The following is an 84,175-nucleotide window of genomic DNA, read 5'->3' as shown; positions in this document are numbered from 1 at the left end:
GCGTACGTGGGCGTTGGGCATGGCAGCATCTCCAAGGATGCCTCACCACAAGCAGTTCTCGTGCCTACGAATTAACGGGACAGGACACTAGCCGGCGGCCGACGCCGCTTCGATGCGGAAGGTCATTCCTGGGAGATCAGCACAATGACAAAACTAAGCAGAGGCTAGACCGTGGAGCCCATACGCTTCCAGGTGCTGGTGTTCAAGCGAGATGACGATTCCAGCACCAACCTTGAGGTAGTTTTTGCTCCCGGCAGCATAGTTGGCGAAAGACAAACTTGAGAAGGTCGTGGACAAGATTTGAGGTACGCAAGTTATGACGAAGACCACTAATGCCTGGATCGCATTCGATCACGGCCTCCCTACCGACCCGAGGCTTGCACCCTATATCCTGGTCTTGAAGGGGGCACGCTCTCTGCATCAAGCCATCGCGGATGACGACTGGGTCCTGATTCTGAGCCCCGATGGGAACGTCACTCGTGTGGGGCGCGTGTTGCGGGTTCGTTCCGACCTGGACACCACCACGCTCTATTTCGATCAGGCGCTCGCGGTGAGGGAGTCCGCCTCCGTCGCCGTCACTTCGCTCACACCTCCGGCTTCGGGAAGCGTCGGTCGCGTCCAGTGGACCGATTTCGTCGAAGCACTGCCGAAGGTGCTGCACAAGACCATCGCCGACGTGCCAACAGTTGGATCCGACGCTCGCTCGCCCCGATATCAACAGGAACTCGCCTACATCCGTGAACTGCTACAACTGGCCGTGATGGACGACCTGCTCGGCCCGGCTGGCGGTCCTCACGAGCGCATCGTGGACATGGGCGTGCGCGATCGCTATCTGGTCGGAAAGCTCGCCCCGCGCGAGGCGGGGCAGGGTGGCATCGAAGGGCTCGCAGGCCCATTGGCAAACGACGACATCGAGGAACCCACCGACCCCGAGCCCCCCGGTCTGCACGAACCCGGTGCGGAATTCGGAACAACAACGGGCCGTGTTGAACCCGAATCCGACGCCACCGATGAGATCGACGCGGCCAGCAATCAATCACTGGTGCCGAGCAGCCTCGGCATGACCTTCTGCGTAGATGGCGATGCCAAGTGCATTGAAGTGGAGTTGCGCTGGGGACGCTATGAGCGCGTCTCCAACGAAGATCACGAACTGCTGAGGCCGAATGGCCAAAAGGCCAAAGTGTGGCAGCGCATACCTTGTGGCGGCAAACTGGTGGTGCCGCTCACCGAAGGCGTGATCCCTCATCAGGCACCGGACAAGACCTATCCAGAAGTGCGCATGCAAGGCTCGGTGCGTGCCAAGACCGCGAACGGCGATCGCTTGGTGACACTGTTCTTAGTCAATGCGCAGGAGGAACCCGAGACCAACCGCGATACGGCTTGGCTGTTCCAGCCGGAGCTGATCGTTCGCGCCGAAGCGGAGGCAACCAAGCGCCCCATCTTCCGCCGCCGACCCGTGCTGGAAGCCGACGGCATGGATCCAGAGCGTGAGTCGTTGGAGATGATCTACCGCAACAGGGTGGAGTTCGCGGTGGGGCATGGCGTCGCTGTCCATGCTGAAACCGCGGAGAACGTGACGCTGGCCACGGAGGTACGCACCACCGTGATGCCGCAATACGAAGTTCAGGTGACAGAGACACCGGGTTTGGACTCCGCAGACCGATCGGCGATGAAGGAAATGGTAGGTAGTGGCCTGCTCGATATGCAGCGACTCGCCAACCTGGACATCGATCCACTGGTCGATGCCCTGAATCTGCTGACCAAGGACTACGCCGCGTGGATCGATGAGCAGCGCGGTCGAGTCGGCGTCGACGTGCTTGGCTACGATGCACAGTCGCAGCAGGCGATGGATCGATGCCAGGAGATCCGAACGCGTCTGCAACAGGGTATCGATACGCTGAAGAGTGACGAGAACGCTTTGGCGGCTTTCCGGTTCGCCAATCGCGCGATGGCCACGCAGCGCGTGCGCAGCCAATACGCACTCGAAATCCGGCGCGGCAAGGACGTTACCGTCGACCAGTTCGATGTGCTGAAGAACCGCAGCTGGCGCCCGTTCCAGTTGGCGTTCCTGCTGCTGTCGATCCCTTCGCTGGCCGATCCAACGCATCCGGATCGCGTGCAACCGGTCGAAGCCTATGCCGACTTGCTCTGGTTTCCCACGGGCGGCGGCAAGACCGAGGCCTACCTAGGTGTCGCCGCCTTTACGATGGCCGTTCGGCGCATGCAGGGCAAGCTGGGCGGCTACGACAGCTCACGCGGTCTTACAGTGATCATGCGTTACACCTTGCGCCTGCTGACCCTGCAACAGTTCCAGCGCGCCACGGCTTTGATCTGCGCGATGGAGGTTCTCCGGCGCGAGGCGCTGGCCAAGGGCGATGGGGCCCTCGGCACAGAACCCTTCACCATCGGCCTATGGGTGGGCAACAAGGTGACCCCTGGCTCCACCGAGGATAGTCACCGGGCGATCGAGGACATTCGCAACCCCGGAAAGTACAACGCGGGGGCGGCGTCTCCCGCGCAGCTGACCAGCTGCCCCTGGTGTGGCTCGGAAGTCGCCCCAGGTCGCGACGTCGAGGTCGACAAGGGGCGTGGGCAGACCTTCGTCTACTGCGGGGACAAGAAGGGTCGATGTGAATTCTCAAAGGGCAAGTCGAGCAATCTCCCTCACGCGGGCATTCCAGTGCTTGTCGTGGACGAGGAGATCTACCACCGTCCACCGACCATGATGATCGCCACGGTAGACAAGTTTGCGATGATGGCTTGGCGGGGCCAGGTGCGAACGCTGTTCGGTCGGGTGGGCCAGGAATGCGAGCGGCACGGCCTGCTATGGCGGGGGGCAGACTGCAACGGCAATCACCCGGCAGGAAGGGGACTCAGTGCGACCAAAGTCAAAAGCATCAGCCCGATTCGCCCCCCGGATCTGATCATTCAGGATGAGTTCCACCTGATCAGCGGGCCGCTGGGCACGATGGTGGGGTTGTACGAAACCGCCGTGGATGAGCTGTGCAGCTGGACACTTGGAAAACATACGGTCAAGCCGAAGATCATCGCGTCGACAGCCACGGTGCGTAAAGCCCGAGAGCAAGTGAACCACGTCTTCATGCGGCAAGTGTCGGTATTCCCACCGCATGGACTAGACGTGGAAGACAACTACTTTTCGGTACAGCGACCGATTGAAGACAAGCCGGGGCGACGCTACCTCGGGATTTGTTCTCCCGGCAGTTCCCGACCTGCGATGTTGATCCGGGTCTATACGGCTTTCCTGACAGCTGCGCAGGCACTGTTCGATCGTTTCGGCGAGCCTGCAGACCCGTATATGACCATGGTCGGCTACTTCAACTCACTGCGCGAGTTGGGCGGGATGAAGCGCTTAGCCGAGGATGATGTGCAGACGCGTTCTTACCGTGTACAAATGAGCATGGTCGAGCGGCCTGCGCTCGCACAACGTGGCATCAGCAACATTCGCGAGCTGACCTCCCGAGTGTCCAGCCAAGACATCCCGAAGTACCTCGATCAGCTTGAAATCAAGTTCAAAGCCGAATACGACGCTGCCTCCTCCAAGTACGTGACTAGGTGGCAGGAAGGCGATACGCGCGCGATCGACGTGGTGCTCGCGACCAACATGCTGTCGGTCGGTGTCGACGTCAATCGACTGGGCTTGATGGCTGTGAACGGCCAACCCAAGGGCACGGCGGAATACATCCAAGCCACCAGTCGAGTCGGCCGCTCTTTCCCCGGATTGGTCTGCACCGTGCTGACTTGGGCGCGACCACGCGACCTGTCGCACTACGAGACCTTCGAGCACTACCACGCCACCTTCTATAAGCATGTTGAAGCGCAATCGGTAACGCCCTTCTCCCCGAGAGCGATGGATCGTGGGCTAACCGGCTCGTTGCTGAGTCTGATGCGTCTTGAGAATGACGCATTCAGCCCCAACGATGGCGCTGGCCAGCTCGATAAATCGGACCAGACGGAGATCACCGATGCCATCGGTGTACTCGTCAACCGGGCATGGAATGTCAGCGAGCTCTTAAGCACCAAGAGCCTGGCCGAGCAGGAACTCAAGGAACGTGCAGACGAGTGGGCCAAAGAGGTCGGCAAAGGCGGCCGCATCTTGGCCTATGAGAAGCGTGGACCCGATAAAGACAAAACCGTTGCGCTGATCAAGTCTCCAGGCGTCCAAGCCTGGGACAACTGGACTGTCCCAATGTCGATGCGTGAAGTGGAGCCCGGGGTGCGCTTGATCATGAATACCAGCCATATCACGGACGATCACGATTGGAAGCCTCGTCCCGCAGCGAAGGATGAGGATTGACCATGATCATCAACAACAAGACTCCCGTCGGCGAAGTACGACCCAGTCAGTTGCTCTGGACCTACGGCCCAGGAGCTTTGATCGACCTCCCTAGCCTGTCGGTGGTGACGCTTGGCATCGATCGATGGGAGAAGGATCGCTGCCAGCCGATCCAAGAGGCGCGACTGATTGCGGCAGTCAGGAAGGTACTGGGACCGCAAGTGGAAAGCTTGCGCATGCCACCGTTCCAGAAGAGCGAGCTGGTCGACGTCTGGTCGGCAGAGGCCAACATCGGCGTTCCGGTCCGTCCGTTTCCGCGATGGATGCGGTGCGTGAAATGCGGCCTGCTCTCACCTTTCGATGCGGGCCTATTTGAAATCAAGGAAAACCGCTTCAGACCTGAAAGAACTCGTTTCGTCCACAAGGGCTGTCGCGGTTCGAGCGGCGACAAGCCCGCCAAGGATGCGGATGCGGTGCCAGCACGCTTCCTGTTGGCTTGCCGTGACGGCCACCTTGATGACTTCCCTTGGCACTACTTCGTCCATGGAGGCAGCAGTTCCTGCAAGGGAACGCTGCGCTTTTTCGAGAGCGGTGCATCTCTGCAGACGGAGAACCTTTGGGCGAAGTGCGACGCATGCGGCGCGTCGAGGAGTATGGCCAACGCCTTCGGAAAGATCGGAAAGGAGAACTTGCCGTCCTGCCGCGGACGCCATCCTCACTTGGACCACTTCGATACCGAATGCGATGAAGAGGCCCGAGCAGTTCTGCTGGGTGCCACGAATAGCTGGTTTCCAATTACGCTCTCGGCTCTCGCAATTCCACAGGCGAAAGACCCTCTCAGCCAATTGATCCAAGAAGGCTGGACATTTTTTGAAGAACTTGAATCTGAAGGAGAAGTTTCCGTCACGATCAAGGCATTGAAGAAGGCTGGTGCGCTGCCGGGAATCGACAAGTACGCTATGTCGTCTATCTGGGCTGCGATTGAAGCGCATCGAGAAAAAGGAGGACAGAAAACCGTCAACGAAGCTGATATCAAGGGCCCGGAATGGGACGTCCTGACTGAGGCCAATCCGCCGACCGATTACCCACATTTCATGAGCAAGAAGGTCGGCACGCCGCCAGGCTTGCACTCACGCATCCACCGAGTCCTACTGCTTGAGCGACTGCGCGAGGTCAATGCGCTACTTGGCTTCACCCGGGTCGAGGCTCCCGAAGAAACGGGCGATCCCAATGAACGGCCGCAGATGGCCAGCCTCTCGCGAGCCAAGCCCGATTGGGTGCCCGCGAATCAAGTTCATGGAGAGGGTATTTTCATCCAGTTCGATGAAAAGGCGATTGTCAAATGGGAAGGGCTGGCCGCCGTTCAGCAAGTCGATCGGATGCTGCAAGGCGGGCACAAGGGATGGCGCAACTCACGTCGCCTCGATCCCAAGGAGGGATACCCGGGAATTCGATACGCAATGCTCCACACGCTTTCGCACTTGCTGATTCGGGAGTTGGCGCTCGAATGTGGATACAACGCTGCGAGCATCCGCGAGCGCATTTATGCTGACACTTCTGCCGAACGTCAGCAGGCTGGCATTCTGATCTATACGGCGGCGGCCGACTCTGATGGAACGCTCGGCGGCCTCGTCGATCTAGGAAAGCCAGAGAATCTCGGTAGACTGTTTAAGCAAGCACTCAGTCGATCGAAGATCTGTTCTTCGGATCCGCTCTGCTCCGAGCACGATCCCGAGAAAGACCGCTCGCTTCACGGTGCCTCCTGCCATGCGTGTAGTTTGGTCGCAGAAACTTCATGCGAACGAGGCAATCGCTACTTGGACCGATCGTTGTTAGTGCCGACGCTTGAGCGCACTGGTGCAGCCTTCTTCCAGGGCATGTGAAGTGGACAAGCTGTTGGACGCGGTCGCAGGCTTGGTCTACTTGGTGTCTCCTGAAAAAATCCAAGCTATCGCATCACGAGTGCGCGGTACGAATGCCTACAAAGCGGCCACAGCACTCAACGGCGTGGTCGGTACTCCAATTGCCACAGGCGCAATCGATCAATTGATCGAGGCTTGGCGGGCGACGACCGTCAGTGCCGCCGAGCTCGCATCGATGCTGCTCGCCGCACGTCATGTTCTTTCCAAAGCTATGGCCGACCAGTCCGCCGAGCTTGTCTGGACCGGCCCGACGACGCCCTTTGTTGCCGCGCGCAGGACGGAACAGGCGCTTCTACAAGTCATCAACGCCGCCAACGCAACACTTTTTCTCACGAGTTTCGTGGCCTACGACGTTTCTTCTATCGTGAAGGCTCTGAATGCTGCGAACGCCCGCGGAGTGGTCGTCTCAATGTTGCTCGAATCTTCGCAAGATCACGGCGGCAGTGTCTCCATAGATGGGATAGGAAAGATGAGATCACTAGTGCCGGCCGCGCGACTTTATGCGTGGCACAACAAGGTTGATCCATTTTCGAACGGCCGAGTGCATGCAAAGGTCGCAGTGGCCGACGAGACTATGTGTTTCATCACCAGCGCGAATCTGACCGGGTACGCAATGGACCGAAATATGGAGGCAGGCGTTCTGGTTACAGGTGGCTCGATCCCGAGGTTGCTCGAGATGCACCTGCGCTCCTTGGTCGACACAAACGTCATTGCGATCGCGTCGGGAGAGCCCCTCGGACGCGAGGCTGGCTCGTTCGATTGATGGGGCCGATCATGCAAGTCGCAGATGACAGCGGAAACTTCCTGGATGCCTCCGTCTCCTTGACATCCGACGCCAACGGAATCGCATCCATCACGTTCGAGTCGCAAGGTGGTGGTCGCAACATGAGCTACATCAAGGCGCACGACTTGGTGATTTCTCGTCTGGTGAAGATGTCTGCGACTCTGATCGATTCTGTCGTCGCTAGTTGGAATACACGCAATCTCAATGAAGAGCAACGGCGATTTTTTGTACCCGGCAAGACATATCCCTTTCATTTGGCTTCGAGCCTAGATGGCGTTGGGCTCGCGCGCATGCTCCGTCGCGGAGCTGCTGAGGTTGGACGGCGCGAAGGAGCAACCGGGCCGGGAAACAGGGCCAAGCGAGTCCAGATCCGGTTCTCGGTGGACCTCCTAGCCTCGCGACCGCCCCTATGGTTGGAAGAGCAATTGATTGCACCTGCAGGTGCCCTGGATGTTGGGGCTGTTCTAGCAGCTGCCCGGCCACGGTCGGCGGGTCTACGCCCAAACTACATGCAGGATACCGCTGCACGCAAGGCGGTTGAGATGCGAGCGATGCATGTCGCAATCGAGGACCTCAGAACGGAGTGGGATCATGTTGCCGATGTCTCCGCAACGGAGTCCTTCGATGTGCTGTGTCGGTCAGGCAACGCTGAGCTACGCGTCGAGGTGAAGGGCACTACAAGCGATGGCGCAACAATCGTGCTGACCCGCAACGAAGTTCTACATGCGCGCGAGCATCATCCGCACGTCGCGCTGTATGTCGTCGCCAGAATTGATCTCAAGCTAAGGAACGGGATTGCTGTCGCCGAAGGTGGTATTTTGACAAAGCGTCGACCATGGAACGTGATCGACTTTGAACTTGTCCCGCTTTCGTTCCAGTGCCGCTTGATGACAGCCCGAGGGGAAGGCGGAGCAAGCAAGGGCGATTCAGAGTCGAAAGGCTAGCAGCCTCGTGGGGCCGCGCTAGGTTCGCCGTTCTTCGCGTTGAGCGTATCCCACGATCAGAGCGACGGCATCCTCGATCGGCACATGCTCCCAAATCCGAACGACACTCCACCCTTGCTGCTTAAGTTTGCTGTCCGTGTCGCTGTCCCTTGCCCGATTCGCCGCGATCTTCTCGCGCCACCATTCGCTATTGGTCTTCGGCGACGTTCCATGCAAAGGGCAGCCATGCCAGAAGCAGCCGTCCAGAAAAACAGCGACTTTGGCACGCACAAATACGATATCGACAGTGCGATTTGAGCGAGGTATCAACCGGCGATGGATTCGATACCGAAGCCCTATCCGATGCAATGCGGAGCGAACGGCAACTTCGCGTGGATTGTCCCGTGATCGGGTTGCAGCCATGCGCTTGCTGGTAGCGGTTAAAGGCTTCTGCAAGACGAGATAACCAGCTGATCGACCACCCTCAATCCGATGCCTCCACCATCGATAGATGGTGTTCGACATCGTCAAGGAATCCGTCTTCAAAGTTGAGCCCACTTGAGCGTGCTCTCGCAAGGAATCCTCGAGTCGCGCGGGCGGAAAGCGGCTTAGTCTTGTGCTTGAGGAACGCGCTCAACGAAGGTAGCGTTGTAGCGCTAGGCCAACTGGAAGCCGATGAAACGTGCACGCGGCCATTGCTTCCCCAAGCTGCATTGGGCCATGCGCTCGCACCGTCCCACATGCCATCAGACCGGCCCGCATACTTACCAGGCTGCACGAGCCGGTGGCCGACCCACTCCATCATCGGAACACAAACCGCATTGCCGACCAATTTCCAGCGGGCATTTCGTCCGAGCCGCGATTGGGCCTCCGCCGCCCCGGTCCACCCCGCTTCAAATCCCTGCAGGCGCTCCGCATCGCGAATACCGGGCAGTTCGAGAGTGCGACGCGCAGGAAACCAGATGGCAGGCGGGGATGGAATCCCTATTGACGATCCACCCTTCAACGTCGGTATAGCGCCAACGGCCCATCCGAGGCCAGTGCGTCCTTCAGTCCAATAGAAGCCTCTAGCCGTGCGTCGATTTCCAGTCAGGTTCGGGTCGCCAACATCGTCGACCAAGAGGACATCCTCCGGTCGCTTGGAGCGAGAGGCAAGCAAGATAACTCGCCGGCGTCGCTGAGGTACACCGAAGGAGCGAGCATCAACCACGCGATACGCCCATCGGTAGCCCAAAGCTTCAATCGAGGTGACGAGATGCCGCATCGCTTGGCCCTTTTGCAGAGCGAGCATGAATGGAACGTTCTCGAAGAGCAACCAAGTGGGCTTCTTCTTCGCGGTGGAGATGAGCCGAAACATCTCGTTGACCAACCCTGAGTTCAGACCGGAGATGCCTTTCGTTTGACCTGCTTGGCTAAGGTCTTGACAAGGAAAACCCGCCGCCACGATGTCGACACTCGGAAGGGCCTTGATTTCGCGAACGTCATGTTCAATACGGGCATCGGGGAAACGGGCGCTGAGTACGTCCCGCGCCGCCGGCGATATTTCGCAGAGCATCTCCGCCTCGATCCCAGCTCGACTCAGGCCAAGCTCGATCCCACCTATACCAGCAAACAACCCAGCACAGCGCAACTTCAAGTCCCCCTTCAACCTCGAGCAATTTACTCGAGTAGGTTGATCGTACCGCGAACGATAGCTGGCCACCGATAGATGACCACGGAACCCACGTAGCTTGATGGGGGCGCCATCATTCGATAGAGCTGCCGCAGCTCAGCCGACTTCCGCCGTCAATAGGTGCAGGCTGGTACAGGGGACGGAGCGGATGAAACAAGCCACTGAAGTCAGCATGCCAAAAGCGACTTGTTCGGTTGGGAAAATAGTAACTTGCGCCAGCGCTGTCGACGAAGTCGGCCGCCGGAGGCTGCATTTCGCCACGGCTAAGTAGTGCGACACCAATCAGATGGTTGCGGTGGGGCGCGGACAGAAGCCTAGAGACGGGGCGTCTCAAGGCGGTTGGCGGCTGCGCCGGATCATTATCCTGTTCGGCAATCGACCTCAGCTGTGCCGGCGTCAAGCCATCGAATCCGACCGCAAGCAACCCCGGCCGCTTCGCCGTCAACTGACGCTTGGCCGCGTCATGCAAGGTGGCGAACGTCGCCTTGACGACATCGTCCCCAAGGAAGCTTTGCAGTATGACCACCAGTGCTCCGCCCTGCCCTCCAACGATAACAATCGTCTCACGATTGCCGCTCCCCGCGGCGGTCACGAGATCCGCGCTTGACATGAATCCGTCTTTTGAGGCGTTGCCGGATGCCACCGGGTCGAATTCGCCGATGCGAATGTCGGAGCCATCAGGCAGTTGGGCGCTGGTGCCAATCAGAACCTGTTGCAGGATACGTTGCGCCAATGCGACTCTGTGCTCGTGACGGGTCGGCAGCCGCCGCGGGACCGTCAGCACTACGCGCAGACCGACTCGCAATGAAGCCGAAATGGGTTCAAGAAGGCGAACGAGCAACTGCAGGACTGCAATCGCCTCATGCCTGTGGATGCTGCGCCCTTTGTCGTTCGAAATGGACTTGCACTCGATCTCAAGCCCCCTCTCGCCGTACTGCGGGATGAGCAGGTCAAAGGTTCCGCCGCCCACCATCTCCGGCCACTGCAGTTGCAGGCCGCGCCGGGCGAAATGGGTTGCGAGGGTAAGTTCCAGCCGCAGGCCACGCATGGCGTCCGGATTCTCAAGCGCGTCCCGAGCCCGACTGCGCATCCGCTCGGCCTCCACGGGCGTCGCAGCGTCCATCATCCAGAGTACCTGGCGGGCGAAGGCGATGGCCTGATAGAGTTCGAGCGATGCGGGTACGGCGTCGGGCAACGACCCCCGCTCTTCGATGAGTTCACCGCAGCGCAGCAACGCATAGGCGACGGCGTTCTCGCTGTGCAGGTGGTTGTTGAGCAGCGGACTGTTCCTGATCGCCGTATCCATCTGCGCCACGCGGCGCTCCCAGCGGTCCTTGCCAATGACACTGGCGAAACGTCGATAGACAGCGGGAATCTCCGTCATGCGCAGTTGCGTGACGAAGTTCGGCCAAAGCGGCTCGGGAACCGCGGGCAGTTCAGTGCTCGCCACAACGCTGCCAGCCGGTATGCGACGACGAAACGTCCCGTCCAAGAGGCTTCCAGATGTACGGCCGCGTAAACACCCAATGCGGTCTATGGCGCATTCCGATATCTTGATCTGCGGAAGCTTGAGCCATATCGACCACTGCCGCCAGTCTTCCCTCGTCAACATGACTGTGACTCAGCATCGTTCTCCCGAGTGGTGGCCCAGGCCCTGGGGGCCACTTTGAACGAGCTCGTTGTATCCCTGGTGAGCTGCTTCAGGCCGGGAGTCCAATTCGCACGTATGCTGCCCGCTGACGTCCTAGCTTTACCCAGAGTGAAACTTCTGTTCGGCTAGTCCCAATGCGAGCGCCGATCGGCGCATTGCCCCCAGAAGTACATGCCTGTCGAATCAGGCAGAACACTTGGCCTTGAGCACGACTGGCTTAAGCAAGCGGACCGGTCACACTAGGTGTGGCTCGGGGCCCAGAGCCGCCCCCAAACCAACACGAAAGATCACCCCAACTGGGCAGTCTTCTCGTCTTGAGCCCGCTCGCGTGCGTGTGCATCCGACTCGGGGTCTGCGGCTGCAGCTTCACGCTGGGCCTGATACTCGTTGGGATCGAAGCCAGGCATGAGGTCTTCGCTCTCGTCGTCAGCGGCGATCAGATTGTGATTCTGTGAAGTCATGGCGGGTCCTTTTATGGCCTAGTTGCAAAATCGAAATACGGTCTGCGACGGGGCGCGGTGCGAGCGCGGTTGAACTCTCGCCAGGGACCCGCTGAGCGGGCAACAGTCATTGTACGCTTGAGTCTCGACAATGGCCGCCTAGCCATGTCGCATCGCCTTAAGCGGACGATCCAAAATGAACGCCCCCCGATCCACCGGCCGCAGCCGCAGCCGCCCCCGCGCCGGTTTGTCGCCGCACACCGCAGGAGTCAACGCATGACCGTGAACCAACTCAAACTCAGGCCGATCGACGAACTGCGCAGCGAATCGTTCCACGTGCCAGCGTATCAGCGCGGATATCGTTGGACGCGAAGGCAGGTCGTCGAGTTGCTCCAGGACGTTTGGGATTTCGCCCGCTCTGGTGCAAAGGTCAAGGGCGAGTTCTACTGCCTTCAGCCTGTCGTGGTCGCGCCTTACGAGGATGGCGCCTGGGAAGTAGTCGACGGTCAGCAGCGACTCACCACGCTCTCGTTAATCCTTTCCTTCTTCAATGAGCGCCTCACCGAGAAGCATCGCAGGCGGATTTTTCCGATCGACTACCGGACTCGGCCCGCCAGCGCGGGGTTTCTGCTTGATCCAAAGCCCGAACGAGAAAACGAAAACATCGACTTTTTCCACATGGCAAGGGCGTATGCGGCCATCCTCGAATGGTTCGAAGACAAATCGAGCAATGTGAACGAGATCGAGTCGGCCTTTCTGAATGACGTCAAGATCATTTGGTACGAGATCGGGCCAGAAACCAAGCCGATGGAAGTTTTCCAGCGTCTGAATATTGGCAAGATTGCACTTACCGACGCCGAACTTGTAAAGGCACTGTTTCTGCGCTCATCAAACTTCGAGGGCGAAGGCACGCGACTTCTGCAGTTGCGGCAATTGCAGATCGCCCATGAGTGGGATTCGATCGAGCGCCGGCTTCAGGAAGACGACTTCTGGTACTTCCTCACCAACATGCCGCAGGAGGCTAACCGCATCGAGTTTGTCCTGCGCTTATGCGCGGACCGGATCAAGCAGGTTGAAGGTGCCGCAGGCGGCGAGGCAGACATTTTTCATGTCTTTGTCCAGCAGCTCGATAAGCCGGATACGAACGCCTGGACGCAATGGGCAGAGGTAAAGCGGCTGTTCCTCTCCATGGAGGAGTGGTTCAGGGACGACACACTGCACCATCTTGTCGGATTCCTCGCCAGCCAAGAGACCGGGGAGCCACATGCGGCGATCGCCAGGGTGGCCCGATGGGCCGAGGAGGCCCCCAGCAAGCGGGCGTTCCGACGACGTCTAAAAGACGAAATCTTCATCCGGCTTTTCCGGGGCAGGGGAAGCGCAACGGACCGGCCCGCCGACGCGCTGCGCGAGTTGCTGCGTAGCGAGATCAGCGCGCTTGACTATGTCTCTGACAAGGCGGCCATACGCAACGTGCTGCTGCTTTTCAACCTGGCAACGCTGATCGAAAGTCACGCATATGTCCGGTTTCCCTTCGGTGCGTTCAAGACGCAGCAATGGGACATCGAGCACATTCGTTCCGTGCAGTCCCGCATGCCGAAGCGACCCGACGATCAAAAGCGGTGGCTGAGCAACGTCGTGGACTACCTTGGCTGCGAGGAGGGTGCGCCCGTGCAGTCGGTGGCGATGGGCGACCTGTCGCAGCGCCAGTTTCTACGCGAGGCCGCGAGGGCCTTGCAAGACGCCGTGAAATTCGACGAGCAGGAATTTCAAAACTTCTTCCTGAAGGTGCAGCAACTTTACGACCCGGACCAGGACTTTGAGGTCGACAACGGTCTCGGAAACCTGACCCTGCTCGATGCTGCCACGAACCGCGGATACGGCAACGCGATCTTCCCGATCAAGCGCAGCACCATCATCGCTCTCGACAAGGTTGGCCGGTTCGTACCCCTCTGCACAAAGAACGTCTTTCTCAAGTACTACAGCAAGAGCATAGACCGCATGCTGGTGTGGGGGCGAGTGGACGCCGAAGCGCACGCCGCGGCGGTCTGCGACCGGCTGAGCGTTTTCTTTGCCGAGGAGGCTGGAGCATGAACCCGCGTCAAGTGCACACCTTCGCAAACATGCTGGACGATGTCGATTTCATCGAGATTCCGATCATCCAGCGTGACTACGCCCAGGGCCGAGCCCAGGCCGCGGCCGTTCGCGACAGTTTTCTTTCGGCGTTGCACAAATCCCTGTTACCGGGCGGCGCGGCTCTCAACCTGGACTTTGTCTATGGCGGTGTCCAGCGCGAAGGCGCGCGGACGCTGTCTGTCCTGGACGGCCAGCAACGCCTCACCACGCTGTTTTTGCTGCACTGGTATCTTGCCGCCCTCGATGGCGAGACAGAAGACTTCCGGCGGCGATGGGTGACTCCCAACGATGCGCGATCACGATTCAGCTATGCCACCCGGCCCAGCGCTACGGAGTTCTTTCAGGCCCTTGCGAGATGCACTATCGCCGTGCCGGAGCCAGGCTGCGTTTCCTCCCTGTCGCACGCCCTGCGGGACGCAAAATGGTTCTTCGATGCATGGCGCCAAGACCCGACCGTCAATGCCTGCCTGGGAATGCTGGATGCAATACATCGCATGTTCGCAACGGAGCGAGGCATGTACCGGACCCTTGTACAGGAAAACCGGGTGACCTTCCACTATCTGGACCTGCGCGACTTCGGTCTGTCCGACGACCTTTACATCAAGATGAACGCGCGTGGAAAGGCCCTCACGCCGTTTGAGAACTTTAAGGCATGGCTTGTCGAACGAGTGTCATCGCAGCCTTGGGCCCAGGACTTCGCATGGAAGCTCGATCAGCAATGGGCGGACTTCTTCTGGACCTTGTCGGGACGCGCTGACGGATCCGGAGCGAGTGCGAGCGTCAAGGAGCAGCCGGACCACGACGAACTGTTCCTGCGGTTCTTCTATGCCGATGCATACTTCGAAGCCTGCCTCAGTTTCGACAAGGGCTACTGGGCCGGTCCTCAGTTGACCCGAAGCTGGCTCACCCTCTTGCGGGATGCACGAGGCCACTTGGCACTTCGAGACTTCGACAAGCATCACGCACTTCGCGGACCTGAACTTGGCGGCGTCATGAAACTGTTGGACTTCCTCAGTGGCCCGCAGGGTGCGGCTTGCCTGCCGACCCTTCAGCGTGCGCTGTCGCCGAAGGCTGATTACGACGACCTGCTCCGGCTCCATGCCGTCGGGGCGTTCGTTCGCTCGCCAGCTGTTTCCACGCTCAACGAGGAGCAGTTCGAACAGTGCTTGGGACGCTGGCTGAGGGTGACCTCGAATCTCATACGCAACACCCGCACTGACGATCACGCCACTGCGACTGCGGCGATCAAGGGCCTGACGGCTCTTGCCGCCGATGCGTCAAGGCTGTATGAATCCCTGGTGGAAAAGGTCCCCGCGGCCATCGGTTTCTCGCGGGAGCAGACGGCGGAGGAGTGCCGCAAGGCCGCCTTGATCTTGCAGGATCCTGCTTGGGAGCCGCTGTTGCGCGCGGCGGAGTCGCACTCGTATTTGCAGGGCCGCGTGGGCTTCCTTCTCAACTTCAGTACGGGCCAGGCAGCGGAACCCGACAAGGTCCGATTCAAGACGTACACCGTGGCGATACAAAGGGTCGTGACGCAGCAGATTCTCGGCTCTTCGAAATTCCTGCTGCAGCGGGCGTTGCTGTCTCTGTACGACTACCTGCGTGGTGCCGGTGGAAACAACCACACCTTCTGCATTCCGAATGCAACAGCCGTGCGCGACCGGCAGGAGAACTGGTTGCCGGTCTTCGAGGACGTCCGCTTCGCCGGACTGCTCGACCTTATCGAGGAGGACGCGGCACGATCCCTTGAGCAACTCATCGCCGCCAGCAGCGCGAACGATTGGCGCGCGCACGTCATCGGCGATCCGACCCTGATCACCTATTGCGCATTGCGCCTGATCCGCAGGGAGGGTGCCGATGTGCTGTTGTTGTCGAAGACAAGAAAGACCGGGTACTACGCGGAGCTGCGAAGCTTGGCGTTGCACAACGAGCTCGCCCGGTTGAGAGCGGCCGGCGCGCTGCTGGACATAAAAAGAATCAGCTACGCCTACGTGTATGACGACGCGTGGCCGTCGATTCAAGTTCACACGGATGCCGACTACACGATCAGCTACTCCGAGGGCAGATGGCATTGTCTACGTGAAGGCAAAGAACCCACAGCACTTCCGGAGTCAATCGCTGTCATCGCGCAGAAGTTTTCCAGCTGAAGTGCGAGCTGAGGAGGCGCATTCTCCGCTTACCGCCATTTGCGTCTGCGCGGGGTTCTTCATCAGCTGTTGCGTCCGAACTGGGCCGAGGAAACGCATCTTGTCTGCTAGCTCCTGCACGAGCTAGTCGCCGCGTCAATCTCAGCTTGAGTCCAAACAGCCTCGGTTTCGATCACGGCGATCAACCGATCGCTAGTAAAACCTGATGGATACAGCGAAAGGGCGTCAGCCGCCCTACTTCCCGGAGATGCGCACTTGACCTCAGCGTCGGAGAATATGCCATTCGGGTCACCCAGCAAGCCTCGGTCATCGCGCAGTGCGATCAAAAGCTCCTCCAGCGACAACTTGAGAAATCCCGAGAATCTCTCGTGATCCCGTTCAATCGAGGTGTCAACGATCCAGCCATGAATCGGCGGCGCGCCTCCAGACAATTCCAGGCCAAGGCAGTTCGCCAACTCGCTCCCCTGCACACACGCCTCAAGCACGGCTGCCACTTTGCGCTGCAACTGCTGCCCCGCACGCCTCAGTGTCGTGGTGGCGTGAAGCCACGCGTCGCGCTGCGACTTGCGCACGAACGTGGACTTCACCTCGATTACGAAAGCGATGCCGTCTCTGGCGCAGATCAGGTCGACCTCGCCGGCGGTCCCATGCGTTTCCGTTGGCGGCTGCCAGTTCAACATCACCCTGAAACCGCGTGCCTCCAACGCCTTCCCAAGGCGCGCTTCGATGCGCTGCGTCTCTTCTCGCGCCTCACCCCTTCGCGCGCCAAGCCGGCGCAGGTTGTTGATCGCAGCGGTGCTGTTGTTTTGCATGCCGACGAGCCAAGGCAGCTGGACCAGGCATTGCCCGAACTTCAAGATCGGTCGCTCGAACAGTTCGGGGCGCAAGCCGGCCTGCGAGTTGCGGACCTGCGCTGCCAGCGAAATCCAGTCGCTCGTCCAGAAATCCAGAATGCGGGCCGCCATTCGAGGACTGCCTTGCGGCGTCTGGGGACTCACCGTCCACCCGGTGATGCGCGAGATCTTGGCTTCACGATCCGACCACGTGAGCGGCAGGCGGTTCTCCAAGGTCTGACCGAGGCCGCCGACGATGAGCTTTTCGAGCGCGGTCACCCAATCCGCCGAGTCCTGAAGGTGTTTGACGTACTCGCCGATGAAATCGCGAAGGAAGAATGCCGACATCAGCTCCAGCGAGAGCAGCGCCTGGAACAAGTCGACCGGATCGCCCGCATCCGTGGTCACGGTGTCTGCCACGCCGTAGACGTCCACCAGCTGTAGCCGGGTGCGCATCGCGCGGATGTAGGCCAACCGGTTCGCCTCGTGGTTCTCCGGTCGTCCGATCGTGCGCATCGCGATCTCCGAGCCGGCGAACTCGTCCAAGGCCCTGTAGAACCAATACTCGTGCAATCGCGCCAGCTTGCGGCTGTCCCGCAACCATGCGGCGCGTGCCACAGGGTCTAGCTCCTCGATCTCCAACGTTGTTCCGTTCCGGACAAACCGGATGCCGTCGTCATAGCTGAACGCATCGGCGGACCGGGAGACAAATTCGTTCAGTTCGATCTGCGCTTCCAGGAGCGCACCGAACGCGACTCGCATTTCATGCGCGACAACTGATTGGGCTTCCGAAGACGGCGACAGGAGCGGGGCGAGGTGCTCGCCCAGCGAGCGGCCGATATCTGCCTCGTGCAGTTTCAGTGTGCTCTCGGGCGCGGTGGCGAGCTTCCACAACAGGATGTCGTTGATAGCGTGCCAGGTGACCTCATCGGCGGAGGCCGCACCGTCCGACCGCGGCGACGGCGCGAGGCTGTGGGGCAGCATGTGTTCGAAGACATGCAGGCTGGCGTGGATCAGGAGATCGAATGGCGTCAGCGCCCTCAATGCGCTCATCGCGTGCTCCACCGCCGTGAGCCGTTCACGATGCGCCAACTCGAAGACATCAAGAACCTTGCAAAGCTCGGCAACCTCGGGATGGACTCCCGCGATCTGGTCCAAATCCGTCCGGCGGGGGGAATGCTGGCAAAGGACCAGTCCGGCGTGGCGCACCGCGTTGCACAAGACGCCAGGAGAATCTGTGGCAATGCGCGCCAGGAGATCCACAACGGCAACGCGCTCCTGCGCAAAGTACCGTGCCAATGCCAACACCATCAGGCCCGACCTCCAGGCCTCTGAGGGAAGTTCCCCCAGAAACTGACTCGACCAGAAATCAGCGTCGCGCTCTGCAGACGTGACCTTGTACTTGCCACGAAGCCTGGGCTTCCCATCCAGATATGCGCTGGCCGTTGCTTCTGCTGCGGCATACAAGGAAGCCCGCGCAGTCAACCGTTGTCGGAAGTATTGGTCGTAGAAGTTGGACACTGGGCCACGAAACGAAGTCGCTGGCTGTATCGACACACCAATGTGGTCGCCACCCAGCGCGAGAAATTGATTAATGGTCCGTGGCTTCTGGGCCCCGAAGCTGGATCTCCGCATCATGAATGTAGCGGGCCACCCCTGTCTCTTCATCACGGGCCCACTTCAGCGGTACTGAAATTCCATCGCTCGCACCGGTGCCGGTCGAGCCCCTCATCTCCACGCGCCATCCATGGGACATCATCTCCGCATCCTCTGTTTCCTCGCCGTTCTTAGGCCCGTCAGCAGTAGCTCTTTGCCAGTTGGACGGCGTCGCGCAGCTCTTGGACCGAAAGCTTCCCTTCCGTATCGAGCTCACCCGCCTCGAGCATAGTGATGACCTCGTCGGCCTTCTTGCCGGTCAGAAACTGTGCGGCGGAAAAGACCGTGATGCGATAGGCTTGCTGCAGCAGGCCGCCTTCGTCCTTGAGTATCCGCGTTCTTTCTTCGTCCATGGCGCGATGCACACGCAACACCGCGCCGGCGCAGTCGATGGTCTTCACACGCCGTTCCTCTAGTTTCATGGCTGCGGCCGTGGCATAGGGAAGATAGCCGAGCAGCGCATCGGCATGGCGTTCACCGAAGGCTGCGAACCGATCCGCAACCAGGCTGTCCCCTCCCAGTGACGACACCTTGATCACGCGATCGCGTGCCTTGCTGGCAATGGTCGCGGCTGCTTCAGCCTCCTGTCGGTCTTTCCAGGTAAGCAACGGAACCGCATGGGTGCCTCTGGCGGACCAACGACCCGTCACGTTCAGGAACCTGTAGTGCTGACCACCATGGCGTTGATCCTCGATCGCAGCCGAGCCGTGACCCGCATGCTCGATCACGAAGAAGGATTGATAAGGACGATTTGGGGTGCCCATCGCCCCATTGTGTCTTTGCTTGGGCCAAAAGTGCCTTTGGCTCGGGGCCTAGAACCCGCAACTGGCCACCATTCGAGCCTCTAACCTTCGTGGAAGTTGTATTGCAGAAATTTTCAGCCCTATATGACTGAAGTGAGTACGTAGGAGAATTCAACTCCTGCGCGAGGGTTTGCGCGCAGGCTTTGCCGGCTTGTTCAGGATCGCCTGGTTCTTCCTGCGCAGCAAACCGCCTTCAGATGTGGGCGCGTTCGTAGCAACGATCCCTTCGAAGGGCACATCTACCCGATTCGAAGCCCCCTCATGGGGCTTTTTTATGTCCGTCGCTCCATGAGCCGCTTGGCGCAGCCCAAGCGGCATGCCGCTTTCCCATCCAAGGGCAGCACCCCTCCAATCCTTCCTCGACATCCAGCTGCCTCAGCCCGTTTCAGCAACCACTCGCCCTGGAGCTCCCTTGGATCTCATCACCCCTGAGTTGCGCCTGCAGTTGCTGGCAAACGGCAAAGCCTCGCGCGACGCCCCTCACTTCGATCCATATCCCGCGGCCAAGTGGTTCGGCCCTTGTGGCGCCGCCACCTGGCTCATCACCGAGCTGGATCCCAATGACCAAGACACCGACTATGGGCTGGGTGATCTCGGAATGGGCAGCCCCGAGCTCGGCCACGTGTCGATTCGCGAACTGACGTCCATCCGATTGATGCGCGGCACCCTGGGCATCGAGCGTGACCTGTATTGGAAGGCGAACAAGCCTCTCAGTACGTACGCGCGCCTGGCGCGGCTCGCAGGCCGCATCGTCGACTGAATCTCTTTACTCCCCAAAAAGCCCGGCACGACCACGCGGTCGGCCGGGCTTTTTGTCGTCTGTTTGTTTAGTTCGTTCCCATCCACCTGTTTACAAAGGATCTTCCCCCTTGTCTTACCTTCAATGTCCTAAATGCGGCTCGGACCGCATCGAACAACGAGACGTCGCCCAGCGAACGGGCGGCACCTTGGGCGGTCTTGCCGGCGCCGCCGGCGGTATCGCTGGCGCGCTGCGCGGAGGGCGCGCCGGCTTCACCGTCGGCATGGCCGCGGGCCCGGTCGGCAGCGGCGTCGGCACCGTGATCGGGGTGATCCTCGGAGGCTTGGGCGGTGGCGCTCTTGGCACCGAGGTCGGCGCTATCTTCGGGCGCGTAGTCGACGACCGTGTCCTGAACAACTGCCGCTGCGTGGCCTGTGGTCACGCGTTCAGCGGTCGACGCGGTGCTTCTGAGGCTCCGTTCTCGCCAACGTCGCCGATGCACTCGACAGCGTCTGAATCGCCATCGGGCATGGGACCCGAGGCCAATGCCTTCGACGACGACCACGATCCCGATTTCGACTAGCTTGCTCCGCTGCGCCTGCGCGCATCGATACCGCTCTCCACTCCGGTATCGCTCGTTTCCCCAAGAGCTTTCAGCTCGCGTCCTCTCCCCCTCTCGCACGTCCGCGCCTCAGCGCTTTCCTGCCGCATAGCGCGCAGGACGCCTCGCAGCGCACGTCACTTCCACGAAAGCAATCTCATGGCACATCTCATCGAAACAATGGCCTACGCCGGCGACACGCCCTGGCACCTGCTGGGACACCAGTTACCTCCCAAGCAACCTATCGAAGTCTGGGCTAGGACCGCCGGCATGGACTGGACCATCCGAGAAACTCCGGTGCGCTACATGACCGAGGACCTCGACGCGCCCGAAGCCATCCAACCGCTGCAGACCCTGGAGACCTTCGCCGAGCAAAAGGTGCTCTACCGCAGCGACACCCGCGCGCCCCTGTCCGTCGTCAGCAGCCGCTACCAAGTGGTCCAGCCCAGGGCTGTACTTGAGTTCTACCGGGACCTCACCGAGATCGGTGGCTACGAGATGGAGACCGCTGGTGTGCTCAAGGCAGGGCGCAAATTCTGGGCACTGGCGCGCACCGGCAAGCAGGTCGTGCTCAAGGGCTCGGATGTCGTCGACGGCTACCTGCTGCTGGCCACCTCCTGCGATGGCACCCTGGCCACCACCGTGACTCCGACGACGGTCCGGGTCGTCTGCAACAACACACTGTCGATCGCGCTCGATGGAACAAGCAACGCCATCCGCGTGCCCCACAACACCCGCTTCGACGCCGACGCCATCAAGCGCCAGTTGGGGATTGCAGTGTCGCAATGGGACAACTTCATGCACCGCATGAAGGCCTTGTCGGAGCGCAAGGTCAAGAGCAAGGAGGCGGCCGACTACTTTCTCCAGGTGCTGTGCGGACCCCATGCCGGCGAAGCAGTTCGCGAAAAGCACGGCACTGAACAGCCGGGCCCGCCCCATGACCGTGCCCTGAAGAAAGTGCTGGCACTTTTCGAAGGTCAGGGCCGTGGCGCCGAGCTCGCCGCGGCCAAAGGAACGGCATGGGGACTGCTGAGTGCGATGACCGAATTCGTTGACCACGAGCGCCGAGCTCGCAGCCGCGAATACCGGCTCGACAGCGCCTGGTTTGGTCAGGGCGCTGCATTGAAGCAGCGAGCTCTTGATCGCGCACTTCAGCTCACGTCTTGAAGCCCTCCAGAAGGGCTTTTACACCCCCCCGTCCCCTGCAAAGAGGCCTCTCTCCTTCACAGGAGAGAGGCTTTTTGCCGTGTGGACATCAGAACCTCCCAAGGAGAAAAAAACATGGTGAATACACGCGCTGAGCGTCTGCGGACGCCGCGCCCGACAGGGCGATCGCAGCTTCAGTTGGTCCAGTCGCCGCAGACGCAAGGCCCGGCCTGTGATCGATGGCCCGACATGGGCGAGCCCGGGATCGGAAACCTCGACGCCGCGGCCGCCCTTGACCGAGATCCCTTCAAGTCCCAAGTCCGCTTGTGGATGGAGAAGACCGGTCGGCAGGACCTGTTGCACCCGACGCAGATTCAGGACGACGCCCTCGCGTACTGGAGTCGGTTGCTGGAACCGATCGTGGCGGCGCACTACACGCTCAGGACCGGGCGCAAGGTCCGGCGCGTCAACACAGCGCTGCAGCACCCGCGGCACCCGTGGATGCGCGCCACGGTCACCCGCGAAGTCGTGGCCTCATCCGATGTCCAACTCCTCGAATGCTCTTCCGTTGGCATGAACTTCGCCCACCTCTGGGCTCAGGGTGTCCCCGAGCACATGCGCCTGCGAGTGCTGCACCAGCTTGCGGTCACAGGAGCGAAGGCAGCCGATGTGATCGTGCTGCGGGGCGGGCAGCACCTGCAGATCTACCGAATCGAACGCAACGAAGCCGAGATCGCGCGGCTCATCCGGCAGGAGCAGGCGTTCTGGCGATGTGTCGCGCTCGACAAGGCGCCGCCTGCGCACGACTTCGACGGGCAGATGCTGTGATGCATGGGTGTCACGGTGAATCGGGCGTGGCTCGAGCGGCTCTCGCTCGTTCTTCTCAGTGTGCTCGCCAGAGCTTCCACCATGGGCGCCGCGCCGTTCTCATCCCGAGGGGGCGCATGTCCAGGGTGTCGTAACGCGCGAACGGTGCACCGGCACGTCGGCGCAGCTCCGTCTCGAGTTCGTGGGCGATGCCGCGCGCATGAAGGTCTCCCTCGAGGGCCTTCCTGCGCCACTCGACGGCCATTGCACTCAGCACCTCATCGGGGAGCTCTTGCTTCGTCGTCATGCGGGCATTGTGCCGCCTCGGCCGACATCTCTTGACAAGTGTCCTGACGCCGCCCCGAGGACATCCCGTGCGCGCGCTGCAGGCGCTTTCTTTTTCTCCTCTTTCTTTGTTTCTCATCTTCTTTCCAAACAGAGCCATGAACAACGATCCAACTCCTCACGGTCCAGTGGCTCACGAGCCCTCTGCGTTGCCGGCAGGCCTTCATCGCTACATCGCCCGAACGCTGCGAGTCAGTGCATGCCATTTGCCCTGGGAGATCGCGCGACAGATCCACGCTGAACATCAGACCGAGGAAGGCGACAAGGCCCCTCAGTCCAATCACGCCGGCTTGCGCATTCTCGAACTCGACGATTTCAGCTGGCGCCTCGATGTCACCGCCGACAACATTGCAGCAGCCCAGTCGCTGGCATGGCATGAACTGCGCCGATTGCTCCGACTCGCGCAGACCTACCAATGCGAGGCCCTGGAGCTGGCCGGCGACAACCCGGCGTTGCCAGGCGTCCTGGACTTCGTGGTCTTTGCGTGGCCCTGAATCGAAGTCCCGCCCATGCGAAGTCAACACCCCTTGAACCCAGACCCAGCCCGCCTTGCGCGGGTTTTTTTACGCCTGCTCCATGCGCAACAAAACCACTTTCCTCTGACCGATTCGTCCTTCGCCATCGTCCCGGGCCCGTCTTCTCACGGGCCTCGCGCGAGTGCTTCATCCATTCGTTCGTTCATTGCGGAGGCCTGACATGGGAAGCATCGTCTATCGCGCCACCAAGGACCAAGCCATTCACGATGAACTGGCCAGCGTCGGCGCATACGCCTCGGTCCTGGCGCACCGTGCGATCGGCAAGCGCCTGTGGTTCCTCGCCCAGACCCGTGTCGGTGAAAACGCCGGGCGCAAATGGATCGGGCTGACGCTCATCGATTGCAGGAATGGCGAGGTTGCGGTCAAGAGCATGGACGAGACCTGCGGGCCTTGTTACTACGACTGTCCGCTGTCCTTCCTCGCGCAAGCCGATGCGCCCACGGGGCCCCACGCGGGTCCCTGGCGCGAGATGGTTCGCGCGTTTCACGCGAGCCAGTCTGCAAAGCGTGTAGCGATCCGGCCGGGTGTGCGCATTTCGTACGACGCTCAGGTCTACGTGTTGCGGCGTTGCCTTGGCCGCCGAGGGTGGGACGTCGCGCGCGAAAGCGACGGCCAGGCCTTCCGCATGAAATCCCGACAACTCGGCAGCGCCACGCTGCTTCCACATCTGGAGTCACCCGCATGAAAATCCATTTCGAGCGGCACGAGACGGTGCCAGCCTACACACGCAACCTCGCCTCCCATCCAATGATTTTTTAAGGGAGAACAACACGCTCAAAGAACTGGCCCTGACGCCGCCCTTCATTGGGCACACCAATGCCCCCATCTACGCAGCGCTACAGATCGGATTGGCAGCCAAACTGAAGCGCAAGGCCGCTTCAGAGATAAACATGGCTGAAGCTGAGCCGAGAAAAATGCTCAATCGAGAAAGCTCACCGTGCCTCTGAGAGTTCGCTTGCGAACGTCACCAGCGTCTTTCGTTGCTTCGGATTCAGCCGTCCGAACCACAGGATCAGTCTGGCTAGGTCATCGTCCGGTGCGTAGAAATATGCGACGGGCACGTTGAGCTCATAAGCCAACCGCTGGGCAAAGGCCATGTTGGGCTCGTGAATCCCACTCTCGTAGCGTGAGATCCGCGCACTTGCGGTTCCTTCATCGAGCCCCGCCTGCACACCCAGTCGATCTTGAGGCAGGCCCGCAGCTTGCCTCGCCATGCGCAAGCGTGCTCCAAAGATAGAACGGGCTGGTTTGAAAGACGGCACCTTACGATATTCGTAACAAGACACGCTCTCGTCTCTACGTTTAACGTAGAATTTTTCAGCTTGGCCAAGCAGATCAACAGCCGAAGTCGACCTCCACCGTGGCTTTCACCCATACCCCGAAGAACGATCGGACGGCCTCTCATCGCCTCGCTCTTACTTATTTCGAAGAAAAAGACACATGCAACGAATCACCTCCGCCTTCGTGGCAATGTTCTGCATTGCCGGCTGCACAGACTCGGCCATCAATGCAGTCAAGAACGCGTCGCCGCGTTCGGGCGACTTCACCTATGAGCAAGCGCTGGACAATTCCAAGGGCTGCCAGAAAACGTCTTGGGCCCGTGAGGCCGATAGCAATGGACGGCCCGTCGTCCTCTATTCCTGCACCCTCGCCGCAACCGATGACAAGGTGACCGCACTCAAGCAGGAGTCCGAGACATCTCTCCTGGCCCTGAAAAATCGCCTGACTGGGTATCGCCTCGACATGGTTGAGCAGTTGAAGAAGAACCAGATCGCCTCGAACAAGTACATCGACGATTACAAGGCGTACCAGGCGGACATCCTCACCAACTTGCGCAGGCAGATCACAGACTTGCAGACCAACCCCATTTCAGGATCGGCGAGCCTCATTGCTGGGCTGGAAAGGCAGATCGCAGAGAAGACAGCCAAGGCGGACGAAGACCTCGCTGAATACATGCGCAAGCGCAGCTACCTGTCCGTGGACCGCTACAGCCAACTCATCGCGCAAATCGAAGGATGGAAGGCAAGGTATGAGGCTGCGGTCGATGAAACGATTGCGTCCGAACACGCCAAGATGGAAAACTTCTACAAGGACGACAGCAAGCGAAACCTGGAGCTTCGAATTCAGTTCCTGGTTCAGAACAAGGGGGCGGTTCAGCCTCTCAATGCTGACTGGTTCCAGAACGGCGTTGCGCTGAAGATCGGCGTCGATCCGATCGTCCTGGCTGCGGTGTTCCTCAATCCCAAACGCCTGGAGGAGGTTGCAGACATGCAAATCAAGAACCAACTAACCTACCGGGTGCCTGATGAGTACAGCCTCAATTTCCCGATCGTCTGTGGTCCAGACGTACCTGACGGCTGTGGACCCAGGAAGCTTTGACTTTTTCTGCTTCGCTTGAATGAAAGAAAAATCCCAGAGACCTTGAGGGTCTCTGGTCTTCTTTCTCTCTTTTCTTTTTGAAAGTGCAGAGAGGTGAACCTCTCTGAGAGCTTCAGTCAGAGTGAGGCTTTGAGCCTCACCGGAAGTGAAAAGAGAGAGGTGTGGAGACACCTCTCTCTTTCTAGTCAGAGGGAGTCATGCTGACTCCCTAGTATTAACAATATAAACCGGGGGTAGGGGCTCCCGCACTTTGTATGCTGGATGCCTGGCTACCTCCCGGCGCCTGACATAGCATGTACCTTGCAGTAAAAAAATACTGCGAAGCCAATTACACCCACCAATTGGTCTGATCCAGAACACGCGTGTAGACAGTGATTTCGTCGTCGGAAAATTCGGACAACAGAATGTCAATCGCCCTCTGATTTATGCGCCGAATCCGGTCGTCGCTCGCCTCATCAGCGTGGATGCCGCGAGCCCACATAGCTCTGCATTCGCCGAGCAGCATGTCCAACACCCCCTTGGCAACGATCACTTCAGCGTAGCACGGTTCAAGTGGTTCAAGTGGTTCAAGTGGCTCAACTGGTTCAACTGGTTCAAGTGGTTCAACTGGTTCAAGTGGTTCAAGTGGTTCAAGTGGTTCAACTGGTTCAAGTGGTTCAACCGAGCGCATCTGTCCCCTACCGATGCCGTCGTCAGTTTCCACCGGCATCCCAAAGAGGGCGAACTCATCGCGGTGCGGCACCGGAGTCGTGCCCGCGAAAGGCATGCTGGGCGTGGCCGGCTGGAACAATCCCCGGCCTGGCATCGATGCAGGACTAGGCATGAAGGTGGAAAAATTGGCCGACGCTGAATCGCCCCAACCTAGTCCGTCTCCATCGGCTGCGGTTGGCAACCGCCAAAGATAAGGGCTGAATTGCCCCTGGCCCGTAGCCTTCTCGGACTTGATGCGCAATTCCTTCTTTGCCCTCTTGAGGGCAGAAGAAGAGATTCCCGCATCTTTCGCTTGGGCCTCGATTTCCGGCACCGTCATGGGGCCAATCGCCAGCACGTCCTGCAAAAAAGCTACCGCGTCCCCCAATGCCCCCGAAAAATCAGTCGGCTCCGTGGCCAACGCCAGAATCTCCTTGGCCGAACCCTTGATGTGCTCTCCCCAGACGAGCGCCGTCGTCGCGATCGGATAGACGCTACTGCCGACCGAAGTTGGCTGGATACCGTATTCGTACCCGCCGTCATCGGCAGAAATGTTGGACTTCGCGCGCACGAGCACAGCACGCGAAATCGCGTTGCCTGCATCATCCAGTTGCAAGGCACATCTCGCGGTCATGAGTACGATGCGTGCGACAGCTGCGAACGCCAAGCTCCCGTTAACGCGGTCAATCGGCTCCTTCTTGGCTGATCCCTTGTTCACGTGCGTGATTCCCAGGATCGCCGCACCATGTGCTTCAGCCAACTCCAACAGCGGCGCCAACCCGCGCCGCACATCCGCGTTCTTGTTGGCATCGCCCGACACTGCCTGCACGATTGGATCAATGATGATCAGCCTGACCTTGCCAATGCGACCAAGGGCCGTGCTCAACTGCGGAATATCCGTTTCGAAGGAGAACGGGCGCGCTTTTCCCGTTGCCTCGTACGTACCGCGCAGGATGTGAACGCAGCTCATGTCCGCGCCAGATGCAAGGAGACGAGGCACAAGGGTGTCTTCAACGCCATCTTCCCCAGTCCAGAAGACGACATTTCCGGTCGGGGCCAACGTGTCATCGGGCCACCGGCCGCCCCGGGTAATGGTTGCGGCCACTGCGGCTGCAAGCGTGGTCTTTCCGGTGCCGGCCAAGCCGGCGAGGATATGGAACTTGTCGCAGGCCAAGTACCCTGGCCAGAGCCAGCCAATCCCCATAGCCTGAATAGTCGAAGCCGGCTGCATCCAGACTGACTTGACCCCACGCGTAGCGTGCAAGAGGTCTGCTGCCATGTTCTTATTGACCCATGCCATTGGAGCCCCCTGAGATCATGCGAGGCGAACGAGTGGCTACCCACACGTCCAGCGCGGTGCTGAGCCAGCCGACTGCGCGAGCGCCAAGGGCCACGGGGCGCGGAAACGTCTCATCAAAACTGCGAGACCGTGGATTGATCTTTTCGTAGACCGTCGTACGGCTGAGCCCGGTTCTCTTGCAAACCATGGCAATGCGCAGAATTTCTGCGTGTGTGGATCCCATCTTGTAGGGATCGGTCACCCGGGGGTTGATCACTTTTGTTCCTCCTTTGAAGTGAGGAACCGATCATTTCGCCAACCCTTTTTTAAGACCACCCGCGTACCGGCATCCGGGGAAAGTACTTCCAAAACAGCGCCCGGCTACCGGCATCCGGGGGCGTCAAATGCCGGCGAGGGTGTGCGAATCAAAAATACGACAGCGCGCCTTTCCTGATCAAGGCGCGTTTATTCCCCTCGTGGGGGGCGACGAAAGTCGGTGAATGCTGGCATCTTGGGCAACCAGTCGTCCGCTACCGTCTTGTCGAGCCGGTTTTCACTCATTCCTGCATTCTTGGCCATTTCTCTGATCTCATCTGTCAGCACAGCATCTGCTGCGCTCTTGGCCGATTGCCAGCCTTTGGGAGGGCGATGTTCCTCAAGGAGCTCCTCGATTCTTTTTTTGATTGGCGCGTAGTACTTCTGATTTCGCGCATCTCCACCGCTACGCGCTTTATCGGTCTCCAGCTTGAGAAGGGCATTCAGTGCCAAATCCTGCACATCGTTCTTCGACAGCGCGCTCGAAAACCAGTACATCGCCTCGGTCATAAATGACCACCCCTGCTCCTTGTAGCCCCTTCGATACCAATTGCGAGCCTGCAGCCAAAAGGCAAGCGAAACAACGAATGGCATGAAATCAAAGTTGGCTTCGACGCCTGCTTCGTATGCCCACTTCAGCTCACGAAGCGCATCCAGCCCGGTGATTGTTTCTCGCTGCTCCAGAGGCATCACCATCGTGTTCAGAAAGTGCTGAATCGTTTTATCTGGATGAGCAGTGATGTACTCACGCGCCAAGTTGGTAAATACATGCTCAGAGGTCGCTCCAAAGGTATAGGGCAATCCTTCAGCCCAGTCCACAAGCGGTTCTTCAGTGTTCATGGCCCCGTATTCTGCTGAATCTCGGCGATGGTCAGAACCGAAAGTAGCCAGGACAGAATCCCTCGTAGTTACGTGCGGCTTGGTCGCGACAGCTAAATGCCGAGTTGTGCCCCCACCACCTGGCTCGCTGCCCCCAAACATGCCCCCATATGCCCCCGGATTCAGGCATACTTTTCCGGACGACTTCGAACGGTCATCACGGGCAAGAGAGGGCTTCGTCGAGGAGGAAAAGAAAAAGCCCGGACGTCTGTGGACGCTACCGGGCTTTGATTTGGTGCCGCTTGTCGGAATCGAACTGACGACCTTCCGCTTACAAGGCGGGTGCTCTACCAATTGAGCTAAAGCGGCTGAATTTCTTCGGCGTGTGATTCTAGTGGCGTTGAACCGGCCAGGCGTTCACTTGACGCGCTTGAGTGACGGGCGTGAACCGCCTCCGGCCGGCGGCCGCGGCGGCTCGTCGACCGGGTCTTCGGTCGGCGTGCCGACATCGGCTGCGTCGCCCATGCTGCCGCCCTCTTCGCCCGTCACAAGGTGCACGACCTTGCCCGCATCGCCCTCGGTGCCGCGCGATGCATCGCGCAGGGGCATGCGGGCGGGGCCGGTGGCCGTGGGCGAGGCCGGTTCACCGCCTTCGGTGCTGGCCGGAGCCGGCGCCGGAAACGCCATGCCCTGGCCGTTTTCACGCGCGTAGATCGCGATCACGCGCCCCACAGGCACGCTGATTTCACGCGCGCTGCCCGCGAAGCGAGCCTTGAACTCGATGAAATCGTTGCCCAGCTTGAGCGAACTGGTCGCATCGAAGCTGATGTTGAGCACGATCTCGCCGTTCTTCACGTACTCGCGCGGCACCTGGACGGAATCGTCGACCTGCACAGCGACATAGGGCGTGAACCCGTTGTCCGTGCACCATTCGTACAGCGCACGGATGAGGTACGGGCGGGTGGAGGACGACTCGAGCGCGTTGATCATGAAAATTTTCTACCGTGCAACCATGCAATCGCGAACTTCGGACTTTTTCGCAGAACACCGCGGAACCGGCTTTGCCGGGCCGCAGGTGTTGCCCCCGGAAGGGGGTTGGCGAAGCGACACAAAGTGCGCGAAGCCTGGGGGCGAGCCCATTTATTTGCGCATGACCTTTTCGGAGGGCGTGAGCGCTTCGATATAAGCCGGGCGCGAGAAGATGCGCTCGGCGTACTTCAGCAGCGGTGCGGCATTCTTGCTCAGGTCGATGCCGTAGTAGTCCAGGCGCCAGAGCAGCGGCGCGATGGCCACGTCGAGCATCGAGAAGTTGTCGCCCAGCATGTACTTGTTCTTGAGGAACACGGGGGCCAGCTGCGTCAGGCGGTCGCGAATGTGCGAGCGCGCCTTTTCGATGGCCTTCTCGTTGCCCTTGGTGGTGCGGTTCTCCAGCGTGGAGACGTGCACGAACAGTTCCTTCTCGAAGTTGAGCAGGAACAGGCGCACGCGGGCGCGGTCGACCGGGTCGCCGGGCATCAGCTGCGGATGCGGGAAGCGCTCGTCGATGTACTCGTTGATGATGTTCGACTCGTACAGGATGAGGTCGCGCTCGACCAGGATCGGCACCTGGCCGTACGGGTTCATCACGCCGATGTCTTCGGGCTTGTTGTAGAGATCGACGTCGCGGATCTCGAAGTCCATGCCCTTTTCGAACAGGACGAAGCGGCAGCGGTGGGAAAACGGGCAGGTCGTTCCTGAATACAAGACCATCATGGCGGGAGACTCCTAAAAATCAAAAAGAGTGGGTCGCGCTGGCAACCCACTCTGTGGGACCGGATGCACGGGGCCTCCGGTCGGCGTGGACGGAATTACTTGACGTCTTTCCAGTACGAGGCGTTCAGTCGCCACACGAAAACCACCGACATGCCCAGGAAGAGCAAGACCCAGACGCCGATACGGATGCGCGTGTTCTGCGCCGGCTCGGCCATCCACTGCAGGTAGCTGACCAGGTCGCCGACGGCATTGTCGTATTGCACCGAGCTGAGGGTGCCGGGGGTGACCTGCTCCCACTTGCCGGTGAACACTTCGGTCTTGTGGCCGTGCTGCTCGACCTCGGTGTAGACCGGGCGGCGCTCGCCCTGCAGTTCCCACAGGGGGTTGGGCATGGCGACGGCCGGGAACGCGAGGTTGTTCCAGCCAGTGGCCTTGGTGTCGTCGCGGTAGAAGGTGCGAAGGAAGGTGTAGAGATAGTCGCTGCCCGTGCCGCCATGGCCGGCACGCGAACGCGCGACCAGCGTGAGGTCGGGCGGCGTGGTGCCGAACCATTCCTTGGCCTGGCGGGCGTCGATGTTGGCCTTCATGGTTTCGCCGACCTTGTCGGTCGTGAACAGAAGGTTGTCCTTGATCTGCTGCTCGGTGATGCCAATGTCCTGCAGGCGGTTGTAGCGCATGAAGGCCGCCGAGTGGCAGTTCAGGCAGTAGTTGACGAACAGCTTGGCGCCGTTTTGCAGGGCCGCGACGTCGGTCGTCTTGTTGGGCGCCTTGTCCCATGCCAGGCCGCCGGACTCGGCCGATGCGGTGGCGGAGAAGGTCAGGCCCAGTGCAAGGCCCATGACCGCGAGCCAGCCGGAAATTCTTTTCTTCATCGTGTTTCTCTCAAGCTCTTGCACTTGGGGTCTCAGTGGGCCGCGAAGACCACGCGGTCGGGCACGGGCTTGAACTGGCCCTTGCGGCTCCACCACGGCATCAGCAGGAAGAAGCCGAAGTAGAAAAGCGTGCCGATCTGCGAGATGGTCTGGGCGATGTCCAGAGCGAAGGAGCCGATGACCAGGTTGCCCCAGACGCCCGGCGCCTGGATGCCCAGGTAGCCCAGGATCAGGAACAGGAAGACGAACACGCCGTAGACATACTTGTGCCAGCTCGGGCGGTAGCGGATCGACTTGACTTCGCTGTGGTCCAGCCACGGCAGGAAGAACAGGATGATGACCGAGCCGCCCATGACGACCACGCCCCAGAACTTGGCGTCGAAGGCCTTGAGCAGGAAGATGGCCACGGCCGCCACGACAACGATCGCGATCTTGAGCGCGGTGCCCGACTTGCCCTTGACGAAGTTCAGGATGGCCGCGGCGCCGATGATGAGGGCGAACACGTTGACCATGTCGTCGGTGGTCGCACGCAGCATCGAATAGAACGGCGTGAAGTACCAGACCGGCGCGATGTGGTTGGGCGTCTTCAGCGAATCGGCCGGGATGAAGTTGTTGTACTCCAGGAAGTACCCACCGGCTTCGGGCGCGAAGAAGATCACGGCCGAGAAGATCGTGAGGAACACCACCACGCCGAAGATGTCGTGCACCGTGTAGTACGGGTGCGACGGAATGCCGTCGACCGGATGGCCGTCGGGGCCGCGGTTGGCCTTGATCTCGATGCCGTCGGGGTTGTTGGAACCCACTTCATGCAGCGCAATCAGGTGGGCCACCACCAGTCCGAGCAGCACCAGCGGCACGGCAATCACGTGGAAGCTGAAGAAGCGATTGAGCGTGGCGTCGCTCACCACGTAGTCGCCGCGGATCAGCAGGGCCAGGTCAGGGCCGATGAACGGAATGGCGGCGAACAGGTTCACGATCACCTGGGCGCCCCAGTAGCTCATCTGGCCCCAGGGCAGCAGGTAGCCCATGAAGGCTTCGGCCATGAGGCACAGGAAAATCGCGCAGCCGAACACCCAGATCAACTCGCGCGGCTTGCGGTAGCTGCCGTACATGAGGCCGCGGAACATGTGCAGATACACCACGATGAAGAACGCGGAGGCGCCCGTCGAGTGGATGTAGCGGATGAGCCAGCCCCAGGGCACGTCGCGCATGATGTACTCGACCGATGCGAACGCCTGGTTCGCGTCGGGCTTGTAGTGCATCACCAGGAAGATGCCGGTGACGATCTGGATGACCAGCACCAGCATCGCCAGCGAGCCGAAGATGTACCAGAAGTTGAAGTTCTTGGGCGCGTAGTACTTGCCCCACTGGTCGTTCCAGAGCTTGGTCAGCGGGAAGCGGTTGTCGACCCAGTTGAGCAGCTTCGCGCCGGCGGGCGCGTTGGGGGAAATTTCGTGGAATTCAGCCATGTCGTTCTTCTGCCTCAGGCCTTCGTGGAGTCTTCACCGATCAGGAGCTTGGTGTCCGACAGGTACATGTGCGGGGGCACAGGCAGGTTGTCGGGCGCGGGCTTGTTCTTGAAGACGCGGCCGGCCAGGTCGAACGTGGAGCCGTGGCAGGGGCAGAGGAAGCCGCCTTCCCAGTCGCTGGGCAGCGAGGGCTGCGGTCCGGCCTGCAGGCGATCCACCGGCGAGCAGCCCAGGTGGGTGCAGATTCCGACCACCACCAGCACGTCGGGCTTGATCGAGCGGTGCTCGTTCTGCGCGTACTTGGGCGTGAATTCGTCAGGGTGACGCTTGGAGAGCGGATCGGCGAGCTGGCCGTCCAGCTTGGGGAGTTCTGCGACCTGCTCGGGCGTACGCTTGAGGATCCAGACCGGCTTGCCGCGCCATTCGACGGTGATTTTTTCGCCGACCTTGAGGGCCGAGATGTCGACTTCGACAGCGGCACCGGCGGCCTTGGCCTTCTCGGAAGGCTGGAAAGTGCTCACAAAGGGAATTGCGGTGGCCACGCCGCCCGCTACGCCGGCACAGCTGGATGCGATCAACCACGTCCGCTTGCTTGTGTCGATCCGGGGCGAGCCGGAGATCATGTCACTCATGGGGATCCTCTTGTCTTCTTCGCTGGAGCAGGGGTCAACCCGCGATTGTAGCGGGCCGCAGAAGGGATATTCAATGGTCGCCATGCGCGTGGCCGGCGGCCAGGGGTGGGCGCGGCGCGCACCGGGGCGTGCCGGCCATACGGCAGCAAGCACGGCAAGGGCAGCAAGGCCCCGCCGCCCGGGCTTCAGTTCAGAAGCCCGTGCTGCGTCGCTTCGTGAACCGCCTGGGTCCTCGACTTGACCGCCAGCTTGCGATAGATGCTCTTGGCGTGGAACTCGATCGTGTTGATCGAGAGGTAGACCGCCTCGGCGATCTGCCGGTTGCTCCATCCCTGCGCGATGAGTCGCAGCACCTTGAGTTCGCGCGGCGACAGCGACACGGGCGCCGGCCGCGACAGAGGCGCGGGCTCGCTGGTGCGGATCGGCTCGATCGCGAGCATGCTCGATGTCCTGGCCGATGCGGCGATCAGGCCGAGGATGCGGCGCGCGACGCGCGAGTCCATCGGCGCGCCGCCGCGCTCGATCGAACGCAGCAGGAAAGAAAGCTCGGCGTCGTCCGCTTCGGTCAGCAGGTAGCCGACGGCACCGGCGGAGATGGCGGCATTCACCAGTTCGTGATCGTCCGACGCCGACATGGCGATGGTCTCGATGTGCTGGTAGGTCTGGCGGATGTGCGCGATCAGCGAGACGCCGTCGCTGCACGGCAGGCGCATGTCCACGAGCACGAGGTCGTAGGGCAGCGATGCCAGCAGGCTGCGGGCTTCCTCGCAGCTGGACGACACCACGACCCGGCGGCCGGGTGCGAGCTCACCCAGGATGCGACGCATCCGATCGGCCACTGCGGGATCGTCTTCGACGATCAGCGCACCGTGAAAGGTGCTGATGTATGACAGCTGCGACGCCGACCCCATGGACGCCGATCGCGAAGGGTGACTGGAAATATTGATGGCCACGCACACGCCCCTTGACTACCTGAAGTAGCTTCCAAATGTTGACTTTCGTTTCAGATACCGCAGGAACGATGCCCGCGTGAAGACGTGTCGTGCGAAGCCGGGGGCTGATGACGCTTAGTACTTTGATTTCATTGGGAAATCAGTTCAAAAAGCGCGCTGCGGCGCTTTCTTGAACCGCACATTCGGAGGCCGTTCTGGCGTCGTTGTTACGTGCGGGTTACTGCACGTGTTACGTAGCAACGGGCCACGCGGAACACGCCAAAAAGCAAGGTCGCGGCGCGACATCCCCTGTTCATGGGATGCCCGCAAAGCCGCATGAACAGTGGCTTTGCGCGCGATGCGCCGATTCGCGCGAGGCGTATCTCCCGAACGACATACGCACAGAACTACGGATACCGGTGATGTTCACCGAGGACATCGATTCCTAGCATCCGTTGCATTGGGTAACTCAATGAAACCCAACCCTACTTCCGCGCTGCGAGGGCTTATTCGGCTCGGAAAGTTGTCTCAACTCCCTCTAGGAAAACAGTCCAAATGACTACTGCCAAGCGCGCCAATTCTGTCCGCACCATCAGCGTTACACGCTACACCGGTGTAAGCCGCGTCCTCGCTTCCGTGTTGGTGGGTGCGGGCTTTGTCATGACGTTGCCGGTTGCGCATGCACAAGTCGCCATTGGCGGTGTTTCGGTTGTTGTCGATCCCCCGGGCCTCGGCATTCTGAACATCACGAGCAACAACAGCGGAGTACTGACCGCCGACGGTGGAATTTCCACGCCCAACCTTACAGCCACTGACCTGACGGCGACGACCGTCAACGCCAGCACGGTCAACGCAGACAACGTCACCGCTGCTGCAGGCACGATCACTGACTTGGCGACCACCAACGTCACCGCCGCCGCAGGCACGATCACCGACCTGGCAACCACCAACGTCACCGCTGCCGCAGGCACGATCACCGACCTGGCGACCACCAACGTCACCGCTGCTGCAGGCACGATCACCGATTTGGCAACCACGAACGTCACTGCTGCCGCAGGCACGATCACCGATCTGGCGACGACCAATGTCACCGCCGCTGCAGGCACGATCACCGACCTGGCAACCACCAACGTCACCGCCGCTGCAGGCACGATCACCGACCTGGCGACGACCAATGTCACCGCCGCTGCAGGCACGATCACCGACTTGGCGACGACCAACGTCACCGCCGCAGCAGGCACGATCACCGACCTGGCAACCACGAACCTGACAGCCGCCGCTGGCACGATCACAGATCTGGCAACCACGAACCTGACCGCTGCCGCTGGCACCATCACCGACCTGGCAACCACCAACCTGACCGCTGCCGCTGGCACGATCACCGACCTGGCAACCACAAACCTGACCGCCGCCGCTGGCACGATCACCGATCTGGCAACCACAAACCTGACCGCCGCCGCTGGCACGATCACCGATCTGGCAACCACGAACCTGACCGCCGCCGCTGGCACGATCACCGATCTGGCAACCACGAATCTGACAGCCGCTGCGGGCACGATCACCAACCTGGCAACCACCAGCCTGACAGCCGCCAACGGCACCATCAACAACCTGTCGGCAGCCAGCGCAACCATCAATGCGCTCACCGCCAACACGGTGGCCGCAACCACGGTGAATGCCAACACGGTCAACGCCAGCACGGTGAACGCCAGCACCGTGAACGCCACCACCGGCAACTTCCAGACGCTGACGGCAGCCAACGGCAACATCACGGTGCTGAACACGCAGACCGGCAACATCACCACGATCAACGCGGTGACCGGCAACGTCACCACCTTGAACGCAGGCACGGTGAACGTCACCGGCAACGTCACGGCTGGCGGCACCATCACGGCGGGCAACGGCATGGTCGCCAATGGGCGCATCCAGAACGTGGCGCCGGGCGTGCTGCCGACGGACGCAGCCAACATGTCGCAGTTGAACCAGGTTCGCAGCGAAGTGCAGGACATGCGCAAGACGGCCAGCACCGGTGCGGCCATCGCCCTGGCCGCAGCCTCGGTGCCGGCGCTCGAAGCGGGCAAGAACTTCGGCATCGGTGTGGGCGTGGGCTCCTACGACGGCCGCTCGGCGGTCGCCGCCGCGGCGAGCTTCCGCCTGAGCGAATCGGCCCAGATCAAGGTCAACTTCGGCAGTGGCAACAACGGCAAGGTCGGCGGCGGCATCGGCGCCTCCTGGTCCTGGTAATCCACATCGGAGCAGCCGCTGCGCCTTGCGCGCAACGGCCGCTCCGACAGGATGAAATCGAAGGCCGGCACCTATACTGGGTGGCCGGTCTTTTTCGTTGCAGCAAAGGGTCGTGGCCTGTGTTTTTCGGTGCCCCCGCGACCCGTCCATCACACGACCTCATGACCTCTTCTTCCATTGCGCCAGCGCCCGCCACTTCGGGGGACGACGCACCTCGCATGCTGGAGCAAGGCCTCGTGCTGCACCGCCAGGGCCAGTTTGCGCAGGCGCTGCAGGTGTACGAGAACCTGCTCTCCCGCTTTCCCCAACACGCCGACGCACTGCACCTGACGGGCGAGGCGCTCTACCGGCAAGGCCGCCCGAAGCTGGCGCTCAACTACGTGAACCGCGCGATCGCACTGTCGGCGCATCACTTCTATTTCAATACCCGTGCAACTATCTTCATGCACATGGGCCTTCTGGCCGAAGCCCAGCAAGACTTGAAGCGCGCGATCAAGGCATTGCCGAACTACCCCGCGGCCTACATCAACCTGTCGGCGGTCTACCGCCAGCAGAAGAAGTTCAGGCAGGCGCGAGAGGCCGCGGCCGACGCGACACGGCTCGCGCCCGACGCGCCCGCTGCATGGAACAACGCCGGCGCCATCGACATGGAGCAGGACCGCTTCGACGAAGCCGTCGCGCAGTTCGAACAGGCGCTCAAGCTGGACCCCGGCTACACCAGCGCGCACAAGAACATCGGCAAGATCCGCGCGCACCAGAAGGACTGGGCGGGCGCCCTGGCCTCACTCGAGAAGGCCGCGGCGGACCCGCGCGACTTCGAAGCCTCGTACCTGCTTGCCAGGGCGCTGCTGAACGCCGGCCGCACTGAAGAAGCCATCGCGCCGATGCAGCACGCCATGCGCAACTGGCCCGCCGAGGAGCGCCACAAGGCGCTGTCGGACCCCGAAGGCGTGGCGGCGCTCTACGGCGTGTGCGGCGCGCTGGAGGGCGTGTCGATGCGCTTCGGGGAATCGGCGGAGCTTTACAAGCTGGCGCTCGAAAGCCTGCCAGAGCACGAGTTGCTGCTCAACAACCTGGGCACGGTGAACTTCCGGCTGGGCCATTTCGACACCGCCATCGAGGTGCTCAAGAAGGCGCTCGCGGTGCATCCGAAACAGGTGCTCGCGCGATGCAACCTGGGCGTGACCTACGTGATGGCTGGCCAGTCCGAAGCGGCCATCGCGGAGTTCGAGCAGTGCCTGCGCGACGACCCGAACTTCATGCCCGCCATGGTCTGGATGCTGGGCGAAAAAGCCCACATTGCCGACTGGCTCGGCGTGCCCGAACTGCGCGAGAAGATCGCAGCCCATCTCGACACACCGGGCAACGACCAGACGGTGTCGTCGTTCATCCTGATGTCGAACTACGACGACGCGCGCAAGCTGATGACCTGGACGCAGCGCTCGGCCAGGCTGGCCGACAGGAATGCGGGCATCAAGCCTTTCGCCGACGCAGCCGCGCGCCGCACCTCGCCCCGCATCCGCGTGGGCTACTACTCGTTCGACTTCCGCAATCACCCGGTCGCGCACCTGACGGCCGAACTCTTTGCGCGGCACGACAGGAAGGACTTCGAGGTCTTCGCGTACTCCTACGGCCCGGACGACGGCCACCCGGCGCGCGCGCGCATCGCCGCATCGGTCGAGCACTTCGTCGACATGCAGGGCCAGTCGATCCAGCAGATGGCCGAGCGCATCCGCGAGGACGACGTCGATATCCTGGTCGACCTCTCGGGCGACACGCGCGGCGCCAAGCCGCAGGTCATGGCCTACCACGCGGCCCCGGCGCAGTTGATGTGGCTGGGCTACATGGGCACCAGCGGCACGCCGAACTACGACTACCTGGTGTCCGACAACTTCCTCTCGCCGCCGGGCACCGAAGACTGCTATTCAGAGAAGCTGCTGCGCCTGCCCGAGACCTTCCAGGTCATCGATTCGCAGCGCCCCACCAGCAGCATCCGGGCCACGCGCGCCGACCACGGTCTGCCCGACGACGCCTTCGTGCTGTGCAACTTCTCGCAGTCCTTCAAGATCCAGCCGGAGATGTTCGCGGCCTGGGTGCGCATCGTGCAGCGCATTCCAAATGCGGTGCTCTGGCTCGCGCAAGGCCCCAACGGTTTCGAGCCCAACCTGCGCGCGCACTGGCTGGCCGCGGGCCTGCCGCCCGAGCGCCTTATCGTCTCGCCGCGCATGCCCATCGACCAGCACCTGGCCCGCATCGGCCTGGGCGACCTGTTCATCGACACCTTCCCCTACAGCAGCGGCGCCACCGCGAACGACGTGCTGTGGGCCGGCGTGCCGCTGCTGGCGCTCGCGGGCACGACGATGGTCTCGCGCATGGCGGGCAGCCTGCTGGGTGCCATCGGCCTGCCCGAGCTGGTGGCCACCAGCCACGACGACTATGTCGAGAAGGCGGTGCACTACGCCACGCACCCCGGGGAACTGGCCGAGCTGCGCAGCCGGCTGGCCGCGGCAAAGGAGGCACGCCGCGGCTACTTCGACACGCCGCGCTTCGTGCGGCACCTGGAAGACGGCTTCCGGCAGATCGCCGCGCGCAACCGTGAAGGACTTGCGTCCGAGCACGTCAGCGTTGCGCTGCATCCGCTGGAGAACTGAGTGCTCGCGGGGCATACTCGGCACTCCTTCAACAGCACAGCTCCAGCAGCCATTTGAATCATGAGCATCCTCAGTGAATTCAAGGAATTTGCCGTCAAGGGCAATGTGATCGACCTCGCGGTCGGTGTGATCATCGGCGCGGCGTTCGGCAAGATCGTCGACTCGCTGGTGGCCGACATCATCATGCCGCTGGTGGGGATGGTGTTCGGCAAGCTCGACTTCTCGAACCTCTACGTGGTCCTGGGTACGGCCCCCGCGGGCGTGGCGAACACGCTGGCCGACCTGAAGAAGGCCGGTGTGCCGGTGCTGGCCTACGGCAACTTCATTACCGTGGCGGTCAACTTCGTGATCCTCGCCTTCATCATCTTCATGATGGTCAAGCAGATCAACAAGCTGCGCAAGACCGAAGACGTGGCGCCCGCCGCACCAGCTGCGACGCCGGAAGACATCACGCTGCTGCGCGAGATTCGCGACAGCCTGAAGCGCTCCTAAGCACTGCCCAGCGTTCTTGCCATGCGAAGCGCCTCGACGAGGCTGGACGCATCGGCAAGGCCCATGCCCGCGATATCGAACGCGGTGCCGTGATCGGGGCTGGTGCGCACCAGCGGCAATCCCAGCGTCACATTCACGCCCTTCTCCACCCCGAGGTACTTGACCGGAATCAGGCCCTGGTCGTGGTACATCGCAACCACCACGTCGAACTCGCCGCTGCCCTGCACGCCATGCTTGTCGCGGGCGCGCATGAAGACGGTGTCGGGCGCATGCGGTCCGTCGGCAGCGATGCCTTCGGCGCGCGCGGCGGCGATGGCAGGGGCGATGATCTCGCGCTCCTCCAAGCCAAAAAGGCCGCCCTCTCCCGCATGAGGATTGAGGCCCGCCACGCCGATGCGCGGCGCACGGCCCAGCACCCGGGACAACGCATGGTGGGTGATGCGCAATGTCTGGAGCACGCCGTCGAATTGCACCGCCTCGATGGCGTGGCGCAGCGACATGTGGATGCTCACGAGCACGGTGCGCAACTCGTCATTGGCCAGCATCATGCGCACCGGCACCTCGGCCACGCCGCAGCCCAGGTGCGCTGCGGCTTCGGCCTGCAGCAGCTCGGTGTGGCCGGGGTACGGGAAGCCGGCGGCGGACAGCGCCTCCTTGTGAAGGGGGGCGGTCACGATGGCGGCGATTTCACCGCGCAAAGCCGCACGCGCGGCCCAGACCACGCAGTCGCCGGCGGCGCGCCCGGCCTCTGCGCTGATCTGGCCCGGCACGATGTTTTGCGGCGGCGCGATCACCTGAAGGACCGGGACGCAGCGCGGCGGAACGGCTGCGACCTCGGCCGCACTCGCGATTTCCGCCACGGGCCATGCAGGCTCTCCAGGCCCGGCCAACGCCTGAGAGGCGCGCCGCAAGGTCGCCACGTCGCCGGCCACGAAGGCGCCGCGGGTCGCATCGGGGGCATCGCGAAACGCCTTGACGACGATCTCCGGGCCAATGCCCGCCGGATCGCCCATGGTGATGGCAATCGCCACGCTCGTGCCGCTCATGCCGGGTTGTCGATGTCGATGAACTCGTGCTTCAAGCCGAGCTGCGCCGCCACATGCGCGGCCACGGCCTGCGCGCCGTAGCGTTCGGTCGCATGGTGCCCGCAGGCCAGGTAGGCCACGCCCATCTCGCGCGCGTAGTGGGCCTGCGGCTCCGAGATCTCGCCTGTGATGAAGGCATCGGCGCCGGCTGCGATGGCGGCTTCGAAGTACCCTTGGGCGCCGCCCGTGCACCAGGCGATGTTCCGGATGGGGCGGTGCGCCGTGTCGACCAGGGTCACCGGCCGCTGGAGCACTTTTTCTGCATGCGTGGCCAGGGCCTTGGCGCTGGCGAAGTTTTCGCCGTTCTCGCGTGCGCCCAGAAAACCGAGTTCCTGCTCGCCGAAGCGCCCGGCCGACCCGCCATGGGCCACCAGCCCCAGTTGCAGGCCGAGCTGAGCGTTGTTGCCCAGTTCAGGGTGCGCATCGAGCGGCAGGTGATAGGCGAAGAGGTTGACGTCGTCACCCAGCAAAAGGCCCAGGCGCTGCTTCATCCAGCCGGTGACGCGGCCGTCCTGGCCACGCCAGAACAGGCCGTGGTGCACGAAGATGGCGTCGGCCTCGGCGTGGATCGCGGCTTCGATCAGCGCGCGGCTGGCGGTCACGCCCGAGACCAGCTTGCGAACCACGGTGCGGCCTTCGACCTGCAGGCCGTTGGGTGCGTAGTCCTTGAAGCGCCCGGGGGCCAGCAACAGGTCGAATGCGTGCAGCAGTTCGTGGCGTGTGGTGCTCATCGCGCCATTGTCGCGCCGCGCGCGGCGAGTGCGCTCCGGGATGAAGGGATGCTCGAGGGAGGCCGGGTACGGCTGCGCCTTCGACCCAAGGGTTATCCCTTATTCACAGTTTCAACGTGCACCAATCCCGCCCCGCCCGAACGGTCTATCGCATTCACCATTGAGAGACAATGACACGCAACGCCCCGCTCCATGGGGCCTTCGAACGTCTTTTCACCGAGTTTTCATGAAACGCACCTGGCTGCTCTTTGCCCAAGCCGTGACCGTCCTGCTGGCGGCCTATTTCGTCGTTGCGACGCTCAAGCCCGAATGGCTCAACAAGCGCTCGACGTCGCTGGGCGGCGTGGTCTCGATCGTGGAGGCGCCCTCGGGCGGCCCCGCCGTCGCCGCGCCCGGGAGCCTGAGCGTGCCGGCCAAGAAGGCCTCGCCCGCGGTGGTGAGCATCAACACCAGCAAGGCCGCGCGCCATCCGCGCAGCAACGACCCCTGGTTCCGCTTCTTCTTCGGCGACCAGGCCGACCAGCCCCAGGTGGGCCTGGGCAGCGGCGTGATCGTGAGCCCCGACGGCTACATCCTCACCAACAACCACGTGGTCGAGGGTGCCGATGAGATCGAAGTCACGCTGAACGACAGCCGCCACGCGCGCGGCAAGGTGATCGGCACCGACCCCGACACCGACCTGGCCGTGCTCAAGATCGAGCTCGACAAGCTGCCGGTGATCGTTCTGGGCAACTCCGACGAGCTGCTGGTGGGCGATCAGGTGCTGGCCATCGGCAACCCCTTCGGCGTGGGCCAGACCGTGACCAGCGGCATCGTCTCCGCACTGGGCCGCAACCAGCTGGGCATCAACAACTTCGAGAACTTCATCCAGACCGATGCGGCCATCAACCCGGGCAACTCGGGCGGCGCGCTGATCGACGTCAACGGCAACCTGCAGGGCATCAACACCGCGATCTACTCGCGCTCGGGCGGCAGCATGGGCATCGGCTTCGCCATTCCGGTGTCGATGGCCAAGATCGTGCTGGAAGGGATCGTGAAGGAAGGCCAGGTCCGCCGCGGCTGGATCGGCGTCGAACCGAGCGACCTGTCGCCCGAACTGGCCGAGACCTTCGGCGTGAAGGCCGATGCCGGCGTGATCATCACCGGCGTGCTGCAGAACGGCCCCGCTGCCAAGGCCGGCATTCGGCCGGGCGACGTGATCACCTCGGTGGGCGAAAAGAAAACCGACAACGTGCAGGGCCTGCTGACCGCGGTGGCCGGCCTCAAGCCGGGCAGCACTGCACGCTTTGCGTTGCAGCGCGGCAGCGACAAGATGGAACTGGACGTGATGCCGGGGCTGAGGCCCAGGAGCCCGGTTCGGCAGCAGCTCCCGAACCAGCAGCAACCGGAATAAGTCCGGTCAGGAAGACGCCGAGGAATCGGCGTTTTCTTTGTCCGCTTCCTCGTCGGGCTTCTTGCCGCTCTGGGCAAAGTAGCGCGCGCCGATGATGCCCACCTCGTACAGGATGCACATCGGCACCGCCAGCGCGAGTTGCGAGACCACATCGGGCGGCGTGAGCACCGCCGCCACGATGAACGCGACGACGATGAAGTAGCCGCGGAACGACTTCAGCTTCTCGATGGTCACCATCTCGAAGCGCACCAGCAGCATCACGACGATCGGCACCTGGAAGGCGACGCCGAACGCGATATAGAGCGAGAGGATGGCCTCCACGTACGACGAGATGTCGGGTGTGGCCGCCACCGCGGCGGGTGTGAACTTCTGGATGAAGCTGAACATCTTGTCCAGCACGAAGAACTGCACGAACCCGATGCCGGTATAGGCCAGCAGGCTTCCGAAGAAGATCAGCGGCAGCGCAAAGCGCTTTTCGTGGCTGTAGAGGCCGGGCGCCACGAACATCCAGGCCTGGTACATGAGCCAAGGCAGCGCCAGCAGCACCGCCGTCATCATCAGCACCTTGAGTGGCACGAAGAACGGCGAGAACACGCCGATGGCAATGAGCTTGGCGTCCGGCGGCATGTGCGCGCGGATCGGCATTGCAATCAGGTCGATCAGGCCGCCCGGACCGGGCCAGATCGAAAGCAGGATGCCCGCGATCACCAGGCCGTAGACGCAATAGAGCAAGCGGTCGCGAAGCTCGACCAGGTGCTGCACGAACGGCTGCTCGGTGCCCGCCAGCTCGTCGTCTTTGTCTTTGTTCTTGTCGTCGGAATCGGCCATTGGGAAAGGAAAAAGCGTGGCTTCGGCCGGCGTGCGGCAAGCGAGGAACGCGGGGGTGTTGAAGCGCTAGTTGATCTTGTGGGGGCGAAAGCGCGCCACCCGCGCCGCACCCGACAGCGCCTTGGTGCGCACACCGTTGCGCGCCTTGTACCACTGCGGCGTGGCGCCCTGTTTCAGGCGCCAGTTCTTGCGGGGGTGCTTGTACTCCGGCACCGCGGCTTCGGGCTCCGCCAGAGCGGAAAGCGTCTGGCCCGATTCGGAGAATTGCTTCTCGAACTCGCTCGCGCCGGTGTGGATGCTGTGCTCCACGTCGCGCGCGGCGTCCTCGACCGTGGTCTTCATCTTGCGGAGCTCGTCGAGCTCCATCGATCGGTTGACTTCGGCCTTGACGTCGTTGACATAGCGCTGCGCCTTGCCCAGCAAGGTGCCCACCGTCCGGGCCACGCGCGGCAGCTTTTCCGGCCCGATGACGATCAGCGCCACGACGCCGATCAGCGCCAGCTTCTCAATGCCGAGGTCCAGCACGTGCGGTCCGCGCTCAGGACTTCTGACGCGCTTCGACGTCGATCGTCTTGTCGCTGTTGGCCGGCTGGCCGGTCACTTGCGCGGCAGGGGCGGCGGCCGCCGATGCGTCGGTGGTGGGATTGCCGTTGGCATCCTTCATGCCGTCCTTGAAGCCCTTGACGGCGCCACCAAGGTCCGAACCCATGTTCCGCAGCTTCTTGGTGCCGAAGATCATGACCACGACGAGCAGCACGATCAGCCAGTGCCAGATAGAAAAAGAACCCATGGAAGACTCCTAAGAATGTGTCCGATTTTAGTCGGGCGGAATGTGACAGTTTGGCTTAATGAAAGTCAGCCACGAAGCCACGGACGAGGACCGCCCATGACATGGACATGGAGATGATGAACCTCCTGCCCACCCTCGGTGCCGGTGTTGACGACGACGCGGTAGCCGCCGTCCGGATAGGGCCTGCAGCCCTGCTCCAGCGCCAGTCGGGGCGCCAGGGTCATGATCTTGCCCATCAGGGCGGCATCGTCGGACGTGAGCTGCGCCATGGAGGCGATGTGCTTCTTGGGCACGAGCATGAAATGCACCGGCGCCCAGGGCGAGATGTCATGGAAACCGAAGACTTCGTCGTCCTCGTAGACCTTGCGCGACGGAATCTTGCCTTCGACGATCTTGCAGAAAATGCAGTTCGGATCAGATGACATCTTGGGGTTCCATCGAGCGGTTGTCGTTCATGCGGATCATGCCCTTCACGATCCGGTAGAGGAACCACAGCGAAATCAGGCTCCAGGCGATCCAGCCCGGCACAAAAAGCAGCAGCCAGAGCCACGAGGTCACGATGTAGAGCAGACCGGCCCATAGCACCGAGCGGATGCGCCAGCTGAAGTGCGTGGCCTGCCAGGTGCCCGCCGCGTCGTCGCGTTTGACGAAGTCGATCACCAGGGCCACGATCAGCAGCAGCACGGAGGCCTGCGCCCCCGGCACGACCGCGCCGATCGCCACGATCAGATGCAGGATGTAGCTGACCCAGCCCCAGGTCTTGAGCGAGTCGTCAGGTTTCATGTTCACGATGTCGTTGGCCATGGGATGTCCTTTCAATCCTTGCCTGCCTCGCGCGCCTGCACCTTGCGCAGGGCCTTTTCCTCGATGCCGCTGGTGCCTTCGCGGCGCTCCAGCTCCGCAACCACCTCGGCCGGCGACAAGCCATAGTGCGCCAGCGCCACCATGGTGTGGAACCACAGATCGGCCACTTCGTTCACTATTTTCGAGCGGTCGCCGCCGTGGTCGGCATCCTTGGCGGCCATCACGACCTCGGTGGCTTCCTCGCCGATCTTCTTGAGGAAGGCGTCGGGGCCCTTGTGCAGCAAGCGCGCGACATAGCTCGTCTCGGGGTCGCCGCCGTTGGCGGGCAGCCGGGTCTCGATCACCGCGGCCAGGCGTGCGAGGCCGTCGGAAGTATTGGAGGCGTTGGGGGTGCTGTTCACAGTGCCGGTCATTTGTAGATCGACTCCGGGTCTTTCAAGACCGGCTCGACCACAGTCCACTGGCCGTTGTCGTACTTGCTGAAGAAGCAGCTGTGGCGGCCGGTGTGGCAGGCGATGCCGGGCTCGTGGCCAAGCTGGGTGACCTTGAGCAGCACCACGTCGTTGTCGCAATCCAGGCGGATCTCATGCACGGTCTGCACGTGGCCCGACTCCTCGCCCTTGAACCACAGCCTGTTGCGCGAGCGGCTGAAATACACGGCGCGCCCCAGCTCGGCGGTCTTCTCGAGCGCCTCACGGTTCATCCAGGCGAACATCAGCACGTCGTTGCTGCCTTGTTCCTGCGCGATCACGGGCACCAGGCCGTTCGCGTCCCACTTCACTTCATCAAGCCAATTCATCGGGGTATTGTCGGGGATGGGGCAAAGACCCCTTGATAGTCAATTCAGCGGTCGATTCGCACGGGGATGCCCCGCGCCGCCATGCGGGCTTTCGCCTCGCCCACGGTGTGCTCGCCGTAGTGAAAGATGCTGGCCGCCAGCACCGCGTCGGCACCGCCGGTCTGGATGCCGTCGGCCAGGTCGTCCAGATTGCCCACACCGCCCGAGGCGATGACGGGCACGCTGACCGCGTCGCTCACCGCGCGGGTCAGTTCCAGGTCGAAGCCGCTCTTGGTGCCGTCGCGGTCCATGCTGGTGAGCAGGATCTCGCCCGCGCCGCGGCGCGCCATTTCGGTGGCCCATTCCACGGCGTCCAGCCCGGTGTTCTTGCGGCCGCCATGGCTGTACACGTCCCAGCCCGGGCCGCGCGTGGCGGCTTCTTCGGGCGTGCGGCGCTTGGCGTCGATGGCCACCACGATGCACTGCGAGCCGTATTTCTGCGATGCGTCGTTGATCACCTGCGGATCGGCGATGGCCGCCGAGTTGAAGCTGGTCTTGTCCGCGCCCGCGTTGAGAAGCCGGCGCACGTCGGCCACGGTGCGTACCCCGCCGCCCACGGTGAGCGGAATGAAGACCTGCGAAGCCACCGCCTCGATGATCGGCAGGATCAGGTCGCGCCCGTCGCTGGTGGCCGTGATGTCCAGGAAGGTGAGTTCGTCGGCGCCCTGCGCGTTGTAGCGCGCGGCAATTTCGACCGGATCGCCGGCATCGCGCAGTTCGAGGAAGTTGACGCCCTTGACGACGCGGCCGCCGGTGACGTCGAGGCAGGGAATGATGCGTTTGGCGAGCATGGGAATTTGAACCGGAAGGAAATCAGAGAACGGTGAGCTGTTGCCAGCCCTGCCATTGGGCGCCGGGCGCCAGCGTCACTTGCTCGTCGATGCGGGCCGCCTCGACGCAAAGCATATTTCGGTAACCGTCGGCGGGCATGTCGGACAGCTTGGCGCAGAGTTCCGCGCCGGGGTTCCACACCACGGTTTCGGTGCAGCTAGCACTCTGGGCAACCGCGAGCGTGCCGCCCGGTTGCACGAGGCGCAGCGGTTCGGCGGGGGCGGCGTAGACGCTGTCGAACTCGGCATCGAACCGCAATGCGGCAGCCGTCTCCACATGGCGGTCGTCGCGCAACGAATCCCAGCGGTTGGCTCCCTCGAGGCCTTCGAGACGCACCTGGGCGATGTCGTCGACGCGCAGGTAGGAGTGCAGCGCCGCGGCAAAGGCCCAGGGCGCGCTGTCGATGTTGGTCAGCGTGAGCGCGATGCGCAGCCGGCCCGGCGCCAGCGTGGCTGCGAGGCGCGCCTCGAAGGCATGCGGCCAGATCGCCCGGGTGGCCTCGTTGTCGCGCAGCCGGAACGCCAGCGTGCCGGCCTCGGCACCGGAGCCCTCCGATTCCCAAGGCAGATTGCGCATGAAGCCGTGCTTGGGCAACGCGCCGCGCTGGTTGAACTGAGGGCAGCAGAGGGGCACGCCGCCACGGATCGCGGTCTTGCCGTCGAACACCGCGCGCGGGCTGAGGTAGAACCTCTCCACGCTGTCGGCCGTGGTCCACGAGAGCACATGCGCCCCGTGCAGGGCGACGGTCAGCGTGCTGCCGTCGGCGCCGGTGGCACGGACCGCGGGCTGGCCGCGAAAGTCGATCGGGGTGATTTGCATCTGAAGAATTGTAGGCAGCCCCTGTGCGGTAACAGCGCCTTGGCCCCAGGCCGCCGCGCTCCGGTCAGCGCGCCGGCCACTCCCAGCGGGGAATCTCGCTCATGTCGAGGTTGGCGATACGGGTTTCGCCGAACTGCTTTTCGAGCACCACGTGCTGGACGCCTTCGCTGTCGTCCAGCGCGGCGATCAGGCGCGCGGCGTGCGAGACCACGATCACCTGCGACTGCCGCGCGGCCTGCGCGACGAGGCGGCCGAGGGCCGGCAACAGATCGGGATGCAGGCTGGTTTCAGGCTCGTTGAGCACCAGCAGCGCCGGCGGACGGGGCGTCAGGAGCGCCGCGATCCACAACAGGTAGCGCAGGGTGCCGTCCGACAGTTCCGCAGCCGTCAGGGGCCGCAGCAGGCCATGCTGGTACATCAGCGTCTGGAAGCGGTCGCCCTCGGCCCGGACTTCGACGCGCGCCCCCGGGAAAGCATCGTCCACCGCGCGGGCCAGCGCTTGCCCGTCGCCGATCTCGCGGATGGTCTGCAGGGCGGCCGCCAGGTCGGTGCCGTCGTTGGCAAGCACGGGCGTGTAGGTGCCCAACTGAGGCTGGCGCGCGGGCGCGTCGGCGTCGGAACGGAAGTGATCGTAGAAGCGCCAGGAGCGCATCTGCTCGCGCAGCGTGAGCATCTCGGGCGCGTCGCGCGGGTCGGCGTGCTCGGTCATCATGCTGGCGAAGGCGGGGATGGGCCGGCCCACGGCCTGCCAGCCCTTGCCGTCGCGCAAGCGCAGCGCCCCGCCCTTGCGGTCGACCAGTTGCGTGGAGGGCCGCAGCAGCGGGCCGCTCCAGATGGCCTCGTGCTTGATCTGCGGATCGCGCGAGAACGCGGTCGATGGCATCGGCGGCGGCAGGCCGATGTCGATGGCGTAGCCGAAGTCTTCCGACTCGGCACCGGCAAACCCCAGCTTCAGTGCGACAGGTTCGCTGCGCGTGGTGCCCTGTACCGGCACCTCGCCGCGCAGCATGGCCGCCGAAAAGCGCTCGGGCCCGGCCCACAGCGTGGAAGACAGCCCGCCTTCGCGCACCAGCGAACGGATTACCCCGCCGTTGGCGATGTCGGCCAGGAGCCGCATCGCGCGGTACACGCTCGACTTGCCGCTGCCGTTGGCGCCGGTCACCACCGTGAGGCGGCCGAGCGGCACCGTCAGCTGGCGCAGCGAGCGGTAGTTGGCAATGGCGAGCGCGGAGAGCACGCGCTGCGACGGCTAAGGCGTCAGGCGCCGGCCAGTTCGTCCGCGCGCGCCTGGGCGGCGGCGAAGTCGAGGTCGCCCGAGTAGATGGCGCGCCCGCAGATCACGCCCTCGACGCCCTCGAACTCGACCGCGCAGAGCTGGTCGATGTCGGCCATGTTCGACAGCCCGCCCGAGGCGATCACCGGGATGGTCAGCGCCTGCGCGAGCTTGACGGTGGCTTCGATGTTGATGCCCGAGAGCATGCCGTCGCGGCCGATGTCGGTGTAGATGATCGACTCGACGCCGTAGTCCTCGAACTTCTTGCCGAGGTCCGCCACCTCGTGGCCGGTGAGCTTGCTCCAGCCGTCGGTGGCGACCTTGCCGTCCTTGGCGTCCAGGCCCACGATGATGTGGCCGCCGAAGGCGCTGCAGGCGTCCTTCAGGAAACCCGGGTTCTTGACCGCGGCGGTGCCGATGATCACGTAGCGCAGGCCGTCGTCGATGTAGCGCTCGATGGTGTCCAGGTCGCGAATGCCGCCTCCCAGCTGCACCGGGATGTCCTCGCCGACTTCCTTGAGGATCGCCTTGATGGCCGCATGGTTCTGCGGCTTGCCCGCGAAGGCGCCGTTCAGGTCGACCAGGTGCAGCCGCCGTGCGCCGGCCTCGACCCATTTGCGGGCCATGGCGGCGGGGTCTTCGCTGAAGACGGTGGACTGGTCCATGTCGCCCTGTTTGAGGCGAACGCAGTGGCCGTCCTTGAGATCAATGGCGGGAATGAGGAGCATGGAAGTGACGCGAGTGTGCGGAGTCCGGGCTCGAAGGGGTTCGGCCCGGGCGAAAAAAATGGTTCAGGGATTCCAGTGGAGGAAGTTTCGGTACAGCTGCAACCCGTGGTCCGCACTCTTCTCGGGATGGAACTGGGTGGCAAAAATGTTATCGCGTGCGATGGCTGCGGTAAAGCATGACCCGTAATCCGCCTCGCCCACGCTGTGCCGGGCATCGGCCGGCCGCGCATAGAAGCTGTGCACGAAGTAGAAATAGCTCAGGTCCGGAATGCCCGCCCACACCGCGTGCGGCTGGGCCTGGCGCACCTGGTTCCAGCCCATCTGGGGCACCTTGAAGCGGCTGCCGTCGGCCTGCAGCCGGCCGGCCAGTTCGAACTTGATGACCTCACCCGGTATGAGGCCAAGACCGTCGGTCGGGCCTTCGTCGCTGCGCGACAGCAGCATCTGCATGCCCACGCACACGCCGAAAAGCGGCTTGTTCGCCGCTGCCTCGAGCACCGATTCCTGCAAACCGGAGTCGCGCAGCTCGCGCATGCAGTCGGGCATGGCGCCCTGCCCCGGCAGCACCACGCGGGTGGCCTTGCGCACCACGTCCGGGTCGGAGGTGACGAACACTTCCACGCCCACCTGGTCGGCCGCATGGCGCACGGCCTGCGACACGGAGTGCAGGTTGCCCATGCCGTAGTCGACGACGGCGACGGTATTTGCTGCAGACTTCATAGCTGTTCGCTGGCGGATTTCAGAGCGACCCCTTGGTCGATGGAATGACGCCGACGGAGCGCGGATCGAGCTCCAGCGCGCCGCGCATGGCACGGGCGAAGGCCTTGAACACGGTCTCGCACTGGTGGTGCGCGTTCACGCCCTTGAGGTTGTCGATGTGCAGCGTGACGAAGGCGTGGTTCACGAAGCCCTGAAAGAACTCGTAGGTGAGCTGGCTGTCGAAGGTGCCGATCATTCCGCTGGTGAAGGGCACATGCATCACCAGGCCGGGGCGGCCCGAGAAGTCGATGACCACGCGGCTCAGCGCTTCGTCCAGCGGCACGTAGGCGTGGCCGTAGCGGCGAATGCCCTTCTTGTCGCCGATGGCCTGGGCCACGGCCTGCCCGAGCGTGATGCCCACGTCTTCCACCGTGTGGTGGCCGTCGATGTGCAGGTCGCCCTGGCAGTCGATGTCCAGGTCGATCAGCCCGTGGCGGGCGATCTGGTCGAGCATGTGGTCGAAGAAGCCGATGCCGGTGGCCAGCTTCGCCTTGCCGGTGCCGTCGAGGTTCACGCTGACGGTGATCTTGGTCTCGGCGGTGTTGCGGGTGACCGACGCGGTGCGGTCGGTGCTCTGTGGGGTGGTCATAGTGAGGCTTCGAGTGCGGCGAGCATTCGCGCATTTTCGTCGGCCGTTCCGACGGTGAGGCGAAGGCAATTTGCCAGCAGTTCGTGCATTTTAGAAACGTTCTTCACCAGAACCCCGTGGGCCTTCATGCCCTCGAAAGTCTTGGTGGCATCGGGAACACGCAAAAGAATCATGTTCGCGTCGCTCGGCCAGACCGTGACGCCCCGCAGCCGGCCCAGGCCCATCATCAGGCGATGGCGCTCCTCGCGGATCTGACTGGCCTGCGCCTCGAACACCTCCGCGTGCTCCAGCGCGAACAGCGCGCACTCGCAGTTGAGCACGCTGATGTTGTACGGCGGGCGCACCTTGTCGATCTCCGCGACCAGCGCCGCCGGACCCATGAGGTAGCCCAGGCGGATGCCGGCCAGGCCGAATTTGCTGAGGGTGCGCATCAGCAGCACATGGCCGTGCCTGGCGAGCCGGTCGATGTAGCTGCGCGCGGCAAAGGGCTGGTAGGCCTCGTCGATCACCACCAGCCCGCCCTGCGCGCTCTGGGCTTCGACGATCTTCTCGACGACCGCATCGTCCCAGAGGTTGGCCGTCGGGTTGTTCGGGTAGGCGAGGTAGACGATGGCGGGCTTCTCCAGCGCGATGGCGGCCAGCATGGCGGCCTCGTCGAGCTCGAAGTCGGACGTGAGCGGCACGCCCACAAAACGCAGGCCCTGCAGCTGGGCGCTCATGGCGTACATCACGAAGCCGGGCACGGGCGCGAGCACGGAGGCGCCGGGCTGGTCGCAGGCGATGGCCAGGAGCGAAATCAGCTCGTCCGAGCCGTTGCCCAGCATCAGGCTGAAGCCTTCGGGCATCTGCGCATGGGTGGCCAGCGCGCGCTGCAGGTCGGCGCCGCGGTCGCCCGGGTAGCGGTTGAGCGCCAGCGCGCCGAGCCGGGCGCCGAGTTCGGCCTGCAGCGCGGGCGGCAGGCCGAAGGGGTTTTCCATCGCGTCGAGCTTGATGAAGCCGCGCGCGTCCTGCACGGCGTAGGCGTGCATGGCGCGCACGTCGGCGCGGATGCGCTGGAGCGCGGGGAGAGAGTCAGACATAGGAGGTTCGCTGGGGGTCGAAGACCATCGGGTGGTCGTTGGCGTCGAACAGGTCGAGCAGTTCGCCGAAGCCGCCTTCGCGCTTGACCAGAGCGTATTCGGCTTCGGAGATGAGGTTGACGGCCAACGGGGCGATGGCCTCGTCCTCATCCACCGTCACGCCGGAGAGCATGCGCGCGTCGAGGCGGTAGATCGGCGTCAGGAAGAAGAACGTCTGGAATCCGCAATACGACAACGGCGGCTCGGGCATCGGCACGCGATGGCCGCTGGCCAGGAAGAAGCTGTCGAAAGCCGGCAGCTTGGCCAGCCAGCGCAGGTTGGAGATGTATTCGGGGTTCAGGTCGCGCACGTACCAAATCAGCTCGGCCGCACGCGTCATGCCTTCGGGAACGCCACCGGGCGGAGCGGGCATAAGACGGTCGCTCATGCCGTTGGTGACGAGTACGTAGCCTTCGTCGTCGGCCAATTCGCTGTACTTGGCGAAGTTGCGGCGGAAGGCGTGGATGTCGACGCGATGCTCTGCGTCGGCGCTGTCGAGGAAAGTCTGCTCGGGTTCGCTCGCCAGACCGTCGAGCATGGCCTGCAGGCGCAGCTGCGCCCGGGTGGGCGTCGTGCCTGCGGTGCTGCCCCCGAAGGCCTTCTTCAGTCTGTTGAACATCGTGGGATCAGGACGAACACCGGAAGCCGTTCTGTAACGCATTCGAGAGCACCAGCTGCACCGGCATGTCGGCCTCGTAGACCTCGGCATTGCGCTTGAGCTCGGCCTGGAACAGCGAACGCGCCATCGAGGGTTCGAGCCGGCGGCCGTCGACGCAGAACAGCGGCTTCTGGCCCGCACGCCGCGCCGTGTCGCTGGCTTCGCGCAGGCCTTCGAGCACGCCCACCAGGTAGTAGCTGGCGTAGGCCTTGCCCTCTTTCTTTTCTTGGGCCTCGAGCGTGTGGAACTCGCGGATGCTCATGGCCTGCGCACCGGCGGCAGCCCCGAGGGCGAGCAGCGGCAGCAACAACAGGGAAACGGCGCGCTTCATGGCATTTACTTGCGGTAGCGCGGCGGCGGCGCGTAGGCGCCATCGGCCGGGAAGGCGCTGGGCTGCGGCGGCGTGGCATCGCGGCGCGGACGGCGCGGCGCTTCGGGTTGCTCCAGTTCGAACAATGCGGCACCGATCACGCCGATGTTGCGCACGTCGCCGGCTTCGGTGTTCGCCGCGTAGGCACGGCCCGGCGCGGCGAAACGGAAGGCCGCGACTTCGCTCTGGCTCTTGCGGAAGCCTTCGATGTCGAGGGTCTGCTGCGGGCGCAGCACGTAGCCGCCGTTGCGCAGGCTGCCGGGCTTGCCGTTCAGCACGTCCAGGCCGTCGACCGTGGCGATCACTTCGTAGCTGCGGTCGCTGAGGTTGCGAAAACGCAGCGTGTAGCGCGCGCCCTCGGTACCGGCCAGGCGGAACATGTCGTTGCTGCGGCGTGCCCGCTGCAGCGGCAAGGGGCGGTTGCTTTCGTCGATCACCGACCATTCGACATCGCCCTGCGCCAGTTGCAGGTTGAGCCGGCGCTCCGGATTGCTGCCCGCATCGCGGCGCACGGCGGAGGCTTCGTTGTAGCCCAGCATGGCCACTTCATCGGGCTGGTCGGGGCTCAGCCGTTTGGTGACGATGGCGCGGGACTTCGATTCGATGCCCTCGCCCCACTGCGTGCCCAGTTGTGCCGGTGCGGGTGCTGCCGCTGGCGGGGCGCTCGGCGTTGCGGCCATGGCGGCCGACTCACGCGGCAATTGCGGTATCTGGGTGCAGGCGGCCAGCAGGGCTGCGCCCGCGATGAGGCCCGTGGCGAACTTGAAGAATCGCGAACGACAGAGACGCTGAATCATCTTGAGGGCTCCTCCCGGAAGCGGGTTTGACAGGGCCTCAGATCTTACGCAGCCGCATGCGGGCGGCTTCCGCGTGCGCCTGCAGCCCTTCTCCCTCGGCCAGCGTGACGGCGATCGGGCCGAGCACCTGCGCACCGGCTTCGCTCACCTCGATCAGGCTCGAACGCTTCTGGAAGTCGTACACGCCCAGCGGGCTCGAGAAGCGCGCCGTGCCGCTGGTGGGCAGCACGTGGTTCGGTCCTGCGCAGTAGTCGCCCAGGCTCTCGCTGGTGAAAGCACCGAGGAAGATCGCGCCCGCGTGGCGCAGCAGCGGCTCCCAGCGGTTCGGCTCGCTGCTGCTGACTTCCAGATGCTCGGGCGCGATGCGGTTGCTGATCTCGCAGGCTTCTTCCATGCTCTTCGTGTGGATCAGCGCGCCGCGGCCATTGAGCGAGGCCGCGATGATCTCGGCACGCGGCATGGTGGGCAGGAGCCGATCGATCTCGGCCTGCACGCGGTCGATGTAGGCGGCGTCGGGGCACAGCAGGATGCTCTGCGCCAGCTCGTCGTGCTCGGCCTGGCTGAACAGGTCCATCGCCACCCAGTCGGGCGGCGTGCTGCCGTCGGCCAGCACGAGGATTTCGCTGGGGCCCGCGATCATGTCGATGCCCACGGTGCCGAACACGCGGCGCTTGGCGGCCGCCACGTAGGCGTTGCCGGGGCCGGTGATCTTGTCGACCGCTGGGATGGTGGCGGTGCCGTAGGCGAGCGCGGCCACGGCCTGCGCGCCGCCGATGGTGAAGGCGCGCGTGACGCCCGCCACGTAGGCGGCGGCAAGCACCAGCACATTGCGCTCGCCCTTCGTCGACGATGCCCCGCCGACGCCACCGGTGGCGACACTGCCCTTCACCGGCGTCGGCACGACCATGATGATTTCGCCGACGCCGGCCACATGCGCCGGAATCGCGTTCATCAGCAAGCTGGACGGATAGGCGGCCTTGCCGCCGGGCACGTAGATGCCGACGCGGTCCAGCGGCGTGACCTTCTGGCCGAGCAGCGTGCCGTCGGCATCGCGATAGCTCCAGCTTTCGCCGCTGGCCTTCTTCTGCGCCTCGTGATAGCTGCGCACGCGCTGCGCCGCGGCTTGCAGCGCGACGCGCTGGTCTTCGGGCAGCGAGTCGAAGGCTTCCTTGAAGTCGGCCTGCGTCAGTTCGAGCTCGGAAACGGCGGCAGCGCCCAGGCCATCGAAGCGGCGGGTGTATTCCAGCACCGCCTCGTCGCCGCGCTTCTGCACATCGGCCAGGATGTCGGCCACCACCTTCTCGATGACTGCGTCCGCATCCGCGGACCAATGCAGCCGCGCCTTGAATTCAGCATCGAAGCTGGCTGAAGCCGTGGAGAGACGGGCGGGGGCTGCTTTCAGGTTCATTGCGTTTGAAAGGAATGGAATGTCTTTGACGGTGCTTGGGCGCACTCACTCGATATTGTCTTGAGCCAGCGAGGGCGAATTCGCCAGCCTGCCCCGGAGCTTGATCGTCGCTTCGAGCGCACGGGCTCCTGCCCAAGCGGCGAGCAGTGCAAAAAGACATGCGATTCCGCTCACGGCGCCACCGCTTGTCAGCCGAAACATGACCATGAGCAGCGTCACCACAGCGAGCAAGAGCGCTGCGCCAGATGCAATGCGACTGCGATACCTGCCGATGCCGAAGGCGCACGCCGCGTTGATGAGTGCATCGACCAAGCCAGCCTTGTCAACGATGAGCGCAGACACCGCCTGTGCGCCAGCAACGAAGTACAAGGCCTTCGCGGTGTCCTTGACCATCTCGAGAGCCGCGTAGTGGCTGTCGAGTCGGGAGAAAAAGCCCTTCTTGCTCTCTTCTGACATGGCCACCTCAGACCTGAGGAATGGCCGACGCAAACGCGTCGATGATGCGGCGGATGGGTTCGCGCTTGAGCTTGAGCGCGGCCTGGTTGACGACCAGGCGGGCGCTGATGTCCATGATGCGTTCCACCTCGACGAGGTGGTTGGCCTTGAGCGTGTTGCCGGTGGAGACCAGGTCGACGATGGCGTCGGCCAGGCCGGTGAGCGGCGCGAGCTCCATGCTGCCGTAGAGCTTGATCAGGTCCACGTGCACGCCCTTGCTCGCGAAGAAGTCGCGCGCAAGGCCCACGTACTTGGTCGCCACACGCAGGCGCGAGCCCTGTCGCACGGCCGAGGCGTAGTCGTAGTCGGCGCGCACGGCCACGCTCAGGCGGCAGGCTGCGATGCGCAGGTCCAGCGGCTGGTAGAGGCCCTGGTTGCCGTGCTCGAGCAGCACGTCGGAGCCGGTCACGCCGAGGTCGGCGCCGCCGTACTGCACGTAGGTGGGCACGTCGGAGGCGCGCACCAGCACCACGCGCACATCGGGGCGGGTGGTGGCCAGGATGAGCTTGCGCGATTTCTCGGGGTCTTCGGTGACCTCGATGCCGGCGGCGGCCAGCAGGGGCATCGTCTCTTCGAAGATGCGGCCTTTGGACAGAGCAAGCGTGATCATGCGGCGGCTCCAGTCACACGCTCGATGTCGGCACCGAGGCCGCGCAGCTTGGCTTCCATGCGGTCGTAGCCGCGGTCCAGGTGATAGATGCGGTCGACCAGCGTCTCGCCGTCGGCCACGAGGCCGGCGATCACCAGGCTGGCCGAGGCGCGCAGGTCGGTGGCCATCACGGTGGCGCCCGAGAGCTGGGGCACGCCCTCGACCATCGCGACCTTGCCCTCGACGTGGATGGTGGCGCCCAGGCGCACCATCTCGTTCACATGCATGAAGCGGTTCTCGAAGATGGTTTCGGTGACCATCGAGGCGCCGCGCGCGATCACGTTCAGGGCCATGAACTGGGCCTGCATGTCGGTCGGGAAACCGGGGTATTCAGTGGTGCTGAAGCTCTGCGCCTTGAGGTGTCCGCTGGCCGGCGCCTTGGAACTGATGCGCACGCCGCCCTCTTCCGGCGTGACCGTGCATCCGGCGTCGCGCAGCTTGTCGATCACCGCGTCCATGTGCTCGGCGCGCGCGTGGCGCAGAAACACGTCGCCGCCCGTGGCCGCGACGGCGCACAGGAAGGTGCCGGCTTCGATGCGGTCGGCCACCACGGCGTGCTCGCAGCCGTGCAGCTTCTCGACGCCCTGGATGCGGATGTGGCTGGTGCCGTGGCCCTGGATCTTCGCGCCCATGCGGATCAGCATTTCGGCCAGGTCGACGATCTCGGGCTCCTGCGCGGCGTTTTCGAGCAGCGTCTCGCCCTCGGCCAGCGCGGCGGCCATGAGGAAGTTCTCGGTGCCGGTGACGGTGACCATGTCGGTCAGGATGCGCGCGCCCTTCAGGCGGGTGCGGCCTGCCGGCAGGCTGGCGATCATGTAGCCGTGCTCGACCACGATCTCGGCGCCCATGGCCTGCAGGCCCTTGATGTGCTGGTCGACAGGGCGCGAGCCGATGGCGCAGCCGCCCGGCAGAGACACCTTGGCGTGGCCGAAGCGTGCGAGCAGCGGGCCCAGGGCCAGCACGGAGGCGCGCATGGTCTTCACCAACTCGTAGGGGGCCTCGGGGTTGGTGAGGTCGCTGGCGTTCAGCTGTACGGTGCCGCTGTCCTTCCCGGTCTGGTCGCGCTCGGCCGTCACGCCCATGTTGCGCACCAGCTTGAGCATGGTCGACACGTCCTGCAGGCGGGGCACGTTGTGCAGCGTCACGGGCTGGTCGGTCAGGAGGGCCGCGCACAGCTCGGGCAGCGCGGCGTTCTTGGCGCCGGAAATGAGTACCTCGCCGCGAAGCTGGCGCCCGCCGCGAATCAGAAGTTTGTCCATCGAGGATCCAGCGAAATGGGGTGGCCCGGGGGCCGGAAAGTTACTTTTCCACCGCCGCCCATTCGGCCGGCGTGTAGGTTTTCATCGAGAGCGCATGCACTTCGTCGGTGTGCATTTTCGCACCGAGGGTGGCGTAGACCCGCTGGTGGCGCTGGATGGCGCGCTTGCCCTCGAATTCGGCCGAGACGATGGTGGCGTACCAATGTCGGCCGTCGCCCTCCAGCGAGATGTGCTCGCAGGGGAGGTGGGACTGGATCAGGGCCTGAAGTTCGTCAGCGGTCATCGAAGGAATGGTATTTATCGGGGAACACCGCGGAACCGGCTTTGCCGGGCCGCTGGTGTTGCCCCCGGAAGGGGGTTGGCGAAGCGACACGAAGTGCGCGAAGACTGGGGGAGAGCCGTTGTTCAGCCTCGGATTTTGTAGCCGATACGAAGGAGATGGACAGCGATGGCGCTCACCACCAGCCAGGCGGTGCCGACGATGCCCAGGCTGAGCCAGGGCGAGGCGTCGCTCACCCCAAAGAAGCCGTAGCGGAAGCCGTCGATCATGTAGAAGAACGGGTTCAGGTGGCTCACGGTCTGCCAGAACGGCGGCAGCGAGCTGATGGAATAGAACACGCCCGACAAAAAGGTCATGGGCATGATCAGGAAATTCTGGAACACCGCCATCTGATCGAACTTCTCGGCCCAGAGGCCGGCGATGAGGCCCAGAGTGCCCAGCATGGCCGCGCCCAGCAGTGCGAACACGATGATCCAGACCGGCGCCACGAAACTGGGCATCGCAAAGAAGATGGTGACCACGAACACGCCGAGCCCCACCGCCAGCCCGCGAATGATCGACGAGCCCACGTAGGCGAAGAACCAGCTCCAGTGCGACAGCGGCGTGAGCAGCACGAACACCAGGCTGCCCATGATCTTGCTCTGGATGATCGAAGAAGAGCTGTTGGCGAACGAGTTCTGCAGCACGCTCATCATCACAAGGCCAGGCACGAGAAAGGCGGTGTAGCCGACCGATCCGTAGACCTTGACGTGGTCTTCGAGCACATGGCCGAACACCATCAGGTACAGCAGCGCGGTGAGCACCGGCGCGCCGACCGTCTGGAAGCCCACCTTCCAGAAGCGCAAAGTTTCCTTATAGAGCAGCGCGCGCCAACCCGTGACAGCCATCATCTTGCGACCTCCAAAGGCGTCTGCTCGCCCGCCATCAGGTCGATGAACACGTCTTCCAGATCGGCCTTGCGCATTTCCACGTCTTCCACTGCCACGCCGGCTTCGCGGATCGCGGCCAGCAGTTGTTCGACTTCGTGCGCGTTCTGCGCGGGCAGTTGCACGATGCGCCCGGTGATGCGCGCATGTTGGGCAATGGCCCAGGGCAGCATCGCATCGGTCTTGAAGCGCAGCACGTTGCTCGCGGCCGATTTCAGCAGTTCGCTGGTGCGGTCCAGCGCGATCACGCGGCCCTGCTTGAGCATCGCGATGCGGTTGCACAGCGCTTCGGCTTCTTCGAGGTAATGGGTGGTGAGCAGCACGGTGCTGCCCTGCTTGTTGAGCCTGGCAACGAACTGCCAGAGAGTCTGACGCAGCTCGACGTCCACGCCGGCGGTGGGCTCGTCCAACACGATGACGGGCGGCTTGTGCACCAGTGCCTGCGCCACCAGCACGCGGCGCTTCATGCCGCCCGACAGCTGCCGCATGTTGGCCGTGGCCTTGTCGGCCAGGCCCAGGCTGTGCAGCAGCTCGTCGATCCAGTCGTCGTTGTTCTTGATGCCGAAGTAGCCCGACTGGATGCGCAGCGACTCGCGCACGTTGAAGAAGGGGTCGAACACCAGCTCCTGCGGCACGATGCCCAGCTGGCGGCGCGCCTGGGCGTAGTCGCGCTGCACGTCGAAGCCATGGACGCTGATCGCCCCGGACGTGGGGCGCGACAGCCCCGCGAGCATGCTGATCAGCGTGGTCTTGCCCGCGCCGTTGGGCCCGAGCAGGCCAAAGAACTCGCCCTGCTCTATTTGAAACGAGACCTCGTCGACCGCGCGCAAGCCTTGTGTGCCTTGGGCTTTTTGCTGTTTGGAGGGGGGATAGGTCTTGGAGACCGACTGGAATGAGATCGCGGGCATGGGAGCCGGTGATTTTACGGGCGATGGGTTTTTCAGCGCTGCGCAAGGGTGAACGCGCCCCGCGATAGGCGCAGGCGCCATGCGCCCACGCCGCTATGGCGCCCTAGGCAGGGGTGCGAAGTTCACCCACAATCCCGCCGGTGTCGGCATTTGCACACCGCAACCACCTATCGCAAGGACCGCCTCCATGAAGTGCTCGATCCGCAGTTCCCTCACGACAACGGCCGGGGCCTTGTGCCTGGCCGCGATGTTGGCCTCCTGTGGTGGGGGCGGCGGAGGGGGTGGGGGCGGCGGTGGAATCGGCCTCGGTGTGACGGCGCCGCCACAGCCCGTCACCACGGCGCAGCTTCCGGAACGCGAGGCCCTGATCGCCCGGGCACGCGCGCTGGAGCTGAACACGCCCTACGTGCCGCCACCGGGCAACGTGCTGGAACATCACACCTCCGGCTTCGCCAAGACAATGTGTTCCGCGGTCTTCATCACCGGCATCGACCCCGACGTTGCGGCCGAGAGCCTCGGCTACTTCGTGGGGCCGTACGACCAGCGCAAGAACGTGGGCAAGCCGGTGGTCGACCGCGCCAGGAAGGAAGTCCGCGTCTCGATTCCCAACGGCCCGACGCTGGTGGCGCGCCACTTCGGCTCGCAGGGCTGCGTCACGCTGCCGCCCGCCAGAGACGATGTCTTCTTCACGCCCGTAGAGGTCAAGAGCGCACTGGGCGATCCCTCGACCCTGCCCTGGCCGATGGGCGATGTGCTGCCGACCGACCCGCCGCCGGCCGAGGTCGACATGACCAAGGTGGCCCAGGCCGTCAATGCCGCCTTCGGCACGTCAGAAGCCTACACATCGGCATTCGTGGTCACGCACAAGGGACGGATCGTGGCCGAGCGCTACATGAACGGCATCGGCGCGACAACGCCGCTCGAATCGTGGTCCATGGGCAAGAGCGTCGTGGCAACGATGATGGGCATCCTGATCAAGCAGGGCGTCTACAAGCTCGACCAGCCGGCGCCGATTCCCGAGTGGCAAGGGGCCGGCGACGGCCGTCAGCAGATCAAGATCTCCGACATCCTGCAGATGTCCAGCGGATTGCGCATCAAGGCGCCGGACGATCCGGACTTCGATCCCAGCGGCACCTATCCCGACCACATCTACTACTACACGGGCCGGATCAACGCATTCAACTACGCGGCAACCCGACCGCAGCAATGGCCGGCCGGCGCGGTGGGCCGCTACCGCAACACCGACCCGGTGCTGGCCAACTACCTCGTGCGCCTGGCGGTCGAGAAGCGCGGCGAGGAGTACCTGTCGTTCCCGCAGCGCGCGCTCTTCGACAAGATCGGCATCCGCTCCATGGTGATCGAGACCGATCCCTACGGCAATTTCCTCACGCAGGGATACGACTTCATGTCGGCACGCGACTGGGCGCGCCTGGGCAATCTCTATCTGCAGGACGGGGTGTGGAACGGCGAGCGCCTTCTTCCCGAGGGATTCGTCAGCTTCGTGAGTTCCGTCGCGCCCGCCTGGGCGGCGGACAAGCGCCCGATTTACGGCGGCTTCTTCTGGATCAACGGGATGGGTTCGCTGTCGGCGCCGACGTCCGCCTACTACATGCTCGGCGCAGGTGGCCAGTTCGTGGTGGTGATCCCCTCGCACGACCTGATCGTGGTGCGAATCGGCCACTCCAAGGGCGAGCGTTTTGCGGCCTCGACGCTGAACAATGCACTCACGCTGCTGACGGCAGCCGTGCCACGTTCCCTCTGAATCGTGGTGGCGCTGCGACCCCGGATCAGGGCGCGGCTGGCAAAAGGCCCGCAACGCCGTACAGCGCGGCGAGTTCGCGCAGCCTCGGCGAAAGGCCCTTGACCGCGAAGCCGCGGCCCAGCGCGCTGGACTCCCGGCGGCACTCCAGCAGCACCGCCAGCGCCGACGAATCGAACTGGGCCAGCGCAGTGGCGTCGACCACCGTGGACGAGGAGTCCGTCTGGCCCTTGAGCCCCTGCTGCAGCATGCGCATGCAGGCGGGGGCCTCGTCGTGGGTGAGCTTGGTGGGCAGGACCAGCATGGCTTTGCCCGGTCAGCCCTTGACGTTGCCCTTGTTGCGCGCGGCCAGCGCTGCAATCAGGCCGTCGATGCCGCGTGCATTGATTTCCTGCGAGAACTGGGTGCGGTAGGTGTCGACCAGCCAGACGCCCAGCACATTGAGGTTGTAGACCTTCCAGCCGGCGCCCTGGCCCGGCGTTTTCTCGAGACGGTAGTCCAGCTGCACGGGGTCGCCGCGACCCTGGATCTCGGTACGGACCAGCACTTCCTTGTCGTCGACCGAGCCGCGGAACGGACGCACGGTGACGGTCTGGTCGACCACCTGATCGAGCGCGCCGGCGTAGGTGCGAACCAGCAGGGCCTTGAATTCTTCCTGCAGGCGCTTTTGCTGCTCGGGCGTGGCCTGGCGCCAGGCCGGGCCGACGGCGGAGGCCGTCATGCGCTGGAAGTTGACGTTGGGCATGATCTTGCTGTCGACCAACAGCATGATCTTGTTGACGTCGCCGGCCTTGATCGACGAATCGGCCTTGATGGTGTCAAGCACATCGGACGACAGCCGCTTGACCAGCGCATCGGGCGCCTCGTCGGCGGCGTAGGCCGGGCGCACGAAGGAAACAGCGGCACCGAACAGGAGCGCACCAGCCAACATCAGTCGGCCCACATCGCGTCGTTGCAAGAGCTTGGTGTTCATGGAGAGTCCCTCAAAATTTTGAAAACCGACAAAGCACTTGCGACGCAATGAGCGTCTGGAGTGCCAGTACAAGAACGGGTTCGAGCGGCTCGCAGCCGACCGGGTTCCTGAAGCGGAGGTGAAGCCTTGCAACGGGATGCAAGCGGCTTCATCGCTCCTCTACAGCCTTCCCGCTTGCTGGTTAGTATTGTCCGCCGCCGTCGTCCGCCGGCTCATTGCCGGCACCGTCGTCGCGCGGATTGCCGTCGTGCACCTGGCTCTGGCGACGCTGCAGGAAGGCATCGCGCGTGAACGAATACTTGTCGAGCGCGGCCTCGCCGAGCATGCGGCTGGCGCGCAGGTACTGGGCGCGCGTGTCCACGATGCGCAGCACCGACAGCGAATTGCGCCAGGCCACGTCGTTCATCTGCGCGACCGGGTCGCCGAAGCGGTCCACCGGCAGCGCCGCGGCGTCGCGCAGGGTCGAGGGGCCCAGCAGCGGCAGCACCACATAAGGACCGGCGCCCACGCCCCAGTAGCCCAGCGTCTGGCCGAAGTCTTCTTCATGGCGGGGAATGCCCGCCTCGGTGGCCACGTCGAGCAGCCCGCCGAGCCCGAAGAAGGTGTTGACGTTGAGGCGCATGAAGGTCTCGGCGCTGCCCTGGAGCTTGAGCTGGGCGACGTTGTTCGCCAGGCTCCAGACATCGCCCAGGTTGCTGAAGAAGTTGTTGACGCCCGTGCGCACCATCGAAGGCACCGCGCGCTGGTAGGCCGTGGCCACCGGCACGAACACGGCCTCGTCGACCGTCTCGTTGAAGCGCGAGACGCCGCGATTGAAGGGCTCGATCGGATCGGCCGGATTGGCGCCGGGCCCGGTCGCACACCCGGAGGCGGCGGCCAGAACGAGGGCGGCGCCCATCCAGCGGGCGCCGTCAGCTATGTTTTTGATAGCCATCGAAGGGAAAAAGAAAAAAGAGCGTGGTTTCATTTTTTGTTGGCTGCTCCCGGCGTCGAGGTATTGCCCTCGGCCGCTTTGCTGTAAAGGAACTGGCTGATCAGGTTTTCCAGCACAACGGCCGATTGGGTCGAAGTGATGATGTCGCCGGCCTGCAAGGTCTTCTCCTCGGCGCCCGCTTCGATGCCGATGTACTGCTCGCCGAGCAGGCCACTGGTCAGGATCTTGAGCGAGCTGTCCTTGGGAAAACTGTAACGGTTTTGCAATGCCAGCGTGACGTCGGCCTGAAAGGCCTTGTCGTTGAACGCGATGGACTCCACACGTCCGACCACGACGCCCGCACTCTTGACCGCGGTTTGCGGCTTCAGGCCGCCGATGTTGTCGAAGCGGGCCTTGACCGTGTAGGTCTTCTGGAAGTTCAGGCTCAGCAGGTTGGCCGACTGCAGCGCGAGGAACAGCAGTGCCGCCGCGCCGATCAGGACGAACAGGCCGACCCAGATGTCGTTGTTGGAACGTTGCATGGTTTGCACTCTTTAAAACGATGGGGGCGGAGCCCCTTTTAAATGCTGAACATCATGGCGGTGAGCAGGAAGTCCAGCCCCAGCACGGCAAGCGATGCCGCCACCACGGTACGCGTGGTCGCGCGCGACACGCCCTCCGGTGTGGGCTGGGCCTTGTAGCCCTGCAGCAGCGCGACGAAAGTCACCGTGAAACCGAAGACGATGCTCTTGATGACGCCGTTGCCGACGTCACGCCACACATCGACGCCGCCCTGCATCTGGCCCCAGAAGGCGCCGGGGTCCACCCCCAGCATCAGCACGCCCACGACGTAGCCGCCCATGATGCCGACGGCGCTGAACACCGCGGCCAGCAGCGGCATGGTGATCACGCCGGCCCAGAAGCGCGGCGCGAGGATGCGCTGCACCGGGTCGACCGCCATCATTTCCATGGCGCTGAGTTGTTCGCCGGCCTTCATGAGGCCGATTTCCGCCGTGAGCGATGTCCCGGCGCGCCCGGTGAACAGCAGCGCCGCGACGACGGGCCCGAGTTCGCGCACCAGGCTCAGGGTGACCAAGAGGCCCAGCGCTTCGGACGACCCGTAGCGCTGCAGTGCGTAATACATCTGCAGGCCGAGCACGAAGCCGACGAACAGCCCCGAGACGGCGATGATCGCGAGCGAGTAGTTGCCCAGAAAGTGGATCTGGTCGCGCACCAGGCCGAACCGGCGCAGCGACTGCGCGCCCGGCCCAGCAAGACGCATGAACAGCTTGGCCGCATAGCCCAGGTCGTCGAGCTTGCTGCGCACGGCATAGCCGATATCGGCGGGCTTCCACCAGCTCATGAGCGCCCTCCGACCATCGGGCCGAAATCGTCTTCGATGCTCGCGCCCGGATAGTGGAACTGCACCGGCCCGTCGGGCAAGGCATTCACGAACTGATGCACCAGCGGGTCGGCGCTTTCGCGCACCTCCTGCGGCGTGCCCTGTTCGGCGACCTTGCCGTTGGCCAGGATGATCACGTGGTCGGCAATACGAAAGGTTTCTTCCAGGTCGTGCGAGACGACGATGCTGGTGAGCCCGAGCGTGTCGTTGAGCTGGCGAATCAGTCGCGCCGCGGTGCCGAGCGAAATCGGGTCGAGGCCGGCGAAGGGCTCGTCGTACATCACCAGGTCGGGGTCGAGTGCGATCGCGCGCGCCAGCGCCACACGCCGCGCCATGCCGCCCGACACCTCGCTGGGCATCAGGTCGCGCGCACTGCGCAGGCCCACCGCATCGAGCTTCATGAGCACCACGTCGCGCACCAGCGCGTCAGACAGCTGGGTGTGCTCGCGCAACGGAAACGCCACGTTGTCGAACACGTTCATGTCGGTGAAAAGCGCGCCGAACTGAAAGAGCATGCCCATGCGGCGCCGCGCCGCATAAAGCGCCGGGGCGTCGAACTTGCCGACATCGTGGCCGTCGAAGAGCACTTCGCCGCGCTGTGCGCGCTGCTGTCCGCCGATCAGACGCAGCACGGTGGTCTTGCCTCCGCCGGAGGCGCCCATCAAGGCAGTGACCTTGCCGCGCGGCACGCTGAACGAGACGCCGTCGAGAATCGCGCGCGCGCCGTAGCCGAACGTGACGTCGCGGAACTCTGCGAAGGGTGGTGGCTGTGCGGCTAGGTCCATCTCAATAAAAAAGCCGGGCGCTTTTTCAAGCATCCCGGCATGCGGTTTCCGCGAATGATAGCGGGGCCGCGAAGGGCCCCGCGAAATTGAAACAAAATTCAGCGCGGCAGATCGCTGAACCCCATCAGGAATTCATCCACAGAGCGCGCGGCCTGGCGGCCCTCGCGAATGGCCCACACCACCAGCGACTGGCCGCGGCGGATGTCGCCCGCTGCAAACACCTTCGGCACGTTGGTGGCATAGCCGCCGATGAAGTCGACGGTCGCACGGGCGTTGCCGCGTGCATCCTTCTCCACGCCGAAAGCGTCGAGCACGGTGGCCACGGGGCTGATGAAGCCCATCGCCAGCAGCACCAGGTCGGCCTTGAGGATCTGCTCGCTGCCGGCCACTTCCTGCATCTTGCCGTCCTTCCACTCGACGCGAACAGTCTTCAGGCCCGTGACCTTGCCCTTTTCGCCGATGAATTCCTTGGTCGAGATGGCGAACTCGCGCTCGCAGCCCTCTTCATGGCTGGAGCTGGTGCGCAGCTTGATCGGCCAGTAGGGCCAGGTCAGCGGGCGGTTCTCTTCCTCGGGCGGCTGAGGCATCAGTTCGAACTGCGTGACGCTGACAGCGCCGTGGCGGTTGCTGGTGCCCACGCAGTCGGAGCCGGTGTCGCCACCGCCGATGACGATGACATGCTTGCCGTCGGCGCGCAGTTGTCCCTTGACCTTGTCGCCCGCGTTGACGCGGTTCTGCTGCGGCAGGAACTCCATCGCGAAATGGATGCCGTCCAGGTCGCGGCCGGGCACCGGCAGGTCGCGCGATTGCTCGGCGCCGCCGGTGAGCACCACCGCGTCGAAGTCTTTCTGCAGCTGCTCGGGCGTGATGGTTTCCTTGGCGAGGTTGGTCACCTTGGAACCCTTGCCCAGCGGGTCTTTCGCGGCACCGATCATCACGCCCGTGCGGAAGGTAACGCCCTCGGCCTTCATCTGCTCGACGCGGCGGTCGATGTGGGTCTTCTCCATCTTGAAGTCGGGGATGCCGTAGCGCAGCAGGCCGCCGATGCGGTCGTTCTTCTCGAACAGCGTCACGTCGTGGCCCGCGCGCGCCAGCTGCTGCGCAGCCGCCATGCCGGCCGGGCCCGCACCCACCACGGCCACCTTCTTGCCGGTCTTGTGCTTGGCCACGCGCGGTGCGACCCAGCCTTCGTCCCAGGCGCGGTCGATGATCGCGTGCTCGATCGACTTGATGCCGATCGCTTCGTCGTTCACGTTGAGCACGCAGGCTGCCTCGCAGGGTGCGGGGCAGATGCGGCCGGTGAACTCGGGGAAGTTGTTGGTCGAGTCGAGCACCGCGAAGGCGTTCTGCCAATCGTTGCGGTACACGAGGTCGTTGAAGTCCGGAATGATGTTGTTGACCGGGCAGCCGCTGTTGCAGAACGGCGTGCCGCAGTCCATGCAGCGCGCGCCCTGCACCTTGGCCTGCTCGGGCGTCAGGCCGACAACGAATTCCTTGTAGTGCTTGACGCGCTCGTCGACGGGCTTGTAGCCCTCTTCGATGCGCTCATGCTCCATGAAGCCAGTGATCTTTCCCATCGCGGTTCCTCTGTTCTTCGTATCTGTGGCCGCGCTCAGACGGCGGCCGGTGCGGTCAGCGCGTGCGGCTCGAGGCCCACGTGCGCGTTGTTGCCGCTGCTGGTCAGCTCGACCTTGCGGTCGTGCAGTTCGGCGAGGGCGCGCTTGTATTCGTTCGGGAACACCTTGACGAACTTGGTGCGCGACACGGCCCAGTTATCCAGCAGTTCGCGCGCGCGCTTGCTGCCGGTCCAGCGGTGGTGCTCTTCGAGCAGCTTCTTGAGCTGGGCTTCGTCGGTTTCGCCGCCGTGCCAGATCTTGCGATGCACGCTGGCCGTTTGCTCGGCCGAGGTCAGCACCTTGTCGAGCGACACCATCGAGAGATTGCAGCGCGTGGCGAACTGGCCGTCCTCGTCGTAGACGAAGGCGACGCCGCCGCTCATGCCGGCCGCGAAGTTGCGGCCGGTCTTGCCGAGCACCGCGACCGTGCCGCCGGTCATGTATTCGCAACCGTGGTCGCCTGTGCCTTCGATGACCGCCGTGGCGCCCGAGAGGCGCACCGCGAAGCGTTCACCCGCCACGCCGCAAAGATACGCTTCGCCGGTCGTCGCGCCGTACAGCGCGGTGTTGCCGACGATGGTGTTGCGCACCGCTTCGCCGCGGAAGTCCAGGCTCGGACGCACCACCACGCGGCCGCCCGAGAGGCCCTTGCCGGTGTAGTCGTTGGCATCGCCGATCAGGTACAGCGTGATGCCGCGCGCCAGGAAGGCGCCGAACGACTGGCCGCCTGTGCCTTCGAGCTGGATGCGGATCGAATCGTCCGGCAGGCCCTGCGGATGCACCTTGGTCAGCGCACCCGAAAGCATCGCGCCCACCGAGCGGTTGACGTTGCGCGCCACCTCGATGAACTGCACCTTCTCGCCCTTGTCGATGGCGGGACGCGACTTCTCGATGAGCTTCACGTCCAGCGCACGTTCGAGGCCGTGGTCCTGGTTCTCGACATGGAAGCGCGCCACGTCGGCCGGCACGTTCGGCAACGCGAACAGGCGGCTGAAGTCCAGGCCCGAGGCCTTCCAGTGTTCGATGCCCTTGCGGGTGTCGAGCAGGTCGGCGCGGCCGATCAGGTCGTCGAACTTTCGGATGCCCAGCTGGGCCATGATCTGGCGCACTTCTTCCGCGACGAAGAAGAAGTAGTTGACGACGTGCTCGGGCTTGCCCGAGAACTTCTTGCGCAGGATCGGGTCTTGCGTGGCCACGCCCACCGGGCAGGTGTTCAGGTGGCACTTGCGCATCATGATGCAGCCCTCGACCACCAGCGGCGCGGTGGCGAAGCCGAACTCGTCGGCACCCAGCAGCGCGCCGATGGCGACGTCGCGGCCGGTCTTCATCTGGCCGTCGGCCTGCACGCGGATGCGGCTGCGCAGGCGGTTGAGCACCAGCGTCTGCTGCGTTTCGGCCAGGCCGATTTCCCACGGGCTGCCCGCGTGCTTGATCGACGACCAGGGCGAGGCGCCCGTGCCGCCGTCATGGCCGGCGATCACGACGTGGTCGCTCTTGCACTTGGCCACGCCCGCGGCGATGGTGCCCACGCCGATTTCGCTCACCAGCTTGACGCTGATGCTCGCGTGCGGCGCGGTGTTCTTCAGGTCGTGGATCAGCTGGGCCAGATCTTCGATCGAGTAGATGTCGTGATGCGGCGGCGGCGAGATCAGGCCCACGCCCGGCACCGCATAGCGCTGCTTGCCGATGTACTCGGTGACCTTGCCGCCGGGCAGCTGGCCGCCCTCGCCCGGCTTGGCGCCCTGCGCCATCTTGATCTGGATCTGGTCGGCCGAGTGCAGGTACTCGGCAGTGACGCCGAAACGGCCCGAGGCCACCTGCTTGATGCGCGAGCGCAGCGAGTCGCCGTCGTTCAGCGGCAGGTCGACCTCGACGTTGGCCGCGCCGATCACGCTCTTGAGCGTGTCGCCCTGCTTGATCGGGATGCCCTTGAGCTCGTTGCGGTAGCGCGCCGGGTCTTCCCCGCCCTCGCCCGTGTTGCTCTTGCCGCCGATGCGGTTCATGGCAATCGCGAGCGTGGCGTGCGCCTCGGTGCTGATCGAACCCAGCGACATCGCGCCGGTGGCGAAGCGCTTGACGATCTCCGCCGCCGATTCGACCTCGTCCACCGGAATGGCCTTGGCCGGATCGATCTTGAACTCGAACAGGCCGCGCAGCGTGAGGTGCCGGCGGTTCTGGTCGTTGATGAGCTGCGCGTACTCCTTGTACGTGTTCCAGTTGTTGGAGCGCGTGCTGTGCTGCAGCTTGGCGATGGCGTCGGGCGTCCACATGTGCTCTTCGCCGCGCGTGCGCCAGGCGTATTCGCCGCCGGCGTCCAGCATGTTGGCGAGCACCGGGTCGTCGCTGAACGCGGCCTTGTGCATGCGGATGGCTTCCTCGGCGATCTCGAAGACGCCGATGCCTTCCACGCGGCTGGCGGTGCCGGTGAAGTACTTGTTCACCGTCTCGGTGTTCAGGCCGATGGCTTCGAACAGCTGCGCGCCGCAGTAGCTCATGTAGGTGCTGACACCCATCTTCGACATGATCTTCGACAGGCCCTTGCCGATGGCCTTGACGTAGTTGTAGACCGCCTTGTCGGCGCTCAGGTCGCCCGGCAGGTCGGCATGCATGGCCGCCAGGGTTTCCATGGCGAGGTACGGGTGCACGGCTTCCGCGCCGTAGCCGGCGAGCACGCCGAAGTGGTGCACTTCGCGGGCCGAACCGGTTTCGACCACGAGGCCGGCGGTGGTGCGCAGGCCTTCGCGGACCAGGTACTGGTGCACGGCCGACAGGGCCAGCACGGCGGGGATCGCCACTTGCGTGGGGCTCACGCCGCGGTCGCTCACGATCAGGATGTTGTGGCCGCCCTTGATGGCGTCTACCGCTTCGGCGCACAGCGAGGCCAGCTTGGCTTCGACGCCTTCGTCGCCCCAGGCGAGCGGGTAGGTGATGTCGAGCACGTAGCTCTTGAACTTGCCCTGCGTGTACTTGCCGATGTCGCGCAGCTTCGCCATGTCGGCGAAGTCCAGGATCGGCTGGCTCACTTCGAGACGCATCGGCGGGTTGACCTGGTTGATGTCCAGCAGGTTGGGCTTGGGGCCGATGAAGGACACCAGCGACATCACGATCGCCTCGCGGATCGGGTCGATCGGCGGGTTGGTCACTTGCGCGAACAACTGCTTGAAGTAGTTGTAGAGCGGCTTGTTCTTGTTGGAGAGCACGGCCAGCGGGCTGTCGTTGCCCATGGAACCGATGCCCTCTTCGCCGGCCTGCGCCATCGGGCTCATCAGGAACTTGATGTCTTCCTGGGTGTAGCCGAAGGCCTGCTGGCGGTCGAGCAGCGCAACCTGGCTGAGCGGCGCGGAGACCGGCTCGGCGTTCACGCTGTCCAGCTTGATGCGCAGATTCTCGATCCACTGCTTGTAGGGCTTGCTGTTGGCGAGGGTGGCCTTGACCTCCTCGTCGTCGATCATGCGGCCCTGTTCCAGGTCGATCAGGAACATCTTGCCGGGCTGCAGGCGCCACTTGCGCACGATCTTCTGCTCGGGCACGGGCAGCACGCCCGACTCCGAAGCCATGATGACCAGGTCGTCGTCGGTCACGCAGTAGCGCGAGGGGCGCAGGCCGTTACGGTCCAGCGTGGCGCCGATCTGGCGGCCATCGGTGAACACGATGGACGCCGGGCCGTCCCACGGCTCCAGCATGGCGGCGTGGTATTCATAGAACGCGCGGCGGCGCGGGTCCATGGTGGTGTGCTGTTCCCAGGGCTCGGGAATCATCATCATCACGGCCTGGCTGATGGGGTAGCCGGCCATCGTCAGCAGCTCGAGGCAGTTGTCGAAGGTGGCGGTGTCGGACTGGCCGGCAAAGCTGATCGGGTAGAGCTTCTGCAGGTCGGCGCCCAGCACGGGCGAGGACATGACGCCTTCGCGCGCCTTCATCCAGTTGTAGTTGCCCTTGACCGTGTTGATTTCGCCGTTGTGCGCAACGTAGCGGTACGGGTGGGCCAGCGGCCACTCGGGGAATGTGTTGGTCGAGAAGCGCTGATGCACCAGGCCCAGGGCCGAGACGCAGCGCTTGTCCTGCAGGTCCATGAAGTAGGTGCCGACCTGGTCGGCAAGCAGCAGGCCCTTGTAGACCACGGTGCGGCTGGACATGCTCGGAACGTAGTATTCCTTGCTGTGCTTGAGCTTCAGGCGCTGGATGTTGGCGCTGGCGGTCTTGCGGATCACGTAGAGCTTGCGTTCCAGCGCGTCCTGCACGATCACGTCGTTGCCGCGGCCGATGAACACCTGGCGCAGCAGCGGTTCCTTTTCGCGAACGGTGGGCGACATGGGCATGTCGCGGTTGACCGGCACGTCGCGCCAGCCGAGCAGCACCTGGCCTTCGGCCTTGATGGCGCGTTCCATCTCCTGTTCGCAGGCTTCGCGCGAGGCGTGCTCCTTCGGCAGGAAGATCATGCCGACGCCGTATTCGCCGGGCGGGGGCAGCGTGACGCCCTGCTTGGCCATCTCGTCGCGATACAGGTGGTCGGGCAACTGGATCAGGATGCCGGCGCCGTCGCCCATCAGCTTGTCAGCGCCCACTGCGCCGCGGTGGTCGAGGTTTTCGAGGATCTTCAAGCCCTGCAGCACGATGGCGTGGCTTTTCTCACCCTTGATATGGGCGACGAAGCCGACGCCGCAGGCGTCGTGCTCATCGGCACCGGAATACAGACCGTGTTTTTGGAGATGTTCGATCTCGGCAGCCGTCGTCATGGCGCACTCCTTCAGTTTTCGCAGGGAAAGGGAGCATATTGCGATGCACAAAGAATGCCAAACACTTTAATTGGGGTCAGATTCTTATTAAATCCTGAGTTTTCTGATCGGAATTAAATTGGGGACATATCAAAAACGGTAGCAAGACAGCTCGCAATCGCAATGCTTGACCAGCTCTTTGAAGCTCAGGAATCAGGCGCAGCGGGCGGCCTGCCGGCCTTTGCCTTGACCACGCGCCGCTCCGTCGACTTCTGGAGCGCGTCCAGAAAATCGAGGTCACCCGCCGCCCAGCCCCTCAAGGTGGCCTCGGTCAATGTGGTCTGGTCGGCCGTTCGCACCCCTGCGCGCACCAGTTCGACGTACGCCGCCTCGCGCGCGAACGGGGTGTTGCCCAGTTCCCAGTACAGCGGATGCGGCGTCAGGAGCTTGTCGTGCCGCAGGCCCGCGTAGTGGCCATGGCTGGACCACGGGAACTCGCGGGCATCGACCGCAAGCCCGGCGCGCACGGGGTTCAGGTCGATATAGGCCATGCAGGTCATCAGGTACCGATCCGTCTGGATCAGCGTGGACCTGTAGCGGCCTTCCCACAAGGTGCCGCTGCGGCCGTGGCGGTCGTTGAAGTAGCGCACATAGCTGCGCCCCACCGACTGCATGAACTGCGGCAGGCCGGTGGTGCTGTCCGGCGTGGCCAGCAGATGGAAGTGGTTGTCCATCAGCACATAGGCGTGCAGCGCAATGCCCAGGCGCGCGGCGCTGTCGGCGAGCAGGCCGAGCAGCTTCTCGTGGTCCGCGCGATCGACAAAGATCGGCTGGCGGTTGTTGCCGCGCTGGATCACGTGATGCGGCATACCGGCCAATGTGAGACGGGGAAGGCGGGCCATGGAATGAGGTGTCGCGCGAGGCTTGTATCCTAAGCGGCTGGTTTGGCAACGTATCCGGGGAGCCCTGAATGTTCAAGTTTTTCAAGGAACTGGTCGATTCGGTGAAGGAGGGCATGGCCGAGGGAAGGGCCGAACTCGCCCAGGAAGAGGCCGACCGCCAGGCCGCGCAACAGAAGAACAACGCCGAACTGGAGGCGCGCCTCGCGGCTTCGTCGCGCTTCGAAAACTTTGCGGTGGCGCTGGCCGCGGTTTACAGGCAGACCTTCGCGCCCGACCTGAACGAAGCGCGCGAGGCGCAACGCAGCGCGGTGCATCTGCTGTGCATCGGCATTCCGCCCAATGAAGTCGAGCCCTGGAAGAAATTGCTGGCCCGCGATTTCTCCGTGACCACCGGCGAAGAGGCGGCGGCCGCGGTGGCGGCGATCATCGAGGACTTTCCCTCGCACAGCGACGACGAACTCGCGCTCTGGATCGGGCGCGCGAGCCATCTGGCCACCGGCGCGGCCGCCGTGGGCTACGCGCGCGACGAAGAGGTGCTGGCGTGGCTGGAGCCTGCCGTGGAACTGGCGGTCGAGCGCTTCAGCGGTTGGGACAACTATTCGCAAAGCTTCCTGGCCGGCGAGCGCAATGCGCCGGGCAGCAACATCGTCGGACGCAAGCTGCTCGCCTCGGTGGCAGAAAAGCTCCTGGCGGACGAACTGAGCCCCTGGAAGACGGTGGCCTGGCCTGCGCGCGATTCGCTGGCCGACCTGCTCGCCTCTCGCGGTGCCGCGCGGCCGAGCTGACCCGACCTCGACGGCTTCAGCCCAGGCGAAACCGCGTATCGCCCAGCGCGTCGAGGCCGAACTGGGCCAGCAACTCGCCCAGGCGCGTGGCCGCACTTGCCTTGCGCTGCCCGGTGTAGCGCGCCAGGATCAGCTCGTTCTTCATGCTGTGCTCCCAGCCCACCAGCTCGGTGACCGTGACGCTGTAGCCGTTGGCCTCCAGGTACAGGCACCGCAGCACGTTGGTGAGCTGGCTGCCGATTTCGCGCGTGTGCAGCGGATGGCGCCACAGCTCCGCCAGCGGCGTGCGCGACAGGGCCAGCGCCTTGGTTTCGCGCAGGCACGCCGCCACTTCGGCTTGGCAGCACGGCACCAGCACCATGCAGCGCGCCTTCTTCGCAAGGCCGAAGGCGATGGCGTCGTCGGTCGCGGTGTCGCAGGCATGCAGCGCGGTGACCACGTCGATCTGCGCCGGCAGCTCGCTCGCATTCGCCGATTCGGCCACCGTGAGATTCAGGAACGACATTCGGCCGAACCCCAGCTGCGCGGCCAGTTGGCGCGAGCGCTCGACCAGCTCGCTGCGCGTCTCGATGCCGTAGACATGGCCGCTCTCGCGCGCGCGAAAGAACAGGTCGTAGATGATGAATCCGAGGTACGACTTGCCCGCGCCGTGGTCGGCCAGCGTCGCCTGGGCGCCCTGCTCCGGCAGTTCGCGCAGCAGTTGCTCGATGAACTGGAACAGGTGATAGACCTGCTTGAGCTTGCGCCGCGAATCCTGGTTGAGCCGCCCCTCGCGGGTGAGGATGTGCAGCTCTTTCAGCAGTTCGACGGACTGCCCGGGCCGCAGGACTTCCGCGAGTTCCGCATCGGCCTTGGCCGCCTTGTTCGTCGTCTTCATGGCCTTGGCCGCCTGTGCATTCATGGTCGGGCACTCCCTGGCCCTACGTCGAGCGCGGCCCAGCCGGCCGGGCCCAGCGCCTGCAGTGTTTCGATGTTGCGCTCGAAGATGGCTTCGGCTTCTGGAAAGGCCTCGACCGCGCGGCTCACGCTGTCCTCGCGCAGCAGATGCAGCGTGGGATAGGGCGCGCGATTCGTGGCGTTCTCGATGTCGTCGGGTTCGGTGCCGCCGAACTGAAACCGCGGATGAAAGCTCGCCAGCTGGAACACGCCGTCGAATCCCGCCCGCGCGAGCCTGCGTTCGGCGCGTGCCGTGAAGTCGTTGAAGTCCAGAAAATCCGCCAAGGTGTTGGGTGCGATAAGCAAGGTGGTGTCGCACACGGAGGCGTCGAGCGCGGCGAGTTCGTCGGCCTCGGCCAGGAGCATGTCGATCAGCGCGTTGTCGTCTGCTGCCAGGTACACCGCATAGTGGATCTGCGCCTTCACATGCACCGCCTTCGCGAAGGGACACAGGTTGAGGCCGATGACCGCACGCTCCAGCCAGCGCCGCGTGTCGGCTTCGGCCTGAGGGGCGGCTATTGTCGTCGGGCGGGTCATGCCGCGTCCCCCGGGGGGCGCAATCGCCCCAGTCGCCGTGCAACCACCATGCCGGCCAGCGAGCAGGTCAGCGTGGCGGTCCAGGTCCAGTGCCACCCACCGACCCGATGGGCCACCCACGCCACCGCGGGCGGCGCGAGAAACTGCCCCAGCGAAGAGGCCTGCTGCATGAGCCCGACCGTCGTGGAGACGGTGCCGGGTCCGGGCGCCAGCCGAACGCCGAGCAGGAACAGCGTGGCCGGCACCATGCCGCCGCCCAGCGAGAAGACGCAGACCGCGATGTAGCGGAGCGCGGGCGGCAAGCCCAGGGCCTCGGCGCCCTGCCCCACCTGTGCGAACGCAGCGACGCCGCCCAGCGCCATCGCCAGGAACCCCGCCTGCAGCAAGCGCTCGGGCGCAACGCCGCGCTGCAGCCAGCGGCCGCCCGCGACATTGCCCACGATGTTCGTGGCCGCCGCCAGCGCGGTGAGCACGGCGCTCCACCCGGCGGGCACGCCCGCGCCGGCGTAGATGGCGGGCAGGAAGCCGATCACCGCGATCCATTGGGCGGAGTACACCGCGAAGGTCAACGCAATCAGCCAGGGCGCGCGCGCGCCGACCGTGGCCAGCAAGCGCGACGCCCCAGTCGCGGGCACATGCCCCGCGGCGACCGGCCGAAGCCCGTCTGCCGGCACCGCAAACCACACCCAGAGCGCCGCCGCCGCGGACACGGCAGCCAGCACCCACCACCAGTCGCCCCATCCGCCCCAGGCGATCAAGGCCGGCCCGAGCAGCAGCGCGAGCGCCACGCCCAGCGGCATGTAGGCGCCCCACAAACCCAGCGCCGCCTTGTCCGCGCCGGGCGGCGTCAGTGCACGAACCAGCCCCGGCCCCGGCATGACCGACAGCAGGAAGCCGATGCCTTCGACGGCACGCAGCACGAGCAGCCACTGCACCGCATGCGAACCGCCGAGCAGGCCCGCGCCCACGGCGCCGCCGAGCAGGCTGGCGGTCGTGAGGATCGACAGGCCGGCCAGCATGCTGCGGCGCAAGCCGATGGTGTCGGCCGCGAGCCCGGCCACCAAGCCCAGCGTCATGCTCGCCACCTGCACCAGCGACAGCAGAAATCCGGCTTCGACGAGGTCGATGCCGAGCGAGGCCTGCAGCTCGGGCACCGCAGGCGGCAACTTGCCCAGGTGCAATGCCGCGCTGACGCCGCCCAGCATGACGGCGAAGGCAGCGGCGGGGACGCGCGGCGAAGCCGTCATGCAATGCCCCGCCGGCCGGTCAGGCGCTCGTGCTCGCGCATCGCGAAGCGGTCGGTCATGCCGGCGATGTAGTCGGCCACGGCCCGCTGGCGGTCGCGGCGCCCGGCGTAGGCCTCGGGCATTTCGCCCGCGCGTTCCAGATAGGCCTCGAACAGCTCGCGCACCACCTGCTGGGCCTGGTCGGTGGTCTGGGTGACCTGCGGGTGCCTGTAGAGATTGCGGAACAGAAAGCGCTTGAGCGCGTCGGATTGCGCCTGCATGGTCTCGCTGAAGGCGACGATGGGCGGCGCATGGCGCACGCCGTCGGCATCGGCGGGCGCCAGGGCCTCGAGCGCCGCGCGCGTGGCGTCGATCACGTCGTAGACCTGCGCGCTCAGCATGCGCCGGATGGTCTCGTAGAGCACGCGGCGGTCCTGCAGCTGCGGATGCTCGGCCAGCGCCTCGCGGCGGTAGCGCTCGAAGAGCTCCACCTCGGAGAGCTGCTCGACGCTGATCAGGCCGGAGCGCACGCCGTCATCGATGTCGTGGGCGTTGTAGGCGATGGCATCGGCCAGATTGCACAGCTGGGCTTCCAGTCCCGGCTGCGTGCGGTCCAGAAAGCGCCGGGCCACGCCGTTGGGCTCGGCGGCCTCCAGGCGCTCGGCGTTGAGCCGCGAGCAATGCTTGAGGATGCCCTCGCGGGTCTCGAAGCTCAGATTCAGGCCGTCGTACTGCGGGTAGCGATGCTCCAGCGCATCGACCACGCGCAGGCTCTGCAGGTTGTGCTCGAAGCCGCCGTGGTCGGCCATGCAGTCGTTCAGTGCGTCCTGGCCGGCATGGCCGAAGGGCGTGTGGCCCAGGTCGTGCGCCAGTGCGATCGCCTCGACCAGGTCTTCGTTGATGTGCAGGGCGCGCGCGATCGAGCGGCCCAGCTGGGCGACTTCGAGCGAATGCGTCAGACGTGTGCGGAACAGGTCGCCTTCGTGGTTCAGGAAGACCTGCGTCTTGTAGACCAGCCGCCGGAACGCGGTCGAATGCACGATGCGGTCGCGGTCGCGCTGGAAGGCATCGCGCGTGGGCGCGGGCGGCTCGGGATGACGGCGGCCGCGCGATTTCGCAGGGTGGCAGGCGAAAACCGCGAGACTCATGGGCAGGCGCCCGCGCTCATCCGGCCACGCAGCACTGAGCGAGCACTTCGCGCACAAGCGCGTCGGGCGCGCTGCTGACCGCGGCGGAGCCGGGCTTGTCGATCACCACGAAGCGGATCTCGCCGGCCTCGGACTTCTTGTCGACGCGCATGAGCTCCAGGTAGCGCTCCGCACCGAGCGCCGGACCCACGGTCGGCAGCCCAGCGCGCTGGATCAGGCGGGTCAGCCGCTGGACGAAAGCCGCGTCGACGCCGCCCAGCCGCTGCGAGAGGTGCGCCGCCATGACCATGCCGCAGCCCACGGCTTCGCCATGCAGCCATTCGCCGTACCCCAGGCCCGATTCGATGGCGTGGCCGAAGGTATGGCCGAAATTCAGAATGGCGCGCAGGCCTGTCTCGCGCTCGTCCTGCCCCACCACCAGCGCCTTGATCTCGCAACTGCGCTTGACGGCATGGGCCAGCGCCGCCGGGTCGCGCGCGACCAGCGCGTCGATGTTCGCTTCGATCCAGTCGAGAAAACCCATGTCGTGGATCGGGCCGTACTTGATGACTTCGGCCAGGCCCGCGCTGAGTTCGCGAGGCGGCAGCGTCTGCAGCGTGCCCAGGTCGCAGACCACCAGCTGCGGCTGGTAGAACGCGCCGATCATGTTCTTGCCCAGCGGATGGTTGATGGCCGTCTTGCCGCCGACCGACGAATCCACCTGCGCCAGCAAAGTGGTCGGCACCTGGACGAAGGGCACGCCGCGCATGTAGCTGGCGGCGGCAAAACCCGTCATGTCGCCCACCACGCCGCCGCCCAGCGCGAACAGCACGGTCTTGCGGTCGCTGCCGTGGCCGAGCAACGCGTCGAAGATCAGGTTCAGGGTTTCAAGATTCTTGTAGACCTCGCCGTCGGGCAGCTCCAGCAGGTGCACGGTGCGGTACCGCCCGGCCAGCACGGTGCGAAGGGCTTCGGCATAGAGTGGCGCCACCGTGGTGTTGCTCACGATGAGCGCGCTGGCGGCCGCGGGCGTCGCGGCAAAACTTCGGGGGTCGTCGAGCAGGCCGGCGCCGATCAGGATCGGGTAGCTGCGGTCGCCCAGCTGGATGTCGACGCGTTCTGGCGGTGCGGAAAGTGCGGTCAATGGCATGGCGGCGAGTTTAGGCGCTGCGCCCGATGCAGGGGCAGGGGCTCAGGCGGCGGGCGCTTCCGGATGGGCGCCCGGCGCGACGATGCCGGCCAGCTCGAGCTGCATCACGATGATGTTCACCAGCATGGCGACGGAAGGGCGGCCGGTGTCGACCACGTCGTGCGCCGTTTCCCGGTAGAACGGATCGCGCGCGTCGTGCAGTTCGCGCAGCCGCCCCAAGGGATCGGCCACTTGCAGCAAGGGGCGCTTGACGTCGTGGCGCAGGCGCCTGAAGAGGTCCTCGGGCGAGGAACGCAAATAGATGACATGGAAGTGATCGCGCAGTTGCTTGCGGTTGGCTTCCCGGAGCACCGCACCGCCGCCGGTGGCCAGCACGCCCTGCGCGTTGGCGGAGAGTTCGGCGATCACCGCCTGCTCGAGGTCGCGAAAGGCGACTTCGCCTTCGCGCTCGAAGTAATCGCGAATCGAGCAGCCGATGCGCTGCTCGATCACATGATCGGTGTCGATGAATGGAATATCCAGCCGACCGCCCAGGCGCCGGCCCACTGCGGACTTTCCGGCGCCGGGCAAGCCGACGAGTGCGACCGCCACGCGGTGGCTGCTACGCCCGCGCGTCAGCGCGCGGCGTTGCGGTCGGTAATCATCTTTGGAGTGATAAAGACGAGCATTTCGGTCTTGTTGGCAACGCGTTCGCGCTTGCGGAACAATGCCCCCATGTAGGGGATTTCACCCAGCACCGGCACGCGCGACTCGTCATTGGTTTCGGTAAGTTCGAAGATACCACCGATGACGACCGTGCCGCCGTTCTCGACCAGCACCTCGGTCTGCACATGCTTGGTGTTGATGGCCGGGCCCGCCGACGTGTTCACGCCGCGGGCGTCCTTGCTCACATCCAGCGTCAGGATGATGTTGCCCTCAGGGGTGATCTGCGGCGTCACTTCCAGCTTCAGCACCGCCTTGCGGAAAGAGATGGAAGTCGCGCCGCTGGACGTTGCCTGCTGGTACGGAATTTCTTCGCCCTGCTCGATCAGCGCCTTGGTCTGGTCGGCCGTGATGACGCGGGGGCTGGACACCAGCTTGCCCTTGCCGTCGGCTTCGAGCGCGGAGATTTCGAGGTTCAGCATGCGCGAGAAGCTCGAATTGAAGAGCGAGATCGCGAAGTTGCCGGCTGCGTTGCCCGTACCGCCTGCATCGCCTGCGGGCAGGTTGATGAAGTTGGAGTTGGTCCAGGTGGTGGTTGCCGTGTTCGCGCCACCATTGGTGCCCGCCGTCACGGTGGGCATCATGCCGACGTTGCCGAAGGCACGGTTGCCGGACGAAGAGGCAAAACGCTCCCCGGCAATGCCGCCGCCCAGCCGCACGCCCAACGACTTGCCGAAGGTATCGGACGCCTCGACGATGCGGGCTTCGATCAGCACCTGGCGCACCGGGATGTCCAGCTTCTGGATCAGCTCGGTCACCTGGGCCAGGCGCGACGGAATGTCGGACACGAACAACTGGTTGGTGCGGGCCTCCGCAATCACGCTGCCGCGAGGGCTGAGGATGCGGGTGGTGGTCCCGCCGCCACCGCCGCCGCCACTGCCCGCGCCTGTACCGGTCAGGCCCTGCGCAATGGAAATGGCCTTGGTGTAGTTGAGCTGGAACGATTGCGTACGCACCGGCTCCAGGTTCTCGATCGCGGCCTTGGCCTCGAACTCGAGCTTTTCCTTGGCGTTGATTTCGTCCTTGGGTGCGATCCACAGCACGCTGCCGTTCTTGCGCATGCCCAGGTTCTTCGCCTGCATGATGATGTCCAGCGCCTGGTCCCAGGGCACGTCCTTCAGGCGCAGCGTCAGCGCGCCGCTCACCGAGTCCGAAGTCACGATGTTGAAGTTCGTGAAGTCGGCGATGACCTGGAGCAGCGAACGGATTTCGATGTTCTGGAAGTTGAGCGAGAGCTTTTCGCCGTTGTAGCCGACGCCCTGCGTGAGCTTGGTCGGGTCGACCTTGCGGGCACGGACCTCGATCACGAACTGGTTCTCGCTCTGGTAGGCGCTGTGCTCCCAGTCGCCCTTCGCCTCGATCGTCATGCGAACGCGGTCGCCCGACTGCTGCGAGGTGATCATTTGCACGGGCGTGCCGAAATCACCCACATCCAGACGACGGCGCAGGCCTTCGGGCAAGGTCGACTTGGTGAACTCCACCACGAGGTTCTTGCCCTGCTGCTTGACATCGACGCCGACCTGGTTGTTCGGCAAGTCCACGATGACGCGGCCGGTGCTGTCGGAGCCGAGGCGGAAGTCGACGTCGCGCAGCGGCAGCGTGTCGCGATTGCGGTTCTCCGCAAAGACGGTGGCGGCGGACGTGGCGAGCGCCGTACCGGCCGCGGGTTCGAGGATCACCAGCAGCGACTTGCCCTGGATTTCCGTCTTGTATGCGGTGGCCTGCTTGAGGTTCAGCACCACGCGGCTTCGCTCGCCGGCCTGGACCACATTGACCGAACGCAGGTTGCCCTGGTTCACTTCAATGGCGGAACGCCCGATGGCGTTGGTCACACCCGGGAAGTCCAGCGCAATGCGCGCCGGTGTCTGCACGGCGAATCCGGCCGGAACCGCGGTGAGCGGCTGCGTCAGATCGATCCGGATCACCTCGGCGCCGGATTGCGTCGAGCTGGTCACAGCCTCGATTGCGTTTTGCGCATGGGCAACGGCAAGCGAGCCGAATGCCAGCAGACCCAGCCCGGCAGCGCGCAGCCACTGTGCCATCGTTGATTTTTTTTGGTTCATTTCGCACTCTCTTGCAGCTGCAATGTCGCTACGCGTTCGATCCATTCACCGGCAGCGTCCTGCACGATTTCGCGCAAGCCGACTTCGGTTTCGTTGATACGGGTAATGCGCCCGTAGTTGAGTCCCAGGTATTCGCCGACGCGCACCTTGTAGAGCAGCTTGTCGACACGAACCAGCGCCACCGGCTGGCCGTTGCGGTTCATGCTGCCGACCATGGCCATCGAATCGAGCGGGAAGGCCTCCAGGGATTCCTTGCGGCGCGCCAGTTCAGGCGCAATCAGCTCCGAGGTGCTCGGCTGATTCGACTCGCGACGCAGGGCCTGCGTCAGCTTCAACATGTTGAAAGGCTCGAAGGACGAGCCCTCGGTGTAGGCCTGCGGCGTGAATTTCTTGGGTTCCGTGATCGGCGGCACCGAAGGCTTCACCTGGGCGCGCTGCTCGACCATCCACCGCTGCAGGTCTTCCTGCCCGGAGTCGCAGGCGCTCAGGCCGATGGTGGCCAGCATCAGCCACAGGACTTTGGTTGCCGCCCTCATTTCTTCGCCTTCGGCGCGGCAGCGCGTTTCTGGGCAGCCCGCTCGTCGTCATCGAGGTAGCGGAAGGTGCGCGCAGTGGCATCCATCGTCAGCACGTCCTTGTCCTTTTGCGGAGTGACCGTCATGTTGTTGAGCGTCACGATGCGCGAAAGGCTGGCGATGTCGGCCGCAAAGGCGCCCATGTCGTGATACCGCCCGGTGACGCGAACAGAGATCGGCAGCTCGGCGTAGTAGTCCTTGACCGAGACCGAGCCCGGCCGGAACAGTTCGAACTGCAGGCTGCGGCCGAGGCCGGCCTGGTTGATGTCCGAGAGCAGCGCGTCCATTTCGGCCTTGCTGGGCAACTGCTTCTCGAGCACGGTCACGTATTGCTGGACCTGCTCGCGCTGCTTCTTCAGGAGGTCGAGGTTGGCGGCCTGCGCCACCTTTTTCTGGTAGTCGGCCCTGAGCGTCACTTCCTTGGCACGCTCGGCTTCGAGTGCATCGTTGGAATTGGTGAGCCAGACGAACCACAGCGCCACGAGCACCAGCGCGGTCACGGCCACGCACAGGGCATAGCGCGGAACTGCGGGCCACACCGACGGATCGTTGGGATTGAGCCCGCGGAACTGGTCGCCGAAGCCCCGCATTGCGGCGCCGACGTCTATCTTTTGGGAGGGGCGATTGCTTGCCATGATCATTTACCCCTTTGCCTGCGCTGCCGCGGCCAGTGCCTTGTCGGCAGCAGCCTTGTCGGCCGCCGCCTTCTGGGCGTCGGTCGGCCGCTTCAGGCCGATGCGCATCGTGAAGTTCGCAACGCGACGCTGATCGCGCTGGCTCAGATTGACCGTCGACGACGTGATTTCGACCAGCTCGGGTTTCACGAGCCAGGGACTGTTGTTGCCCAGGTTGCGCAGCAACTCGGACACGCGCTCGTTCGACTGGGCCATGCCTTGCAGCGTGACAACCTGGTTGTCCTGCTTCATGCTGGTCAGGTACACGCCGTCAGGCAGCTGACGGACCAATTCATTGAGCAGATGCACGGGCATGTTGCGATCGCCCTGCAGGTCTTCGACAGCCTGCTGGCGCGCGCGCAGGGCAGCGATTTCTTCTTGCAGCGTCGAGATTTCCTTGATCTCGACTTCGAGCTTCTTGATCTCGGCCTGCAGGAAACCGTTTTTCGACTGCTGGGCCGAGATCTGCGCCTCGAACCAGAGGTACCCAAGGCCCGCGATCAAAGCACCCAGGATGGCGGCACCGCCCAGGGTGCCATAGAAAGCTTCGCGGCGACGCTTGCGCGCGGCCTCGCGGTGCGGAAGCAGATTGATCAGGATCACAGCAGAAACCTCCGCATGGCCAGGCCGCAGGAAGTCAGGTAGGAAGGCGCTTCACGCCGGACCTTTTTCTCGCGGATGTTCGATCCGAGTTCCATGCCATCGAACGGATTGGCCAGCGAACAGGCGAACGAGGTCTGGCGGGTCACGGCGCTGGTCAGTCCGGGCAGCGACGACGAGCCACCGGCCAGCAGCACGTAGTCCACGCGGTTGTGCGGCGTGCTGGTGAAGAAGAACTGCAGCGCACGCGCGATTTCCTGCGCGATGCTTTCCACGAAAGGCTTGAGCACGCCGGAGCCGTAGTCGTCGGGCAGGTCGCCGCTGCGCTTCTTGGCCTCGGCCTCTTCGGCGGAGAAGCCGTACTGCCGGACGATCAGTTGGGTCAGTTGTGCGCCGCCGAAAGCCTGGTCGCGGTCGTACAGCACTTCCTGGTTGCGCAAC

General features: G+C 63.8%; 82 protein-coding genes and 1 tRNA gene (1 of these 83 running past the window's edge). 19 read left to right on the top strand and 64 right to left on the bottom strand.

The genetic code is table 11. From position 1 onward, the window contains the following. Nucleotides 1–316: 316 nt before the first annotated feature. Genes drmA through ABIC90_RS20735 form a run of 4 tightly spaced genes read left to right on the top strand, consistent with a single transcriptional unit; the run spans nucleotide 317 to nucleotide 7,944 of the window. On the top strand, nucleotides 317–4,315 hold the full coding sequence (drmA, locus tag ABIC90_RS20750; RefSeq protein WP_354357388.1) for a DISARM system helicase DrmA: 3,999 nt from the start codon (nucleotides 317–319) through the stop codon (nucleotides 4,313–4,315). Nucleotides 4,316–4,317: 2 nt separating this feature from the next. Then, on the top strand, nucleotides 4,318–6,177 hold the full coding sequence (locus ABIC90_RS20745) for a DUF1998 domain-containing protein (RefSeq protein ID WP_354357386.1): 1,860 nt from the start codon (nucleotides 4,318–4,320) through the stop codon (nucleotides 6,175–6,177). A gap of 1 nt (nucleotide 6,178) precedes the next feature. Further along, complete coding sequence (gene drmC / locus ABIC90_RS20740) at nucleotides 6,179–6,979, top strand: DISARM system phospholipase D-like protein DrmC (RefSeq protein ID WP_354357384.1); 801 nt, start codon at nucleotides 6,179–6,181, stop codon at nucleotides 6,977–6,979. 11 nt (nucleotides 6,980–6,990) lie between these two features. Beyond that, entirely contained in the window at nucleotides 6,991–7,944 is a 954-nt protein-coding gene (locus ABIC90_RS20735) for a DUF3883 domain-containing protein (protein WP_354357382.1), read from the top strand. Between the two features lie 18 nt (nucleotides 7,945–7,962). On the opposite strand, the gene ABIC90_RS20730 is transcribed toward ABIC90_RS20735, so the two are convergent. From ABIC90_RS20730 to ABIC90_RS20715, 4 genes are all read right to left on the bottom strand, one after another. After that, nucleotides 7,963–8,448 carry a very short patch repair endonuclease gene (locus ABIC90_RS20730; protein ID WP_354357380.1) on the bottom strand — a complete coding sequence of 162 codons (486 nt, stop codon included), beginning with the start codon at nucleotides 8,446–8,448 and terminating at the stop codon, nucleotides 7,963–7,965. After that, entirely contained in the window at nucleotides 8,408–9,559 is a 1,152-nt protein-coding gene (locus ABIC90_RS20725) for a DNA cytosine methyltransferase (protein WP_354357378.1), read from the bottom strand. The genes ABIC90_RS20730 and ABIC90_RS20725 overlap by 41 nt, the downstream gene beginning before the upstream one ends. A 109-nt stretch (nucleotides 9,560–9,668) precedes the next feature. After that, nucleotides 9,669–11,087 carry a hypothetical protein gene (locus ABIC90_RS20720; protein ID WP_354357376.1) on the bottom strand — a complete coding sequence of 473 codons (1,419 nt, stop codon included), beginning with the start codon at nucleotides 11,085–11,087 and terminating at the stop codon, nucleotides 9,669–9,671. A 446-nt stretch (nucleotides 11,088–11,533) separates the two neighbouring features. Continuing rightward, the gene (locus tag ABIC90_RS20715) at nucleotides 11,534–11,707 is read right to left on the bottom strand and encodes a hypothetical protein (protein ID WP_354357374.1); all 174 of its coding nucleotides are present in this window, start codon (nucleotides 11,705–11,707) and stop codon (nucleotides 11,534–11,536) included. A gap of 255 nt (nucleotides 11,708–11,962) precedes the next feature. Between ABIC90_RS20715 and ABIC90_RS20710 the strand changes: the two genes are divergently transcribed. Next, a complete protein-coding gene (locus ABIC90_RS20710; RefSeq protein WP_354357372.1) occupies nucleotides 11,963–13,777 on the top strand; it encodes a DUF262 domain-containing protein in 1,815 nt (604 codons plus the stop codon). Then, nucleotides 13,774–15,966 (top strand): DUF262 domain-containing protein, encoded by a 2,193-nt coding sequence (locus tag ABIC90_RS20705; protein ID WP_354357370.1) that lies wholly within the window; start codon nucleotides 13,774–13,776, stop codon nucleotides 15,964–15,966. Before ABIC90_RS20710 ends, ABIC90_RS20705 begins: the two co-directional genes overlap by 4 nt. A 107-nt stretch (nucleotides 15,967–16,073) precedes the next feature. On the opposite strand, the gene ABIC90_RS20700 is transcribed toward ABIC90_RS20705, so the two are convergent. Together ABIC90_RS20700 and ABIC90_RS20695 are read right to left on the bottom strand one after the other, a co-directional pair. Further along, entirely contained in the window at nucleotides 16,074–18,320 is a 2,247-nt protein-coding gene (locus ABIC90_RS20700; protein WP_354357368.1) for a hypothetical protein, read from the bottom strand. Nucleotides 18,321–18,595: 275 nt separating this feature from the next. Then, a complete protein-coding gene (locus tag ABIC90_RS20695; RefSeq protein ID WP_354357366.1) occupies nucleotides 18,596–19,219 on the bottom strand; it encodes a hypothetical protein in 624 nt (207 codons plus the stop codon). Between the two features lie 451 nt (nucleotides 19,220–19,670). On the opposite strand from ABIC90_RS20695, the gene ABIC90_RS20690 reads away from it, so the two are divergent. The 4 genes from ABIC90_RS20690 to ABIC90_RS20675 all read left to right on the top strand — a co-directional run bounded on the left by ABIC90_RS20690 (nucleotide 19,671) and on the right by ABIC90_RS20675 (nucleotide 22,572). Next, nucleotides 19,671–20,018 carry a DUF2958 domain-containing protein gene (locus tag ABIC90_RS20690; protein ID WP_354357364.1) on the top strand — a complete coding sequence of 116 codons (348 nt, stop codon included), beginning with the start codon at nucleotides 19,671–19,673 and terminating at the stop codon, nucleotides 20,016–20,018. A 109-nt stretch (nucleotides 20,019–20,127) separates the two neighbouring features. Further along, nucleotides 20,128–20,580 (top strand): hypothetical protein, encoded by a 453-nt coding sequence (locus tag ABIC90_RS20685; RefSeq protein ID WP_354357362.1) that lies wholly within the window; start codon nucleotides 20,128–20,130, stop codon nucleotides 20,578–20,580. A gap of 177 nt (nucleotides 20,581–20,757) precedes the next feature. Continuing rightward, a complete protein-coding gene (locus ABIC90_RS20680) occupies nucleotides 20,758–21,765 on the top strand; it encodes a DUF932 domain-containing protein (RefSeq protein ID WP_354357360.1) in 1,008 nt (335 codons plus the stop codon). A gap of 114 nt (nucleotides 21,766–21,879) precedes the next feature. After that, on the top strand, nucleotides 21,880–22,572 hold the full coding sequence (locus ABIC90_RS20675) for a YqaJ viral recombinase family protein (protein ID WP_354357358.1): 693 nt from the start codon (nucleotides 21,880–21,882) through the stop codon (nucleotides 22,570–22,572). Nucleotides 22,573–22,627: 55 nt separating this feature from the next. Here ABIC90_RS20675 and ABIC90_RS20670 read toward each other — a convergent pair whose 3' ends face one another. Then, nucleotides 22,628–22,858 carry a hypothetical protein gene (locus ABIC90_RS20670; RefSeq protein WP_354357356.1) on the bottom strand — a complete coding sequence of 77 codons (231 nt, stop codon included), beginning with the start codon at nucleotides 22,856–22,858 and terminating at the stop codon, nucleotides 22,628–22,630. A 67-nt stretch (nucleotides 22,859–22,925) separates the two neighbouring features. Between ABIC90_RS20670 and ABIC90_RS20665 the strand changes: the two genes are divergently transcribed. After that, a complete protein-coding gene (locus ABIC90_RS20665; protein ID WP_354357354.1) occupies nucleotides 22,926–23,390 on the top strand; it encodes a hypothetical protein in 465 nt (154 codons plus the stop codon). Nucleotides 23,391–23,592: 202 nt separating this feature from the next. Then, complete coding sequence (locus ABIC90_RS20660; RefSeq protein WP_354357352.1) at nucleotides 23,593–24,117, top strand: hypothetical protein; 525 nt, start codon at nucleotides 23,593–23,595, stop codon at nucleotides 24,115–24,117. 247 nt (nucleotides 24,118–24,364) lie between these two features. On the opposite strand, the gene ABIC90_RS20655 is transcribed toward ABIC90_RS20660, so the two are convergent. Further along, nucleotides 24,365–24,694 carry a helix-turn-helix domain-containing protein gene (locus ABIC90_RS20655; protein ID WP_354357350.1) on the bottom strand — a complete coding sequence of 110 codons (330 nt, stop codon included), beginning with the start codon at nucleotides 24,692–24,694 and terminating at the stop codon, nucleotides 24,365–24,367. A 178-nt stretch (nucleotides 24,695–24,872) separates the two neighbouring features. Here ABIC90_RS20655 and ABIC90_RS20650 point away from each other — a divergent pair, with 178 nt between their 5' ends. After that, nucleotides 24,873–25,811, top strand: coding sequence for a hypothetical protein (locus ABIC90_RS20650; protein WP_354357348.1), 939 nt, complete (start codon nucleotides 24,873–24,875; stop codon nucleotides 25,809–25,811). 328 nt (nucleotides 25,812–26,139) lie between these two features. Here ABIC90_RS20650 and ABIC90_RS20645 read toward each other — a convergent pair whose 3' ends face one another. The 10 genes from ABIC90_RS20645 to ABIC90_RS20600 all read right to left on the bottom strand — a co-directional run bounded on the left by ABIC90_RS20645 (nucleotide 26,140) and on the right by ABIC90_RS20600 (nucleotide 34,550). Further along, nucleotides 26,140–27,801 carry an AAA family ATPase gene (locus tag ABIC90_RS20645; protein WP_354357346.1) on the bottom strand — a complete coding sequence of 554 codons (1,662 nt, stop codon included), beginning with the start codon at nucleotides 27,799–27,801 and terminating at the stop codon, nucleotides 26,140–26,142. Beyond that, entirely contained in the window at nucleotides 27,785–28,024 is a 240-nt protein-coding gene (locus ABIC90_RS20640) for a helix-turn-helix transcriptional regulator (RefSeq protein ID WP_354357398.1), read from the bottom strand. The genes ABIC90_RS20645 and ABIC90_RS20640 overlap by 17 nt, the downstream gene beginning before the upstream one ends. 221 nt (nucleotides 28,025–28,245) lie before the next feature. Then, complete coding sequence (locus tag ABIC90_RS20635) at nucleotides 28,246–28,935, bottom strand: hypothetical protein (RefSeq protein ID WP_354357344.1); 690 nt, start codon at nucleotides 28,933–28,935, stop codon at nucleotides 28,246–28,248. Nucleotides 28,936–29,207: 272 nt separating this feature from the next. Beyond that, a tRNA-Thr gene (locus ABIC90_RS20630) sits at nucleotides 29,208–29,283 on the bottom strand. Nucleotides 29,284–29,331: 48 nt separating this feature from the next. Continuing rightward, on the bottom strand, nucleotides 29,332–29,904 hold the full coding sequence (locus ABIC90_RS20625) for a ClpXP protease specificity-enhancing factor (RefSeq protein ID WP_354357342.1): 573 nt from the start codon (nucleotides 29,902–29,904) through the stop codon (nucleotides 29,332–29,334). Between the two features lie 150 nt (nucleotides 29,905–30,054). After that, the gene (locus tag ABIC90_RS20620) at nucleotides 30,055–30,666 is read right to left on the bottom strand and encodes a glutathione S-transferase N-terminal domain-containing protein (RefSeq protein ID WP_354357340.1); all 612 of its coding nucleotides are present in this window, start codon (nucleotides 30,664–30,666) and stop codon (nucleotides 30,055–30,057) included. Nucleotides 30,667–30,761: 95 nt separating this feature from the next. After that, entirely contained in the window at nucleotides 30,762–31,538 is a 777-nt protein-coding gene (locus tag ABIC90_RS20615) for a cytochrome c1 (RefSeq protein WP_354357338.1), read from the bottom strand. 32 nt (nucleotides 31,539–31,570) lie between these two features. After that, nucleotides 31,571–33,007: a cytochrome b gene (locus ABIC90_RS20610; protein WP_354357336.1), complete on the bottom strand. Its 1,437-nt coding sequence runs from the start codon at nucleotides 33,005–33,007 to the stop codon at nucleotides 31,571–31,573. A gap of 14 nt (nucleotides 33,008–33,021) precedes the next feature. Continuing rightward, nucleotides 33,022–33,639: a ubiquinol-cytochrome c reductase iron-sulfur subunit gene (gene petA, locus ABIC90_RS20605; protein WP_436318231.1), complete on the bottom strand. Its 618-nt coding sequence runs from the start codon at nucleotides 33,637–33,639 to the stop codon at nucleotides 33,022–33,024. A 185-nt stretch (nucleotides 33,640–33,824) separates the two neighbouring features. Continuing rightward, a complete protein-coding gene (locus tag ABIC90_RS20600) occupies nucleotides 33,825–34,550 on the bottom strand; it encodes a response regulator transcription factor (protein WP_354357334.1) in 726 nt (241 codons plus the stop codon). Between the two features lie 576 nt (nucleotides 34,551–35,126). On the opposite strand from ABIC90_RS20600, the gene ABIC90_RS20595 reads away from it, so the two are divergent. The 3 genes from ABIC90_RS20595 to mscL all read left to right on the top strand — a co-directional run bounded on the left by ABIC90_RS20595 (nucleotide 35,127) and on the right by mscL (nucleotide 39,958). Further along, nucleotides 35,127–36,815: a YadA-like family protein gene (locus ABIC90_RS20595; RefSeq protein ID WP_354357332.1), complete on the top strand. Its 1,689-nt coding sequence runs from the start codon at nucleotides 35,127–35,129 to the stop codon at nucleotides 36,813–36,815. Nucleotides 36,816–36,976: 161 nt separating this feature from the next. Further along, nucleotides 36,977–39,466, top strand: a complete 2,490-nt coding sequence (locus tag ABIC90_RS20590; protein ID WP_354357330.1) for a tetratricopeptide repeat protein — start codon at nucleotides 36,977–36,979, stop codon at nucleotides 39,464–39,466. A gap of 60 nt (nucleotides 39,467–39,526) precedes the next feature. Then, nucleotides 39,527–39,958 carry a large conductance mechanosensitive channel protein MscL gene (gene mscL / locus ABIC90_RS20585; RefSeq protein WP_354357328.1) on the top strand — a complete coding sequence of 144 codons (432 nt, stop codon included), beginning with the start codon at nucleotides 39,527–39,529 and terminating at the stop codon, nucleotides 39,956–39,958. On the opposite strand, the gene pdxA is transcribed toward mscL, so the two are convergent. Together pdxA and ABIC90_RS20575 are read right to left on the bottom strand one after the other, a co-directional pair. Next, nucleotides 39,955–41,004 (bottom strand): 4-hydroxythreonine-4-phosphate dehydrogenase PdxA, encoded by a 1,050-nt coding sequence (gene pdxA, locus ABIC90_RS20580; RefSeq protein WP_354357325.1) that lies wholly within the window; start codon nucleotides 41,002–41,004, stop codon nucleotides 39,955–39,957. The two genes, mscL and pdxA, sit on opposite strands and share 4 nt — an antisense overlap. Continuing rightward, the gene (locus tag ABIC90_RS20575; RefSeq protein WP_354357323.1) at nucleotides 41,001–41,774 is read right to left on the bottom strand and encodes a Nif3-like dinuclear metal center hexameric protein; all 774 of its coding nucleotides are present in this window, start codon (nucleotides 41,772–41,774) and stop codon (nucleotides 41,001–41,003) included. The genes pdxA and ABIC90_RS20575 overlap by 4 nt, the downstream gene beginning before the upstream one ends. A 226-nt stretch (nucleotides 41,775–42,000) precedes the next feature. Between ABIC90_RS20575 and ABIC90_RS20570 the strand changes: the two genes are divergently transcribed. After that, nucleotides 42,001–43,167 (top strand): trypsin-like peptidase domain-containing protein, encoded by a 1,167-nt coding sequence (locus ABIC90_RS20570; RefSeq protein ID WP_354357321.1) that lies wholly within the window; start codon nucleotides 42,001–42,003, stop codon nucleotides 43,165–43,167. 6 nt (nucleotides 43,168–43,173) lie between these two features. Here ABIC90_RS20570 and tatC read toward each other — a convergent pair whose 3' ends face one another. The 24 genes from tatC to ABIC90_RS20450 form a co-directional block, all read right to left on the bottom strand. Next, nucleotides 43,174–43,995, bottom strand: a complete 822-nt coding sequence (gene tatC, locus ABIC90_RS20565; RefSeq protein WP_354357319.1) for a twin-arginine translocase subunit TatC — start codon at nucleotides 43,993–43,995, stop codon at nucleotides 43,174–43,176. Nucleotides 43,996–44,061: 66 nt separating this feature from the next. Beyond that, the gene (tatB, locus tag ABIC90_RS20560) at nucleotides 44,062–44,520 is read right to left on the bottom strand and encodes a Sec-independent protein translocase protein TatB (protein WP_354357317.1); all 459 of its coding nucleotides are present in this window, start codon (nucleotides 44,518–44,520) and stop codon (nucleotides 44,062–44,064) included. A gap of 13 nt (nucleotides 44,521–44,533) precedes the next feature. Further along, the gene (tatA, locus tag ABIC90_RS20555; RefSeq protein ID WP_354357315.1) at nucleotides 44,534–44,785 is read right to left on the bottom strand and encodes a Sec-independent protein translocase subunit TatA; all 252 of its coding nucleotides are present in this window, start codon (nucleotides 44,783–44,785) and stop codon (nucleotides 44,534–44,536) included. A gap of 65 nt (nucleotides 44,786–44,850) precedes the next feature. Beyond that, complete coding sequence (locus ABIC90_RS20550) at nucleotides 44,851–45,210, bottom strand: histidine triad nucleotide-binding protein (RefSeq protein ID WP_354357313.1); 360 nt, start codon at nucleotides 45,208–45,210, stop codon at nucleotides 44,851–44,853. Next, complete coding sequence (locus tag ABIC90_RS20545; protein WP_354357311.1) at nucleotides 45,200–45,589, bottom strand: DUF4870 family protein; 390 nt, start codon at nucleotides 45,587–45,589, stop codon at nucleotides 45,200–45,202. Before ABIC90_RS20545 ends, ABIC90_RS20550 begins: the two co-directional genes overlap by 11 nt. A gap of 11 nt (nucleotides 45,590–45,600) precedes the next feature. Beyond that, nucleotides 45,601–46,002 carry a phosphoribosyl-ATP diphosphatase gene (locus ABIC90_RS20540; RefSeq protein WP_354357309.1) on the bottom strand — a complete coding sequence of 134 codons (402 nt, stop codon included), beginning with the start codon at nucleotides 46,000–46,002 and terminating at the stop codon, nucleotides 45,601–45,603. Further along, entirely contained in the window at nucleotides 45,999–46,388 is a 390-nt protein-coding gene (gene hisI / locus ABIC90_RS20535) for a phosphoribosyl-AMP cyclohydrolase (protein ID WP_354357307.1), read from the bottom strand. Before hisI ends, ABIC90_RS20540 begins: the two co-directional genes overlap by 4 nt. Nucleotides 46,389–46,432: 44 nt before the next feature. After that, nucleotides 46,433–47,218, bottom strand: a complete 786-nt coding sequence (gene hisF / locus ABIC90_RS20530) for an imidazole glycerol phosphate synthase subunit HisF (RefSeq protein WP_354357305.1) — start codon at nucleotides 47,216–47,218, stop codon at nucleotides 46,433–46,435. Nucleotides 47,219–47,240: 22 nt separating this feature from the next. Then, nucleotides 47,241–48,077 carry a D-hexose-6-phosphate mutarotase gene (locus tag ABIC90_RS20525; RefSeq protein ID WP_354357303.1) on the bottom strand — a complete coding sequence of 279 codons (837 nt, stop codon included), beginning with the start codon at nucleotides 48,075–48,077 and terminating at the stop codon, nucleotides 47,241–47,243. A gap of 64 nt (nucleotides 48,078–48,141) precedes the next feature. After that, nucleotides 48,142–49,314 (bottom strand): AAA family ATPase, encoded by a 1,173-nt coding sequence (locus ABIC90_RS20520; protein WP_354357301.1) that lies wholly within the window; start codon nucleotides 49,312–49,314, stop codon nucleotides 48,142–48,144. 20 nt (nucleotides 49,315–49,334) lie between these two features. After that, the gene (gene hisA, locus ABIC90_RS20515) at nucleotides 49,335–50,078 is read right to left on the bottom strand and encodes a 1-(5-phosphoribosyl)-5-[(5-phosphoribosylamino)methylideneamino]imidazole-4-carboxamide isomerase (RefSeq protein WP_354357299.1); all 744 of its coding nucleotides are present in this window, start codon (nucleotides 50,076–50,078) and stop codon (nucleotides 49,335–49,337) included. 63 nt (nucleotides 50,079–50,141) lie between these two features. Beyond that, entirely contained in the window at nucleotides 50,142–50,798 is a 657-nt protein-coding gene (gene hisH, locus ABIC90_RS20510) for an imidazole glycerol phosphate synthase subunit HisH (protein WP_354357297.1), read from the bottom strand. Between the two features lie 19 nt (nucleotides 50,799–50,817). After that, nucleotides 50,818–51,426 (bottom strand): imidazoleglycerol-phosphate dehydratase HisB, encoded by a 609-nt coding sequence (gene hisB / locus ABIC90_RS20505; protein WP_013539717.1) that lies wholly within the window; start codon nucleotides 51,424–51,426, stop codon nucleotides 50,818–50,820. Then, the gene (hisC, locus tag ABIC90_RS20500; RefSeq protein ID WP_354357295.1) at nucleotides 51,423–52,505 is read right to left on the bottom strand and encodes a histidinol-phosphate transaminase; all 1,083 of its coding nucleotides are present in this window, start codon (nucleotides 52,503–52,505) and stop codon (nucleotides 51,423–51,425) included. The genes hisB and hisC overlap by 4 nt, the downstream gene beginning before the upstream one ends. After that, on the bottom strand, nucleotides 52,498–53,163 hold the full coding sequence (locus ABIC90_RS20495; RefSeq protein WP_354357293.1) for a suppressor of fused domain protein: 666 nt from the start codon (nucleotides 53,161–53,163) through the stop codon (nucleotides 52,498–52,500). Before ABIC90_RS20495 ends, hisC begins: the two co-directional genes overlap by 8 nt. 7 nt (nucleotides 53,164–53,170) lie before the next feature. Beyond that, nucleotides 53,171–53,533: a hypothetical protein gene (locus tag ABIC90_RS20490; protein ID WP_354357291.1), complete on the bottom strand. Its 363-nt coding sequence runs from the start codon at nucleotides 53,531–53,533 to the stop codon at nucleotides 53,171–53,173. A gap of 5 nt (nucleotides 53,534–53,538) precedes the next feature. Beyond that, complete coding sequence (locus tag ABIC90_RS20485; protein WP_354357289.1) at nucleotides 53,539–54,369, bottom strand: hypothetical protein; 831 nt, start codon at nucleotides 54,367–54,369, stop codon at nucleotides 53,539–53,541. 37 nt (nucleotides 54,370–54,406) lie between these two features. Further along, nucleotides 54,407–55,777, bottom strand: coding sequence for a histidinol dehydrogenase (gene hisD, locus ABIC90_RS20480; RefSeq protein ID WP_354357287.1), 1,371 nt, complete (start codon nucleotides 55,775–55,777; stop codon nucleotides 54,407–54,409). Between the two features lie 45 nt (nucleotides 55,778–55,822). Then, entirely contained in the window at nucleotides 55,823–56,233 is a 411-nt protein-coding gene (locus ABIC90_RS20475; RefSeq protein ID WP_354357285.1) for a hypothetical protein, read from the bottom strand. Nucleotides 56,234–56,240: 7 nt separating this feature from the next. Next, the gene (gene hisG / locus ABIC90_RS20470; RefSeq protein ID WP_354357283.1) at nucleotides 56,241–56,882 is read right to left on the bottom strand and encodes an ATP phosphoribosyltransferase; all 642 of its coding nucleotides are present in this window, start codon (nucleotides 56,880–56,882) and stop codon (nucleotides 56,241–56,243) included. Further along, a complete protein-coding gene (gene murA, locus ABIC90_RS20465) occupies nucleotides 56,879–58,180 on the bottom strand; it encodes a UDP-N-acetylglucosamine 1-carboxyvinyltransferase (RefSeq protein ID WP_354357281.1) in 1,302 nt (433 codons plus the stop codon). The genes hisG and murA overlap by 4 nt, the downstream gene beginning before the upstream one ends. A gap of 40 nt (nucleotides 58,181–58,220) precedes the next feature. Further along, on the bottom strand, nucleotides 58,221–58,463 hold the full coding sequence (locus ABIC90_RS20460) for a BolA family protein (RefSeq protein ID WP_354357279.1): 243 nt from the start codon (nucleotides 58,461–58,463) through the stop codon (nucleotides 58,221–58,223). A gap of 122 nt (nucleotides 58,464–58,585) precedes the next feature. Continuing rightward, nucleotides 58,586–59,350, bottom strand: a complete 765-nt coding sequence (locus ABIC90_RS20455; RefSeq protein ID WP_354357277.1) for an ABC transporter permease — start codon at nucleotides 59,348–59,350, stop codon at nucleotides 58,586–58,588. Beyond that, the gene (locus ABIC90_RS20450; protein ID WP_354357275.1) at nucleotides 59,347–60,294 is read right to left on the bottom strand and encodes an ABC transporter ATP-binding protein; all 948 of its coding nucleotides are present in this window, start codon (nucleotides 60,292–60,294) and stop codon (nucleotides 59,347–59,349) included. Before ABIC90_RS20450 ends, ABIC90_RS20455 begins: the two co-directional genes overlap by 4 nt. 187 nt (nucleotides 60,295–60,481) lie before the next feature. On the opposite strand from ABIC90_RS20450, the gene ABIC90_RS20445 reads away from it, so the two are divergent. Then, nucleotides 60,482–62,056, top strand: a complete 1,575-nt coding sequence (locus tag ABIC90_RS20445) for a serine hydrolase domain-containing protein (protein WP_354357273.1) — start codon at nucleotides 60,482–60,484, stop codon at nucleotides 62,054–62,056. 25 nt (nucleotides 62,057–62,081) lie between these two features. Here the strand turns inward: ABIC90_RS20445 and ABIC90_RS20440 are convergent, their stop codons facing one another. From ABIC90_RS20440 to ABIC90_RS20400, 9 genes are all read right to left on the bottom strand, one after another. Continuing rightward, nucleotides 62,082–62,357 carry an STAS domain-containing protein gene (locus tag ABIC90_RS20440; RefSeq protein WP_354357271.1) on the bottom strand — a complete coding sequence of 92 codons (276 nt, stop codon included), beginning with the start codon at nucleotides 62,355–62,357 and terminating at the stop codon, nucleotides 62,082–62,084. A 12-nt stretch (nucleotides 62,358–62,369) separates the two neighbouring features. After that, nucleotides 62,370–63,026 (bottom strand): MlaC/ttg2D family ABC transporter substrate-binding protein, encoded by a 657-nt coding sequence (locus ABIC90_RS20435; RefSeq protein ID WP_354357269.1) that lies wholly within the window; start codon nucleotides 63,024–63,026, stop codon nucleotides 62,370–62,372. Nucleotides 63,027–63,207: 181 nt separating this feature from the next. After that, nucleotides 63,208–63,960 (bottom strand): MlaA family lipoprotein, encoded by a 753-nt coding sequence (locus ABIC90_RS20430; protein WP_354357267.1) that lies wholly within the window; start codon nucleotides 63,958–63,960, stop codon nucleotides 63,208–63,210. Between the two features lie 29 nt (nucleotides 63,961–63,989). Continuing rightward, complete coding sequence (gene mlaD, locus ABIC90_RS20425) at nucleotides 63,990–64,481, bottom strand: outer membrane lipid asymmetry maintenance protein MlaD (protein WP_354357265.1); 492 nt, start codon at nucleotides 64,479–64,481, stop codon at nucleotides 63,990–63,992. A 38-nt stretch (nucleotides 64,482–64,519) separates the two neighbouring features. Then, on the bottom strand, nucleotides 64,520–65,302 hold the full coding sequence (mlaE, locus tag ABIC90_RS20420; protein WP_354357263.1) for a lipid asymmetry maintenance ABC transporter permease subunit MlaE: 783 nt from the start codon (nucleotides 65,300–65,302) through the stop codon (nucleotides 64,520–64,522). Next, nucleotides 65,299–66,159, bottom strand: coding sequence for an ABC transporter ATP-binding protein (locus ABIC90_RS20415; protein WP_436318230.1), 861 nt, complete (start codon nucleotides 66,157–66,159; stop codon nucleotides 65,299–65,301). Before ABIC90_RS20415 ends, mlaE begins: the two co-directional genes overlap by 4 nt. A 65-nt stretch (nucleotides 66,160–66,224) precedes the next feature. After that, nucleotides 66,225–67,703 carry a glutamate synthase subunit beta gene (locus tag ABIC90_RS20410; RefSeq protein WP_354357259.1) on the bottom strand — a complete coding sequence of 493 codons (1,479 nt, stop codon included), beginning with the start codon at nucleotides 67,701–67,703 and terminating at the stop codon, nucleotides 66,225–66,227. A 35-nt stretch (nucleotides 67,704–67,738) separates the two neighbouring features. Continuing rightward, entirely contained in the window at nucleotides 67,739–72,478 is a 4,740-nt protein-coding gene (locus ABIC90_RS20405; protein ID WP_354357257.1) for a glutamate synthase-related protein, read from the bottom strand. Between the two features lie 185 nt (nucleotides 72,479–72,663). Next, nucleotides 72,664–73,359 carry a transposase gene (locus ABIC90_RS20400; RefSeq protein WP_354357255.1) on the bottom strand — a complete coding sequence of 232 codons (696 nt, stop codon included), beginning with the start codon at nucleotides 73,357–73,359 and terminating at the stop codon, nucleotides 72,664–72,666. A gap of 68 nt (nucleotides 73,360–73,427) precedes the next feature. Here ABIC90_RS20400 and ABIC90_RS20395 point away from each other — a divergent pair, with 68 nt between their 5' ends. Next, nucleotides 73,428–74,144: a DUF1266 domain-containing protein gene (locus ABIC90_RS20395; protein ID WP_354357253.1), complete on the top strand. Its 717-nt coding sequence runs from the start codon at nucleotides 73,428–73,430 to the stop codon at nucleotides 74,142–74,144. Between the two features lie 16 nt (nucleotides 74,145–74,160). Here ABIC90_RS20395 and ABIC90_RS20390 read toward each other — a convergent pair whose 3' ends face one another. The 11 genes in view from ABIC90_RS20390 to ABIC90_RS20340 are tightly spaced (at most 42 nt apart) and all read right to left on the bottom strand, a layout consistent with a single transcriptional unit that may run on beyond the window. Continuing rightward, complete coding sequence (locus ABIC90_RS20390; protein WP_354357251.1) at nucleotides 74,161–75,045, bottom strand: class I SAM-dependent methyltransferase; 885 nt, start codon at nucleotides 75,043–75,045, stop codon at nucleotides 74,161–74,163. Next, entirely contained in the window at nucleotides 75,042–75,617 is a 576-nt protein-coding gene (locus tag ABIC90_RS20385) for a DUF1415 domain-containing protein (RefSeq protein WP_354357249.1), read from the bottom strand. Before ABIC90_RS20385 ends, ABIC90_RS20390 begins: the two co-directional genes overlap by 4 nt. After that, a complete protein-coding gene (locus ABIC90_RS20380) occupies nucleotides 75,614–76,864 on the bottom strand; it encodes an MFS transporter (protein ID WP_354357247.1) in 1,251 nt (416 codons plus the stop codon). The genes ABIC90_RS20385 and ABIC90_RS20380 overlap by 4 nt, the downstream gene beginning before the upstream one ends. Further along, a complete protein-coding gene (locus ABIC90_RS20375; RefSeq protein ID WP_354357245.1) occupies nucleotides 76,861–77,991 on the bottom strand; it encodes a deoxyguanosinetriphosphate triphosphohydrolase in 1,131 nt (376 codons plus the stop codon). The genes ABIC90_RS20380 and ABIC90_RS20375 overlap by 4 nt, the downstream gene beginning before the upstream one ends. 16 nt (nucleotides 77,992–78,007) lie before the next feature. Continuing rightward, nucleotides 78,008–79,120 carry a 3-dehydroquinate synthase gene (gene aroB, locus ABIC90_RS20370; RefSeq protein WP_354357243.1) on the bottom strand — a complete coding sequence of 371 codons (1,113 nt, stop codon included), beginning with the start codon at nucleotides 79,118–79,120 and terminating at the stop codon, nucleotides 78,008–78,010. Nucleotides 79,121–79,162: 42 nt separating this feature from the next. Further along, complete coding sequence (locus ABIC90_RS20365; RefSeq protein WP_354357241.1) at nucleotides 79,163–79,711, bottom strand: shikimate kinase; 549 nt, start codon at nucleotides 79,709–79,711, stop codon at nucleotides 79,163–79,165. A 23-nt stretch (nucleotides 79,712–79,734) separates the two neighbouring features. Next, nucleotides 79,735–81,885 carry a type IV pilus secretin PilQ gene (gene pilQ / locus ABIC90_RS20360; RefSeq protein ID WP_354357239.1) on the bottom strand — a complete coding sequence of 717 codons (2,151 nt, stop codon included), beginning with the start codon at nucleotides 81,883–81,885 and terminating at the stop codon, nucleotides 79,735–79,737. After that, on the bottom strand, nucleotides 81,882–82,421 hold the full coding sequence (locus ABIC90_RS20355) for a pilus assembly protein PilP (protein WP_354357237.1): 540 nt from the start codon (nucleotides 82,419–82,421) through the stop codon (nucleotides 81,882–81,884). Before ABIC90_RS20355 ends, pilQ begins: the two co-directional genes overlap by 4 nt. Next, on the bottom strand, nucleotides 82,418–83,095 hold the full coding sequence (locus ABIC90_RS20350) for a type 4a pilus biogenesis protein PilO (protein WP_354357235.1): 678 nt from the start codon (nucleotides 83,093–83,095) through the stop codon (nucleotides 82,418–82,420). The genes ABIC90_RS20355 and ABIC90_RS20350 overlap by 4 nt, the downstream gene beginning before the upstream one ends. A 6-nt stretch (nucleotides 83,096–83,101) precedes the next feature. Next, nucleotides 83,102–83,737 (bottom strand): PilN domain-containing protein, encoded by a 636-nt coding sequence (locus tag ABIC90_RS20345; RefSeq protein ID WP_354357233.1) that lies wholly within the window; start codon nucleotides 83,735–83,737, stop codon nucleotides 83,102–83,104. After that, a protein-coding gene (locus ABIC90_RS20340; protein WP_436318229.1) for a pilus assembly protein PilM crosses the window boundary here: on the bottom strand, nucleotides 83,734–84,175 show its 3' end. Its footprint extends 596 nt past the window's final position; 442 of the gene's 1,038 nt are visible here — the last part of the coding sequence; its start codon lies beyond the right edge, outside the window; it ends in the stop codon at nucleotides 83,734–83,736. Before ABIC90_RS20340 ends, ABIC90_RS20345 begins: the two co-directional genes overlap by 4 nt.

Origin of the sequence: Variovorax boronicumulans, from assembly GCF_040544675.1 — a bacterium.
GTDB lineage: Bacteria > Pseudomonadota > Gammaproteobacteria > Burkholderiales > Burkholderiaceae_C > Variovorax > Variovorax boronicumulans_D.
The sequence above is the reverse complement of the archived record's forward strand: the minus strand, read 5'-3'. Positions and strand labels throughout refer to the sequence as shown.

What these genes read in the sequence shown, in the direction of transcription:
- drmA (WP_354357388.1), top strand. Translation starts at nt 317, where the DNA reads ATGACGAAGACCACTAATGCCTGGATCGCATTCGATCACGGCCTCCCT.
- ABIC90_RS20745 (WP_354357386.1), top strand. Translation starts at nt 4,318, where the DNA reads ATGATCATCAACAACAAGACTCCCGTCGGCGAAGTACGACCCAGTCAG.
- ABIC90_RS20735 (WP_354357382.1), top strand. Translation starts at nt 6,991, where the DNA reads ATGCAAGTCGCAGATGACAGCGGAAACTTCCTGGATGCCTCCGTCTCC.
- ABIC90_RS20730 (WP_354357380.1), bottom strand. Translation starts at nt 8,448, where the DNA reads ATGTCGAACACCATCTATCGATGGTGGAGGCATCGGATTGAGGGTGGT.
- ABIC90_RS20715 (WP_354357374.1), bottom strand. Translation starts at nt 11,707, where the DNA reads ATGACTTCACAGAATCACAATCTGATCGCCGCTGACGACGAGAGCGAA.
- ABIC90_RS20710 (WP_354357372.1), top strand. Translation starts at nt 11,963, where the DNA reads ATGACCGTGAACCAACTCAAACTCAGGCCGATCGACGAACTGCGCAGC.
- ABIC90_RS20705 (WP_354357370.1), top strand. Translation starts at nt 13,774, where the DNA reads ATGAACCCGCGTCAAGTGCACACCTTCGCAAACATGCTGGACGATGTC.
- ABIC90_RS20695 (WP_354357366.1), bottom strand. Translation starts at nt 19,219, where the DNA reads ATGGGCACCCCAAATCGTCCTTATCAATCCTTCTTCGTGATCGAGCAT.
- ABIC90_RS20680 (WP_354357360.1), top strand. Translation starts at nt 20,758, where the DNA reads ATGGCACATCTCATCGAAACAATGGCCTACGCCGGCGACACGCCCTGG.
- ABIC90_RS20675 (WP_354357358.1), top strand. Translation starts at nt 21,880, where the DNA reads ATGGTGAATACACGCGCTGAGCGTCTGCGGACGCCGCGCCCGACAGGG.
- ABIC90_RS20670 (WP_354357356.1), bottom strand. Translation starts at nt 22,858, where the DNA reads ATGACGACGAAGCAAGAGCTCCCCGATGAGGTGCTGAGTGCAATGGCC.
- ABIC90_RS20660 (WP_354357352.1), top strand. Translation starts at nt 23,593, where the DNA reads ATGGGAAGCATCGTCTATCGCGCCACCAAGGACCAAGCCATTCACGAT.
- ABIC90_RS20650 (WP_354357348.1), top strand. Translation starts at nt 24,873, where the DNA reads ATGCAACGAATCACCTCCGCCTTCGTGGCAATGTTCTGCATTGCCGGC.
- ABIC90_RS20645 (WP_354357346.1), bottom strand. Translation starts at nt 27,801, where the DNA reads ATGGCATGGGTCAATAAGAACATGGCAGCAGACCTCTTGCACGCTACG.
- ABIC90_RS20640 (WP_354357398.1), bottom strand. Translation starts at nt 28,024, where the DNA reads ATGGGATCCACACACGCAGAAATTCTGCGCATTGCCATGGTTTGCAAG.
- ABIC90_RS20635 (WP_354357344.1), bottom strand. Translation starts at nt 28,935, where the DNA reads ATGAACACTGAAGAACCGCTTGTGGACTGGGCTGAAGGATTGCCCTAT.
- ABIC90_RS20625 (WP_354357342.1), bottom strand. Translation starts at nt 29,904, where the DNA reads ATGATCAACGCGCTCGAGTCGTCCTCCACCCGCCCGTACCTCATCCGT.
- ABIC90_RS20620 (WP_354357340.1), bottom strand. Translation starts at nt 30,666, where the DNA reads ATGATGGTCTTGTATTCAGGAACGACCTGCCCGTTTTCCCACCGCTGC.
- ABIC90_RS20615 (WP_354357338.1), bottom strand. Translation starts at nt 31,538, where the DNA reads ATGAAGAAAAGAATTTCCGGCTGGCTCGCGGTCATGGGCCTTGCACTG.
- ABIC90_RS20610 (WP_354357336.1), bottom strand. Translation starts at nt 33,007, where the DNA reads ATGGCTGAATTCCACGAAATTTCCCCCAACGCGCCCGCCGGCGCGAAG.
- petA (WP_436318231.1), bottom strand. Translation starts at nt 33,639, where the DNA reads ATGAGTGACATGATCTCCGGCTCGCCCCGGATCGACACAAGCAAGCGG.
- ABIC90_RS20600 (WP_354357334.1), bottom strand. Translation starts at nt 34,550, where the DNA reads ATGGGGTCGGCGTCGCAGCTGTCATACATCAGCACCTTTCACGGTGCG.
- ABIC90_RS20595 (WP_354357332.1), top strand. Translation starts at nt 35,127, where the DNA reads ATGACTACTGCCAAGCGCGCCAATTCTGTCCGCACCATCAGCGTTACA.
- ABIC90_RS20590 (WP_354357330.1), top strand. Translation starts at nt 36,977, where the DNA reads ATGACCTCTTCTTCCATTGCGCCAGCGCCCGCCACTTCGGGGGACGAC.
- mscL (WP_354357328.1), top strand. Translation starts at nt 39,527, where the DNA reads ATGAGCATCCTCAGTGAATTCAAGGAATTTGCCGTCAAGGGCAATGTG.
- pdxA (WP_354357325.1), bottom strand. Translation starts at nt 41,004, where the DNA reads ATGAGCGGCACGAGCGTGGCGATTGCCATCACCATGGGCGATCCGGCG.
- ABIC90_RS20575 (WP_354357323.1), bottom strand. Translation starts at nt 41,774, where the DNA reads ATGAGCACCACACGCCACGAACTGCTGCACGCATTCGACCTGTTGCTG.
- ABIC90_RS20570 (WP_354357321.1), top strand. Translation starts at nt 42,001, where the DNA reads ATGAAACGCACCTGGCTGCTCTTTGCCCAAGCCGTGACCGTCCTGCTG.
- tatC (WP_354357319.1), bottom strand. Translation starts at nt 43,995, where the DNA reads ATGGCCGATTCCGACGACAAGAACAAAGACAAAGACGACGAGCTGGCG.
- tatA (WP_354357315.1), bottom strand. Translation starts at nt 44,785, where the DNA reads ATGGGTTCTTTTTCTATCTGGCACTGGCTGATCGTGCTGCTCGTCGTG.
- ABIC90_RS20550 (WP_354357313.1), bottom strand. Translation starts at nt 45,210, where the DNA reads ATGTCATCTGATCCGAACTGCATTTTCTGCAAGATCGTCGAAGGCAAG.
- ABIC90_RS20545 (WP_354357311.1), bottom strand. Translation starts at nt 45,589, where the DNA reads ATGGCCAACGACATCGTGAACATGAAACCTGACGACTCGCTCAAGACC.
- ABIC90_RS20540 (WP_354357309.1), bottom strand. Translation starts at nt 46,002, where the DNA reads ATGACCGGCACTGTGAACAGCACCCCCAACGCCTCCAATACTTCCGAC.
- hisI (WP_354357307.1), bottom strand. Translation starts at nt 46,388, where the DNA reads ATGAATTGGCTTGATGAAGTGAAGTGGGACGCGAACGGCCTGGTGCCC.
- hisF (WP_354357305.1), bottom strand. Translation starts at nt 47,218, where the DNA reads ATGCTCGCCAAACGCATCATTCCCTGCCTCGACGTCACCGGCGGCCGC.
- ABIC90_RS20525 (WP_354357303.1), bottom strand. Translation starts at nt 48,077, where the DNA reads ATGCAAATCACCCCGATCGACTTTCGCGGCCAGCCCGCGGTCCGTGCC.
- hisA (WP_354357299.1), bottom strand. Translation starts at nt 50,078, where the DNA reads ATGCTCCTCATTCCCGCCATTGATCTCAAGGACGGCCACTGCGTTCGC.
- hisH (WP_354357297.1), bottom strand. Translation starts at nt 50,798, where the DNA reads ATGAAGTCTGCAGCAAATACCGTCGCCGTCGTCGACTACGGCATGGGC.
- hisB (WP_013539717.1), bottom strand. Translation starts at nt 51,426, where the DNA reads ATGACCACCCCACAGAGCACCGACCGCACCGCGTCGGTCACCCGCAAC.
- hisC (WP_354357295.1), bottom strand. Translation starts at nt 52,505, where the DNA reads ATGTCTGACTCTCTCCCCGCGCTCCAGCGCATCCGCGCCGACGTGCGC.
- ABIC90_RS20495 (WP_354357293.1), bottom strand. Translation starts at nt 53,163, where the DNA reads ATGTTCAACAGACTGAAGAAGGCCTTCGGGGGCAGCACCGCAGGCACG.
- ABIC90_RS20490 (WP_354357291.1), bottom strand. Translation starts at nt 53,533, where the DNA reads ATGAAGCGCGCCGTTTCCCTGTTGTTGCTGCCGCTGCTCGCCCTCGGG.
- ABIC90_RS20485 (WP_354357289.1), bottom strand. Translation starts at nt 54,369, where the DNA reads ATGATTCAGCGTCTCTGTCGTTCGCGATTCTTCAAGTTCGCCACGGGC.
- hisD (WP_354357287.1), bottom strand. Translation starts at nt 55,777, where the DNA reads ATGAACCTGAAAGCAGCCCCCGCCCGTCTCTCCACGGCTTCAGCCAGC.
- ABIC90_RS20475 (WP_354357285.1), bottom strand. Translation starts at nt 56,233, where the DNA reads ATGTCAGAAGAGAGCAAGAAGGGCTTTTTCTCCCGACTCGACAGCCAC.
- hisG (WP_354357283.1), bottom strand. Translation starts at nt 56,882, where the DNA reads ATGATCACGCTTGCTCTGTCCAAAGGCCGCATCTTCGAAGAGACGATG.
- murA (WP_354357281.1), bottom strand. Translation starts at nt 58,180, where the DNA reads ATGGACAAACTTCTGATTCGCGGCGGGCGCCAGCTTCGCGGCGAGGTA.
- ABIC90_RS20460 (WP_354357279.1), bottom strand. Translation starts at nt 58,463, where the DNA reads ATGACCGCTGACGAACTTCAGGCCCTGATCCAGTCCCACCTCCCCTGC.
- ABIC90_RS20455 (WP_354357277.1), bottom strand. Translation starts at nt 59,350, where the DNA reads ATGATGGCTGTCACGGGTTGGCGCGCGCTGCTCTATAAGGAAACTTTG.
- ABIC90_RS20450 (WP_354357275.1), bottom strand. Translation starts at nt 60,294, where the DNA reads ATGCCCGCGATCTCATTCCAGTCGGTCTCCAAGACCTATCCCCCCTCC.
- ABIC90_RS20445 (WP_354357273.1), top strand. Translation starts at nt 60,482, where the DNA reads ATGAAGTGCTCGATCCGCAGTTCCCTCACGACAACGGCCGGGGCCTTG.
- ABIC90_RS20440 (WP_354357271.1), bottom strand. Translation starts at nt 62,357, where the DNA reads ATGCTGGTCCTGCCCACCAAGCTCACCCACGACGAGGCCCCCGCCTGC.
- ABIC90_RS20435 (WP_354357269.1), bottom strand. Translation starts at nt 63,026, where the DNA reads ATGAACACCAAGCTCTTGCAACGACGCGATGTGGGCCGACTGATGTTG.
- ABIC90_RS20430 (WP_354357267.1), bottom strand. Translation starts at nt 63,960, where the DNA reads ATGGCTATCAAAAACATAGCTGACGGCGCCCGCTGGATGGGCGCCGCC.
- mlaD (WP_354357265.1), bottom strand. Translation starts at nt 64,481, where the DNA reads ATGCAACGTTCCAACAACGACATCTGGGTCGGCCTGTTCGTCCTGATC.
- mlaE (WP_354357263.1), bottom strand. Translation starts at nt 65,302, where the DNA reads ATGAGCTGGTGGAAGCCCGCCGATATCGGCTATGCCGTGCGCAGCAAG.
- ABIC90_RS20415 (WP_436318230.1), bottom strand. Translation starts at nt 66,159, where the DNA reads ATGCTTGAAAAAGCGCCCGGCTTTTTTATTGAGATGGACCTAGCCGCA.
- ABIC90_RS20410 (WP_354357259.1), bottom strand. Translation starts at nt 67,703, where the DNA reads ATGGGAAAGATCACTGGCTTCATGGAGCATGAGCGCATCGAAGAGGGC.
- ABIC90_RS20405 (WP_354357257.1), bottom strand. Translation starts at nt 72,478, where the DNA reads ATGACGACGGCTGCCGAGATCGAACATCTCCAAAAACACGGTCTGTAT.
- ABIC90_RS20400 (WP_354357255.1), bottom strand. Translation starts at nt 73,359, where the DNA reads ATGGCCCGCCTTCCCCGTCTCACATTGGCCGGTATGCCGCATCACGTG.
- ABIC90_RS20395 (WP_354357253.1), top strand. Translation starts at nt 73,428, where the DNA reads ATGTTCAAGTTTTTCAAGGAACTGGTCGATTCGGTGAAGGAGGGCATG.
- ABIC90_RS20390 (WP_354357251.1), bottom strand. Translation starts at nt 75,045, where the DNA reads ATGAATGCACAGGCGGCCAAGGCCATGAAGACGACGAACAAGGCGGCC.
- ABIC90_RS20385 (WP_354357249.1), bottom strand. Translation starts at nt 75,617, where the DNA reads ATGACCCGCCCGACGACAATAGCCGCCCCTCAGGCCGAAGCCGACACG.
- ABIC90_RS20380 (WP_354357247.1), bottom strand. Translation starts at nt 76,864, where the DNA reads ATGACGGCTTCGCCGCGCGTCCCCGCCGCTGCCTTCGCCGTCATGCTG.
- ABIC90_RS20375 (WP_354357245.1), bottom strand. Translation starts at nt 77,991, where the DNA reads ATGAGTCTCGCGGTTTTCGCCTGCCACCCTGCGAAATCGCGCGGCCGC.
- aroB (WP_354357243.1), bottom strand. Translation starts at nt 79,120, where the DNA reads ATGCCATTGACCGCACTTTCCGCACCGCCAGAACGCGTCGACATCCAG.
- pilQ (WP_354357239.1), bottom strand. Translation starts at nt 81,885, where the DNA reads ATGAACCAAAAAAAATCAACGATGGCACAGTGGCTGCGCGCTGCCGGG.
- ABIC90_RS20355 (WP_354357237.1), bottom strand. Translation starts at nt 82,421, where the DNA reads ATGAGGGCGGCAACCAAAGTCCTGTGGCTGATGCTGGCCACCATCGGC.
- ABIC90_RS20350 (WP_354357235.1), bottom strand. Translation starts at nt 83,095, where the DNA reads ATGGCAAGCAATCGCCCCTCCCAAAAGATAGACGTCGGCGCCGCAATG.